General features: G+C 55.7%; 115 protein-coding genes and 1 pseudogene (2 of these 116 cut by a window edge). 66 read left to right on the plus strand and 50 right to left on the minus strand.

Features of this window, described 5'->3' with window-relative positions:
* Both ABLQ08_RS02855 and ABLQ08_RS02860 read right to left on the minus strand, forming a co-directional pair.
* Window positions 1-666 carry the start of a Do family serine endopeptidase gene (locus tag ABLQ08_RS02855; RefSeq protein ID WP_352939321.1) on the minus strand. 864 nt of this gene lie to the left of the window's left edge, so the window shows 666 of its 1,530 coding nt (coding positions 1-666); it begins with the start codon at window positions 664-666; its stop codon lies beyond the left edge, outside the window.
* Window positions 667-936: 270 nt separating this feature from the next.
* Entirely contained in the window at window positions 937-1,587 is a 651-nt protein-coding gene (locus ABLQ08_RS02860; protein WP_352939324.1) for a glutathione S-transferase, read from the minus strand.
* 126 nt (window positions 1,588-1,713) lie between these two features.
* Here ABLQ08_RS02860 and ABLQ08_RS02865 point away from each other — a divergent pair, with 126 nt between their 5' ends.
* Together ABLQ08_RS02865 and ABLQ08_RS02870 are read left to right on the plus strand one after the other, a co-directional pair.
* The gene (locus tag ABLQ08_RS02865; protein WP_352939327.1) at window positions 1,714-2,712 is read left to right on the plus strand and encodes a DUF2336 domain-containing protein; all 999 of its coding nucleotides are present in this window, start codon (window positions 1,714-1,716) and stop codon (window positions 2,710-2,712) included.
* A gap of 252 nt (window positions 2,713-2,964) precedes the next feature.
* Window positions 2,965-4,044: a DUF2336 domain-containing protein gene (locus ABLQ08_RS02870; RefSeq protein WP_352939330.1), complete on the plus strand. Its 1,080-nt coding sequence runs from the start codon at window positions 2,965-2,967 to the stop codon at window positions 4,042-4,044.
* Window positions 4,045-4,068: 24 nt separating this feature from the next.
* Here ABLQ08_RS02870 and ABLQ08_RS02875 read toward each other — a convergent pair whose 3' ends face one another.
* The 10 genes from ABLQ08_RS02875 to ABLQ08_RS02920 all read right to left on the minus strand — a co-directional run bounded on the left by ABLQ08_RS02875 (window position 4,069) and on the right by ABLQ08_RS02920 (window position 14,424).
* Window positions 4,069-5,310, minus strand: a complete 1,242-nt coding sequence (locus tag ABLQ08_RS02875) for a bifunctional alpha/beta hydrolase/OsmC family protein (protein WP_352939333.1) — start codon at window positions 5,308-5,310, stop codon at window positions 4,069-4,071.
* Window positions 5,311-5,518: 208 nt separating this feature from the next.
* Complete coding sequence (locus tag ABLQ08_RS02880; protein WP_352939336.1) at window positions 5,519-6,004, minus strand: cytochrome c-type biogenesis protein; 486 nt, start codon at window positions 6,002-6,004, stop codon at window positions 5,519-5,521.
* 3 nt (window positions 6,005-6,007) lie between these two features.
* Window positions 6,008-7,999: a heme lyase CcmF/NrfE family subunit gene (locus tag ABLQ08_RS02885; protein WP_352939338.1), complete on the minus strand. Its 1,992-nt coding sequence runs from the start codon at window positions 7,997-7,999 to the stop codon at window positions 6,008-6,010.
* A 36-nt stretch (window positions 8,000-8,035) separates the two neighbouring features.
* Window positions 8,036-8,485, minus strand: coding sequence for a cytochrome c maturation protein CcmE (ccmE, locus tag ABLQ08_RS02890; protein WP_352939341.1), 450 nt, complete (start codon window positions 8,483-8,485; stop codon window positions 8,036-8,038).
* 62 nt (window positions 8,486-8,547) lie between these two features.
* Window positions 8,548-9,681, minus strand: a complete 1,134-nt coding sequence (gene ccmI, locus ABLQ08_RS02895; RefSeq protein WP_352939344.1) for a c-type cytochrome biogenesis protein CcmI — start codon at window positions 9,679-9,681, stop codon at window positions 8,548-8,550.
* Window positions 9,682-9,808: 127 nt separating this feature from the next.
* Window positions 9,809-11,284: a hypothetical protein gene (locus tag ABLQ08_RS02900; RefSeq protein WP_352939347.1), complete on the minus strand. Its 1,476-nt coding sequence runs from the start codon at window positions 11,282-11,284 to the stop codon at window positions 9,809-9,811.
* 120 nt (window positions 11,285-11,404) lie between these two features.
* Entirely contained in the window at window positions 11,405-11,842 is a 438-nt protein-coding gene (locus tag ABLQ08_RS02905; protein ID WP_352939350.1) for an RT0821/Lpp0805 family surface protein, read from the minus strand.
* A 167-nt stretch (window positions 11,843-12,009) separates the two neighbouring features.
* On the minus strand, window positions 12,010-13,431 hold the full coding sequence (locus ABLQ08_RS02910; RefSeq protein ID WP_352939353.1) for an ATP-binding protein: 1,422 nt from the start codon (window positions 13,429-13,431) through the stop codon (window positions 12,010-12,012).
* Window positions 13,421-14,089 (minus strand): response regulator transcription factor, encoded by a 669-nt coding sequence (locus ABLQ08_RS02915; protein ID WP_352939356.1) that lies wholly within the window; start codon window positions 14,087-14,089, stop codon window positions 13,421-13,423. The genes ABLQ08_RS02910 and ABLQ08_RS02915 overlap by 11 nt, the downstream gene beginning before the upstream one ends.
* A gap of 80 nt (window positions 14,090-14,169) precedes the next feature.
* Window positions 14,170-14,424 (minus strand): PepSY domain-containing protein, encoded by a 255-nt coding sequence (locus ABLQ08_RS02920; protein WP_352939359.1) that lies wholly within the window; start codon window positions 14,422-14,424, stop codon window positions 14,170-14,172.
* Window positions 14,425-14,599: 175 nt separating this feature from the next.
* On the opposite strand from ABLQ08_RS02920, the gene ABLQ08_RS02925 reads away from it, so the two are divergent.
* A complete protein-coding gene (locus ABLQ08_RS02925) occupies window positions 14,600-15,328 on the plus strand; it encodes a DUF1194 domain-containing protein (protein ID WP_352939361.1) in 729 nt (242 codons plus the stop codon).
* A 13-nt stretch (window positions 15,329-15,341) separates the two neighbouring features.
* Here ABLQ08_RS02925 and ABLQ08_RS02930 read toward each other — a convergent pair whose 3' ends face one another.
* Window positions 15,342-16,520: a phytanoyl-CoA dioxygenase family protein gene (locus ABLQ08_RS02930; RefSeq protein ID WP_352939364.1), complete on the minus strand. Its 1,179-nt coding sequence runs from the start codon at window positions 16,518-16,520 to the stop codon at window positions 15,342-15,344.
* 84 nt (window positions 16,521-16,604) lie between these two features.
* Between ABLQ08_RS02930 and ABLQ08_RS02935 the strand changes: the two genes are divergently transcribed.
* A complete protein-coding gene (locus ABLQ08_RS02935; protein WP_352939367.1) occupies window positions 16,605-17,627 on the plus strand; it encodes a LacI family DNA-binding transcriptional regulator in 1,023 nt (340 codons plus the stop codon).
* Window positions 17,628-17,661: 34 nt separating this feature from the next.
* Here the strand turns inward: ABLQ08_RS02935 and ABLQ08_RS02940 are convergent, their stop codons facing one another.
* Both ABLQ08_RS02940 and ABLQ08_RS02945 read right to left on the minus strand, forming a co-directional pair.
* Window positions 17,662-18,363, minus strand: a complete 702-nt coding sequence (locus ABLQ08_RS02940) for a helix-turn-helix transcriptional regulator (protein WP_352939370.1) — start codon at window positions 18,361-18,363, stop codon at window positions 17,662-17,664.
* A gap of 39 nt (window positions 18,364-18,402) precedes the next feature.
* Window positions 18,403-18,780: a VOC family protein gene (locus tag ABLQ08_RS02945; RefSeq protein ID WP_352939372.1), complete on the minus strand. Its 378-nt coding sequence runs from the start codon at window positions 18,778-18,780 to the stop codon at window positions 18,403-18,405.
* Window positions 18,781-19,515: 735 nt separating this feature from the next.
* Between ABLQ08_RS02945 and ABLQ08_RS02950 the strand changes: the two genes are divergently transcribed.
* Both ABLQ08_RS02950 and ABLQ08_RS02955 read left to right on the plus strand, forming a co-directional pair.
* On the plus strand, window positions 19,516-19,770 hold the full coding sequence (locus tag ABLQ08_RS02950) for a YdcH family protein (protein ID WP_352939374.1): 255 nt from the start codon (window positions 19,516-19,518) through the stop codon (window positions 19,768-19,770).
* Window positions 19,771-20,295: 525 nt separating this feature from the next.
* The gene (locus ABLQ08_RS02955) at window positions 20,296-20,661 is read left to right on the plus strand and encodes a hypothetical protein (RefSeq protein WP_352939377.1); all 366 of its coding nucleotides are present in this window, start codon (window positions 20,296-20,298) and stop codon (window positions 20,659-20,661) included.
* A gap of 60 nt (window positions 20,662-20,721) precedes the next feature.
* Here ABLQ08_RS02955 and ABLQ08_RS02960 read toward each other — a convergent pair whose 3' ends face one another.
* Window positions 20,722-22,203, minus strand: a complete 1,482-nt coding sequence (locus ABLQ08_RS02960; protein WP_352939380.1) for a caspase domain-containing protein — start codon at window positions 22,201-22,203, stop codon at window positions 20,722-20,724.
* 293 nt (window positions 22,204-22,496) lie between these two features.
* Here ABLQ08_RS02960 and ABLQ08_RS02965 point away from each other — a divergent pair, with 293 nt between their 5' ends.
* Window positions 22,497-23,249 carry an SDR family NAD(P)-dependent oxidoreductase gene (locus ABLQ08_RS02965; protein WP_352939382.1) on the plus strand — a complete coding sequence of 251 codons (753 nt, stop codon included), beginning with the start codon at window positions 22,497-22,499 and terminating at the stop codon, window positions 23,247-23,249.
* A gap of 69 nt (window positions 23,250-23,318) precedes the next feature.
* Here the strand turns inward: ABLQ08_RS02965 and ABLQ08_RS02970 are convergent, their stop codons facing one another.
* Window positions 23,319-23,744: a secondary thiamine-phosphate synthase enzyme YjbQ gene (locus tag ABLQ08_RS02970; protein ID WP_352939385.1), complete on the minus strand. Its 426-nt coding sequence runs from the start codon at window positions 23,742-23,744 to the stop codon at window positions 23,319-23,321.
* A 215-nt stretch (window positions 23,745-23,959) separates the two neighbouring features.
* Between ABLQ08_RS02970 and ABLQ08_RS02975 the strand changes: the two genes are divergently transcribed.
* Together ABLQ08_RS02975 and ABLQ08_RS02980 are read left to right on the plus strand one after the other, a co-directional pair.
* Window positions 23,960-25,252, plus strand: coding sequence for a glycosyltransferase (locus ABLQ08_RS02975; protein ID WP_352939387.1), 1,293 nt, complete (start codon window positions 23,960-23,962; stop codon window positions 25,250-25,252).
* 183 nt (window positions 25,253-25,435) lie between these two features.
* Complete coding sequence (locus ABLQ08_RS02980; RefSeq protein ID WP_417714885.1) at window positions 25,436-27,082, plus strand: FMN-binding glutamate synthase family protein; 1,647 nt, start codon at window positions 25,436-25,438, stop codon at window positions 27,080-27,082.
* 43 nt (window positions 27,083-27,125) lie between these two features.
* On the opposite strand, the gene ABLQ08_RS02985 is transcribed toward ABLQ08_RS02980, so the two are convergent.
* The 6 genes from ABLQ08_RS02985 to ABLQ08_RS03010 form a co-directional block, all read right to left on the minus strand.
* Window positions 27,126-28,868, minus strand: coding sequence for a hypothetical protein (locus tag ABLQ08_RS02985; RefSeq protein WP_352939390.1), 1,743 nt, complete (start codon window positions 28,866-28,868; stop codon window positions 27,126-27,128).
* Window positions 28,869-29,088: 220 nt separating this feature from the next.
* Window positions 29,089-30,957, minus strand: coding sequence for a flotillin family protein (locus tag ABLQ08_RS02990; RefSeq protein ID WP_352939392.1), 1,869 nt, complete (start codon window positions 30,955-30,957; stop codon window positions 29,089-29,091).
* Window positions 30,958-31,012: 55 nt separating this feature from the next.
* Window positions 31,013-31,771, minus strand: a complete 759-nt coding sequence (locus ABLQ08_RS02995; protein ID WP_352939394.1) for a YqiJ family protein — start codon at window positions 31,769-31,771, stop codon at window positions 31,013-31,015.
* Window positions 31,772-31,773: 2 nt separating this feature from the next.
* Window positions 31,774-32,457 (minus strand): PspA/IM30 family protein, encoded by a 684-nt coding sequence (locus ABLQ08_RS03000; protein WP_352939397.1) that lies wholly within the window; start codon window positions 32,455-32,457, stop codon window positions 31,774-31,776.
* 88 nt (window positions 32,458-32,545) lie between these two features.
* Entirely contained in the window at window positions 32,546-33,064 is a 519-nt protein-coding gene (locus ABLQ08_RS03005) for a hypothetical protein (RefSeq protein WP_352939399.1), read from the minus strand.
* 365 nt (window positions 33,065-33,429) lie between these two features.
* Window positions 33,430-34,278, minus strand: coding sequence for a helix-turn-helix domain-containing protein (locus ABLQ08_RS03010; protein WP_352939401.1), 849 nt, complete (start codon window positions 34,276-34,278; stop codon window positions 33,430-33,432).
* 502 nt (window positions 34,279-34,780) lie between these two features.
* On the opposite strand from ABLQ08_RS03010, the gene ABLQ08_RS03015 reads away from it, so the two are divergent.
* Together ABLQ08_RS03015 and ABLQ08_RS03020 are read left to right on the plus strand one after the other, a co-directional pair.
* Entirely contained in the window at window positions 34,781-35,872 is a 1,092-nt protein-coding gene (locus tag ABLQ08_RS03015; RefSeq protein ID WP_352939403.1) for a hypothetical protein, read from the plus strand.
* 73 nt (window positions 35,873-35,945) lie between these two features.
* Window positions 35,946-37,043 (plus strand): hypothetical protein, encoded by a 1,098-nt coding sequence (locus ABLQ08_RS03020; protein ID WP_352939406.1) that lies wholly within the window; start codon window positions 35,946-35,948, stop codon window positions 37,041-37,043.
* 47 nt (window positions 37,044-37,090) lie between these two features.
* On the opposite strand, the gene ABLQ08_RS03025 is transcribed toward ABLQ08_RS03020, so the two are convergent.
* Complete coding sequence (locus tag ABLQ08_RS03025) at window positions 37,091-38,974, minus strand: ABC transporter ATP-binding protein (RefSeq protein WP_352939408.1); 1,884 nt, start codon at window positions 38,972-38,974, stop codon at window positions 37,091-37,093.
* A 50-nt stretch (window positions 38,975-39,024) separates the two neighbouring features.
* Window positions 39,025-39,657: a helix-turn-helix transcriptional regulator gene (locus ABLQ08_RS03030; RefSeq protein ID WP_352939411.1), complete on the minus strand. Its 633-nt coding sequence runs from the start codon at window positions 39,655-39,657 to the stop codon at window positions 39,025-39,027.
* Between the two features lie 345 nt (window positions 39,658-40,002).
* Here ABLQ08_RS03030 and ABLQ08_RS03035 point away from each other — a divergent pair, with 345 nt between their 5' ends.
* Together ABLQ08_RS03035 and ABLQ08_RS03040 are read left to right on the plus strand one after the other, a co-directional pair.
* Complete coding sequence (locus ABLQ08_RS03035; protein WP_352939414.1) at window positions 40,003-42,000, plus strand: putative bifunctional diguanylate cyclase/phosphodiesterase; 1,998 nt, start codon at window positions 40,003-40,005, stop codon at window positions 41,998-42,000.
* Window positions 42,001-42,050: 50 nt separating this feature from the next.
* Window positions 42,051-42,368 carry a DUF2293 domain-containing protein gene (locus ABLQ08_RS03040; protein WP_352939417.1) on the plus strand — a complete coding sequence of 106 codons (318 nt, stop codon included), beginning with the start codon at window positions 42,051-42,053 and terminating at the stop codon, window positions 42,366-42,368.
* Between the two features lie 40 nt (window positions 42,369-42,408).
* On the opposite strand, the gene ABLQ08_RS03045 is transcribed toward ABLQ08_RS03040, so the two are convergent.
* The 3 genes from ABLQ08_RS03045 to ABLQ08_RS03055 form a co-directional block, all read right to left on the minus strand.
* Window positions 42,409-43,026 (minus strand): MOSC domain-containing protein, encoded by a 618-nt coding sequence (locus ABLQ08_RS03045; RefSeq protein WP_352939420.1) that lies wholly within the window; start codon window positions 43,024-43,026, stop codon window positions 42,409-42,411.
* A 252-nt stretch (window positions 43,027-43,278) separates the two neighbouring features.
* Complete coding sequence (locus ABLQ08_RS03050; protein WP_352939423.1) at window positions 43,279-44,091, minus strand: hypothetical protein; 813 nt, start codon at window positions 44,089-44,091, stop codon at window positions 43,279-43,281.
* A 192-nt stretch (window positions 44,092-44,283) separates the two neighbouring features.
* Window positions 44,284-46,353 carry an FUSC family protein gene (locus ABLQ08_RS03055; protein WP_352939424.1) on the minus strand — a complete coding sequence of 690 codons (2,070 nt, stop codon included), beginning with the start codon at window positions 46,351-46,353 and terminating at the stop codon, window positions 44,284-44,286.
* A 212-nt stretch (window positions 46,354-46,565) separates the two neighbouring features.
* On the opposite strand from ABLQ08_RS03055, the pseudogene ABLQ08_RS03060 reads away from it, so the two are divergent.
* A pseudogene (locus ABLQ08_RS03060) lies at window positions 46,566-46,913 on the plus strand (DUF2834 domain-containing protein).
* Window positions 46,914-46,985: 72 nt separating this feature from the next.
* Here the strand turns inward: ABLQ08_RS03060 and ettA are convergent.
* From ettA to ABLQ08_RS03075, 3 genes are all read right to left on the minus strand, one after another.
* A complete protein-coding gene (gene ettA, locus ABLQ08_RS03065; protein WP_352939426.1) occupies window positions 46,986-48,635 on the minus strand; it encodes an energy-dependent translational throttle protein EttA in 1,650 nt (549 codons plus the stop codon).
* Between the two features lie 165 nt (window positions 48,636-48,800).
* Window positions 48,801-49,259, minus strand: a complete 459-nt coding sequence (locus ABLQ08_RS03070) for a hypothetical protein (protein ID WP_352939428.1) — start codon at window positions 49,257-49,259, stop codon at window positions 48,801-48,803.
* A gap of 229 nt (window positions 49,260-49,488) precedes the next feature.
* A complete protein-coding gene (locus tag ABLQ08_RS03075; RefSeq protein WP_352939430.1) occupies window positions 49,489-49,989 on the minus strand; it encodes a hypothetical protein in 501 nt (166 codons plus the stop codon).
* A gap of 450 nt (window positions 49,990-50,439) precedes the next feature.
* Here ABLQ08_RS03075 and ABLQ08_RS03080 point away from each other — a divergent pair, with 450 nt between their 5' ends.
* Window positions 50,440-52,422 (plus strand): methyl-accepting chemotaxis protein, encoded by a 1,983-nt coding sequence (locus ABLQ08_RS03080; RefSeq protein WP_352939433.1) that lies wholly within the window; start codon window positions 50,440-50,442, stop codon window positions 52,420-52,422.
* Between the two features lie 92 nt (window positions 52,423-52,514).
* Window positions 52,515-53,489, plus strand: a complete 975-nt coding sequence (locus tag ABLQ08_RS03085) for a 2-hydroxyacid dehydrogenase (RefSeq protein WP_352939435.1) — start codon at window positions 52,515-52,517, stop codon at window positions 53,487-53,489.
* A 104-nt stretch (window positions 53,490-53,593) separates the two neighbouring features.
* Here ABLQ08_RS03085 and ABLQ08_RS03090 read toward each other — a convergent pair whose 3' ends face one another.
* Together ABLQ08_RS03090 and bla are read right to left on the minus strand one after the other, a co-directional pair.
* On the minus strand, window positions 53,594-53,902 hold the full coding sequence (locus tag ABLQ08_RS03090; protein WP_352939438.1) for an EthD family reductase: 309 nt from the start codon (window positions 53,900-53,902) through the stop codon (window positions 53,594-53,596).
* 86 nt (window positions 53,903-53,988) lie between these two features.
* On the minus strand, window positions 53,989-54,873 hold the full coding sequence (bla, locus tag ABLQ08_RS03095; RefSeq protein WP_352939441.1) for a class A beta-lactamase: 885 nt from the start codon (window positions 54,871-54,873) through the stop codon (window positions 53,989-53,991).
* A gap of 183 nt (window positions 54,874-55,056) precedes the next feature.
* On the opposite strand from bla, the gene ABLQ08_RS03100 reads away from it, so the two are divergent.
* Complete coding sequence (locus ABLQ08_RS03100) at window positions 55,057-55,953, plus strand: LysR family transcriptional regulator (RefSeq protein ID WP_352939443.1); 897 nt, start codon at window positions 55,057-55,059, stop codon at window positions 55,951-55,953.
* A gap of 42 nt (window positions 55,954-55,995) precedes the next feature.
* On the opposite strand, the gene mnmD is transcribed toward ABLQ08_RS03100, so the two are convergent.
* Window positions 55,996-56,718, minus strand: coding sequence for a tRNA (5-methylaminomethyl-2-thiouridine)(34)-methyltransferase MnmD (mnmD, locus tag ABLQ08_RS03105; protein WP_352939445.1), 723 nt, complete (start codon window positions 56,716-56,718; stop codon window positions 55,996-55,998).
* 122 nt (window positions 56,719-56,840) lie between these two features.
* Between mnmD and ABLQ08_RS03110 the strand changes: the two genes are divergently transcribed.
* The gene (locus ABLQ08_RS03110) at window positions 56,841-58,013 is read left to right on the plus strand and encodes an NAD(P)/FAD-dependent oxidoreductase (protein ID WP_352939448.1); all 1,173 of its coding nucleotides are present in this window, start codon (window positions 56,841-56,843) and stop codon (window positions 58,011-58,013) included.
* Window positions 58,014-58,090: 77 nt separating this feature from the next.
* On the opposite strand, the gene ABLQ08_RS03115 is transcribed toward ABLQ08_RS03110, so the two are convergent.
* Complete coding sequence (locus ABLQ08_RS03115) at window positions 58,091-58,279, minus strand: hypothetical protein (protein WP_352939451.1); 189 nt, start codon at window positions 58,277-58,279, stop codon at window positions 58,091-58,093.
* 239 nt (window positions 58,280-58,518) lie between these two features.
* On the opposite strand from ABLQ08_RS03115, the gene ABLQ08_RS03120 reads away from it, so the two are divergent.
* Window positions 58,519-58,995, plus strand: coding sequence for a YbaK/EbsC family protein (locus tag ABLQ08_RS03120; RefSeq protein ID WP_352939453.1), 477 nt, complete (start codon window positions 58,519-58,521; stop codon window positions 58,993-58,995).
* A 22-nt stretch (window positions 58,996-59,017) separates the two neighbouring features.
* Here ABLQ08_RS03120 and ABLQ08_RS03125 read toward each other — a convergent pair whose 3' ends face one another.
* The 4 genes from ABLQ08_RS03125 to cysQ all read right to left on the minus strand — a co-directional run bounded on the left by ABLQ08_RS03125 (window position 59,018) and on the right by cysQ (window position 64,058).
* Complete coding sequence (locus ABLQ08_RS03125; protein ID WP_352939456.1) at window positions 59,018-60,031, minus strand: GDP-mannose 4,6-dehydratase; 1,014 nt, start codon at window positions 60,029-60,031, stop codon at window positions 59,018-59,020.
* A gap of 273 nt (window positions 60,032-60,304) precedes the next feature.
* Complete coding sequence (gene cysN / locus ABLQ08_RS03130) at window positions 60,305-62,236, minus strand: sulfate adenylyltransferase subunit CysN (protein ID WP_352939459.1); 1,932 nt, start codon at window positions 62,234-62,236, stop codon at window positions 60,305-60,307.
* A gap of 1 nt (window position 62,237) precedes the next feature.
* Window positions 62,238-63,167, minus strand: coding sequence for a sulfate adenylyltransferase subunit CysD (gene cysD / locus ABLQ08_RS03135; protein ID WP_352939462.1), 930 nt, complete (start codon window positions 63,165-63,167; stop codon window positions 62,238-62,240).
* A 72-nt stretch (window positions 63,168-63,239) separates the two neighbouring features.
* Window positions 63,240-64,058, minus strand: a complete 819-nt coding sequence (cysQ, locus tag ABLQ08_RS03140) for a 3'(2'),5'-bisphosphate nucleotidase CysQ (RefSeq protein WP_352939465.1) — start codon at window positions 64,056-64,058, stop codon at window positions 63,240-63,242.
* A 466-nt stretch (window positions 64,059-64,524) separates the two neighbouring features.
* Between cysQ and ABLQ08_RS03145 the strand changes: the two genes are divergently transcribed.
* Both ABLQ08_RS03145 and ABLQ08_RS03150 read left to right on the plus strand, forming a co-directional pair.
* Window positions 64,525-65,031, plus strand: coding sequence for a PilZ domain-containing protein (locus ABLQ08_RS03145; RefSeq protein WP_352939468.1), 507 nt, complete (start codon window positions 64,525-64,527; stop codon window positions 65,029-65,031).
* Window positions 65,032-65,479: 448 nt separating this feature from the next.
* Entirely contained in the window at window positions 65,480-66,862 is a 1,383-nt protein-coding gene (locus ABLQ08_RS03150; RefSeq protein ID WP_352939471.1) for an amidase family protein, read from the plus strand.
* A gap of 24 nt (window positions 66,863-66,886) precedes the next feature.
* Here ABLQ08_RS03150 and ABLQ08_RS03155 read toward each other — a convergent pair whose 3' ends face one another.
* On the minus strand, window positions 66,887-68,398 hold the full coding sequence (locus ABLQ08_RS03155) for an ABC-F family ATP-binding cassette domain-containing protein (protein ID WP_352939474.1): 1,512 nt from the start codon (window positions 68,396-68,398) through the stop codon (window positions 66,887-66,889).
* Window positions 68,399-68,715: 317 nt separating this feature from the next.
* Here ABLQ08_RS03155 and ABLQ08_RS03160 point away from each other — a divergent pair, with 317 nt between their 5' ends.
* Window positions 68,716-70,005 carry an MFS transporter gene (locus ABLQ08_RS03160; protein ID WP_352939477.1) on the plus strand — a complete coding sequence of 430 codons (1,290 nt, stop codon included), beginning with the start codon at window positions 68,716-68,718 and terminating at the stop codon, window positions 70,003-70,005.
* A gap of 75 nt (window positions 70,006-70,080) precedes the next feature.
* On the opposite strand, the gene ABLQ08_RS03165 is transcribed toward ABLQ08_RS03160, so the two are convergent.
* Window positions 70,081-70,554: an SRPBCC domain-containing protein gene (locus ABLQ08_RS03165; RefSeq protein ID WP_352939480.1), complete on the minus strand. Its 474-nt coding sequence runs from the start codon at window positions 70,552-70,554 to the stop codon at window positions 70,081-70,083.
* A complete protein-coding gene (locus ABLQ08_RS03170; RefSeq protein WP_352939483.1) occupies window positions 70,544-70,879 on the minus strand; it encodes an ArsR/SmtB family transcription factor in 336 nt (111 codons plus the stop codon). The genes ABLQ08_RS03165 and ABLQ08_RS03170 overlap by 11 nt, the downstream gene beginning before the upstream one ends.
* Window positions 70,880-70,983: 104 nt before the next feature.
* Between ABLQ08_RS03170 and ABLQ08_RS03175 the strand changes: the two genes are divergently transcribed.
* Window positions 70,984-71,559, plus strand: coding sequence for a dihydrofolate reductase family protein (locus tag ABLQ08_RS03175; RefSeq protein WP_352939485.1), 576 nt, complete (start codon window positions 70,984-70,986; stop codon window positions 71,557-71,559).
* A 71-nt stretch (window positions 71,560-71,630) separates the two neighbouring features.
* Here the strand turns inward: ABLQ08_RS03175 and ABLQ08_RS03180 are convergent, their stop codons facing one another.
* Window positions 71,631-72,011 carry a hypothetical protein gene (locus tag ABLQ08_RS03180; RefSeq protein ID WP_352939488.1) on the minus strand — a complete coding sequence of 127 codons (381 nt, stop codon included), beginning with the start codon at window positions 72,009-72,011 and terminating at the stop codon, window positions 71,631-71,633.
* A gap of 1,146 nt (window positions 72,012-73,157) precedes the next feature.
* Between ABLQ08_RS03180 and ABLQ08_RS03185 the strand changes: the two genes are divergently transcribed.
* Window positions 73,158-73,865, plus strand: coding sequence for a carbonic anhydrase (locus ABLQ08_RS03185; RefSeq protein WP_352939491.1), 708 nt, complete (start codon window positions 73,158-73,160; stop codon window positions 73,863-73,865).
* Window positions 73,866-73,930: 65 nt separating this feature from the next.
* On the opposite strand, the gene ABLQ08_RS03190 is transcribed toward ABLQ08_RS03185, so the two are convergent.
* Both ABLQ08_RS03190 and ABLQ08_RS03195 read right to left on the minus strand, forming a co-directional pair.
* Entirely contained in the window at window positions 73,931-74,560 is a 630-nt protein-coding gene (locus ABLQ08_RS03190; protein WP_352939494.1) for a class I SAM-dependent methyltransferase, read from the minus strand.
* Window positions 74,561-74,843: 283 nt separating this feature from the next.
* Window positions 74,844-75,332, minus strand: coding sequence for a RidA family protein (locus ABLQ08_RS03195; RefSeq protein WP_417714886.1), 489 nt, complete (start codon window positions 75,330-75,332; stop codon window positions 74,844-74,846).
* Between the two features lie 141 nt (window positions 75,333-75,473).
* Here ABLQ08_RS03195 and ABLQ08_RS03200 point away from each other — a divergent pair, with 141 nt between their 5' ends.
* Both ABLQ08_RS03200 and ABLQ08_RS03205 read left to right on the plus strand, forming a co-directional pair.
* Window positions 75,474-76,160, plus strand: a complete 687-nt coding sequence (locus tag ABLQ08_RS03200; protein WP_352939500.1) for a helix-turn-helix transcriptional regulator — start codon at window positions 75,474-75,476, stop codon at window positions 76,158-76,160.
* 520 nt (window positions 76,161-76,680) lie between these two features.
* A complete protein-coding gene (locus tag ABLQ08_RS03205) occupies window positions 76,681-77,274 on the plus strand; it encodes a hypothetical protein (RefSeq protein WP_352939503.1) in 594 nt (197 codons plus the stop codon).
* Between the two features lie 115 nt (window positions 77,275-77,389).
* Here ABLQ08_RS03205 and ABLQ08_RS03210 read toward each other — a convergent pair whose 3' ends face one another.
* Both ABLQ08_RS03210 and ABLQ08_RS03215 read right to left on the minus strand, forming a co-directional pair.
* Window positions 77,390-77,821, minus strand: a complete 432-nt coding sequence (locus tag ABLQ08_RS03210; protein ID WP_352939506.1) for a DUF4145 domain-containing protein — start codon at window positions 77,819-77,821, stop codon at window positions 77,390-77,392.
* Window positions 77,822-77,908: 87 nt separating this feature from the next.
* Window positions 77,909-78,529, minus strand: coding sequence for a DUF5343 domain-containing protein (locus ABLQ08_RS03215; protein WP_352939509.1), 621 nt, complete (start codon window positions 78,527-78,529; stop codon window positions 77,909-77,911).
* Window positions 78,530-78,896: 367 nt separating this feature from the next.
* Between ABLQ08_RS03215 and ABLQ08_RS03220 the strand changes: the two genes are divergently transcribed.
* Window positions 78,897-79,631 carry a PDC sensor domain-containing protein gene (locus ABLQ08_RS03220; RefSeq protein ID WP_352939512.1) on the plus strand — a complete coding sequence of 245 codons (735 nt, stop codon included), beginning with the start codon at window positions 78,897-78,899 and terminating at the stop codon, window positions 79,629-79,631.
* A gap of 432 nt (window positions 79,632-80,063) precedes the next feature.
* A complete protein-coding gene (locus ABLQ08_RS03225) occupies window positions 80,064-80,648 on the plus strand; it encodes a hypothetical protein (protein ID WP_352939515.1) in 585 nt (194 codons plus the stop codon).
* A gap of 48 nt (window positions 80,649-80,696) precedes the next feature.
* On the opposite strand, the gene ABLQ08_RS03230 is transcribed toward ABLQ08_RS03225, so the two are convergent.
* Both ABLQ08_RS03230 and ABLQ08_RS03235 read right to left on the minus strand, forming a co-directional pair.
* Window positions 80,697-81,176, minus strand: a complete 480-nt coding sequence (locus ABLQ08_RS03230; protein WP_352939518.1) for a hypothetical protein — start codon at window positions 81,174-81,176, stop codon at window positions 80,697-80,699.
* Window positions 81,177-81,389: 213 nt separating this feature from the next.
* A complete protein-coding gene (locus ABLQ08_RS03235) occupies window positions 81,390-82,340 on the minus strand; it encodes a hypothetical protein (RefSeq protein ID WP_352939521.1) in 951 nt (316 codons plus the stop codon).
* A 408-nt stretch (window positions 82,341-82,748) separates the two neighbouring features.
* On the opposite strand from ABLQ08_RS03235, the gene ABLQ08_RS03240 reads away from it, so the two are divergent.
* Together ABLQ08_RS03240 and ABLQ08_RS03245 are read left to right on the plus strand one after the other, a co-directional pair.
* Window positions 82,749-83,513 (plus strand): PDC sensor domain-containing protein, encoded by a 765-nt coding sequence (locus tag ABLQ08_RS03240; protein WP_352939524.1) that lies wholly within the window; start codon window positions 82,749-82,751, stop codon window positions 83,511-83,513.
* Between the two features lie 429 nt (window positions 83,514-83,942).
* Window positions 83,943-84,458: a GNAT family N-acetyltransferase gene (locus ABLQ08_RS03245; RefSeq protein ID WP_352940505.1), complete on the plus strand. Its 516-nt coding sequence runs from the start codon at window positions 83,943-83,945 to the stop codon at window positions 84,456-84,458.
* On the opposite strand, the gene ABLQ08_RS03250 is transcribed toward ABLQ08_RS03245, so the two are convergent.
* The gene (locus ABLQ08_RS03250) at window positions 84,367-84,858 is read right to left on the minus strand and encodes a helix-turn-helix domain-containing protein (RefSeq protein WP_352939527.1); all 492 of its coding nucleotides are present in this window, start codon (window positions 84,856-84,858) and stop codon (window positions 84,367-84,369) included. The two genes, ABLQ08_RS03245 and ABLQ08_RS03250, sit on opposite strands and share 92 nt — an antisense overlap.
* Before the next feature lie 141 nt (window positions 84,859-84,999).
* On the opposite strand from ABLQ08_RS03250, the gene ABLQ08_RS03255 reads away from it, so the two are divergent.
* The 36 genes from ABLQ08_RS03255 to ABLQ08_RS03430 form a co-directional block, all read left to right on the plus strand.
* On the plus strand, window positions 85,000-85,311 hold the full coding sequence (locus ABLQ08_RS03255; protein WP_352939530.1) for a helix-turn-helix domain-containing protein: 312 nt from the start codon (window positions 85,000-85,002) through the stop codon (window positions 85,309-85,311).
* 76 nt (window positions 85,312-85,387) lie between these two features.
* On the plus strand, window positions 85,388-85,525 hold the full coding sequence (locus ABLQ08_RS03260) for a hypothetical protein (protein WP_352939533.1): 138 nt from the start codon (window positions 85,388-85,390) through the stop codon (window positions 85,523-85,525).
* A gap of 87 nt (window positions 85,526-85,612) precedes the next feature.
* Entirely contained in the window at window positions 85,613-86,455 is an 843-nt protein-coding gene (locus ABLQ08_RS03265; RefSeq protein WP_352939536.1) for a ParB/RepB/Spo0J family partition protein, read from the plus strand.
* Window positions 86,448-86,909: a hypothetical protein gene (locus ABLQ08_RS03270; protein ID WP_352939539.1), complete on the plus strand. Its 462-nt coding sequence runs from the start codon at window positions 86,448-86,450 to the stop codon at window positions 86,907-86,909. The genes ABLQ08_RS03265 and ABLQ08_RS03270 overlap by 8 nt, the downstream gene beginning before the upstream one ends.
* Window positions 86,906-89,068, plus strand: coding sequence for a DDE-type integrase/transposase/recombinase (locus ABLQ08_RS03275; protein WP_352939542.1), 2,163 nt, complete (start codon window positions 86,906-86,908; stop codon window positions 89,066-89,068). Before ABLQ08_RS03270 ends, ABLQ08_RS03275 begins: the two co-directional genes overlap by 4 nt.
* A 68-nt stretch (window positions 89,069-89,136) precedes the next feature.
* Window positions 89,137-89,904, plus strand: coding sequence for an AAA family ATPase (locus ABLQ08_RS03280; RefSeq protein WP_352939545.1), 768 nt, complete (start codon window positions 89,137-89,139; stop codon window positions 89,902-89,904).
* Window positions 89,904-90,542: a hypothetical protein gene (locus ABLQ08_RS03285; RefSeq protein WP_352939548.1), complete on the plus strand. Its 639-nt coding sequence runs from the start codon at window positions 89,904-89,906 to the stop codon at window positions 90,540-90,542. The genes ABLQ08_RS03280 and ABLQ08_RS03285 overlap by 1 nt, the downstream gene beginning before the upstream one ends.
* Window positions 90,539-90,919: a transcriptional regulator gene (locus ABLQ08_RS03290; protein ID WP_352939551.1), complete on the plus strand. Its 381-nt coding sequence runs from the start codon at window positions 90,539-90,541 to the stop codon at window positions 90,917-90,919. The genes ABLQ08_RS03285 and ABLQ08_RS03290 overlap by 4 nt, the downstream gene beginning before the upstream one ends.
* Complete coding sequence (locus ABLQ08_RS03295; RefSeq protein WP_352939554.1) at window positions 90,916-91,194, plus strand: hypothetical protein; 279 nt, start codon at window positions 90,916-90,918, stop codon at window positions 91,192-91,194. The genes ABLQ08_RS03290 and ABLQ08_RS03295 overlap by 4 nt, the downstream gene beginning before the upstream one ends.
* A 39-nt stretch (window positions 91,195-91,233) precedes the next feature.
* Complete coding sequence (locus ABLQ08_RS03300; RefSeq protein ID WP_352939557.1) at window positions 91,234-91,767, plus strand: host-nuclease inhibitor Gam family protein; 534 nt, start codon at window positions 91,234-91,236, stop codon at window positions 91,765-91,767.
* 1 nt (window position 91,768) lies between these two features.
* Window positions 91,769-92,038 carry a gas vesicle protein V gene (locus ABLQ08_RS03305; RefSeq protein WP_352939558.1) on the plus strand — a complete coding sequence of 90 codons (270 nt, stop codon included), beginning with the start codon at window positions 91,769-91,771 and terminating at the stop codon, window positions 92,036-92,038.
* Window positions 92,039-92,042: 4 nt separating this feature from the next.
* On the plus strand, window positions 92,043-92,663 hold the full coding sequence (locus tag ABLQ08_RS03310) for a regulatory protein GemA (protein ID WP_352939560.1): 621 nt from the start codon (window positions 92,043-92,045) through the stop codon (window positions 92,661-92,663).
* Entirely contained in the window at window positions 92,660-93,013 is a 354-nt protein-coding gene (locus ABLQ08_RS03315; protein WP_352939563.1) for a helix-turn-helix domain-containing protein, read from the plus strand. Before ABLQ08_RS03310 ends, ABLQ08_RS03315 begins: the two co-directional genes overlap by 4 nt.
* A 174-nt stretch (window positions 93,014-93,187) precedes the next feature.
* Window positions 93,188-93,829: a hypothetical protein gene (locus ABLQ08_RS03320; protein ID WP_352939565.1), complete on the plus strand. Its 642-nt coding sequence runs from the start codon at window positions 93,188-93,190 to the stop codon at window positions 93,827-93,829.
* A 193-nt stretch (window positions 93,830-94,022) separates the two neighbouring features.
* Window positions 94,023-95,225: an N-acetylmuramidase domain-containing protein gene (locus tag ABLQ08_RS03325; RefSeq protein ID WP_352939567.1), complete on the plus strand. Its 1,203-nt coding sequence runs from the start codon at window positions 94,023-94,025 to the stop codon at window positions 95,223-95,225.
* Window positions 95,222-95,614 (plus strand): hypothetical protein, encoded by a 393-nt coding sequence (locus ABLQ08_RS03330; protein ID WP_352939569.1) that lies wholly within the window; start codon window positions 95,222-95,224, stop codon window positions 95,612-95,614. Before ABLQ08_RS03325 ends, ABLQ08_RS03330 begins: the two co-directional genes overlap by 4 nt.
* 7 nt (window positions 95,615-95,621) lie before the next feature.
* Window positions 95,622-95,951 carry a DUF2730 family protein gene (locus ABLQ08_RS03335; protein WP_352939571.1) on the plus strand — a complete coding sequence of 110 codons (330 nt, stop codon included), beginning with the start codon at window positions 95,622-95,624 and terminating at the stop codon, window positions 95,949-95,951.
* Window positions 95,952-96,248, plus strand: coding sequence for a hypothetical protein (locus tag ABLQ08_RS03340; RefSeq protein WP_352939573.1), 297 nt, complete (start codon window positions 95,952-95,954; stop codon window positions 96,246-96,248).
* A 1-nt stretch (window position 96,249) separates the two neighbouring features.
* Window positions 96,250-96,846 carry a DUF3486 family protein gene (locus ABLQ08_RS03345; protein ID WP_352939575.1) on the plus strand — a complete coding sequence of 199 codons (597 nt, stop codon included), beginning with the start codon at window positions 96,250-96,252 and terminating at the stop codon, window positions 96,844-96,846.
* Complete coding sequence (locus ABLQ08_RS03350; protein WP_352939578.1) at window positions 96,843-98,651, plus strand: terminase large subunit domain-containing protein; 1,809 nt, start codon at window positions 96,843-96,845, stop codon at window positions 98,649-98,651. Before ABLQ08_RS03345 ends, ABLQ08_RS03350 begins: the two co-directional genes overlap by 4 nt.
* On the plus strand, window positions 98,540-100,099 hold the full coding sequence (locus tag ABLQ08_RS03355) for a DUF935 domain-containing protein (protein WP_352940506.1): 1,560 nt from the start codon (window positions 98,540-98,542) through the stop codon (window positions 100,097-100,099). The genes ABLQ08_RS03350 and ABLQ08_RS03355 overlap by 112 nt, the downstream gene beginning before the upstream one ends.
* Before the next feature lie 2 nt (window positions 100,100-100,101).
* Window positions 100,102-100,881, plus strand: a complete 780-nt coding sequence (locus ABLQ08_RS03360) for a phage minor head protein (RefSeq protein WP_352939581.1) — start codon at window positions 100,102-100,104, stop codon at window positions 100,879-100,881.
* A 121-nt stretch (window positions 100,882-101,002) separates the two neighbouring features.
* On the plus strand, window positions 101,003-101,677 hold the full coding sequence (locus ABLQ08_RS03365) for a hypothetical protein (protein ID WP_352939584.1): 675 nt from the start codon (window positions 101,003-101,005) through the stop codon (window positions 101,675-101,677).
* 271 nt (window positions 101,678-101,948) lie between these two features.
* Window positions 101,949-103,016, plus strand: coding sequence for a phage protease (locus ABLQ08_RS03370; protein WP_352939586.1), 1,068 nt, complete (start codon window positions 101,949-101,951; stop codon window positions 103,014-103,016).
* The gene (locus tag ABLQ08_RS03375; protein WP_352939589.1) at window positions 103,013-103,393 is read left to right on the plus strand and encodes a hypothetical protein; all 381 of its coding nucleotides are present in this window, start codon (window positions 103,013-103,015) and stop codon (window positions 103,391-103,393) included. Before ABLQ08_RS03370 ends, ABLQ08_RS03375 begins: the two co-directional genes overlap by 4 nt.
* Window positions 103,394-103,430: 37 nt before the next feature.
* Window positions 103,431-104,408, plus strand: a complete 978-nt coding sequence (locus tag ABLQ08_RS03380; protein WP_352939592.1) for a capsid protein — start codon at window positions 103,431-103,433, stop codon at window positions 104,406-104,408.
* Between the two features lie 10 nt (window positions 104,409-104,418).
* A complete protein-coding gene (locus tag ABLQ08_RS03385) occupies window positions 104,419-104,961 on the plus strand; it encodes a hypothetical protein (RefSeq protein ID WP_352939595.1) in 543 nt (180 codons plus the stop codon).
* A 135-nt stretch (window positions 104,962-105,096) separates the two neighbouring features.
* Window positions 105,097-105,528 (plus strand): gp436 family protein, encoded by a 432-nt coding sequence (locus ABLQ08_RS03390; RefSeq protein ID WP_352939598.1) that lies wholly within the window; start codon window positions 105,097-105,099, stop codon window positions 105,526-105,528.
* The gene (locus ABLQ08_RS03395; RefSeq protein WP_352939601.1) at window positions 105,528-106,124 is read left to right on the plus strand and encodes a phage virion morphogenesis protein; all 597 of its coding nucleotides are present in this window, start codon (window positions 105,528-105,530) and stop codon (window positions 106,122-106,124) included. The genes ABLQ08_RS03390 and ABLQ08_RS03395 overlap by 1 nt, the downstream gene beginning before the upstream one ends.
* Window positions 106,121-106,549 carry a phage tail terminator protein gene (locus ABLQ08_RS03400; RefSeq protein ID WP_352939603.1) on the plus strand — a complete coding sequence of 143 codons (429 nt, stop codon included), beginning with the start codon at window positions 106,121-106,123 and terminating at the stop codon, window positions 106,547-106,549. Before ABLQ08_RS03395 ends, ABLQ08_RS03400 begins: the two co-directional genes overlap by 4 nt.
* On the plus strand, window positions 106,546-106,704 hold the full coding sequence (locus ABLQ08_RS03405) for a hypothetical protein (RefSeq protein WP_352939606.1): 159 nt from the start codon (window positions 106,546-106,548) through the stop codon (window positions 106,702-106,704). The genes ABLQ08_RS03400 and ABLQ08_RS03405 overlap by 4 nt, the downstream gene beginning before the upstream one ends.
* A 3-nt stretch (window positions 106,705-106,707) precedes the next feature.
* Window positions 106,708-107,637, plus strand: a complete 930-nt coding sequence (locus tag ABLQ08_RS03410; RefSeq protein ID WP_352939608.1) for a phage tail tube protein — start codon at window positions 106,708-106,710, stop codon at window positions 107,635-107,637.
* A 9-nt stretch (window positions 107,638-107,646) separates the two neighbouring features.
* Window positions 107,647-107,829, plus strand: coding sequence for a hypothetical protein (locus ABLQ08_RS03415; RefSeq protein WP_352939611.1), 183 nt, complete (start codon window positions 107,647-107,649; stop codon window positions 107,827-107,829).
* 9 nt (window positions 107,830-107,838) lie between these two features.
* Window positions 107,839-108,225 carry a hypothetical protein gene (locus ABLQ08_RS03420; RefSeq protein ID WP_352939614.1) on the plus strand — a complete coding sequence of 129 codons (387 nt, stop codon included), beginning with the start codon at window positions 107,839-107,841 and terminating at the stop codon, window positions 108,223-108,225.
* A 104-nt stretch (window positions 108,226-108,329) separates the two neighbouring features.
* On the plus strand, window positions 108,330-108,602 hold the full coding sequence (locus ABLQ08_RS03425) for a DUF1799 domain-containing protein (protein WP_352939616.1): 273 nt from the start codon (window positions 108,330-108,332) through the stop codon (window positions 108,600-108,602).
* Window positions 108,599-111,466, plus strand: partial view of a phage tail tip lysozyme gene (locus tag ABLQ08_RS03430; protein WP_352939618.1) — the 5' portion only. Its footprint extends 330 nt past the window's final position; 2,868 of the gene's 3,198 nt are visible here — the first part of the coding sequence; its start codon is at window positions 108,599-108,601; its stop codon lies off the right edge, out of view. The genes ABLQ08_RS03425 and ABLQ08_RS03430 overlap by 4 nt, the downstream gene beginning before the upstream one ends.

Genomic DNA, 111,466 nt, shown 5'->3' on the forward strand with positions numbered 1-111,466 from the left:
GCCTGCTGTTACCGAGCCGCCGAGGCCGAACGGGTTACCGATCGCAACCGTCCATTCGCCTACCTGCGGTGCTTCCTTGGCAAAATCCACGTATGTGAAGTCCTCACCGGCATCCACTTTCAGCAGAGCAAGATCGGTCCGCTGATCTGCTCCAATCAGGGTCGCGTCATATTCATCGCCGTTCTGATCGATAACAGTGAACTCAGTGCCACGATCAATCACATGATGATTGGTTACGACGTAACCATCCTTGGAAATGAAGAACCCGGATCCTTGCGACAGACCATATTGACGCGGCATACGGCGCTGGTCCTGTCCCTGCTCACCGCCCCGGCCTTCAAAGTCACGGAAGAACCGCTCCAGCGGGTTGCCTTCCGGAAGACCTTTGAAGAATTCCTGGAAATTGTCACCACCCTGGAAGTTCATCATGCGCGGTTCGGCGGCCTGCTTGACCTGAACGCTCACGACAGCCGGGCTGACGGTGCGCACAACGTCAGAGAAATCCGACGGCGCTGCTGCATCGACGCGGACGGGTTCGGCCTGGGCCAACTGGCCCGGAACGACTGTTTGCGCGGTCAAAAGACCTGCTGTGCCGAGCGCGACAACTCCTGCCAGCAATTTGGCACGGCGGGACCGCAAAGGAGAGACTGTCCGACGGTTTTCCATATTTTCTTCCTCTATCAAAATTCGTTGCGGCCGTTTCTTGAACGCGCACGGGGATTCGCGTTCCAGGCTCAAGGAGGAAAATAGGTACGCCCGCCTTACGAGCGCCTGTCGGTGGCATTACGATTTTGTAAGGTTTGGCCTTTTTGCCATTGTCTTTTCAACAAATGTCGTTTCTCGAACGATCGAGTTGCCTAAACAAAGCTGAACCCTGCTCCTCAACTGGGCAGAGTTAAGCGAATTGCCGACATTGGAAATGCGACGGAATCGGGCTCAGTCGGCCGGAAAGAACACGGGATGACTGCCGTCCTGCCACTTTTCCCATTTCGGCATCACGGACTGGAAGCGGACAGAGGTTTCGAAAGCAACCAGCCAGTTTTTCAAGTTGCCCCAAGTCTCGCCGTCAAACCACTCTCGATCGGCATTCGCAAACTGACGAACAAAGGGCAGGATCGCAAAGTCGGCGAGAGACGCACGCTGCCCAAAGAGCCACGGCTGCCCTTCCAGCAGACGATCAAGTTGCCAGAGGAATGTGGCTGCGGCAGAACGCTCCTGTTCCCGATCAGCCCCCTCATAACGGGTGTGATACTTGTAGCGATCAAGGTGCCGCTTGAAAGAACCATCGCAATCTTCGACAAGGTCGAGCATCGTTTCCAGATTGCCGGTTTCCGGAATCAGCCAGTCCTCCGGATCGGCAGCATTCAACGCCCAGAGCATGACATCGAGACTTTCATCGAGAACGTTGTCCACCAGCTTGAGGCAGGGGACCGTCGCCGATGGCGACGTCTTTAGGAATTCAGCCGCCTTGTCTCTCAGAACGACTTCACGCAGCTCCACCTTCTGCCTGCTGGAAGCGATCGCCAAACGTGCCCGGATGGCATACGGGCAGCGGCGAAAGGAATAGAGGATCGGTAAAGCGCTCATGTGCGACCCATGGCGTAAAGATGCCCTTGGGTCAACTAATTATCGGTCGCTTCACAACATTTCCCGCACTCATTTTCATTGGTTGTAAAGAAAATTCGGGGAGACTTCCGGTGATAAGGTATCACCATGACTGACGCACTACTTCAACTCGCCAAGGAATCAACTTCAGAAAAGAAACATGAGCTGGCTGAACATGTCACCGGCCTGCTTGTTGCCAGAGGTGAAGACTCAGGCTCCGAGGAAACTCATCTTCTGAACAACATGCTTGAAGGCGTGTATGGTTCTCTTGAAAAAGATGCACGCCAGCAAATGTCCGAACGACTTGCGGAAGTGCAAGCAACCTCCTCCAAGCTGGCAGCCGCGATGGCAAGCGACGAATTGCCGATTGCCCAGCCGGTTCTGGAACGCTCCCATTCCCTGACGAACGCCAATCTCGTCAAGATAGCGCAGACGGAAAGCCAGGGACACCTGCTGGCGATGGCCAAGCGTGACCACGTCAGCAAGAATGTCACTGAAATCCTGATCAAGCGAGGCGGAAAAGAAGTCAAACACACTCTTGCCGCCAATCTTGGCGCTGATATCGAATTGCAGGAGTTTGAGACGCTCGTCAAAGACATGCCCAAGCAACTCGGTGACCGTATCCGGCATCTGCGCAAGTCCAATGAAGAGTTGCTGGAAGATCTATTCCGTGAAGATGGTGAGATCGCAACCGGAGCGGAGCTTGTCAGACGCCCGTCAAAAATCAGTCCAAAAGCCTGGCTGATGGGCATCCGCCTTGGCAAGACAACCTTGAACAAAGCCATCTACCATCTGGCCCTGGAGCACAATCTTCTGGACGCTGTCGCCCTGCTTGCATTTTTCTCGGGCCTTGAGAGCAAATACGTCCATAACCTGATGGTTCGTTTCGATGCCACCGGTATTGCAACGGTTTGCCGCGCGACCGGGATCGAAGCCATGGAGTTCCAGGCAATTTGCAAGGAACGCTGCAAGCATCTGAAGTTTCCCGAAAGCACAGGCAGCAAATGGCTGACCAACTATCACATGCTGGACGAAACCGACGCGCGACGTCTTCTGGCGCTCATGAAGGCAAAACTTCACTCTGCCAAACAGGAACAAGCCGCCTGACACCTCGTGCCGGAAAAGGCGTCTGAACAGATAAACTCTACGAAAACCTGGGCAGAAGATATCACTTTTTTCGCATTGCAATAATTTCTGTCAATTGATCGAGCTCATTCGACAATTGACCAAAACATCTTTTGACTAAAATTGTCAGTAATACGGATAAAAACCAGATTAGACTGAATTTTTGACTGCGTTTTATCCACTTGTAAACTGTCTATGGGGTAATCATGACGTTGGAAAAACGGATGACCCTAGATGATCGACGACCTTCTTAGTCTTGCCAAAGAGAGCACCCCGGAAAAGCGTCACCAGCTGGTTGAGCATGTCACCGACCTGTTCGTGACCGGGGCGGATAGTTATCAGACAGAAGAAATCACTCTGTTCAACACCGTGCTGGAGAGCATGCTCCCCACAATGGAACCGGAACAGAAAAAAGAGGTCTCGGAGCAACTCGCACCGATTGACAGTACATCGCACAAGGTGGCCTCTACCCTCGCTCGCGAGGAAATCGACATTGCGCGGCCGATGCTGACTTCGTCCAACGCACTAAAGAGCGAAGATATCCTGCAACTGGCCAAGACGATGGGCCAGGGTCATCTGCTGGCGATCTCCAAGCGTGAACACCTTGAGGCGAAAGTCACCGATGTCCTGCTGGAACGCGGCGAAAGTCCGGTCAAACGATCGGTTGCAGCAAACTCGGGCGCGGAATTTTCCGACTGGGGCTCCAGGCTTCTCATCAAGCTGGCCGAGCGCGACGACAAAATTCGCGACGCCTTGATGGAACGTTCAGATATTACCGAAGACGAATACGAAAAACTGATCAGCCAGATGCCTGCCCAGCAGCAGGCAAAAGTTCGTCAGATGCGCGCGGACAACGAAGCGCTTGTTCGCGATCTCTTCCATGAAGCAAGCAAGGTTGTGGCCAGTTCGAAACTGGAGCGAAAGGCAACGCGGATAAACGCCAAGGCAACTTTGAAGGAGATCCGTGCCGGGCAACGTTCGCTCAGCAAGGCCATTACGAAGCTGTCCCTGTCGAACAACCTATTCGACATCTGCTTCCTGCTCGCTGAAATGGCAGGCCTGGAGCAGAAGTATGTGACCAATGTCATGGTCCGTTACGACGCGACCGGAATTGCCGTCCTTTGCCGGGCAATGGGCGTTGAAAACAATGACTACGCTTCGCTTTGCCGGGCTCGCGCAATGCACAACAAGCAGCCGCAATCGACGGTCGAAAACTGGATCGATAACTACAAGTCTCTTTCAGACAAGGATGCCCGGCGCCTGCTGTCCTTCATGAAAATCAGGCTCAGCACATTGCAGTCGCAGGCGGCATAACCGCCTGCAATCCCATCACTGGCACTATTCCTGAACCGGCACTTCGCGCGTTACCACCGCAGCGCCAGCTTCCAGGGTCTTGTGAACCGGACACTTGTCGGCGATTTCAAGCATGCGCGCGCGCATTGCTGCATCAAGGTCGCCATCCAGCGTAATCAATCGCTCGAACCGGTCAATTCTACCGCCTTTGGCCTTTTGATCCTCCGAACAATCCTCGCAGTCTGACGCATGCACCTTGCCATGGAGCACTTGCGCACCGATCCGTTCGACCGGCAGCCCCTTTCGATCTGCATACATGCGCAAAGTCATTACCGTGCAGGCACCCAACGCTGCGGACAGGTACCCGTAGGGAGAAGGTCCGCTGTCGAGGCCGCCAAAGTCCGTCGGTTCGTCTGCCAACATCCGGTGCTGGCCGCTGACGACAATCGATTGAAACTTGCCCTGCCCCGTTTCAACGACTTCCACGCCGTCTTTCGGCTCGGTCGCCTGTCCGGCGTCAGGCTTGCCCAGGTAACCGCTGACCCAACCCGTGATGACCCGCGCGGCGTAAGCGGCATCTTCACCGCGGCTCAGCAGGTGATCTGCCTTGTCGAGTGACACATAACTTTTCGGATGCTTCGCGGTGACAAAAATGTTGGTGGCATTTTCAATGCCAACCGTCTCATCAAGGGGGGCATGCATGACCAGAAGTGCCTTGCCGAGCCTTGAAACCTTGTCACGAACGGATTGCGCTTCAAGATCGTCCAGAAATTCCCTGCGGATCGTGAAGGTCCGGCCTGCCAGGTCAACTTCACCGGCGCCTTGCGCACGAATATCGTCGACAGCGCCCTTAAAGTTGTGAATGACGTGATCGGCATCCGCCGGTGCTCCGATCGTCACGACGGCGCGCGCTTCGGGAATTTCGGATGCAACGGAAAGAACCGCTGCCCCGCCCAAGGAATGTCCGATCAGGATTGTTGGGGCCTCGTAATTCTGACGCAGGAAATCGGCGGCCAGTTTCAGGTCTTCGACGTTCGAGGAAAAGCCGGTTGAGGAAAAGTCGCCACCACTGCCTCCAAGACCAGTGAAGTCAAATCTGAGAACCGCGATACCTTCAGCTGCAAGCGTTCCGGCAATATGGCGGGCAGCAGGGATGTCCTTGGAGCAGGTGAAACAATGCGCAAATAACGCAAACGCTCGAATTTCACCGGCGGGAAGGTCGAGACGTGCAGCCAGTTTGGCACCATGGGCACCGTCAAATTCCAGTTTCAGTGGACGATTCGCCATCTTCAAGCCCTCCAGTCAGGTCGCAGGCAAGTTCCGGCAGTTCAGCATCTCGTACCTGAACTGCCGTGACAGTCTTGCCGCCTTCAAACCACTTGGCCAGAGGTAAGCACGATGACCTTGCGTGCAAATCACGGCTTGGTGTGAAAGCCGTGATGCCGATTTGCGATGATCGACCGGAAAACGTCGAGGCCGACTCTTGCGAGTGGATCTATTCCTTGTCCTCAAGCAAGGCCTGAAGGCGTCGCTCTTCTTCTTCGGAAAGCTTGGACTGCCCCGGAACCGCGGCCTGCCGAAGACGTTTCGTACGGCTGCGCAACGCCAGGATTATCGCCAGAAAGCCAGCGAGAAGCGCGACGGGTCCAGCAGCCCACAAGAAGATCGTATGCCAGGCAAACCGAGGCTTCAGCAACACGAACTCGCCATATCGGTCGACAAGGTAATCTACCACTTCCTTGTCGCTGTCACCGGCGACCAAACGCTCGCGCACCAGGACCCGAAGATCCTTTGCGAGAGGCGCATCGCTGTCGTCAATCGATTGGTTCTGGCACACCATGCACCGCAGTTCAGCCGAAAGAGCCCTCGCCCGGGCTTCAAGAGCCGGATCGTCCAGAACTTCGTCCGGCGTGACGGCGTTGGCCGGTGAGACAAGCACCGCAAAACAAAGGACCAGCGTTGTCAGTAATGAGCGTATCATCTGTTACTCCGCGGGAGCTGCGGCCGGAACCGCCTTGCGTTTGGCAGCAGGCTTCGGCGCGCCGATCCGAAGCCGCCGGTCCGCCATCGAGACTGCCGCTCCGAATGCCATGATAACACTGCCTATCCAGATCAGGGTGATCAGAGGTTTGAAGTAAACCCGCACATCGACCGCGCCGTCACCACGGCTTTCACCCAGCGACAGGTAGAGTTGCGAGAAAACGAATGTATGAATGCCGGCCTCGGTCGTCGGCATCTGGCGAGCTGTGTAGACGCGTTTTGAAGGTTCAAGCTCGGTCACATAAGCGCCGGCCTGGCGGATGGTAAAGTGTCCGACTTCCTCGGTGAAGTTCGGTCCGCGCCGCGGTGCCGCACCGTCGAATGTCACTTCATATCCGGAAAGGTCCACTGTGTCTCCAGGCCGCATGGTCACGATACGCTCTTCCTGGAAGGCGGATGCGGTGACAATGCCCAGAACGGTCACGCCGATGCCGAAATGCGCGATCGCGGTGCCCCAGGCGGAGCCGGGCAGACCATATAGGCGTGAGAAACCGCGCTTCGGGCCGATTTCAAAGAACTTCACCCTCGTGAAGATTTCCGCGACAGCACCCGTCATGACCCAGACTGCAAGTCCGACCCCCAGTGGAGCGAGCACCTTCTCCATGCCCCAGAGCCAGAATGTGAACAGGGTCATGAGCAGCGCAAGACCGAGCGCAGCATAAAGCCTTTGGGTGGCAGCAAGCAGATCGCCGCGCTTCCAGGACAGCACAGGTCCGAACGGAACGGCGATCAGCAGCGGGATCATGAGCGGGCCGAAGGTGAGATTGAAGAACGGGGCGCCTACAGAGATCTTTTCTCCTGTCACGGCATCCAGAACCAACGGATAGAGCGTTCCGACAAAAACCGCAGCTGTCGCCGCTGTCAGGAACAGGTTGTTCAGAACCAGTCCACCTTCACGGCTGATCGGCGCGAAAAGTCCGCCCTGCTTCAACATCGGTGCCCGCCAGGCATAGAGAGAAAGCGAGCCACCGATAAAGATGCACAAGAGAGCGAGGATGAACACACCACGCGCAGGATCCGTTGCAAAGGCGTGAACCGAGGTCAGCACGCCTGAACGAACGAGGAAGGTTCCGAGAAGCGACAGCGAGAAGGTGAAGATCGCCAGCAGAACCGTCCAGACCTTCAGGGCTTCGCGCTTTTCCATGACGATCGCCGAATGCAGCAGCGCCGTCCCGGCCAACCAGGGCATGAAGCTCGCGTTTTCGACCGGATCCCAGAACCACCAGCCACCCCAGCCGAGTTCGTAGTAAGCCCAGTAGGAGCCCATGGCGATGCCAAGGGTCAGGAAGCTCCAGGCCAGAAGGGTCCAGGGGCGAACCCACCGGGCCCAGGCGGCGTCAAGCCTGCCCAGAATGAGTGCAGCGACGGCAAAGGAAAAGGTGATCGAGAACCCGACATAACCGATGTAAAGCAACGGTGGATGGATCGCCAGGCCCACATCCTGAAGGATCGGGTTGAGGTCTGCCCCTTCCAACGGCGGATTTGCCACGCGCACAAATGGATTGGACGTTACCAGCAGGAACAGAAGGAAACCCGCCGAGACCCAGGCTTGAACCGACAGGGTCGCGGCGCGCAGGTCTGCCGGCAGGTTTCGTCCGAACATGCCAACCAATGCGCCGAAGAACACCAGTATCAGGATCCAGAGCATCATGGAGCCTTCGTGGTTGCCCCAGACACCAGTGAACTTGTAAAGCAGCGGCTTCGCGGAGTGCGAGTTTTCCAGAACGTTCAGGACGGAAAAGTCCGAGTTCAGATACGCGGCCGTCAAAACCACGAACGAGACCAGAACAAGCAGGAAGAGCATGACCGATACTGGTGGAGCCACTGCCATCAGACGGCTGTCACCCGAAAGAGCTCCCCAGAGCGGCAGCACTGATTGCACAAGCGTCAGGGCTAATGCCAGAACCAGCGCGTAGTGTCCGAATTCGACTATCATTGGAGGTTCGCGTCCTGTTTCAATTGATCAACGCCGCTACTGGGCGTCACCCTCGCCGCCTTGCCAGTGGCCCTGTTCCTTCAGAGCCTCTGCGACTTCCTTGGGAACGTAGTTTTCGTCGTGCTTGGCCAGCACGCTGTCGGCAACAAAGACGCCGTCGGCGTCAATGATTCCTTCGGTGACCACACCCTGACCTTCTCTGAAGAGGTCCGGCAAGATCCCTTTATAGGTCACCGACACAGCATTCGCCATGTCGGTCACCCGGAAGCTCACCTCGGCATTGTCGGACCTGACAACGGATCCTTCTTCAACCAGTCCGCCAAGTCTGATGCGTTGACCGGAAGGAATCGTGCTTTGCGTGATGTCCGTCGGGCTTTGGAAAAAGACGATTTGATCGTTCAGGGCAAACAGGATCAATCCAAGTGCAACAGCGAGTACTGCGCCTGCTGATCCGATGAGGGTCAACCTTCTTTGTTTGCGAGTCATTTTGTTCCGTCCGAAGTCTTCTTGTGGCTGCGTACGCAGGCAACCCGCGTACGGTTTGCTATCTAAGACCCTGATAACCCGAGCTGGCTGGCTGCGTCCTTGATCAGAGACAATTGCTCAGGCTTATCCGCATAAGCTGCCTGCGCACTTTCCAGCGCGCTTTCAGCCTTCTGCTTCTCGCCCAGGACCATGTAGGCACGAATCAGGCGGTTCCACTCCTCGGGAGTTCCCCCTTCGCTCCCGAGCCGCTCCGCCAGACCGCTTACCATTCCGCTGATCATTGCCTGCCGATCATCGGCATTCATTTCCTCGGCAGCGGCAATGTCTTGACTGGAAGGACCGCCAAGCGCGGCGATCAACGGGTTCGTTCCCTGCAACTTTGCAAGATGTTGCCGGGCCACTCCCACCCAGGCTGCGGATTCATCCGCCCCCTTCAGCAGGTTTTCCCACGCCTTGATCGCTGCATCCTTGTCCCCCTCCTGGCCAAGTGCGATTGCGAGGAAAAATCTCGGTTTGACAGCTGAAGGTTCCATGGTGACGGCCCGCTGAAAAGCTTCTCGAGCTTCGGCCGAAACCAGTCCCTGGTTGGCCATCGTCATGGCCTCGCCCATATCGGTCAGCCAGTCCGCCTGAGCACCGAGAAGGCGAATTGCGTTGGCGTAGGCCCGTGCGGAAGCCTCCGGCTGGCCTATCGTCAGATAGACCGGTGCGATTATCGCCCAACCCTGGCCGTCTTCCGGATTTTCCGACAGATGGCGCTCGACACGAGCAACCAGCACGTCAACGGATTGCTCTTCTGCCGGTGCATTCAAGCGGGCGGTGAGTGGTTGGTCCGGTTGATCGGGCGAGCCGAGGGCCATGTAAATTCCCAAAGCCATGACCGGAAGTGCCAGCAAGGCCAGTACCTGTGCCAGCCTCAACCGGGCTCCCTGAGCACCGGCTTCGGTTTTGCCGGTGTTTTTCTCATGCGCCGCCAGAAGTCGCCGGGCGACTTCGGTTCGAGCGGCTTCTGCAGCTTCGGGTTCGATCAGGCCGCGTTTCAGCTCGCTGTCGATCGCTTCAAGCTGTTCACGATAAACGCCTTCATCAGCATTTGCTGCGGAAGACAAAGGTGAACGTTTCGTCCGTGACAACGGAACGAGCACCGACAGGGCCGCTACCCCTGTCATTACAGCGATTAAGATCCAGAAAACCATGGCGGCACTATAGACAGTTCAATCGGGGCAATTGCAAGACTGTTACAGTGTGACCGGCAGTCGCGGAATTCACATTGAGTTTGGTCAATAGCAATGGTCGCGTCCATGCAACCAAAAAAAACGGAGGTTATCGACGCGAAAGTGCGCTTGCAACGAGCTTGCGTTCTGGGTTGGGAGTCTGGTCTCCCCCACCGTTCTTGGCCTTGGAAACCGCCGATTGACGGCTCCGACGCAATTGTGCGGCGTATTCGGAACCAAAATAAATCTCAGATAACATGATTGCCGCATCTGCAGCAGCCAGCTGAGCTTCCAGCTGTTGACCTCGTGCCTTGCCAAGATCGGTGATCAGCGATCTTGTGACAATTTCAAGCGTTTGTTCCACCGCCTGCCGCGTCCGTTTGCCAACGTCGTTAACCGCCAGGGTCTCCGAGGCGTTGCGTGACATTGTGACCACCCGAAGAATTCGAACAGACTCGTCGATAGCAGCCTGGTCAACACGCAAAACACCGTTCTTGTCGAATTTCGGCACCTGAAGCGCGCGCCGGATCGCACCATGGGCGTTGTTCAGTTCCCGGGTCACTTCACTGGAAATGTTGCGTTTGGTCTCGGACAAACGCTTGTGCCATTTACCGCTCAACGACAGGTCCATGTCCCGCTCGACGCCGCGCACCAGGGCATGATATTCGCCCAGCGCCTGGGAAAACGCGACCGGATCCGGATTGTTGTTCCGATGATCCAGGGCGAGGATCTGAAGTCTTTCGGCCTCGCTCATCACGACGTCAACAAAGGGTGCGAACGGTGAATTGGCAATGACTTTCGGATCTTCATCACCAGCCAGCCGGCCGGCGAAGGCGCAAAGGGCTGATGGAGTTTCAGCCCGTTCAACGAGCGCAGCCGCGATTACCGGAACATGATCGGGAAAGCGCGCTGAACACTTGTCCACCAGCCGCAATACGTCCAGATCCTGCTTCAGCCTGTGTTCATTCACGCGGTCTGGAATGTTCTGAAGGAACGGCATCAACCAACGTTCGGCGGCGAAAACCTTCTGAATGTCGAGGAGTTCTGCAATACCGCGCTCGCCGCCAAGCTCGATACCGATTCGGCGACGCTGCTTCTCGGAGACTTCGCTCTTTCGTAATGTTTCGCCGACGGCATCGACGGACCTTGTGCGCAGAGCCTGAACGAGCGCGTCAATTCTTTCACCGCTTACTGCGGAGTTTCCGGCCTGTTCCAGGACCATTTGAACATCGCCGGGAATCACATCCCGGCTCAACCAGGCCCAGACACGGTCAAGAACCGCCCGGTTGATGCGTCCTTCCTGACGGTTCGGCAGGGTTTCATTGATCAGAAAGTCTTCCAGCGGGGAAAAAAACAAGCGCTGGATCTGACCGCGCCTGTGCTCCCCGCCCGGCAGGTCGAGGGTACCGGTTTGCGGCTTGCGCAACAACGTCACCGCGGCGGTCAGAATGAAATTGAGGTGTGGATCCTTGTCTTTCTGCGCCTTGGCTTTTTCCAAATTGCGGACCAGGGCCGCAACCGCTTTAGGGCTGAGACTGCTCAGATAGGTCTTCAATTTGGTCTCAAGCTGATCGGAGTAGCTCATTCAGGGCGTCAACATCGCAATCCATATCCGTGCGATGATACCGCTACAAGACTTAAGCAAGTGTTGAGAATAAACTTAGGGATTAGAGGGCCCAAAAACCGTAAAAACCGGCCGTTCGACTTATCCGATCACCTGCCAACTGCCGCGATCGGTTTCACAGGCTGTCCCGCGCGCCTGCAAGGTACGACCCTGAAGCACCATTTCATGTGTGAACTCACGGCAGCTCGTGTCGTTGACCGAGTAGACCGGCCCCGGCCGGACCTGACCGCTTCGCCCTGTGCGCTCGTTCTGCCAGGCGACGGAAACCCCGACACCCCGCGCCTTAAGCGCCCTGTTCTGTGCATCCTCGGCGGCCTTCCGGTCGGAAGGGTCCAGCGCGTTGCCAAACTCGTTGTTCACAAGGACGGAAATGGCCGTTGTTGCCTCCGATTCCGTCACATTGGTGCCTGGATCACCAAAAAAAGATCCCCACGCTCCGGCCTCGTTGGGACCAGACGTTAGTGAACACCCGGACAAAACCGCGGCAAGAGCAAGACATGTGGCAGTGCGCAAACGCATGCGTGGAGGCTCCCAAGGGCGTGAAAACCGGCCTGAGCCGGTAACAGAATCAGTGATATTTTCCATTTGTGGCCGAACTTGGCCACAGTCCAGACTTTTCGCCTGTGATATTCGTCACACTCCTTCACAGTCCGTTCAAATTTTGCAGCTCGCCGCCGTCGATCGCCCTATTCACGCGTCAACGCAGGTAAGGTCAATGTTGCTTTCAAGCCCCCTAATTCCGATCCATCAAGCTCGAATGAACCACCGTAAAGAGCCGCAAGATCGGCCACGATAGACAGACCCAGACCCGTTCCGGGAACCGTCTCATCCAGCCGCCGGCCGCGTTTTATCGCCTCCGCTCGCTGCTCGCGCGTCAATCCCGGACCATCATCTTCAACGATGACTGCGAACATGTCCCGATTCGTTGCCGGATCGTTCAAAGGAGCGACGTCCACCTGGACTCTGGATGCCGCCCACTTGCAGGCATTGTCGATCAGATTGCCGCTCATCTCCTCCAGGTCCTGCCCCTCACCCCTAAACCTGATCGGGACACTCTGGTCAAAATCCACAAGAACGCCCTTGTCCTGATAGATCTTGCCCATTGCCCGAATGAGACGCGAGAGCACCGGTTCCGTTTCGCAGGAAACGCCGATGACCCGACGCTGCGCAGCCATTCTTGCTCGTTCCAGATGGTGCTGGATCTGCGTTGACATCACCTCAGCCTGTTCCGAAACCTTGTCGGCGAGCGGACCGCCTGATGCCCTGGCTTCGTTGGAAATGACGGAAAGCGGTGTTTTCAGCCCATGTGCAAGATTACCAACATGGGTGCGGGCCCGCTCGACGATTTCCCTGTTGGAGACGATCAAGGCATTCAGTTCAACGGCAAGCGGTGCGATTTCCCTGGGCAAAGCCTCATCGATCCGTTCTGCCTCTCCCTGCCGAACCGCGGAGAGCGACGCCCGTAGCCGGGTGAGCGGCTTCAAGCCGATGCGAACCTGAAGGAAAATTGCCAGGATCAAACCGGCTCCGACGATGCACAACGTCAAGGTCACAAGACGAGCAAACTCCGAAATGTCGGCCCAAAAACTGGCGGTCGCTGCACCGACAGCAATGACATACGGAACGTCTCCGAGAAAAATTCGCTGTTGCAAAACCCTGATTTCGTCTCCTGTCGGGCCCGTGCTATATCCTGCGGCAACTTCTTCGTCACCGATCGGAGGAGCGTTCAACGGATCGCCAAGCAGCGATTCGGACGAATAGAGAATCTGAGGACTGTCTGCACGGCGAACCGTCCAATACCAACCGGAAAGCGGCAATGAAAAGCGCGGGTCACCGCGATAGGTCGGTGCGGTGACGGTCTGAGTTGCCCTGCCCTCATTGGCGCTTGTCTCCAGCATGCCCGAAATCAATGCCTTGATATGCACCTCGAGCTGAGCATCGAATGCCCGTTCACTTGCTCTTTCATAGAGGCCGACCAGGAAGACACCTGCAAGGGCAAGCGCGATTGCGGACCAGACGGCAGCAACAATGACAAGTCGCGAGGCGAGTGATCGCTGTGGCTTGGCAGCCAGATGCCCTCCTTCGGCTGGCTTGGCCTCACTCGTCACCAGCAGCTCCAAGCCGATAGCCGAGACCTCGGATGGTTTCGATCATGTCAGAGCCGATCTTCTTGCGCAGCCGTCCGACAAAAACCTCAACAGTGTTCGAGTCCCTGTCAAAATCCTGATCATAGAGGTGTTCCGTCAGCTCGGTTCTGGAAATCACCTTGCCCTGATGATGAAGGAGGTAGGACAAAAGCCGGTATTCGTGCGAGGTCAGCTTGATCGGGCTGCCGTCGACCGTCACCCGGCCGGCTCGCAGATCCAGGCGTATCGGACCGCAGGTCAACTCGTTGGACGCATGACCTGCGGCACGGCGCACAAGAGCCCGCACGCGGGCAAGCACTTCTTCCATGTGAAAGGGCTTGGCAACGTAATCGTCCGCGCCGGCATCAATGCCCGCGACCTTGTCCGACCAGCGATCACGGGCCGTCAAGATGAGGACAGGCATCGTGCGCCCGTCCCGGCGCCAGTTCTCCAGAACCGACAAACCGTCAAGCGTGGGAAGACCGAGGTCAAGAACGACGGCGTCATACGGTTCAGTATCGCCAAGAAAATGCCCCTCTTCACCGTCGGTCGCGCTATCGACAACGTATCCTGCTTCTTCCAGGGCGGTTACCAGCTGGCGATTCAGGTCGGTATCGTCTTCAACAACAAGGATGCGCATGAATTCTGACTTCTTGTTTCATTAGCTGGGAGTTCTGGCATCCCGTAGGCTGCCAGACCGATGAGAGACGGTTCTAGCAGCTACCTGTTGGCCGGAACTGTGACCGTGGTCACCTTGCCGCCTTTCAGAACCGACAGGACGTAGACATAGCCGCCGCCTTGCTGGCAAAGCTGAGCCTTGACGATTTCGCCTCCGGCGCGTCCTGCGACCGACCCCAGGGGGGCCGCCCTGCCGCTTGCCACGGCCTCGCGGGCCTGAGCTTGCGACAGGCAAGCGGCCTCGGCCGGCAATACGGCCAGGAACGTCAGGATCAAAAAGGCAAAAATCTGTTTCACGTGTCCGATTCCGGTTCTGCTCACGAATTAGTGCGCAAGGTGTAGTCAATTTCACCTGAACGCAAGCTGAACCAGTCGTTTAGGTTTACTTCCAGCGCATTGTTATGGATCCGCAATTTCCGGCGCCCTGCGAAAAGACTTGGTAAACTGTCGAAGGATTGGTGAGACCTTGTGTATGAAAGATCAGCATCAGAAACGGGGAAACAAGAGAATTGCCGCTGTTCGCTTCGGACTGACGATCCTGGCGTCGACTGCAGCAATCTGCGTCGGCGCGAGTACAGCGCCTGCCTGCTCCCTTGCCCTGGTGCTGGCGATGGATGGCTCCGCGAGCGTTGATGCGCGTGAGCACCACCTGCAACTGAACGGATTGGCTGACGCCCTGAGCGACTCCGATGTGGTTCAAGCCATCGAGGCGGTTGGAGGTATCTGGATCAACAGTTTCGAATGGAGCGGGCGCTACCAGCAGCTTCAACAGTTGAACTGGCAGTATCTGAATGACGGCGCGAGTGCGGAAGCTGCCGCCGAAACCTTGAGAAGAACTCCCAGGGGCTTCACTGAATTTCCAACTGCTATCGGCTACGCTCTTGGATACGCTTCAGTGCAGATGAGACAAGCTCCGAGGCCTTGCGCGCGCAAGGTCATCGACGTGGCCGGAGACGGTATCAACAACGATGGCTTCGGCCCGGAAAGTGCCTACAAGGCCTTTGACTTCCAGGGCATTACCGTAAACGGTCTGGTCATCGCCGGACCGAACACCATTCCCGCGCGCTACTACGAGAGCTTTGTGATCAGAGGCCCGGGTGCCTTTGTCGAAATCGCCGCTGACTACGACGACTACGCCCGGGCCATCAAACGCAAACTGTTACGGGAAATCTACGGCAGCGGCTATGCCGCGCTGAGATAGTGTCAGGTGCTGCTTACGCTTTGCGCCTTGCCGCCTGTTCGATCAAAGCCTGCGAAAACTCCCCGACAGACATGTTTTCGCCGAGTGCTTTGAGGAAAAGCTGCTTCTGCGTTTCAGGTGCCAGACCACCGACCGGCGGGTCCCTGTCCAGATTGGTCGGGAAAGAGTAGCCCTCAGCGCAGGCTGAGACAGCCGCCTCTATTTCAGCAGTCCCAAGTTGGTCCGACGCAGCCTTTTCCCGCAGCACCGGATAAAGCGCAAGGCTCATTGCCTGTCTGTCTATCGCTTCCATTGCCCGGCCAAAGGCAGATGACACCTGCAGAAGGTTTGCCATGCGCTGTATGTTTTCGCTGGTGTTGGCACCTGCCGCATGGAACAGCGCCGGGTTGAAAAAGACCGCATCCCCCTTCTTCAGAGGCAGTTGCACATAAGCGGTTTCGAAAAACTCTTTGAATTCATCCAGGCGGTAAGCCATGTAACCGGGCCGGTACAGCTGTGAAAATGGCAGCAACTTCGTCGGACCGCTGATCACCGGCATATCGGTGTGAGCGACCGCTCCCTGCAAAGTCATGACAGCTGACAGGTCATGAACGTGGGCTGGATACCTTGCGCTGGTCTCCGCAGTTTGAAAACCGAGATGATAGTCCCTGTGAGCCTGTTGAGCCGCACCACCGGGGCGGACCAGGTTGATCTGCGCGGTCAACTGGTAATTCGGTCCGAGCCAGGCTTCGCACACCGTGTCTATGGCGGTGTTTGCAAAACAGTCCGCAAAGACCTCCGGTGCCCTCAGGCAGAGTTTCTGCAGGGAGTTCCAGATCCTGTCATTGGCACCGGCAGCCGCAAAATGGTCTGCACCACCACCCGTAGACGCTTTCTCGTCCTCGATAATCCGATTGTAAATCTGCGTGGCAGCATCGAGTGGAGCCGTGTCCAGGTAAGCGTTTTTCAGGACGAGCACGCCGGACAAATCCTTCAGCACCCGTGCCCATTCCGCCATCAAACGACGGCGGCTTTCCTGTCCTTGAAGGACTGAAGCCAACTGGTCGACCCGGTAGACCGGAATGTTGGCTTCAATCCGTTCCGCATGGGGAACGTCGCCTTCATTTAAATTGCGATCCACCAACCGCTTGAAGTCTTCAATGTCGCAGCGCGCCGTATCAAAATAGCCGTCCAATTCTATCTGACGATCCATATGTTCCTCCCAACGTCAAATTCGGCCCAAGAATACCAGAAACAGGCTTGCGGCCGACTTGGAAATCCATCAAGAATCCATCAAATGACACATCGGTTCCCGGTCAAGGAAATTGCCCTGCAGGCAGGCATGAGCACAGCAACAGTCGATCGTGTGCTGAACAATCGTGCTCATGTCAGCCCCCAGACGAAACGTCGCGTAAAGGACGCCATCGACGAACTGACACGACAGGAGAGTCAGCTTGCCGCAAAAGGAAGGCGCATTTTCATTGACATCGTCGTGGAAGCGCCGACCCGCTTCGTTCGGGAAATCAGGCACGCAGTCGATGAAATCCTCGCCGACTTTCGTCCTGCCTCGATCCGTCCGCGTTTTACCGTGGCTCAAACCATGACAGCAAATGACTGTGTTGCCATCCTTGAAAGGATCAGGAAGCGCGGCTCGCAGGGAATTTGCCTGAAAGCCCGTGACACCCCCGAAACACGGCAGGCCATAGCAGAATTGACTGCGAAGAACATTCCAGTCCTGACTGTCTTCACGGATATCCCTGGTTCGGGCCGCCTCGCCTATGCCGGATTGAACAATGCCCAAGCTGGTCAAACCGCGGCCTATTTGATGGCAAAGTTTCTGACTTCAGGAGGCATGGCCGTTCTCACAACGCTCAGCCAACATGCGTTTCAGGGAGAAGAGGACCGTTTCCAGGCCTTCAAGTCCGAACTTTTGCGGCACAGGCCGAACCTAGAGCTCATCGACGCGAGCGGCGGCGGAGGGTTGAATCCGAATACAGGTCTTGAAGTCGGCGAAAGGGCACGCGCCGGCACGGAGATTGCAGGTGTCTACTCGATGGGCGGCGGAAACATGGCCATCCTGAAAGCGTTGGACGATGCCGGCCACCGACCTTCCGTTTTCATTGCCCATGACCTTGATGAAGACAATCTGGACCTGTTGCGTGGCAACCGGCTGACATTTGTGCTGCATCACGACCTGCGCGCTGATATGCGAGCCGCCTTCCGGCACATTCTTGCTTATCACGGGATAGAGGATCCGCCTCTCACCTCTGAGAGCGACATTCAGATCGTCACACCGATGAACATTCCCACGACCATCTGAGACGACCCAGCCGGCTAGAGAAAAGACCGGGCACTTAAGCGCCCGACTTTCCGTCTTCGTTGTGTTCCATCTGCCGGTAAAAATCCTTGAGCGTTTTACCTGGTTCGGCATGGAACCTGTCGCCGGTTTCGCGAACTTCTGAAATCCTGTCCAGGCGGAACATCCGAAAGTCCTGACGCAGCTCACACCAGGCGACCAGTGTCCATACCTTGCCCCAGAACCACAGCCCAAGCGGGCGGATCACTCGCTGCGATGCATCGCCCTTGCCATCACAATAGGCGATCGACAATCGTTTACGCGCATCCGCTGCCGCTTCGAGAAAATCGATGTGCCCCCTGATCTGCGGTGTCATTTCAGGTGCGAATGCGTGGATCTCGACTTCGTTCTGCCGGATCCGCATTTTCTCCGGCATGACGGCATCGATCTTGATCATCGCCTCTTCAGCCGCGCGGGCCATTGCGGCACCGCCCCAAGCGCGGATCAGCCGCGCTCCGGCGAGTAAGGCCACGATTTCGTCGCGCGTAAACATGAGAGGCGGCAACTCGTACCCATCGCGCATGATGTAACCGACACCCGCAGCCCCCTCGATCGGGACGCCGGAGGCCTGCAGATCGGCTACGTCGCGGTAGATGGTTCGTTCGGATACTTCCAGCCATTCAGACAGCTGACGAGCCCGGACAAGCCGGCCGCCGCGCAAATACTGCACGATTTGAAAAAGGCGGTCGGCACGTCTCATGTAGCAATCTCCTCACGGAGAAAGCATCCTAACTGCTCCCTAGTTGGGAGAAAACATCCCGATCGAGTTGCCGTCCGGATCAACACCATAGGCGAACCGGCCAGCGGGAATAGGCACAGGATCGGATACGACCTCGCCTCCGGCCCTGGCGAACCGTTCCATTGTTTCTTCGAGGCTGTCGGGACAGGCAATATGGACGGTCGGTCCTGTCCCTTTTTCAGCCGGTTTGCCCGGATACAAATGTCCGGCGATGCCGTTCGGATCCTTTGTCGGAAACATTGCGAAGTGATTTGGTCCCATATCGGTGACAAGCTTGAGCTCCGTTTTGAAAACGTCGTTATAAAAACTGATCGCCTTGTCCAGGTCCGAAACGGGAATCTCCATCCAGACTGTGAAGTGATCGGGAGCGAATGTCATTGAAAGTCTCCTGGATTGCTGTGATGAGCATCACCATAACAACCAACTCCTGACAGCCTGCTGTCAGGAGACTTTCTGTATCAGCGAATTATAAACATTCGAATTCGTTCACGAAATTCAGCCCGGCTCTCGCCTGCGTTTCGCAATACTGACATCATCCTGTCCCAACCGGCTCACAGCTCCTATGCCTCCCCTTCCCTTGATTGTCCGTTTGGGAACCTGCCCTGCTGGTCTCTCTTAAGAGCGACAGTCGCTTTCGAACCGCACTCAATTGCCGTTTCGATACCAGATGGCGCCGATACGCAACCTTGATGCCAAGAAGAAACTTTTTCCCGAAAAGCAACAAATCTCAACAAAAACAATAAACAACTGAGCAAACAGAGTTTAAAATGCTTCCGTTGACGTAACCCACATTAAAAATCAGACTATATTGCTCCGAAGGTCTTTACACGAAATATAGAATCTATTTTATCTATGAAAGTAACAGATTAAATACATGTGCACGTGGCTCAGAGGTCGTCTTTCACGAATGAAGGCGACCTCTTCCCGTTTCAGGGGGTGAAAGCACCGTGCACCGCAAACGCCCGACCGGGCCTCGAAATCCGTAATTGGCCGAAAAATCGCCCTCCTTCCGAAGTCGTGGATCTCACCGTCATAAAAGCTGTTCCAATTGATATTTCTCAAGGTGCCCAAATTCGTGAGGTTGCACTTTGTGGATCTCAAAAGGAGGCAAGAATGAGCCACGTTCCGCACGAACTGCACGAAGAATTCCCGGAGGCAATTGAAACACTGCGCGCGTTGAAAGCCGGCGACGCGCATTTTTCCCGCCTTGCGGACGAATACCACACGATCAATCGTGAAGTGCACCGTATCGAAACCAATGTGGAGCCGGCAGCAGATGAAGTGTTGGAAGACCTGAAAAAGAAGCGACTTCATCTCAAAGATCAGATTGCCGCTCTTCTGGCGGCTGCGGCAAACACCGCGTCCTGAGCCCCTCCTTTTCAGGCCGGTGTTAGAGCCCGCGTCGTCCCCGTCCGACGGCGCGGGCCGCCCTCCTTTAGATCGCAGCTGCCGGAAAAAGTCCGGTCACGGCTGACATATCCAGTTTTTCCGCCCTGTGCCGCGTTCAAGCGGCCCGGACGTAGATAACGCATTGGGACCAAGAAACCAATGCTGACTAACAATCGCGTGCAGGAATTCAAATTTCTGCTGCGGTTTTCCCCGTAAACTCAAAAAGAAAGTGCCGAGCTTTCCTTGAAGCCCGGCACAAGTCAGGGGAGGAACGACCCTCATCGTTCACCATAGGATGTGGGGCGACGTCCCCATACTTGCAAGCCAAGAATGCGTGAGCCTTGCGTGAGGCAAAAGGCAATTTAACGCAACAACTTGACCTTTGGTCCCGTTACCGGCCAAATTCCGTTAGGTAATTTAACGGATCCAATCATGCGTTTTCTGCCGTTTTCTGTGATATTTTGCTGTCTTTGGTCCACCGCTGCCGTTGCAGTCGATCATTGCGTGGACGTTCAATCAAAGAAAGGCTGGCAAAGGCTCGTCCTCCCCGACGGAAAAATCCGGAAAGTCAGTTTTTCCGGTGGTTGGAGCGTCATATCAGGACTGTATAAACCCGTCGGGCCACGGGGGTATTCCGGACGGGATGCCCGGAATCTCGGCCCGCTCTACGGTTACAAATTCGATCAGTCCTATGCGTTCGGAGAAATGCTCGTTCGGGACCAGGCGGGACGGATTGTCCCCTTTGCCGAATTTGCCGCCCTCGCAATCAACAGCCGTGATCCTGCTGGTGCTTACGCCTTTCGCATCAACGACAAGGACATTGCGCTTTGGGATAATGCCGGTGCGATCAGGGTCTGCGTCTCGATGTAGGGACTTGTCTCCGGAGACTTCTCCGCAACCCGGTAAAAGAAGCCTTGTCAAAGCTGCGAGCTATTCGCATTCCTTGAGGTAACTGGTGTACCAACGGTGGTCCGAGACACACTTTCCGTACTTGGTCCTGTGAGGCTTGCTCTTGGTCGTACGTGGTCCCGTTTTCTTGTAGCATTTGTTCGCTGTTTCAACATAGCCAGCCGGGCAATCCAACGGACAGACCCGGAAGCTTTTGTCTTTGAGCATCTCCAGAACCTTCAGGTCCGGCTCAAGTGCCTGAAGTCCGGCTTTCGCATAGATCGAAAATCGCCTCAAACCGTTTCTGCTGTTCTTGCCCCAAACGCCATCGGCTGTCCCAACGCTGCAGCCAACCCTGTTCAGTTCGGTTTGAATCGACCGCGCGAGCGCTTGTCCGGACAACTCCTCAATTTTTTCCCGGCTGTCAGACGGATTGAGGGCCGCAAGTTCAACCGGTTCCTGTTTCTCCTGATCAAAGGTTTCGGCGGCCTCTTTCTCAATCATGTAGAATTCGGTCGCAGCTTCAACTCCGGAAAACTCTCCCGTGTCAGGTACTTTTTGTGCAGAAGAAGCCGGTTCGCTCACATCGTTTGTGCGTGACGTGTCACGCTGCCGCTCGGAAATCTTCAACCGGGCAAGGTCGGAAAAGTTTCCATCCGGATATCTGTTGAGATAGGTCTTGAAATATTCCAGGTTGGCGCTGTCGCGAATACTTTCCCAGTAGGCGAGTTCGATGGTGTCGACAACGGGCTTCTTTGGTGTTTCGCGAACTGACAGGACCACCGGGCCGGTCAGCGAGGAATTGCTCCAGGGCACCTGAACGCCCTTGGTTTCGCGCAGGACGTCGCGCCTCACCCTGCGCAAAATGACTGCAATATCTTCACCAGGTGTTTCGATGTATCTGAGCAGTGCACCTGTAAAGGGGCTGTGAACATCAGTTCCGTCATAGGCAACGTTTCCAGGCTGTGTCGAATAGGCAATCAGCGTTCCAATTCCGGTTTCAACCGGTGCCAGCCCTCTTCCGATAGCCGTTGAGCGCGTCCCCATCGAGCCGGCCAGATCTCTGGTCAACGGATTATCCCGGCAAGCGTCGAGAAGGATGATGCTCGTGCGCTGTTCTCTTTCCATTTGCGAAATAATTGCCTGCAAGCGGACCGTGCCAAACTCCAGATCTGCCTCGTCCTTCAGCCTGGTGTCGATCGGCGCCAGATAGTTTTGCCCCCTCACCTGCAACCCGTGTCCGGCGTAGTAAAAAAGGGCAATCTTCGCACCTCTCATCGAGCGCGAGAACTGCTTTATCTTCTCGACAAAACCGGCATGGTTCAGATTGATGCCGACGATCACCCTGAAGCCAAGCCGCTCCAGTGCCAATGCGACCTTTTCCGCATCATGTGTCGGGTTGGTCAGATTCGAGACGTTTTCGTAACTTGCGTTGCCAACGACAAGAGCAACTCTTTCCGTCTCCGAGCCAAGGCATGCGCTCGTGCAAAACAGGGCAAAGACAAAGAGTAAAACGCCGCGCATCACCCCCCCCTCGAAAAAGGATAGGGTACAGCACTCGACGCCTACATTCCAGGAATGTGACGCAACGCGGTCAAATACTTATCAAGATCTTTTCGTCCAAATTCGATCTTGAGACCGGAGATCCTTCCATAAATGACCAAGCGATTAGAAATGTGGAAGACGATGTTGAGGCGCCCTGAGTCGACGTACAGGGAATGGAGTTTTCCTGTCGTTGAGATTGCCTGTCCGGGCTGCTAGCGTGGCTCGGTCCCATAACGCTGAATTGCGTGTGTTCTCAATTTGATTGGTGAAATATGACTCAAAAAGTTGCCCTCATCACCGGCGCGGCCAGAGGCATCGGTCTTGCGACATCCAAGCTGATGCTTGAACGCGGGTGGCAGGTTGCCATGCTGGATCGAGACAGCGCCGGTTTGTCCACGGCAACTGAAGGGCTGGAAGAAGCTGCCCCCTTTGTCTGTGACGTATCAATCGCCGAACAGGTGGAAGAAACCCTCCCCGCCATTCTTTCGAAATTCGGCAGACTGGATGCGGTGGTGAACAACGCCGGCGTTGCAGAATTCGGACCGATCGAAGAAACGGATTTTGCTTTGTGGCGACGCGTGATGGCTACAAATCTGGATGGTATCTTTCTGGTCTCCCAGGCTGCACTTCCAGCGCTGAGAGAGACGCGCGGTTCCATCGTCAATATCGGTTCCATCTCCGGGCTACGGGCTTCAACCCTGAGGGTCGCCTATGGGACGTCCAAGGCCGCCGTCATTCAATTGACGAAACAACAGGCTGCCGAACTCGGCGAACACGGCATACGTGCCAATTGCGTCTGCCCTGGCCCCGTCTGGACGAACATGGCAAAATCGGTGCACAGCCAGGAAATCATCGACGCCTACCACGACGCCATCCCGCTCAACAGATACGGTACCGAGACGGAAATTGCCGAGGTGATCGCCTTCCTGTGTTCAGACCAAGCAAGTTATGTGACCGGCCAGGTCGTCGCATCAGACGGCGGTTTCGACAGCACCGGTGTCGGCTTGCCGGCGTTACGGAAGTAGGCTCCCGCCTCCTCGATTGAAGACAACAATTCAAAGTTTCGAATTGTGTTTCAGGGTGAGAGCTTCGGGCTATCGGTCGCTTAGAAAATGTGCAGCCACCTGTCGGTGATGGGGTCTTGAGCGATGTTCGACCAGATAGATCCCCTGCCAGGTGCCAAGCACCATCTGGCCGTTTGAGACCGGAATCGAAAGAGAAACCGGCAGCAGAGCCGATTTGATATGGGCGGGCATATCATCCGGCCCTTCGTAAGTATGAATTAGATAGCTCATCGAGGGATGATCCGCTGACGGGACCAACCTTTCAAAAAATGCACGCAAGTCCAGCTGAACATCCGGATCAGCATTTTCCTGGATCAGCAATGAACATGAGGTATGCCTGACAAACAACGTCAGCAACCCATTGTCGGCACCTTCATCAGCAAGCCATGCAGCAACGTTCGGCGTAAACTCGTAAAGGCCGGTTCCATTTGATCGAAGCGAGAATGTCGTCTGCATAGGGGTCCTTTGGGATCAGAGCACTCGCGAAAAGCCTTAGGCGATCCGTGCGGTTGTTTCAAATCTCGCAGTTTTTCGCCTGCCTCAGGTCCATTGCAACTTGCACAGACACGCTTTCGGCTTTCTGATGGCGGTTGCAATTCCAATTTGAACTCGCCATCTGAGATGGTGTTTTTCCTGTCTCCACAATTCCAAACCGACTTCAGGCAACCGTGATGACTGACATGAGCCCCAAAGTCCTGATCGCTTCCCTCGGCACTCGCGGAGATGTTCAGCCTTACGTGGCTCTTGCGCGAGAACTGACTGCGCGAAATGCCGAGGTGGTTCTGACGACCGGGGAAGGATTTGAAGACATGATCGAAGCGGCTGGAGCCCGCGCAAGGCCTGTTCCGATCAATTACCAGGAACTTTTGCAAACCGCGGAAATCCGTGAGGCCCTGTTTTCCCTGAAAGGGATGATCAAGACTGCCCGGCAGAACATAGACCTGCAAAAGGAAATTGCCAGAAAACTCTGGCAGATCGGAATGGATGAAAAACCGGACCTCATCCTGTTCAACCTGAAAGCAACGGTCATGACCCTTGTTGCGCGAAGGCTGAACATTCCGGCTCTTCCAACCTCTCTTCAACCGGTTACGGCTCCAACCAGAGATTTTCCGATCGCCCTGTTCGGTGTGCCAGATCTTGGGTCCTACCTGAACCGGAAAAGCTACGGCTTGGGCCGACTACTGATGCGAGCGGGTCTCCGCCCCCTGGTCAAATCGCTCCGGGATGAAGCCGTCGCGGAAATCAATCAGCCAGAAGAACAGATTGACGGGCATATGCCGGACGGAAGCAAGGCGCTCTCGCTGCAGGCATTCTCAAGTGCGCTGGTTCCGACACCGGAAGACTGGCCGCCTGAGTATCTTCCATGCGGTTACTGGTTCACAGATCCAGACCCCGACTATCGGCCGCCGGATGCCCTCGAGGCGTTTCTGCAATCCGGGCCTGCTCCCACCTATCTCGGCTTCGGCTCAATGCCGAGCAAAAATCCGCAAAAGCTCACCGATACGGTGCTCGCGGCCCTGTCCCAAACCGGACAGAGAGCGATTCTTGCGACCGGCTGGGGCGGCCTGCTCCGGGAGAAACTCCCCACGGAGCTTGCCGACCGTGTCCTTCTGCTCGACAAAGCTCCACATAGCTGGCTATTCCCACGTTGCGCTGCAATCGTGCATCACGGCGGCGCCGGAACCACGCATGAGGCGATCCGCTGGGGCAAGCCCTCACTGGTCTGTCCCGTGTTCGCTGACCAGCCGTTCTGGGGGGATCGCATTCACCGGATCGGAGCCGGTCCTGCTGCGATAAAACAGAAGAAACTTACCGCAGATAACCTTGCCAAGGCATTGAACGATTTGGAAAATTCTGACTACAAGTCAGGAGCAGAAAGAGCTGCCGGCATTATTGCCAAGGAACTTGGTGCGAAGGGGACGGCCGGCCGGCTGCTGGATCAGTTCACTACGGTTCCCGCGTAATCCCTCGTCTCAGGATCAGGCGCATGAACACTCCGGTTTCGAACTGACTTTCCTGCTAACCATTGCAAAAAATTCATCTTTTCATCGCCGACTTGCAGGCCTTGACCCTTCCCTTTTTGCTTGCGGCCTGACACAACTAGAAAAGCAAGCATTCAGGTTTTTACCTTGAGGAGTCACCTGCCCGTGTTTCCCGCCCGCTATTTTGTTTTTGTCTTATGCCAGGTGCTGACTTTCGTCAGCTTTGTTCTGATGTTCGCCTGGAATGGTCATTTTTTCTGGTTATTTCTGGTTTTTGCCGTTCTTTCCATCATCGGTTTTCTGGATCTTCACCAGGACAAGCACGCCGTTCTGCGGAATTATCCGGTCACTGGGCATTTTCGCTACCTGTTCGAGGCCATAAGACCTGAGATCCGGCAATATTTCTTTGAAAGCAATCAGGACGGCCGCCCGTTTTCCAGAGAGCGCCGCTCCATGGTCTACGACAGAGCGAAAAACATCGAGGACGTGCTGCCATTCGGTACGGAACTGAACGTCTATGCCAGTTCTTATGGCTGGGTAAATCACTCGATCCGTCCCAAGCCCGAAAACCACGACGAGTTGCGTGTGACCATTGGCGGTCCGGACTGCAAACACCCCTACTCCGCATCGCTGTACAATATCTCGGCCATGAGTTTCGGCTCCCTGTCAGCAAATGCAATCCTGGCACTCAACAAGGGCGCAAAAGCCGGGAACTTCTATCACGACACCGGTGAAGGCAGCGTTTCAAGGTATCACCGCGAAGGCGGCGGCGACCTTGTCTGGGAGCTGGGCAGCGGCTATTTCGGCTGCCGCGCGGCTGACGGATCATTCGATCCGGACAAATTCCAGAAGCAGGCCGCGAACCCACAGATCAAGATGATCGAAATCAAGATGAGCCAGGGGGCAAAACCCGGCCATGGCGGCGTGTTGCCCGGCTCGAAGGTGACGGAAGAGATTGCAGAGGCGCGCGGCGTTCCTGTCGGACAGGACTGTATTTCACCTGCCTCGCACTCTGCCTTTTCCACGCCTCTGGAGCTTCTGGACTTCATCAAGACCTTGCGAGAGTTGTCAGGAGGCAAGCCGGTCGGCTTCAAGCTCTGCATCGGTCACCGCTGGGAGTTCATGGCCATCATCAAGGCCATGCTGCAAACGGGCATCAAGCCGGACTTCATCGTCGTTGACGGTGCTGAAGGCGGTACAGGGGCTGCGCCGATCGAATTCGCCAACCGGCTGGGCACGCCACTTCGCCAGGGATTGTCTTTCGTCCATAACTGCCTCGTCGGCTCCGGTCTGCGGGACGACATCAGGATCGGCGCCAGCGGCAAGCTGATCAGCGCCTTTGACATTGCCGGAATCATAGCGATGGGGGCTGACTGGGTGAACTCGGCCCGCGGCTTCATGTTCGCGGTCGGCTGCATTCAGAGTCAGAGCTGCCACACAAACCGATGCCCGACCGGGGTTGCGACGCAGGACCCCAAACGCCAGAAGGCACTGGTTGTTCCAGACAAGGCTGAACGTGTCGCCAACTTCCACCGCAACACCTTGAAGTCCTTGATGGCGTTCACGGCAGCCTCGGGCCTCAGCCATCCGCGTGAATTCAAGCCCGAGCACTTCTTTGTCCGGGAAGGTCAGCGCGCCATCATGCCGGCAAGCTCCGCGCTCACCTGGCTCAAGAAAGGTGCCCTGCTCGATCAGGCCCACGATATTCCCGGATACTCGACCTACTGGGACATGGCGGTTGCCGACAGTTTCGAAGCGGCCAAATCCATCGAGGTCGCCAAGGCCCTGCATCATCACCGGAGCCATCATTGAGACATGCGGTCACTTCAATTGTGGTGCGGCGCAGATTCCAGGGCTAGTTGACCATCACGTTTGCAAAGGAAACGTCGTGGCCATCGATATTGAACTGCATAGTTTCATAAGAGCCAATCCCCGATGGCGGATCATAGAAACGGTAGCGGATTATCAAAGGGTTGGCTTTTCGCAGAAATGCTACTGTGTGATAGAGATTTTCCCCTGAGGCTCCAATCGAAAATGAGGTGACCCTGTAAGAAGTGTTGTCATGTCTTCGGATGAACGAATTGTCCTTGGAAACGACTATGCTTCTGCTAGTCGAACCGAGGTTAGTAAGTTTCAAGTCACAGTAGAGATACATCATGCGTTCACTGCAGCGCTGAAGATCGAATGCAATGTTGCCGATCGTGGCGTGATACTCGCCTTCACTGCTCATCACGGCTCTACTGCTTTTCTCTGATTTCGACTTTGCTTCGCTGGTGTTGTCGTAGGACCTCCCAGCATTTTCGTTCCTGATGAGCTCTACATTTGAGAATGAGAACTTGTTGCCATCAATGTTGAATTGAGCAGTGGTCAGAGAAGAAACATCTTCAGGCGGATTGTAGAAACGGTAGCGGAGCATCAATGGCGATGTTTTGCTCAAGTACACTTTCAGCCGATGATGTTGTTTGTGGCTGTTTTTGCCCACTGAAAAAGACGTGCTCAGGAAAACTGCGTTTTCCGGGTCTCTGGCGAAAGAGTCTCCGTACGAGACCACAACATCTCTTCCAGTTTCTCCGAGATTACGCACTTTCACGTCACAGCTCAGATAACTCGTTGCATCCACGCATCCCAGGAGTTCGACCTCTATGTCGCCTACCGTAATCGGCTTACCATGGTCTTCTGTCGATGCCTCAACGTGGTTCGAAAGGTCTTGAGATGGACCGTTAACGCCTGCGATTTTATCAATCGCGACATCTTCAAAGGCAAATGCTTTGCCGCCGATGTTGAACTGTACTGTCTTCAATATCGAACCGCTGAATGACGGGCTGTAGAATCGAAATAGCACATCGAGCGGCAGACTTCTGTCCAGGAAAGCCTTGGACCTGTAGTTCTGTATCTCCCCGAGCGTTCCGATTTGAAATGACGAGACCCGGAAGATGGCGTCCTTGTGGTCACCAACAACAGACCATCTGTTGCTGATAACGACGTCCTTAACCAGATCACTCGAAGTGCTGACCCTCAGATCGCAGACGATGTACAGGCCCTCCCTGGCGCACCGTCTAATTTCGACACCCAAGTTGCCAATTTCCTGTCTGGGACCGACGTGTTCAGATGTTGGCACTTTACGCGGCGGACTTTCATTCAGGTCGTCCGTCTTCACCTGCAACGAGGGGACACTTGATGTTTCCACGGCCTTCGCCGAACCGGGCTTTTTTGAGGTGTCAATAACGGTACCGTCCGGCCTCACCCTTAAGGTGTTGATCTCTTTCGGCGGAACAGAAGAATAATGTGCGAAGTTATCGCCGCCTGACGGCTTCTCGTTTTCGGTTTTGATGTCCTGAGACCGATTTGCGCCGGATGGAGACCATTTGCGCGTGTACACCGGTAAACCGCCGGCCCGTGCATTGCCGGCCTGCTGCTCCAGTTTCGTTAGACGCATAGTCAATTCACGTGTCTGTTCAGTGAGGTCGGCCACTTGCTGATAGAAAAAGTAGAAGACAAAGCCGAACACCACAAAAATCAGAAGCGTCAAAAGGATGGCAATTTCTGTCATCCCTCTGTCAGAGGATCGTCCACCGGTCCAGTTTTCCTGTTGGTTCATGCTTTATCCGAATGTTCTGGAAAGCGTGGCTATCTCGGCCACCTGGTCGATAGTTCAAGTTGGCTTGTGATTTGAGCACGCAAATGGACGCAAAAGCGATAAACTGCCCTCTCCGCCTTACTCCCATTCACCCCTAAATCGTGGAAATCATTTATTGGTTTAAGGTTTTCCGGCCCGGCTGTTTGCCGGGCCTTTTGGCGATTGCGAAACTCCACTCCACTCAAGCAGGAAGTGAGCTCTCTCCCGTATCAGCCTTTGACGGCTTGGCTGCAACCACACCGTTTTCGACATGTGCTGCTCCGGAAGAACCATTCGGCTCATCTTCGTTGCCGACTTCAGGCGTTTCATCGGTTACCGCAACAGGTACCGTTCCGAGATTGGCCGTAAGACCGTTGAGACCGGAACCGTCGAGGCCGACTTCCTTCATCATGGCGTCCAGAAGAGGAGCCTGGGAGCGGTACTTCAGGGCAGAAGACACCATCTGGTCGGCGAGGTTGCCGCCGGAGCCGTTTCCGTTTGCACCGTTAACCGTGCTACCGGCACCACCGGTCATGCCATCAACCTGGATGATCTTGATACCGTCGATCTGCTCCATCGGCTTGACGCTTTCAGCGATGATTTCAGGCAACTGCTCCAGAAGCTTGATGCGGACCTGCATGGCGATCTGGTCTGGCGACAGAAGATTTGCAGCCTCGTTGATGGCCCGCTGACCCGCCGCTTCAACTTCGTAAAGTGCCTTCTCAGCCTCAGCGCGCAGCTTGTCGGCAGCAGCCGAACCTTCCGCTTCGATGCGCTGCTTGGCAGCTTCAGCTTCCGCGGCAATGCGAACGGCTTCCGCATGATCGACTGCAGCCTGCTTCTGAGCTTCCGCCCCGACCGTGATGGCAACGGCGTCCATTTCAGCGGCTTTTCGGGCTTCAATCAGCTCGATCTGCTTGTCACGCTCCGCGACTTCGGTTTCGCGTGCTGTCGCCACCTGTTCTGCGGCACGTGCGGCAATTGCTCGAGCCTCATCCGCCTGAGCCTCAGCTTCCGACTTCTCGCGAGACTTGGCTGCAACCGCGATGTCACGATCCTGCTCAGCCAGTTCGACCAGCTTCTGTTTTTCAACATTGGCCGCCTCAACTGTCCGCTCCTTGGCGATTTCCCGCTCGCGCACCTGCTGGTCCATGGCGATCTGACGCTCGGTGACCACCTGGTTCGATTCAATGTCCTTTTCCTTGACCTTCTGGCCGGCCAGGATCTTGGCTTCCTCGGCCTCGCGCTCACGGTCCGCTTGTTGCTTTGCGATCAATGCCGCCTGTTCCGCCCTGCGGATCTCGACCTCGCGCTGCTGCTCGAGCTTCGCGAACTCTTCGTCCCTGTTGATCTGAAGGCGTTCCTGCTCAGCTTCCAGGTTCTTGCGCTGAATCTGGACTTCCGTCTCCTGCTCAATGTCGTTCCGCTTCTTGCGGCGCTCCTCAATGGCCTGCGTGAGCTTGGTCAGGCCCTCGGCATCGAAGGCATTCTCAGGATTGAAGTACTCCCTGTTGGTCTGGTCGAGGCCGGTCAGTGAAACGGATTCGAGCTCCAGACCGTTCTTCAGGATATCTTCGGAAACAGCCGCCTGCACTTTCTGAACGAAGTTCACCCGTTGCTCATGCAGTTCCTCCATTGCCATTTCGGCAGCAACAGCACGAAGCGCATCGACAAACTTGCCTTCCACCAGCTCGCGCAGAGCTTCAGGTTTCATCGTGCGCTGACCCAGGGTCTGTGCCGCATTGGCGATGGATTCAATTGTCGGCTGAACGCGAACATAAAACTCGGCCAGAACGTCGACGCGCATCCGGTCTTTTGTAATCAGGGCTTGATCGTTTGCCCTGCGAACTTCCAGGCGAAGCGTGTTCATGTTTACCGGTATGATGTCGTGCAACACGGGCAGCACCAGCGTTCCGCCGTTCATGACGACCCGCTGTCCGCCGAACCCGGTCCGCACGAACGAAACTTCCTTTGAAGACCGGCGATATAGTCTGGAAACGATCAATCCAACGGCAAGAAGGGCGATAAACCCGACACCCACGAGAATGATTATGCCTACGAACTGGTCCATAACCACTTTCTCCTTCCATCAATATTGCAAAATTTTGAGACGCCCGGCGCCGCGCTCATTCGCTGGCGCCGGACAGTGCTGCGCTGGTGCTTTCGATCGCTGTGTAGCGAGACCCGAGTTGGCGGACGATGATCACGCCTGTTCCCTGCGCCAGCACTTCGCCCTCGACATCCGGCTCGACCAGCAGGTAGTGGTTCTGGCCGTGGACATCCTTCAGCCTTGCCTGTGCAGGTAGTCCCTTCTCCGCGTTTCCCTGCACGATCAGCGCGGGTTTACCGACAAAGGTTGTGCGGGAAACAGCGTCGCTTTCATCCTTGGGCATGACTTTCGACAAACCGAGAGCCGTTACCCTGGTGAAAGGCAATGCGCCGGCAAAAGCACCTGCTGAGGCGACGACGCCCGGCAGCAACCAACCGCTGAGGGAATGAACCACACTCTGCAGAATGTAACCGGCCAGACCGAACCCGGTCAGAAAGATCACGAGAATGATCAATGCCGGCACTTTTCCAAAGCACAGCCATCCGAGAATCTGAGTGAAGATCCCCTGACCGGCGCCCGTTGCATCCGCACCAGCGCCAGCCACTTCCAGATCGGCCGGCAAGGCACCACCGGAAATGTCCGCATCGAAATCCGGGGCATCGATGTCCGGGACATCGACGTCCGGCAAATCGACTTCCGGCAAGAGGCTGTCGATCATGCTCGACAGACCCAGCCCCATGAGCGTGCCCACGCCTTCCGCCAGGGCTATGGCAATCATCAGCCCCAGGGCAACGGCGAAAGGTGTGTTCTGGTTGGCTAAGATGAAGTCAATCATACTTAACCGTCGCTCGCTGCCGCCTTCAGTGCTGCCAGGCGTTCAGATACCCTGTTCTTGCGGGCAAGGTCTTCCAATTCCGCCAGTTTGGTGGCATCCGCCTTGTCGGCCGACACACCGCCAGGCAAACCGGTTGCCCCTTGCATGACGCGATCAAAGGCTTCTTCCGCCTTGCGGGTTTTGCCTTCGGCGCTGTTTTTCGGGGCTGCGGATCCTGCTGCCGCCCCGTCGGCAGCGCTTTGTTGTTGCGACCTGCGAAAATTCGCGAGCTCGGCTTCCATCTCGCGTTTTCTTGCCTGAAGAGCGCTGATGTACCCTTCGAGTTCCTTTTCTTCGCGGCTTGCATCAGCAACAGCAGATTCCAGAACCGGAATTTGCACTTCCAGATCCAGCTGGCGGGCAATCGCGGCCTCGGCCAGGTCATCCCGGCCCTGCTTCACTGCCAGGGCAATCTGACCCTGCAGTTCCTCGTGGCGTGACGTGGTTTCGCCCAGGCGTGTGTTCGCCAGATGTTTGTTCGCCAGCACCCCGGCAAGTTCATCACGCACCTGGTCAACAGCCCGGTCAACTTCCCGGATTGCTTCAGCCATTACCGTTTCAGGGGAGGTGTTTTCGATAGAGTCCACCAACTGGTTGACGCCACCTGAGACAAGACGCTTTACACGTGTGACAAGACCCTCTGCCATTTTGTCCTACCTTTCCGCTTCACTTATCAAATTCGTTTCATTCAGCCGCTGCTGCGAACGCAAATTGTTCGCCGCCTCGGTTCCTCAATCAGGTGTCATCCCGGTCACCACCACGGCGCCTTTGCTCCAGAAGCCGCGTGATTTCCAAAATCGGAGCCAACCTTCGATCCATCAGATCCGGATCGTAGGTGCGGCTCGGTGTCGTCAGTCCGAGGTCGAAGATCTCTTCGATCAGCGAAAACAGTTCCGCTGACAATGCGGCCTCGAACTTCTTCAGGTCCTGCGCGTCCTTTCCCGGCCCAGGAGCTGAAGCAATCAACTCAGCGAACATTTCGGGCAGGCGTTCATACAGCTTGATGACAAAGTCTGACCTTTGCCCGGTTTCCCGCTGTAATTGCCGAACCCCTTTCTCCGCCGGACGGATCATTGTTCTCAGCAAGTCCTCGCAAGCAGCCACATCCTGAATGCCCTCTTCCCGTTCCCGGGCAGCTCTCAGAATTTCTCTCAGCTTGTCGCTCGGCGTCCGTGCGCCCTGAACTTCATAGCTCGCCAGGAACGCAACATCGTCGTCGTTCAGTCTGACGCTTATTGGAATGCTTTTTGGCATGAGCTTCCCGAATGTCACCATTTGTATCGATACGTATACATATGTGGACATTTGTTAATGTTTGTCAAGGCAATTCGCTACCAAAAGAGCAAAATCCGTCAATACACAACTAAAGAGTGCGCGCGATTCTGGGCATAAATGTATGTTTTTATGAGGGTTTTAAATCATTGCTCGACAAGAGTGTGCAATAAGCGAGAAATCTACCGATCACCACACCGGTCAACATTCGCATCGACAATCTTGGGTTTCCAAGATGATAGAGGTCAGGGAAAGTGTCGCGAGCTTGCCAGTTTCGGAAAGAATTTAGCCGCTCTTCCGAATTCGCTTCGAAAGGTTACTCGTCTGCAGCAATGGAAGGAACGGACCTACTCGATGCCTTTGGCCAAGCCTGCGGCAAACTCACCAGCCTCGTGCGAACGAACAACCGCATGACGGACAAGATCATCAAAATGACCTGAGAACAGCTGAACATGGCGCGTGTTTGAAAAGGCGAGATAGCGCTGCCCCATGTAGAGCGCAGCCCACTTCCGGCCGAAAACGGTAAACGGCGCCGAGAACCGGTCACTTGCGCCAAAAAGGTGCAAACGCAGAGAGGGGTAAAGGTCTTCCAGAATGTGCCCCATCACCTCCAGTTGCTCCTGACGCTCCTCCTTCGACAAGCCCGACCACATGCCCTCGCCTCTCGCGAAGCCCTCAAGGGCTTCCCTCGAAAGAGCGATTTCCATGTCAGAATCCGCCCGTCCCAGAAGAGCGCGCTGATCACGTGTACCCGTGATCGCCTGGTCTGCCGTGCGTAGTGTTTCCCCGGCATATTCGTAGGCAAGCACCGCTTCGGTCTTGAGTACGTCGGGAAGATTTGCCGGAACATGCCGGATCTTGGCGCCGACGGCATCGCGGTACCAGGCCAGGAGGTGTTCATCGACGGGATGGCGATCGGTTTCGGCAACCTGAACCGCCTGATCCAGGATTTCCGCGGCCGCCCCCCTGTGAGTAGAGAGCCCCAGAAGCCAGTCGGAAGACACACTCAACGCCGTGGCAATTGCGGCCAGAGCCTGACCATTCGGCAAACGGGGAGCGTCTTCGGACAGGAGTTGAGACACTGTCGAGCGATCCAACCTAGCTCCGCGGGCCAGGTCGCTACGGTTCATGTCCCGGCTGCGCAATGCGTCAGACAGGCGTTCCCTGAACAGTACGGCACGGTCTCTCTTGTCCATGCGGGAGTATTGTCAGCTGGGTTTCGTAAAATCAACAGGCGAGAGGGAAGCTTTTGCTTATCCGTCAACGAATACGCCTCCTTGTCCAAATGCATTCGATTCCAAACGTCAATGTCACAGGACAGATGCCGTGGCTTCCCCGGGATTCGAATTTCCTAAATTTAGGGTGGCCAACGTCACCCCGGACACCTGTTCGTCTTCTGTAACAGCTTGATCTCGCAGAGCATTTCAGCACATCAGTGATGCTCCTTGATCACCCAGCTCAATACCTGCCGCCCAGATCAGAACCAACTCGGCTACCTGAAATTGCGACTTGCAAGGGCGGAATTTGGAGATCTTCAGCAAGGAGTTATTGACGCCTCACCTGAAATCAAATCGCAAAGAAAATTTCTGAACAAGTCAAAACCTGAAAGCACGCTCTTCCTTACAGCGTTGAATTCCGTCACCATTGCTCCGGGAAGAGCGCAAATTCTATGTCTATTCGGAAATCCAGTGAGGACACATGACACGGGAAGCTGCACCAGAACGTTCCACTGAGGGCATGGTCGACTACGATGCGAATTCTCGTGCGCAAAAGCAAAATGCTCTGCACAACTCGGACGTCATCTTTGACCTGGCCAACCGGGCGGCGAGCCGGAGCCTTCCAATGAACATCACGGATTATGGATGCGGGCCCGGGCACAGCGCTATCGAAACCGTCCGCCCAGCCCTGAAGGCCTGGAACGCCCTGCCCAATGCGAACCTCTCGGTCTGTCATGCGGACCAACCCGGCAATGACTGGAATGCTCTGATGGGTCTCGTGTTCGGCGACGACGGCTACGCGAACACGGCCAACGCGCCTCAGGTGCGTACGTCTGTCGGTTCGTTTTATGAGCGCATGATGCCTGACAATTCGGTCACCATCGCGACCTGTTTTTTCGCCAGTCATTGGTTGAGCCAGTCCGTCCAGCTTCATTCTCCCGAAACCATCTGGTTTGCCGACCTGACCGGTGAGGCCCGACAGAAGATGTGGCAGCTGGCAAAAAGGGACTGGGTGAAGTTTTTGCATCTTAGGGCGCAGGAACTGCAGCCCGGAGGCTATCTTTTCGTTTCCGCACTCGGAGCGGTGCCGGAAGAAGGCGAAATCAACGGCATTGCTGCTGCTGGCCGTGGAAACTATCGTGCACAGCAGGCAGTCGTCGCCTCCATGGTAGAGGATGGTCAACTGGACCGGGAGGTTGCAGACAACTTTGTGTTCGGCCTTTGGTTCCTGACCGAAAACGAAGCCCGACAGGCAATCGAGCAAAATGCTGAATTGTCGAAACTCTACGAGATCGACACGATTGAAGCCGAATACGTGGATGATGGCGGAGATCTGTTTCTGGATTGTCTGTCAGATCCACTGGAATACGGCCGTCGTTATGCCGGTTATACACGTGCATACGCCGGCACGACTCTCAGACGAAACTTGTTTGAGCCATCCGCCGGTCACGAGAGAACCGCCGAGCAGCTCGAAACGGAATTCTTCAAGCGGCTGGAAGCGCTCTATGCGGAGAAAACCAGCCGATATGCCTGCGAACAGTGGCACTTGAAGGCGATCCTCAAGCGGATCTGAACCTGTCCGCGCGTTGTTTCAAGTTTCGCCCCTGATCGAACAACAAACATCTTTGAAGTAAGCAGGAGTTGTCATGACCCAGAAAACGGTTTCAGGCAGAGCAACCGAAGGAATGGTCGACTATGATGACAATTCCCTGGCGCAACGGCAGGACACGCTTCGAAATTCAGATGTCATTTTCGAACTTGCCAGCCGCTTGTCGAACCAGCCGGACAACCTGAACATCACCGATTACGGGTGTGGTCCCGGACAAAGCGCAATCGACACGGTCCGCCCGGCGCTCGACGCCTGGCGCAAGTCAGCCCAAGACAAGCCGGTCGCGGTCTGTCATGCCGATCAGCCAGGAAACGACTGGAATGCGCTCATGGGGATCGTGTTCGGCCAATCCGGTTATGCGGATGGAGAAGACGCACCGCAGGTGACCACTTCTGTCGGAACCTTCTTCAACCAGATGGCACCGTCCGCATCAGTTTCTCTCGCCACCTGTTTCGCCGCCAGTCATTGGCTCAGTTCCCCGTTCAAGATTGATGCCCCGAACTCTGTCTGGTTCGCCGACCTACCGGAACAGGCGCATCTGCAAATGCAGGCAAAAGCGTTGCAGGACTGGTCCACCTTCCTGCGGCAGCGCGCAAAGGAATTGCAGAGTGGAGGATATCTCTTCGTCTCGACCCTGGGTGCAGTCCCGTCACCAGGCGATCCGAACGGCAAAGCTGTGTCGGGACGCGGGGTCTATCGCGCCTTTCAAAAAGTCACCGCAAGCATGAAGGAAGACGGACTCCTTGATCCAAGCACTGCTGACGAATTCGTCTTCAGCTTCTGGTTCCTGAGCGAAGAAGAAGCCAGGCTGCCGTTTGAAACCGATGAAGAGCTAGCCGCAGCCTATGAAATAGAACTGATCAAGATAGGGAACAAGGTTGAAGGGGGAGATGTTTTTGGCGCCTACCTTCAGGATCCTGCAGACTACGCCCGGCGCTACTCCGGCTTCACGCATGCCTTTGCCAGCTCAACCCTGCGAAATCAGCTCTTTGCGCCCTCCTGTTCTGGAAAGAAAGAAGACATTGACCGGCTGGAAACCGAATTTTTCCGTCGAGTGGAAGAGCTTTACAAAGAAAAAACGAACACTTACGCCTTCGAACAATGGCACCTCAGGGTCATATTGAAGCGAAAATAAGTGCGTGTAAGTTCGGGATGAATTCTCAACCCCCTACCGGGACTCGTTCATTCGGCTGCCCCAAGCGCCAGAAATCCGCCCGATTGCCGCTCCCAAAGCATGGCGTAGAGACCATTTCGCCTCAACAGTTCCTGGTGACTGCCTTCTTCGATAATCCTCCCCTTGTCCATCACAACCAGGCGGTCCATGGCAGCAATTGTCGACAGCCTGTGTGCGACCGCCAGTGTCGTTCGCCCCTCCATCATACGGGCAAGATTTTGCTGGATGGCGAGTTCGGCTTCGCTGTCCAGGGCCGATGTCGCCTCGTCAAGAATGAGGATGGGCGCGTTCTTCAATAGGACGCGCGCGATTGTAATCCGCTGGCGCTGCCCGCCGGACAGCTTCACGCCGCGGTCCCCCACATGCGCGTCGAGCCCTGAGCGATCCTTGCTGTCTTTCTGTTCCTCGATGAAACCGAGGGCTTCGGCTGCTCTTGCGATCGCCCTGATCTCGTCATCCGTCGCTTCGGGTTTGCCATAACGGATGTTGTCACGGATGGACCGGTTCAACAGCGAGATATCCTGTGTCACCACACCGATCTGACTGCGCAGGGAAGCCTGCGTCACTTCACGGATATCCTGACCGTCAATCGCAATTCGGCCACTGGAAACGTCACGCAAACGCATGAGCAGGGAAATCACGGTCGATTTGCCGGCGCCGGACAGCCCGACAAGACCGACCCGTTCACCTGGCCGAATCTGGAGATTGAATTCTTCCAGAACCGGCCTGCGGTCCTTCTGGTAGGAAAAGGAGACATTGTCGAAGCGGATTTCTCCCTTGGAAACCTCCAGCACCGCGGCGTTCTCGCGGTCGGTGATTTCCGGGCGACTGGTCATGATCGGCATGGCATCCCTGATCGTTCCAAGGGTGCTGGTGATCGATTGACCGACACCGATGAAACTGGAAGACGCGGTGGAAAGTGAGCGCGTCACCGTCAAGCCGGCGACAAACTCACCGATTGTGACCCAGCCGTCCATGAGCCCTTTGAAGCCGATAACCACGACCGCCAGGATCAGCAACACATTCAGGAAATAGACGGCGCTGTCCGTCAAGATGTAGGAACGGTTTTCGCTGTGGCGTGTATCGATGGTTTCACCGATCACCTTGCGAATTGCGCCCGCTTCGGAATCTTCTGCTGCGAACAGCTTGACCATGGCGATGTTGGAATAAACATCCGTCATGGCACCTGTTGCCCGGGAGTTTGCGGCTGCGACTTTCGCCGAGCGCTGCAGATAGGCAGGAATGGCCATCCAGGCAACGACAATGTTGGCCAATATCCAGATCAAGACCGGAACGGCCAATGGCCAGGCCATGGCAAGCAAGAGAACGAACGACCCTCCGAACTGGATGACCAGGCGGGGTATGGTTTCGATCGCCAGCATCATCTGGCGGTGAACCGACATTGTCACCTGTGCAATCCGCGACGCAACCTGTCCGGCGAACGTGTCTTCAAAGAATGCGAGATCCTGTGTCTCGACCGCCTTGTGCGCTTGCCAGCGCATGGCGGCCGGCAAGAGAATTCGGACCGTCTGGAATGCATAGGTTTGGCGCAACAGGAATGAGAGCGGATCGACGATCACGAAAAGCACGAAAAAACCGACCAGCAGCCAGCCATTTTCCTGAAGAAAAATCCGGGCACCTTGCCCGGTCACGCCATCGACCACGAAAGCGATGGCCCAAATACCGGCAAGCCCCAGCCCTGCGGAAACCATCGCAAGGAGCGAAACGATCACCAGCTGCCATCTGAACATCTTCGCAAAATGCAGGACGAGACGCAGCGGCCCTTCGTCGGGCAAAGGCGTCACCGGGAGATCCAGCGGCTTTAGATGCGCTTCGAAGGGTCGGAAATAACGGTCAACAAGTTGCGCCAAAAGCGGTCTTGCGATTGACACCCGCAACACTCCTGAAAAACTCTGTTAAACCTGCAGGCTCAAGGCGATAGCTAGAGTTGAGGTCGCGGCTCTATCCGGTAGACACAGCGCCGGTCACCGGACAACTGATGCTCCGTGCGCTCTACATTCACTTCCGGCCCCAGCACATCTTTGAACAGTCTGAGTTCGGACCGGCAAAATCCCTGGCACGCCGTGGCAGCAGCACATATGGAGCAATGGTTCTCGACGAGATAGAAGCCATCGTTTTCCTCGATAACTTCCGCCATATAGCCTTCCTGGCTGCGAAGTTCCGCCAGCTTGTCGACGCGCCCCGCAAGATCCGGCACACCGTCAATCGCTTCCTGATACGACTTCCGGCTCTGCGCTTCTCTGTGGGAAATCAACTTCTCCAGCCCTTCGTCCCCAAAGAAATCATTAAGACCGGTCAAAAGACCCAATACCAGATTGGAATGATTGTCGGGAAATTGCTGATGCCCGGCGGCCGTCAGATCCCAGACGCGCTTTGGCCGGCCAACGGATCCCTTGATATCTTCAAACCCGACCAGTTCTTCCTGGTGCAGTCCGTCCAAGTGCTGTCTCACCGCCACCGACGTGACATTGAGGCCTTTGGCTAGATCCGCAGCCGTTTGCGGGCCGGAAGACTTGAGAGCATTTAATAGCCGTGTGCGCGTTCGATCTGCCATGACCCCAATATAATGCTATTCGCACATAAAAAAATAGTTAGCTTTCCTTATTGACCGCCGATAATTCGGCCGGTCAGCGCAGCAATTGTTTCGAACGAGGGAAAATCGCCTCCCTGCCCGCCTCTTTCGCGCCGCCTCTTGCCGGTGAGAAACTTGACCATTCCCAAGCTGGACCCATAGATGTCCGTCAGCAAGTATCGCACGATGCTTCGCCCGGTTAACGCGATTTTCAGACCCCATCAAATATCTTCTCCATCAAGATTTACAAATTCTACGGATCGTTGAATCCATGCGCCAATTATTCTTTGGGTCTATTTTCGACATCAGCCAAGAGCAGGCTGGATTATGAGCAAAGTCAGAAGCTTCGTAAGATGGATGCTGATTGACCCCAGGCATCCCGAACTGGCTCAGGCCCAGTACAATGCGCTGAAAACCCAGATACCCGCTCTCTATTTCCTCTTGATGGTCAATGCCGTTGCGGTGTCGTACACGCATTTCGATGTCGCACCCGTCTATCTGACGGTGGGCGTACTCGTGCCGATGCTTGCAGTTACATCACTCAGGCTTGTTGCCTGGCTGCGTGCAGGCAAGATATCCCTTGGGCCAGATGAAGCCATCAGCAAGATGCGGCAAACCATTGTGCTCGGCAGCGTCATCGCAGTCGTCTATATCGCATGGTCCCTCAGTCTGGACGGATATGGCGGCCCGCATGAGCGAGGCCATGTCGCCCTTTTCATTGCAATCACGGTGATCGGCTGCGTGTTCTGCCTGATGAACCTGCCTCAGGCTGCAATCCTGGTCATGGTCATCGTGACCGTCCCTTACCTTGTCTATTACGTGGGACTCGACCAGGACGTCTATTTTGCCATCGCGCTCAACATCCTTCTCGTCTTTCTGGTTGTCCTGAAAGTCTTGCTGAACGGATATTCCGGCTTCTGCAAACTGATCCGATCCCAGGAGGCTCTCGCGGCAAAGCAGCGAGAGACCCAGAGCCTGAGTGAGGAAAACCGGCGTCTCGCCCATACCGATGCACTTACCGGTCTGCCCAACCGCAGGTACTTCTTCAATCGACTGGCGCACCTGATTGAAGACGACGAAAATACCGAACGGCGGTTTGCGGTCGGCGTTCTGGATCTGGACCGCTTCAAGCCGGTCAATGACACCTATGGACACAAGCTCGGCGACCAGCTGCTCGCTGAAGTCGGCGACCGGTTGAAATCATTGAACCTTCCCGACATGGAAGTCTGCAGACTGGGCGGCGACGAGTTCGGTTTCCTCTTCACCGGCGATCCGGCCAGCGCGGCAAAAGTCGGCCAGACAGTTTGCGACCACATAAGCAAACCCTACCGCTTCGGCGAACTGCAGCTCACGATTGGCGCATCCTGCGGTATTGCCGTCTATCCGGAGGCCGGCAGATCCGCACATGAACTCTTCGATCGTTCCGACTATGCCCTGTACAATTCCAAGTCCAGTTCGCGCGGCCGCGCCACGATCTACTCAAAAAGCCACGAAGCGAAGATCCGGTCCGAACGCGCCATTGAAAGCGCACTGCAGAGTGCAGACCTGACCAACGAGTTCAAAGTCTATTTCCAGCCGGTCGTCTCCATACCCGAACGAACAGTTGTCGGATTCGAGGCGCTGGTTCGCTGGCACAGTCCGGTTCTTGAAGAAGTTGAACCCGACCAGTTCATCGCGATCGCCGAGCGAACAGGGCTGATCAACCGGCTGACGATCTCGCTCTTTGAAAAGGCAACCCGTCAGATCAAATCCCTGCCTGGCGACCTCTATCTCTCGTTCAATCTTTCAGCGCATGACATAACGTCTCCTGAGACCGTTGCCGCCCTGCTGGAGATCATTCACCGATACGACTTCGATCCAAGATTGATCACCTTCGAAATCACGGAAACGTCGGTCATCGGTAGCTACGAGGCAGCCGAAAGCTGTTTGCGCAAACTCAGGAATGCCGGCGTCAGACTGGCGCTCGACGATTTCGGAACCGGCTATTCAAGTCTCGGTTACCTTCATCGTCTTCCAATCGATTGCGTCAAGATCGACCGGAGTTTTGTCTCCGGTATCAGCGAGCAGGTCGCAGGTGATGTCATCACGTCAATCGTGAACCTGTGCCGCTCCATGCAGATGGCCTGCATCGTCGAAGGTGTAGAAAAGAGCAGCCAGCTCGAAGTGTTGGAAACCCTTGAATGCAGGCTTGCTCAGGGTTTCTTCTTTGCGCCCGCCCTTCCATTTGATGAAGTGTATGAGAGCGCCCACGCAACAAAGACCGTTGCGGGGCTCCCGCTGTCTGGCTTCGGCGCCAACACTGAACTGCGCAGATCCAGCGCATAAAAGTGAGGCATTGCCTCCCCATTTCATCTCGGCCGTGATAACGGGGAAGCATGACGGGTGGAACCAAACGGCAAAAGGACATGCGCAAGGCTCTGAGAGCCTTGCTGCCGCGCGTTCCCATGCGCGATGCCGAAGCCATTCTTGACCTTGCGCTTGCGGGCCATCTGCGCCATCTGCCCCCCTCGATTTCGCTTTGGCAGGCGACCACCAGCCACATCCGCCATGAGTTGACGGAATACGACGCTTTGCTGGACGAAGGCTATGACCGCGATGCCGCACGCTATTTCGTTGCGGAGGAGATGAACGAAACCCTCCGCAATTGGGGGTGCAACAAGGAAGTTTCGCTGGACCACGAACAGGAGTCTTGATCTCCAGAAGTCCGCGTAGCACAAAGTTCCTTTCCGGGTCTCAACTGCGCTCGTAAATCCACTGTTCGGGAATGTGAGCGGTGATGGTTTCACCTGCGCGGATCGCCCCCGGAATCTCGACATACCCGACCAGGCCACGCAAACGCGTTGCCTCTTTCGGGAACAAGAGATCCAATCCTTCCCGGCCCGGGTAGTTTGCTGCGATTGCCGCACCTGAAAAGCGGCAGGGAGGATTATCGCCGTCGACACGAATGACTGCTCCACCCTCGAACACCAGTCTCGTGCGCGGAGGTACCTGAGTAAGGTTTGAAATACCCGACACGGCAATATTGCCGCCAATCCAACCGGATTTGATTTCGGCGATCCTCATGCGTTCGGCGACTACCGCAAGTTCCTCAAGCGAGAGAATGGAAATCTGCCGCTCGTTGCACATTTCCGTACCACGCGGATACCAGGGCTCTCGACCGCCGGAGCGACGGGTGAAGCCGGCATGCCTGTCCCCCGGAATACCTTCAAAAGTCAGTTCAAGCGCGTCTGTCGCGACCGTTTGAAAGTCATCCGGTGAAGATGTCCGGAAAACCCCTTCCACCTTGCCCGCGACCTTGAACCTGGATGTGATACGCATTTCCTCAGGCAATAGTGCGAGTTGGTCCGTCATGGAGTTCTCCTGTCGTTTTTCTGCTCTGAGGTTTAGGCTGCCTTGCGCCAATCGACCAACAAATCATTTTGAGAAATACATCAAATTTGATGATCCGTAGGCCTGCTCGAATTCTTGATCACACTTGGCGCGGCGGGGCGACGGGATGCATCACCTCCCCTGTCGGCCCTCCTTCTTCGAAGCGGGAAGCCAAAAAAGGCCCCGCGATCCAGTCGCGGAGCCAAAATCGTGTCTGCATTATTGGCAACAGCCTTACTGCAGCCTCACAGTGCAAACCATCTGGGTGTGCTGAGAGTTGATCCAGCAGTTTGGCGGCAGCGGACCGGTCGGGATCGGATAATAGTAGTAGGTCGGCTGACGGGCTGCGCTGGCAATAGCAGCACCTGTTGCCACGCCGGCTGCATAAGCGCCTGGATGATAGTACGGGCCATACGGCGGATAGGGCGGGTAGTAAGGCGGATAATACGGATGGTAGGGGGGATGCCATGCGCGGCAGCGCGGATCCTGTGGCGCGTGATAGCAATAGGGACCATAGGGCTCAAATCCGACGCCTCCCCGCGGCGCGGTGGAGGTTGCGCCATGATGGTGCGGCCTGGAACTGCGATCGATGAAGAGGGCGACACCCTTGGCGCTCTCCGGCAGCTCACCTCGCAGGACCTTGACGCCATAGACCATCGAAGATCCTTCTGTCTTGGCGGATGTCAATTCCACCAGCGCAGGAACCTTGCCTGTCTCGCTCAGGATACTGACGACTGCATTTGGCGGGTCTCCCTTGAACCCGTCTTCAACTTCCCAGAAGCCTGCGAAATCCTTGTTTGAAATCTGACCGCCGACACGGTAGGGCCGATCACTGAAGAACAAGACACCCGCATCCGTGCCGGTCAGCGTCATGGTCTTGCCATCGAATTTCATTTCACCGGCCTGCTGTACGAAGTCGTAAGTCGGCGGCGGTGTCGGATCGGCATTGACCGGCTGCGCCTGCTGCGCGTGGGCTGTCCCTATTCCAATTCCGGCCAACAGACCGGCACCTACAATCATTCCGCGAGTTATTTTCAAACTGTTCATCGTCAAATACCTCCTCCCGGGCAATGGCGGGCGCCCGGTTGCTGACAATCAAACTTCGCACGGGCATCCCGTTCAGATTGTGACATAGAACACAGTCTGCCTTCTAGATTGTAGCGGGGCAATCGATTTCAGATTAAATAAGTGAAAGGTTTATGCCGGTACGAACCGGCCTGTTACCGTCCTTTCCACGGCTCAGCCGACATCCTGCCGGAAGCCGTCAAGACAACGGATAACCTTTCTGGCGTAATAGAGCATCGCGACCCAGTCAGTCATGAAATGTGTATCTGTCTGTGTCGTTTCCGGCATCGCCGCCCGCCATTCCTCGGCCAAACCCGGCACGGTCTGTTTGCCCTTACCGTTCAGAACGGCACCGATTTCATCCTGTATGCGCTTGTCCATTCTGGCAACGAGCGTTTCAACCGGTTCGACGGTTGCATACTTGTCCGCATCAGCCTGCACATTAGCTCTCGCCTGGCGGTACAGCGCTACGTAGTCCGCCAGCAGGACAACAAGCGTATCCAGTTTGCCGGAAGACTTGGTGAAAGACGACCAGGGTGCGCGCTCGGTTCGATAGGTTCTGGCTGTCGCAAGCAGTTTGTGGGCGGTTGCCTTCAGTTGGGTGTAATCAAGAGTGTCCGCCCCTTCCTGTCCGCTCTCCGTCTTCAGGTATTGCGAACAGGTGTTCAGGTAAGACGTCTCCAGCTGGTCAACGCTGTCGCCGCTCCGGTTGGGAAAGAGTAACCAGGCTGCCGCAAGTCCGACTGCGGCGCCGATCAACGTGTCGTAAAGACGTGCCCAGAATTCAGCAGCCGGCAAGCCGGTCAGTGTCTGAAGCCCGATCAGCACAAGGAAACTGATAATCCCGGCGGCGATACCATAGTTGCGTTCAAACAGAACAATGATCGGAGGCAACAGAAGGATTATCAGAGCAACCCGGATGTCCGGATAACCCGAGAGCACGGGTTCCAGCAGTATTGCGAACATGAACCCGACTGCCGTGCCCAGGGTTCGCTGTGTGGTCTTTTTCATTGTTGCGCCAAGGCTGCCGCACAGGACAACGATCACCGTGATCGTCACCCAGTAGGCATGACTCAGGTTGAAGTAGATCCCGATGCCGTAGCCAACGCTGGCAGCGACGCTTGCCTGAACAGCAAGCCGCCAGGAGATCTGCTGCCACCAGGGCGCGGATTTCGCCTCGACCGCGGCTTCCTCGTCCGGCCTGAGCCGAGACGTCCCTTCGGCGAGTTTCCAGATCCGTTCGAATGCCTGCGCAATCCGCAGGAGCTGAAAATTGTCACCTTTCTGAAACCCGGCCTCAAGCTCCGGCCAGTCCACGTCAAACGGAGTTTCGCCGATCGGTGCCTCTCCTGCCGTGATCCTTTGGCAAAGCTGTTCCACGATGGTCTGAAAGGTCGCGTTTCGGATCAGTTCCGTGCGGCTTTCGGGCGAGAGCATTGCCATGGCATCGCGCACGACCTCCAGTGCGAGCTGCATCATTGCCGCCGATTCCACCGACAGGCCCTGGAGAGCCGCACCGGGATCGATCAGATCAATGCTCAGGTCCAGTTCCGAACGCAGGCCGGCAACATCGGAGACATTTAACCGGCGGCGGCGGTCGATCGACAATTGCCCATTTGCGGCCAGTTTCAAATAGTCGGCCATTGCCTGACGATTTGCCTTTTCAACCCTCAAATAGGTTTTTTCAGGTGACGGCCGCCAGAAACCGATGCGGATCACGAAAGCCAGAACGACACCAAGTATCGTCATTGCCGGCAACCATACTCCGGGCAAACCGGAGACACTCGACATGATCACAAACAGCCAGAAAATCGAAACCATCCGCCCCGTACGCAGCCAAAACGGCCCGAAACCCTCAATACCGAATCCGATTGCGATGACCGCGATCCAGATGGACTGCAGCACGACACCTGCACTCTTGCCTGCAGCCAGTCCGGACGCCATCCCGAAGACCGCCAGACCTGTCATTATCAGTCCCAGCCAGACAAGGTCGCCGGCTTCCTGCTTGCGTGTCGAAATCGGTGTGAACAAAAGACAGTGCGCGCCAGCGGCGGCAGCCAGCACAGAAAGGGTAAAGCCCGACAACCCCTCGGCGAACGGTCCAAGCTGATTGGCCAGCAATCCCGCGATCACCACAGTCATCATAAGGTGGGCCCCGCGCACCAAGCGCAAGGCACCCGGATCGTAGCGTTGCAGGACCTTTATCGAACGGAATATCGGCTGAAACATCTGAAAAGAGATCAATCGCTTCCTCTAGGTCGTTGAAACCATTGGACTTGAAATCGAATATTGAAATAGCCCCGATCCATTTGACGCGATTTCGGATGTCTCTGGCAAGCTCCGATCTTCGACGCTGCATTCAACAACTTCGAAAGGATCGCTATTCCTTCCATGGGAATTGAAGCAATGGTCCGCGCTCTCGATAACTCCCGGAGCTCAAAGAGAGGTTATGCACCATGAAGACTTTCTATCTTGCAGCCGCCGTGTTCGGGACGATCCTACCCTGGCTCTTTTTCGCCGGCTTCACATCGGAACACGGTCCAAATCTGTTGCTTTTCGTACAGCTTCTCTTTGCCAACGGCCCGAGCAGCGGATTTACAACGGACCTTTTGATCGCCTGCACCGTCTTCTGGGTCTGGTCCTGGCAGGATGCGCGGCAGAATTCCGTTTCCAGCTAGTGGCTGACCATTCCCGCGATCTGGCTCGTCGGACTGTCCCTGGGGCTGCCGCTTTACCTCTGGCTGCGGGAGCGCACCAGAGAGGCAGAGGGTCCTGATCACCTGATAGCCGACAATGCCAGCTGACAAGGCAAGCTTCTAACCAAAAAACCCCGGAACGATGTTCCGGGGTTTTGAATGTTGGAGCCGGCTGGACGCTTAGCGCGTCAGCGGCTTGTACTTGATCCGGCGCGGATCGGCGGCGTGAGCACCGAGGCGGCGGACCTTGTCCTTTTCGTAGTCTTCGAAGTTGCCTTCGAACCATTCCACGTGGCTGTCGCCTTCAAAGGCCAGCATGTGCGTTGCCAGACGGTCGAGGAACATACGATCGTGCGAGATAACCACGGCGCAGCCGGCGTAGTTTTCCAGAGCGTCTTCAAGAGCTGCCAGGGTCTCGGTGTCGAGGTCGTTGGTCGGCTCATCGAGCAGCAGAACATTGGCGCCCTTCTTCAGGACCTTTGCCAGGTGAACGCGGTTACGCTGACCACCGGAGAGATCGCCCACCTTCGCCTGCTGAGCCGGGCCCTTGAAGTTGAAGGACGAGCAGTAGGCGCGTGAGTTGATTTCCTTGTCGTCAAGGTAGATCACTTCGGCGCCGCCGGAAATCTCTTCCCAGACCGTGTTGTTCGGGTTCAACGCGTCACGTGACTGGTCGACATAACCCAGATGCACGCTGTCGCCGATGTTGACGGAGCCGTTGTCCGGCTTTTCCTGGCCGGTCAGCATCTTGAAGAGGGTCGACTTGCCTGCACCGTTCGGACCGATGACTCCAACAATGCCACCGCGTGGCAGCTTGAAGGACAGGTTGTCGATCAGAAGACGATCTTCGAAGCCCTTGGAAACACCATCGACCTCAATGACGTTGGCGCCAAGGCGCTCGCCTACCGGGATGAGGATCTGTTCGATGGACGGCTGACGTTCTTCCTGGGCGCTCAACAGGTCTTCAAAGGCCCGGATACGTGCTTTTGACTTGGTCTGGCGGCCTTTCGGGCTCATACCCATCCATTCGCGCTCGCGGGCAATTGCCTTGGAGCGGGCCATGTTCTCGCGGCCTTCCTGCTCCATGCGCTTGGTCTTTTTTTCCAGATAGACCGAGTAGTTGCCTTCGTAAGGAATGCCCTGCCCGCGGTCGAGCTCGAGGATCCAGCCGGTGACATTGTCGAGGAAGTAGCGATCGTGGGTGATGATCAGGACGGAGCCCTTGAACTCACGCAGGTGACGCTCCAGCCAGTGAACGGTTTCCGCGTCCAGGTGGTTGGTCGGTTCGTCGAGCAGCAGCAGGTCCGGCTCCGACAGAAGCAGCTGGCAGAGCGCGACACGGCGGCGTTCACCACCGGAGAGGTTTTCAACGGAAGCATCGGATGGCGGGCAGCGCAGGGCTTCCATCGCCATTTCCACCTGACTTTCCAGGTTCCACAGATCCTTCGCATCGATCTCGTCCTGAAGATGGGCAGCTTCGTCGGCGGTCTCGTCCGAGTAGTTCATCATCAGTTCGTTGTAGCGGTCGATCTTCGCCTGCTTGTGAGCGACACCTTCCATGACGTTTTCCATCACGGTCTTGGTTTCGTCCAGCTTCGGCTCCTGCGGCAGGTAGCCAACCTTGGCGCCTTCGGCGGCCCAGGCCTCACCGGTATACTCCTTGTCGAGGCCGGCCATGATCTTCAAAAGCGTCGACTTACCGGCACCGTTCGGGCCCAGGATACCGATCTTGGCATCCGGGTAGAAAGACAGGTGGATGTTGTCGAGGACTTTCTTGTCGTTATAGGCCTTGGAGAGGCCGTGCATGTGATAGATGAACTGGCGCGCCATGGGGCTCCGCTTCTCCACTTGAAAACGCTGTTGGGAATCTTTGGAATTCTGCGGGGTCTTTTAGGGGAAAGTGACGTCCGGGGCAATGGGCGATTTCAGTAGGTAGTTCACGCCGAGTTCTCATCGATGCGGTGACTGATCGAAGGATCACGAAGCTTCGTGAGGTTACTTGATCTCGACTATGCGAAAATCGAACCGTTCTACCGGCTGATTGTCAATCGTGACGTCAAGCGAACAGTGACCGGTGGGATCCCCCTCGGAAACGCACCAGGAATGTTCAACCCATCCATCGACGACCGGTATGAAGCGGGTTGTCGTTGCAGCTGTCCTGTCTCTTGAAATCTCGATTGTACCGTAGACGTTGTCTTCATCCGACCAGTATTCGGGAGCATCGGGAAGCGTCAGGACTTCTCTTACATGAACCAGAGTTTCGTCACTTGAAAGTTTTATCCGCCACCCGAAACAAGTCTGATCCGGCTTGAGAGGCACAACATTCGTGTCCAGATAGACAGAGTCAGATGCCTCATCAGACAGTTCTACAAAAAACTCCGCCTTTTCTATTTCTGCAGCATGTCCGATGTCCCCCGTCGCTGTATACAAGATCACAACTGAAGCAACAGTCACGTAGAGCCCTTTGCCGCACATCGGTTTGACCAACCTTTCAGAAGCTCGCGATAAACTCGGGCTTGATTGTTTCCGGGAAATCCAATCTGTCAACACGCATAAGCGTTGCTCTCAAGTCCTGCCACCTATGATCTGCCCTGCACCGAGGCGAGAACTTCCACGCCCTATCGCTAGAGATCGCGCGCTTGGCACAAGAGCGCATTTCCTGTTGAGCAACTGAGAGAACCCGTCACAGCGCCAGCCCCGGCTGCACAATACACATGCGGCATTCGACAGGCGGCAGCTCGCGGCTGGCGGCTTCATGCAGGAAGATGAAAGGGTTCGCGGTTCTGTAATACCGAATGGCGATGTCCTTGCCCGAGGCCGCCTCTTCCCATTTGGAGTGGATGGTGTCGTCGGAGTTGATCCACCAGGTCCCGACTTCCGGCTCTCTGCCACGAACCTTCATGTGCCCCTCACCGCCAGGATGAAATGCCAGTACATACGGATCGTTGCTATAGGGGGCACCGTAGATGGTATTGCCGCTGAGTGCTGATTCCAGTTCAGAAGAGGTCAATGCCGCGTTCTCATTCCGCAGCTTGAAGTTGGAATATCTGTCTTCGATGATGCGGACAGCCTCAGGCCTGCTCATCGAGGTCAAAGCAGACGCACTGGCAGGCACCGGAACTTCCACGACTTTCGCGATCGCTGTGAGCAATTCAAGCGTTTTACGGTCTTCCCTGTTTGCCATCTTCTCACCGCTCCCTTTTACCGAGACCTACAATCGCCGTCCGGTGCCTGGCGAGCAAGCATCTTTGTCTGTTCGGTTTCTAGAAGAGAAACCTTGCACGCTGAAAGCGCTGTCAAATGAGTGCAAGTAAGAGCTGAAAACGGCGGCTCGGAATTCTTGTCTCAGCACATATATTTTCAGTGACGCGGACCATCAACCGGCAGACGGATTCAACTTTTCGGCGAATCAACGCCGGTTCACATTGCGCCAACTTCATCTAAAAACTCATCGCTTAAACACTCATTGTAAAAATATACAATACTTACAACTCGGCAACTTTCCTCATTCACAACACAGATACCCATCAATATAAATTTCCCTAGACTTTGTGTTTATTAATTTGCTCACGTAATTATTTCTTTACGTATACATAGAATTCTACCAATGGTTTCATTTTGGTAGGGGCCCGACATGACCGTCTCCAGCAACATTCGTTTTTCTGTTGCGGCAAAAGTAATTGCTATCGTTCTGGTTTTAAGCACAGTGATGGTTGCACAATCGGTTTTCAGCGTTTCGCAACTGAACAAGATCGGCAGGGAGATCGAAACGATCGCCGAGTCCGATATTCCGCTTACCGAAGTTCTCAGCCGGATCACAACTCACCAGCTGGAACAGTCCGTCCTGTTTGAGCGGATCCTGCGCCTGAACGGTCTCGCAGATGGCGACCTGGAACAGCAGAGAGCGCTGTCGGAGAAAAAGTTCAAGGAATATGCGTCAATCGTTGACCGGGAAATTCTCGAAGGCGAACGTATCGCAGAAGAAGCGTTGAAACATGCCTATGACGAGGCAACACGCGCGGAAATCCTGCATGTGCTGGACGCGCTCAAGAGAATTGAAGCGGAGCACAAGACCTACGACGACCACGCGATCGAGATAATTGAATATGCCAACAACAACGAAACCGAGAAGGCAGCAGCACTGCTTGCAACAATCGAGGAAGAAGAGAAACAGCTCAACAGCGAGCTGATTGAACTCCTTCACAAGATCGAGACCTTCACGCTGAACGCGACTAAAACAGCGGAACTTCACGAACAGGAAACCGTTCAGGTTCTGATTATCGCAGCCATCGTCTCGACTCTGTTCGGAATTCTGGTTTCGACCCTGATTGCGCGCATTACGGTAACGCGTCCTCTTCGGACAGTCGTTTCAGCACTTGATCAGCTTGCCCATAACGACTTGACGGCAACCGTCGACGTCAAGGGCAATGATGAAATTGGCGATCTCGCCAGCGCGTTCAACAATTTCAAGGAAAAGCTGATCCAGATGCGCAATCTGGAAAACGAGCGCAAGGAAGTAGAGCGGGAAAACATCAACCAGAGGCGCGAAACTCTCTCCCTGATGGCAACCGAGGTCAAGGAAAAGACCGAGGAAGGCATCTCCACCATCGCCGAAAGCGCCGACGAGGTTAAAGACCAGTCCACGCGCATGCGCGCGGCCCTGGAGCGAGCCAATGACGGCATCAACGAAATGCTGACCCAGGCGCAGGAGACCCATCAACGTTCCGAAGAAGCCGGAGATCTTTCAGAAGGTCTTCTTGCCGCCATCAGCGAAGTGGCAGAGAAGACCGAAAAAACCAACGTTCTTACGACGGAGGCCGTGACGCTTTCTTCTTCTTCACACGAAACGATCGGGGAACTTGCCGCCGCGGCCGAGAGCATCGGGCAGTTCGTGTCCGTCATCAGTGACATTGCCGAGAAAACCAATCTGCTTGCATTGAACGCGACAATTGAGGCTGCACGCGCAGGCGAGGCCGGTCGCGGTTTTGCCGTGGTCGCCGCGGAAGTGAAGGAGCTTGCCGAACAGACAAACCGGTCGACCGAGCAGATCTCCGAACAGGTTGTCACCATTCAGAGCAAGACAGGTGCAGCTGTTTCCTCAATCGACAGAATTATTGAAAGCATCAGCCGCCTCAGCGAAATGGCAGCCTCCGTTGCCTCGGCGACCGAAGAGCAAAGGGTGACGACGGAGAATTTCGGCAAGATCGTCAATGAGTCCGGTCAGGCCGTCGGCAGAATGTCGGAAGGCATGTCGGAGGTTGCGCAGATTGCGCAGGAGTCCCTCGCCTTCTCCAACGCAATGAGCGAGAAGACAAGTTCGATGGCCTTTGCCGCGCAGCACATGCGCGAGGATATTCCGGCCATCATTCAGGCGTCTCTGGATGAAACCGAACGCCGTTCCAACCCCAGGACAGAGGTGAACCAGCTGGTCAATGGCCGCGACCGGAACGGTGATTTCGTCGTTGAACTCCTGAACCTGTCCGACACGGGTTGCTGCGTCACCAACAGCGGTAGGGACCTCGATGGGGATATCGAACTCAATGTCCCGGGAGAAGGCTGGGTTTCCTACAGGCTGATGTGGGCCGAAGACAGCAAGGTCGGTCTTGAGCGGACCTAACCGGATAAATTGAGGGCTGACGAGAATGCCCGCCGTCCTGTAGGGTATCCTCCCAACCAGTCGTCAGCTCTCAAGATTTTCCGGATATTTCCATGAAGTCCATCGACATTCTCATGCCGCGCCCGATGCTGCCAAACGTTCAGGAGCAACTGGATGTTCTCTTTACCGTGCACAAGCTGTACGAGACTGACGATCCGGACGCATTACTGGAAAAAGTCGGCGACAGGATCAAGGGCGTCGCCCTGACGGGGATTGCCGTTGACGCTGCTTTTCTGCAGAAGATCCCGAACGCGCAAATTATCTCGAGCTTCGGTGTCGGTTATGACCACGTCAATACCGGTGACTGCCTCGCATCCGGCGTAACCGTTACTCATACACCGGACGTTCTGACCGATGAGGTCGCTGATACCGCTATTGGACTGATGATCATGACGGTCCGCGAGTTCGGCCAAGCCGAGACCTGGCTGCGAGCGGGCAAGTGGGAAAGCAAGGGCCCCTACCCGCTGACCCCAGCAACCCTCAGGGGGCGCAAGCTCGGTATTTTCGGCCTGGGCCGTATCGGCAAGGCAATTGCCAAGCGTGCGGAAGCTTTTGGTCTGGAGATCTGTTACCACGGCCGCCACAAACAGGATGGGATCGACTACCCGTATCATGCCACCTTGAAGGATCTGGCAGCTGCCTGTGACACGTTGATGGTGGTCGCACCGGGTGGTGCGGAGACGGAGCATGCCGTCGACGCAGAAGTGCTCGACGCGCTGGGCCCTGGCGGCATCGTGATCAATATCGGCCGGGGATCAGTCATCGACGAAACGGCGCTTATCGACGCGCTTGAAGACGGTACGATATTCGGCGCCGGTCTCGACGTTTTTGAAAACGAGCCACACGTGCCGGAAAAACTGATGCAACTGCCTCACGTCACGCTGCTTCCCCATGTCGGATCAGCTTCCCAGGCCACCCGCAATGCAATGGGGCAACTTGTTGTCGACAACCTGAAAAGCTGGTTCGAAACTGGAAAGGCCGTGACGCCCGTCCCGGAAATGAAACAGGCGACGGCTGACGGCAAATGAAACAAGGCAATGCGTGAAGAGACTGGATCACCTGTCGCTGCCCGAAATCAAGGATTTCAACACGATAGGCAATGCTCTTCGTTTCAAGGTTTTCAAGAAACGCCTCAGTCCAGAACTTCGCCAATGAGCATCTGCGGCTTCGTGTTTGTATAGTTCGGAATGTCCGCAAGCACGGGTCCGGCGGCTGCCATGGCCTGATCGAATTTCTCCTGATTTTCGAAAGTCATGGTCGCAATCGCATAAAACGCTGGTGGCGCATCCGGTCCACCTGCAAGTCCTTTGGAAGCCTGAGCAGAAACCATGAAGGCCCCCAAATGATCCCGCACAAGCTTCATATGGGTCCCTTTGTAGTAGTCCTGATCGAACGTGGTATCCGGTTTTATGGGATAAAGGACCTGAAGTGAGATCGACATGACATTCTCCTGATGATCCGGGCTTTCCTGCTCCGGCGGGAAGCATCCCATCGAAGCAGGAGAAAAGAGTCAACTCAAACGGTCGTTCAGGGTTTGACACTTTCCGCAAGTGCTGCGCCGATTTCCGCTATCGCCCGATTGCGTGCCTTAAAGGGCGCTTCGGTTTGCGTGATATAGACGGCGATCACCACCGGCTCCCGATTTTCCGGCCAGATGACCGCAATGTTGTTGCGAGATCCGTTTCCGCCTGCCCCGGTCTTGTCTGCAATTTTCCAGCCCTCAGGCAACCCGGCGCGAAGCGTTGAATTGCCGACTTTGTTTCCGATCAACCATTCTGTCAGCAGGTCTCTGGACCGCGATGTCAGCGCGGTGCCAAGCACCAGTTTGTTCAAAGTCTCAGCAGCTGCATCGGGGGTGGTTGTGTCCCTGTCATCGCCCGGATATCCGGTATTGGACTCCGGTTCCCAACGATCGGCACGTGTCTTTTCGTCACCAATCCGGCGCAGAAACGCGGTCAAAGCCTCGGGGCCACCGATATCCTGCATGACGAGGTTGGCCGCTGCGTTGTCGCTCGTGGTTACGGTGACCTCACACAGTTCTCTGACGGTGAAACTCTTGCCGCCCACCCTTTTTTCCGTAACCGGCGAATAGGTAACCAGGTCTTGCTGGCGGATCGTCACGGCTCTGTCCGGATCCGTCCGGCCGGCATCGCCTGCATCCAGGAACGCCGCACACAAAAAGGCCTTGAACGTGCTGTTTGTCGGAAAGCGCTCATCGCCGTTGTAACTCCAGACTTCTCCCGATCCGGTATCGATTACGCTAACACCGACTCGAGCCGACAACCGGTTTTCGACCTCCTGCACCTTGGAGTTCAGAGGGACCGGATCGAAATCGGCTGCAAGAGGTGAACTCAGCGTGGCAATGGGCAGAACAAAGCTGATGAGGGCAGAGCGCCAGGAAAGAGCGAGCATACAAATTCTCCATGTTTGAAACCTGTTGCTTCCCCGGCTGAGCAGCAAGCCCCCGCGCTGGGGCCGATGAAGCACGGCGACTTTGCCCTTGCCATCTTCATTACACAAACGATCAATAATGAGGTTAGCCATGAGAAAAACTTGGCCTTATCTCACTAGCAGAAAGCACCTTGCGAGGATTGAATGGAAGTTTCCCAATTGCCCCTCAATGCCCTCAGAGCATTTGAAGCCTCCGCAAGGCTGCTGAGTTTCACCCGGGCGGGGCTCGAGTTGCATGTCTCGCAGACGGCCGTCAGCCATCAGGTCAAAGCCCTTGAAGAGGTTTTGGGAGTTTCCCTGTTTGAACGGCTTCCCAGGGGCGTCGCTTTGACCGATGAAGGGCATGCTCTGCTGCCGGTCCTGACCGATGCCTTCCGGCGGATGAGCGCAACACTCCGCCGATTTGAGGACGGGAACTTCAGGGAAGTTCTGACTGTCGGCGCTGTCGGTACTTTCGCGACCGGTTGGTTGCTGCCAAATCTCGAACGTTTTTCCGATGCCCACCCGCATGTGGATCTGCGTCTCAAGACCAACAACAATCGCGCGGACATTCTGGCTGACGGATTGGACTATTTCATCCGGTTCGGAGATGGCGCCTGGCATGGCACGAATGCCGTGAAACTGATGGAAGCACCTCTATCTCCCGTGTGTTCTCCTGCTATTGCAAAACGACTGAACACACCTGGAGATCTGCTTGAATGGCCCCTGCTCCGCTCCTATCGCATGGATGAATGGGCCATGTGGTTTCAGGCAGCTTCTCTGCCTGCGCCGCGGGCGCGAGGCTGGATGTTCGATTCCTCGCTGACTATGGTCGAAGCAGTCACCCGGGATGCCGGAGTAGCGCTTGTGCCAACGAGCATGTTTGAACACGACTTGTCGACCGGGAGGATCGTGCGGCCATTTCCCCTCGAGGTCACGACGGGCAGCTATTGGCTCACCTGGCTAAAGTCCCGACAGGAGACTTCTGCCATGCAGAAGTTTCGTGTGTGGCTGGAGGGCAGGTTCGGTTCCGTGAAGCTGACTTCGGCCCAAACCCGCTAACGGGCAAGGAAATAACTCGGCCCGCCACGCTTCACACGTGCCCTAGCCTTTCCTGCCGATCACCATCTCACGCTTGCCAGCAAATCCACCGACTTTTTCCACCGTGAAACCGGCAGACTGGAGATTACGCCGCACCCACCCGGCAGCAGTGTATGTTGCCAGTGTTCCATCGTCTGATGTCAGGTTCGCCGCTTGTCGTAGCAGGTCTTCATCCCACAATTCCGGATTCTTCGCAGGACTGAAACCATCTAGAAACCAGGCATCGACAGGGGGAATTTGAGTTGTCCCGCCGGATCTGCCGGGATCCATCAGTGTCAATTCGCCGATCATCTGCCTGGCATCGCCAATTCCGAGCAACAGCTCCGCATTACCAATGCTCAGCCGGTTCCACCCCGCTTCGGGGGCCCAGACGCTCGTAAGCTCCGAAGCGAAAACATTGAGTTCCGGAAATGCACCAAGAGCCCGTGCCAGCTGATCCTTCGTCATGGGATAAAGCTCGAAAGAGACAAACAGGAGCTCAGGCGCTGCCGGAACATCTTTGAGCGCAGCTAGAGTCGTCAGGAAGTTCAATCCTGTCCCGAACCCGAACTCTGCGATTGTGAAGGACGACCGGCTCTGGAACCGCGTTGGCAAATTGTTACCAGCAAGAAACACGTGACGGGTTTCGTTCAACCCACCCGCCTTTGAAAAATAGGTGTCGTCGAAGCCCTCTGCCCTGGGCACATCGCCCGGAAGCCATTCCAGATCTGGCGCGTGTGTGGCCATATTACTCGTTTTGCTGTTGGTGGGACTGAGATATAGGGTCCAGACCCAGGATCCGTTGCCAGGTTACTGCGTCCTCTTACGCCAGCCCATCTGCGCAATCAATCACAAGGACTGTTTATCAAATGGCGTCCATCTCCGCCGAACCCTATGACCTTGCAATCGCGGGAGCAGGCGTCTTTGGTCTGTCCATTGCCCGCAGAGCCATCAAACAAGGCTTGCGGGTGCTCGTGCTTGAGGCACAGTATATCGGAGCAGGTTCAAGTGGCGGGTTGCTGGGCGCGCTGATGCCTCATATGCCGGCACGTTGGAACCAGAAAAAGGAGTTTCAGTTTCAAGCGTTGCTCAGTCTTGAAAACAGCATTCGGCAGCTGGAGAAAGATACCGGTCTGAGCTGCGGATACCGACGCTGCGGCCGTATCCTGCCACTCACGACGACCGACAAGCTTGAGCACCATCTGGAGCGGGCTGAAGAAAGCAAACTCCGCTGGCACCCTGAAAAAACCGGCTTCTCCTATGTCGTGGAGCCCGAAGGCAGCCGGTCCGATTGGCTTGATCCAGCCGCGGCTCCATTTGGCCTGGTCTATGAAACGCTCGCCGCCCGGGCCTCTCCGCGTTCCTATCTGGCAGCACTCGCGGCATTCGTCAGAAGCGAGGGGACGTTGATTGAAGATGCAACCGTCACGGATTTTGACGAAACCAGCGGCTCCGTTCAACTTTCGGGCGACCACGATCCGATTTTGGCGAGGCGACTTGTTCTGTCGGGAGGGTTCTCAGCATTTGACCTCATCGAGCATTTTACCGGAGAGATGATCGGTCGTGGTGAAAAGGGGCAGGCCTTGATCCTTGACGGCAAGGGACTGGAAGACAGGCCGGCGATTTACTGCGATGGTCTTTACGTGGTTCCTCACGCAAATGGTACGGTTGCTGTTGGCAGCACTGCCGACCGCGAGTATTCGGACACCACCCCTTCGCCAGCGCGTACGGATGAACTGTTGCAACGGGCAACTGCCTTCTGTCCTCAACTGAATGGCCGTGCGCTAATTGCCGACTGGGCCGGGATCAGACCGCGTTGTAACAAGCGCGATCCCTTGATCGGCAAACTGCCCGGGTATGACGCCGTTTTTGCGGCAACGGGCGGGTTCAAGATCTCCTTCGGCATCGCACACCAGATTGCTGACTGTCTTGTCGCGGAAATTGTTGATGAAAAACCGGACTTTGAACTGCCGGACACTTTCCGTCCGGACCACCACTTCGGCATCAACCGGTTGGATGCGGACAATCTGGGTAGAAGATAAATTCTGACGGAAGTTGAGTTGCCCGATCCGTTCGCAGCAATGCGGATAGAGGATAATCGGCGCGCAGAGCAATGTTGCTAGAGCGCAGAAACCACCAAATAAAGTCCATAGAAGGTAAGCGAAATCGACCCCCAAAACAGGAGGTTCTTCGCCAGCAGGAAAGGCACGTTCATTCTCTCGCCCCGATGAACAATCACGACGGCCTGTTCATCGTCCTCTTCTTTGGAAGAGCGAACATCTTTCACGGCTGTCATGGCCTTGGCCATATCGTCAATCCTTAAACAACCAGAGTGACAAAAAAGAGGAACAGAATTCCACCAGTGCCAAGTCTAACGTTTAAAGGTCCCCTGGTTAAAACCCACTTAAAATTACTATGAATGCTTTATTAAATTTCACTAGAATGGATTTGATCATATGCACAGTTTGTTTTGCCGGTTGTTGATTGTTTCGTCCTGCGAAAAATGCCAATACTTCCTTGTTTAACCAGTGAGAGAGAAACTTCCGCATGAGCCTCGAAAGCGTACGTGATCACCTGACCAGCGCCGCCCCCGAACTGGAAGTCATTGTGACCCAGAACAGCAGCGCCACAGTCGACCTGGCAGCCGAGGCTCACGGTGTCGAACCTGGTCAGATCGCCAAGACACTTTCGTTTCAGGTGAAGGAAAAGATCTTTCTGGTCGTTGCCCGAGGTGATGCGCGGCTGGACAACAAGAAGGCCAAAGCGGCCTTCGGAGGCAAGGTCAAAATGCTCGGGCGAGAAGATGTCGAACACCTCACGGGGCACCCGGTGGGCGGGGTCTGCCCGTTCGGCCTGGCACAACCCCTGCCCGTCTATTGCGACATTTCACTCAAAGATTTCGACGTTGTCATTCCAGCAGCCGGAGCAACCAATGCTGCGGTAAAAGTGTCCCCTGAGCAAATGGCAGACATTACAGCCGCGGAATGGGTCGATGTCTGCCAGCCGCCTCAGGTCCAGGACTAGACAAGTAACTGCAGGAAATACCCTAGACCTGATAGTACTCCCGGTACCAGTTCACGAACCTGGTGACCCCTTCCTTGACCGAAGTCTTCGGCCGGTAACCGGTCAGGTTCTGCAACAGATCGGCGTTCGCCCAGGTCGCCGACACATCACCAGGCTGCATCGGCATCAGATTGCGTTCAGCTTTCTTGCCGATGGCCTCTTCGATCGAATCGATAAACTCGGTTAGCTGTACGCTGGTCGAGTTTCCGATGTTGACAATACGCCACGGCGCAACCGGCGACAGGCTATCGCCTTCGGAAACCTCTTCACCATCCGCCGGCCGAACGGGAACCGCATCCATCAGTAGACGTATCCCCTCCACCAGATCTTCCACATAAGTGAAGTCACGCTTCATGTCGCCGTAGTTATAGACATCGATCGGCCGGCCTTCGAGAATGGCCTTCGCGAATTTGAAGTGAGCCATGTCCGGCCGCGCCCAAGGGCCATAAACTGTAAAAAACCGGAACATCGTGATCGGCAAGTCGTAGAGATGCGCATAGGAATGCGCCATGGACTCTGTTGCCTTCTTCGTCGCTGCGTAGAAAGAAACCTGATGGTCAGCCTTGTCTGTTTCGGTGTACGGCATGACCGTATTGGCACCGTACGCAGAAGACGTCGATGCCAGCAGCATATGTTCCGGCGGAAATGCCCTGGCTGCTTCCAAAAGCTCGAACGTGCCGCAAATGTTGCTTTCCAGATACGTTCTCGGCGCTTCGATGGAATAGCGCACACCGGCCTGCGCAGCCAGGTGAATGACGAAGTCCGGCTTTTCGGACCTGAACATGGACATCAGCAGATCGGCCGTCTCGATGCGGTCATTCACGGCCTTGAAATGTTCATGTTGCAGCAGCATCTGCTGCCGCCGTTCCTTCAGTCTGACGTCGTAATAATCGGTCATGGCGTCAAGACCGATGACCCTGAAGCCATCCTGAAGCAGGCGGGTGCAAAGAAAGTAGCCGATGAACCCTGCCGAACCAGTCACCAGAACGGTTTTCATTATTTTACGAGGCCTTTTCGCTGATGAGCACGTTTGTGAAAGCGGTCTTAAGGCGCTTCTTGTGACCGGGCAATGACAAAGTCTGATTTTGAGACAGAAGCCCAGGAAACATATTCACAATTGCAGCATGTCGCTGACGAAAACAGCAAGATAGAAGCAGCAAGGCTCGGAATTCGAATGAACTCCGAGCCTTGCCAAGACCAGATCCTGATTTTCCAGACGCAGAACAGCAGCTATCACCAGAAGACCACTGAGCGTCTTGTTGCGGAAATCCTAGATGCCCTCTCCGTGAGCAAAACTGCTCAGGAAGCCATGTTCGCGAAGATAGGAGATAATATTCTCTGCGACCTCTTCAGGGCTCCGATCCACGTTTCGAATGTGAATTTCGGGATTTTCCGGAGCTTCATACGGGCTATCGATCCCGGTGAAATTCTTGATCTCGCCGCGGTCCGCCTTCTCGTAGAGCCCTTTCGGGTCACGCTTTCGGCACTCCTCGATCGGAGTATCGACAAAGACCTCGATGAACTCGCCGTCTTCCATCAGATCCCGCGCCAGCCGGCGCTCGGACTTGAAGGGTGAGATGAACGAGACCAAAGTGATCAAGCCCGCATCGACAAAAAGTTTCGAGACTTCACCTACGCGACGGATGTTTTCCACCCGGTCAGCGTCGGTAAAACCAAGATCCTTGTTGAGGCCATGACGAACATTGTCACCGTCAAGCGTGTAGGTGTGCCTACCTTCGATATGCAGCTTTTTCTCCACAATCGAGGCGATGGTCGACTTGCCGGACCCCGACAGTCCGGTGAACCACAGAACCGCCGGTTTCTGGTCGAGCTTCTCAGAACGTGCGTGCTTGTCGACTTCAAGAGCCTGCCAGTGAATGTTGCTCGCCCGCCGAAGCGCAAACCAGATCATTCCGGCACCCACTGTCGCATTTGACATACGGTCGATCAGGATGAACGACCCTGTCGTATGATTGGCCTCATAGGGGTCAAACGGCACGGAAGACGACAGGGCAAAATTGCAGAAAGCGATTTCGTTGAGTTCCAACGTCTTGCCGGCAATGTGCTCAAACGTGTTCACATTGATCTTGTGCTTGATCTCCGAGACCGTCGCAGTGACCGTGCGGGTGCCAATTTTCAGAAGATACGGACGACCTGGTAACAAAGGCTCGTCGGACATCCAGATCACATGGGCGGCAAACTGGTCTGCAACATCAGGTCGGTGCGCCGTTGATGACAAAAGGTCGCCGCGCGAGATGTCGATCTCGTCTTCCAGCGTGATCGTGACCGCTTCGCCCGCGCGTGCGTCCTGAACCTCACCACCTGCGCCGATGATGTTCTTCACCTTGGAAACCTTCGCCGGACCGGCGACAACCAGCTCATCACCAACTGCGACGCGACCACTGGCGATAGTTCCGGAGTATCCGCGGAAGTCCAGGTTTGGACGGTTGACCCACTGTACCGGGAAGCGGAAAGGTGCTTCCAGAACATGTTCGCCAACCTCGACCGTTTCCAAATGTTCCAGAAGCGTCGGACCGGAGTACCAGTCCATTTTCTGGCTCTTGCCGGTGACGTTGTCGCCATAGCGGGCTGACATGGGAATAGCCTGCAGGGACTCGAAGTCAAAGCCGTTGGCGAAGACCTCGAATTCCTTACGGATTTCCTCAAAGCGTTCCTCGGAGTAGCCGACAAGGTCGATCTTGTTGATCGCCAGAACCACGTGCCGAATACCCAGCAAAGACGCAATAAACGCATGACGGCGCGTTTGCACCATCAGGCCATTGCGGGCATCCACCAGGAGAACAGCCAGATCAGCAGTCGAAGCACCGGTGGCCATGTTGCGGGTGTATTGCTCGTGGCCTGGTGTGTCGGCAACAATGAACTTGCGCTTTTCCGTCGCGAAGAAGCGATAGGCAACGTCGATCGTGATGCCCTGTTCGCGCTCGGCTTCCAGACCGTCCACCAGCAAGGCGAGATCAATCTCTTCACCAACGGTTCCGTGTTTCTTTGAATCGCGCTCCAGAGCTGCCAGCTGATCTTCGAAAATCAGCTTGGTGTCGTAAAGCAGACGACCGATCAAGGTCGACTTACCATCATCGACGGAACCGCAGGTCAGGAATCGCAACTGGTCCTTGGATTCTTGCGCGAGGATATAATCGGTAACGGCTGTTTCGGCAGCACCCTGTACTTCTACGTTGGTCATCTTAGAAATATCCTTCCCGCTTCTTCTTCTCCATCGACGCGCTTTCGTCCTTGTCGATCAGACGACCCTGACGTTCGGAGGTGCGGGCAATCAGCATTTCGCGGACAATGGCGGGAAGTGTGTCGGCATCAGATTCAATTGCACCGGTCAACGGATAACAGCCGAGCGTGCGGAAACGCACCAACTTTTCCTCTATGGTCTCTCCGGGCTGCAGTTTCATTCGCTCGTCATCCACCATGATCAGCATACCGTCGCGCTGAACCACAGGACGCTTGGCGGCAAAATAGAGCGGAACCATCGGGATGTTTTCGGTCAGAATGTACTGCCAGATATCGAGCTCGGTCCAGTTGGACAGTGGAAAAGCACGTATGCTTTCACCTTTGGCAACCCGAGCATTGTAGAGGCTCCACAGTTCCGGGCGCTGGTTCTTGGGATCCCAGCCATGATTGGCATTGCGGAAGGAAAAGACCCGCTCCTTGGCACGTGACTTTTCCTCGTCCCGGCGCGCACCGCCAAACGCCGCATCAAAACCGTACTTGTTCAGCGCCTGCTTCAAGGCTTCGGTTTTCATGATGTGGGTGTGTACCGAGGAGCCGTGCGAGAAGGGGCCGACGTTCTTCTCAAGTCCTTCCGGGTTGGTATAGACCAGAAGATCCAGACCGAGACGCTTAGCGGTCTCGTCCCGGAATTGGATCATGTCCCGAAATTTCCAGGTCGTGTCCACGTGAAGCAGCGGGAACGGCGGCTTCGACGGATAGAAAGCCTTCATCGCCAGATGAAGCATGACACCGGAATCCTTGCCGATGGAATAGAGCATCACCGGATTGGAGAATTCGGCCGCAACTTCGCGGATGATATGGATGCTTTCCGCTTCCAACCGCTTCAGGTTGCTGAGGCGCTCGGGCGTGATCCCGTAAGATTGCATGTTCATAGTCGCTTTTCCGTTGGACCGGTCATCCGGCCATACTGAATTGAATTGCAGAACCTGTCAGCCGCAATGGGGTCAGGCAGCCGGGGCAACATCGGCGAGCAGTGACTTGCAGCCCGCCGCAATGAAATACGGGTTGCGCAAGTCATCCTTGGTGGCGTTTTGCGGAACCCGGTAGACGAAGTCAGCACCGTTGCCGGCCAAAACCACGCGGCCGCCAGCTGCGCGCACAACCGCATCGCCTGCCGCGATATCCCACTGCATGGTCGGCGCCAGACGTGGGTAAAGATCTGCCTTGCCTGCAGCCACCCAGCAAAGTTTCAAGGAAGAACCCACCGACACCCGTTCAGCCACGTTCAGCCGATCGATGAGTGCCGAGGTCTCCGCCGACAAGTGAGACCGGCTGGCAAGAACGCTCAGTCCCTTTTCCGGTGGCGTGCGAACCGAGATCGACTGGACATCCACAACGTCTGTGTTCTCGATCCTGGCCTTGAACGCGCCGCTTTTTCCGCCCCAGAATATTTCTTCGAGCGCAGGTGCAGACACCACGCCAAAAACCGGAACGCCGTGCTCAATAAGTGCTATGTTGACCGTGAATTCACCGTTCTTTTTCAGGAACTCCTTAGTCCCATCTAGTGGATCGACCAGGAAATAACGTTCACCAACGGCCGGCAGGTCGCCGGCTTCGACAGATTCTTCGGCTACCACCGGAATGTCTGGAAACATTTCGGCAAGTCCCGCCAGAATAATCTTCTCCGCCGCAGCATCAGCCTTGGTAACAGGAGAACCGTCCGTCTTGTTCTCAACTTCAAACGGCTTCGCATAAATCTTCAAGATTTCCTCGCCGGCACGGATCGCGAGCCGGTTCAAAAAGGATATCTGGTCTTCTGTCATCAACGCCTCAACTTGCGCAACTTTTTGAGAATTGCGTCTATTTCGCTTGTCTGGCTTGCCCGTAAATAAAAGGAACAATGTGTATCAATTCAAGGAATGTCGTTCCACGAATGCTTCGGAAAAGAAAAAGCTTCGAGCCCTCTTCGGTCGGCATAGGGGCATTTGTTCCGCGACTCAAGTAGACAAATTACCTCGTGCCGGAACGAGAAAAATACTCCGCGAAATTGGTTGAATTTTACCTTGATACAATTTATACGCTAATTTGTTGTTTCAATTGGCAAATTCCATTATTTATGCTTCGCAGCGGACAACCTAACCTTTACGTCATCTCAGTTCAATTGCGACGGAATTGTATTTCAGGTCATGAGTCCTTGTTCTGATTCACGGATTGGCAAGGCATTCCTTGGTAAGGTCTGCGTCACAGAGCAAGTTTGCCTTTCGAGGCACGATTGGATGTGAGACCAGAATGTCGGACGTCAAACCAGCACCACACTCCGGTGCGAAGCAAGAAAAAGAACGCGAATTTGTTGAACGCGATCGGCGGGCCCGTGTCTTCAAAAAAGGGAAGATGGTGTTCCAAAACGGCTTGAGATCCATTCCGTGCCTGGTCAGGAACATTTCTCAAGGTGGGGCAATGCTCGAATTCGAACAGGCCTACATGCTGCCGAAGGAATTTGAACTTTATATAGACCTTGAAGACTATGAAGTCAGCTGCGAGCGCCGCTGGGAAGAAGGCCTGCGCTGCGGTGTCGAATTCGTCGGTGAAAGACGGCAAGTTGCTCAACAACGTTCACAGTCATTGAGAACATCAGAGGAAGCTCTGAAGAAGAATGATGACGATTTCGTCGACAGCACCAGCAATTTCTTCAATCGCAGACGCGATGACACACGCACGCCGGTAGAACCAGGACAGCCTCTTAGCCGACCACGCCGGACCGGCAGCGGGAAACCGACATTCGGCAAACGGCGCTAAGAGCAGGTCACACCTATCTCTCCAGGATTGGCGTTTGGTCCTGCAAGCGCCCTCAGGGCGCTTCGCACGGGTGCGAATTTCTTGCGTTTCGGGAATTCTCTCCGTCCGTGCAGAATTCGCAGATGATCTAACAGTTCGTCACAAGCACCGCCCCCGAACCTCAACCTCACATTCTTCAGAAGTTTCCAGGATGTTCCCAAACGGCTGGAAACATTGCGGCCGCTTGATCGACAGAAGCACACGCTCAGCAGGTTCCAAAACCTCAACTGCTTTCAGGCATTCATCATAGAGCTTCTTGTCTTGGCCGGTTTGCCTGGAACGGCGCGGGAGTTCTAATCTAACGCGAACCGTGTGCCGGGGCGTTCGTATCTGTTGTTTTGAGATTGTATCGCTCAAAGTGTCACAACTCCCGCTCCAATCCACCGGAGCGTTGATGTGAGGAATTCAAATGTCCGAAACTCTTCTAAGCATCGCGGAAAGTATTCACAGCGGGGCGGTATCCGCTCAGTCTCTTGCAACGGAGGCTCTCGCGAAGGCGGAAGAGTTTCAGGAATTCAACGCTTTCATTTCTCTTGATCCGGAAGGTGCATTGGCTGACGCGCTTCGGGTTGATCAGGCCATCGCTGCCGGAGATACCCCCGGACGGCTCGCCGGCGTGCCTTTGGCGATCAAGGATAACATCAATGTTCAAGATCTGCGCACGACTGCGGGAACAGCGGGGATCGATTTTGTGCCCTCGACATCGGCACCCATTATTTCCAGATTGAAGTCCGAAGGTGCCGTCATTATCGGCAAGACAAACATGCATGAGCTTGCCTTCGGCGTGACATCGAACAACGCGGCGTTCGGCACGGTTCACAATCCGATTGACCCGATGTGCATTCCGGGCGGTTCTTCCGGAGGAACGGCGGCCGCAATTGCCGCAGGCATCGTCCCCGGCGGACTTGGAACGGATACTGCGGGATCGGTCCGGGTACCAGCCGCCTTGACCGGGCTCGCCGGCTTTCGTCCAACCCGCTCTCTGGTGGACCAGACCGGCATTGTGCCATCCGTTCCAACGTTCGATGTCGCAGGCCCCTTGGCGCAAACGGTTTCCGACGCTGCGCTGCTCTACGCGGTCATGACCGGCAAGGCTGCCGCGAAGCAGCGCCCGGTGACGGACATTCGCATAGGGCTGCCAACATCCTATTTCGAAAATCTATCGCCCGGCGTTTGCAGCGCTGTTGAACAAGCGCTCCACCAGGTTGAACGTGCCGGCGCCATTTTGAAGGACATCGATATCACGCCCATCAGCACGGCAAGCTTCGAGGTCGGTTTTCCAATCGGGTTCCATGAAATGAAAACCGCAATGACCGGCTTTCTGGCACAATATCAGCCGGGAACCAGTCTGGAAGAGATAGTGGAAAGGATCGCGGGAAAAGATGTGAAAGACGTCTACACCGATGCGGTTTTGGGCGACGGTGCGCCGTCGCCTGCTGATTACAAAGACGCTGTCATCCGGATGACCGAAATCCGGCGTGATTATCTTGAAATGCTTGCGACCAATCAGCTGGATATTCTTGCCTTTCCAACGACACCGCTGGAAGCGCCTCCCATTGAGGGGGCCGAGGAAACGGTGTTGCTGAACGGCGAAGCCGTTCCAACGCTGCCGACATTCATGCGCAACGTTGCTTCGACCGGCGTTTGCGATGCCCCGGGATTGACACTTCCCTTGAAACGGACCGGCGGCAGCGCCCTGCCCACCGGTCTGGAGATTGATGGCCGCCCAGGCGAAGACGTTGAGCTTCTCGGGATCGGCATCGGCATCGAAACCCTGCTTGCGGAGGCCTGAACGCCCCTGCCAGGCCGGAAAGCGCTATTGCATCTGACTGTCAAAAAAGGTTTCCGGTTCGTCGACTTCAACGAGGCGCTTGCCGTCGATCAGCCAGAATCGGGTGCCGACAATTCGGACAAACGCCCTGTCGTGACTTACCAGCAAGGCTGAAATGTCGTGTTCGAGCAGCTCCCGCTCCAAAGCCTCCTGCCCTTCAATGTCGAGATGGTTTGTCGGTTCGTCCAGAATATAGAAATTCGGTTGCGTCAGCCGGAGCAGCAGCATGGCAAGTCGGCTGCGCTGTCCGCCTGACAAAGCGGATATCGCCTTCTCCTGCATGCCGATGATGATACCACTGGAAGCGAGCAGCGCACGGGCGTTGCGGTCACCAACGTCGCTGCTTCGCGTTACCGCATCCATGGGGGTGGAGAACCGGTCCAGTTGCGACAAGGCCTGATCAGACACACCGGGGACAACCGACGGCGCAATACGAATGCTCGTGTCGTTTCCCTCTAGCGCCCTGATCATCCGGTTCAACAACTGTGTCTTGCCGGTACCGTTTGCGCCGAGCACGACGATCCGGTCCCCGCGGTTGATCCACAATCGCCCGGACCGAAACAAGGTTCTGCCCGTAGGTACACTGATGTCCGTTTCTTCCAGCGAGACAAGAGCTTTCGCATGGGTTCCCGAATTGACCAATCGGATCTTGCCCGATGACTTTCCATTAAAGGCGGGACGCACGGTTTCTTCTATTCTTTCGGCTCGTTCCTTCAATTGCTTCGTTTTGCTCAGGAGCAGATCGGATCCTGAATTGATGCCGATGTTCTTCAGTTTTGCGGCCTGCCGCCGAAGTTGATTGGCTTTGCCGATTTCCTTTTCGAACTGGCGCGCGGTCGCGGCATCCCTTTCCTCGAGCGATTGGCGCGCCTTGCTGTAGGCAAGCGAAAAATGCTGCGAGCCTTTCGGTCTCAAAAAGAAGGTTCTGTCCGTGACTGCATCCAGAAAGGCACGGTCATGGCTAGCAACCAGCAATGGCGTGCCATGCGCTGTCGTTTCAAGCCAGCTTTGAAGAACACCTGTACGGCCAAGGTCCAGATGATTGGTGGGCTCGTCCATCAGCAAGGCATCCGGCTCTCGAACCCAGGTTCGGACAAGGAGTGCAACACGTTGCCAACCGCCGGACAAGGCCTGAAGCGGTCGGTGCCAGAGGTCCATAGGGACTTGCAGGTCTTCAAGGGCAATGTCGACACGCCAGCTTTCGTTTTCAGCCTGGTCATCGTCCAGGGCGCACAAGACAGCGTCATACATGGAGAGCGTCAGCAGTTCCTGCGGAACATTCTGACAAACCAGTCCGACCCGCAAACCGCGGGATGTCGTTATTTCGCCGTGAGTGGGTTCACCTTCCCCGGCGATTACCCGGAGCAAAGTGGACTTGCCGCTGCCATTTGCAGCCACAAGACCGATCCGGTCGCCCTTGGCGATGGTCAGGTTGATGTCGGAAAAAAGCGGTTCGCTAAGGGTTACGCCAACATTGCGCAGGCTGATCAAAGTCATGAGTCACGTAGTCCAATCCAAAAAATGCTCAGCCTAAACGGCTGCATTCAGGGCAGATCGTCGTGACGGGACAGTCCTTCGATCAGCCCCACAAACGCGTTTGCGGGGCGAAGACGGGACCGCGGACGCGGTAGCGCGTAAAATTCATCGGGCCCTCCTTTCTTCTTGCGTTGGACGGCCAAAACCTAGTGGGGTGCAGGTGAACGGTCAACCCGAAAATTCGGGTCCGCCGGAAACCGGATTCCACCCCACTTGTTCGGCAGTTCTCCCGCCGATACCATATCGACAGCTGCAGCTGGCAGGGGGGGCAATCAGCAATGGAGGAAACGTCCCGCTTTCAAGCCCGGGAAAACCGCCGGATCATCGTCTCGGTCATACTGGGCAACACGATCGCGTGGGCCGATTTTGCGCTTTACGCATATTTTTCCCCGATCCTGTCCAAGGTGTTTTTTCCCTTCGCCGGCTACTACACGGCTTTGTTCCTCTATTTTGCGATTTTCGCGATAAGTTTCGTCTTTCGTCCTCTTGGTGCAGTCATATCCGGTGCATTTGCGGATCGCCACGGCCGCAAGAACACCCTTCTTGCCACCGTTATTCTGTCGTCTCTCTGTACGGCCGCAATCGGTGTCATGCCGGGTTACGATACAATTGGCGCTGTCTCTATCGTCATGTTGTTTGCAATCCGTATCGGTCAAACCATGGCGATTTCGGCAGAACCAACCAATTCCACCGCGCTCCTGATCGAGTTTAATCCGGATGACTCCCGCCGCGGGCTGATTTCAAGCAGTGTCATGTCCGGTGTCTTTCTGGGCTTCTTAATGGGTATTCTATCGTTCTTCCTGATCACCACGCGCTTGAGCGATGCACAGATCGAGAGCTGGGGCTGGCGTATCCCCTTTCTGTCTTTCCTGGTGATTGGCGCCGTTGTTGCGCTCTTGCTGTCGACCATCGATGAGTCGCCGGTTTTTCTGGCGCACAAAAAGGAAAAGAAGCTCGTCAAAGCACCCCTGAAACAGTCGCTGACCGGACAGACCCGTCTGCTCTTCACTTCTTTCGGCTACGGCATAATGATGGCGATGGGAAACTACTTCGTTCTCGGCTTCCTTCCATCGTTCCTGACCCATGAGATCAAACTGACCCTCGAGGAAGCCAATCTGGCAATTGTTTTCTGCCTTTTGGTCGCAACCATTCTCATTCCCGTTTGCGGCCACATCTCAGACCGGGTTGGACGCAGACCGGTGATGGCCGCCGGAGCAATCCTGTTCATACTGCTGAGTTACCCGATCTTCTACCTCATCGAGACAGGCAGCCTCATCAACGTCATCATCGCCTGTATCATTTACGGAATCGCTCTGGCGCCGACAGCGTCAATCCTAACCACCGCGATCGCAGAAATGTTTCCGTTCGCGACCCGCTGTACCGGCGGCGCCATTGGCTACAATGCAGCCCTCACGATTGCAGGCGGCCTGACACCGATCATCTGCCAGGGGATCTACCGGCTGACCGGCAGTATCTATTCGCTGGATTACTACATCACCTCGCTTGCGCTGGTGCACCTTCTGTTCGTGCTGTTTTCGAAAGAGACCAAGAACAATTCGGTGCGATAACATGGCCCGACTGAGGTCAGGGTCCCACATAAGATCAGCCGAGATCACCCCGAAGGTCATCGCCCCCTGCCTGCTTCATGCCAGCCATTCGACCAGCCGCTCGAAACTCTGCCTTCCGCCTTGTTCTGCGCCGCGCATCCGCGCGCGTTCCAAAGCTGCTTCGGTCTCAAACTGCATGCGCAACGTCACCAGGGTCTGCGTTGCCTTGTCCTCGAATGTAACAATCATCCGGCAGGTCAGGTGACGGTCGCTGACATGTCCCCCGGAATTGAAGAACTCCAGCCGCCTCGGTGGCTCAACCACCTCGAAGACCGCCCTGTTGGGATAGTCGGTTCCGTCGGGGCCGTGCAGGACGTACTCCCATACTCCACCTACCTTCACGTCCATCGACTGGATGGTCAGGACAAAATCCCTCGGCCCCCACCAGCGCACGAGCTGGTCAGGATCCGTCCACGCGCGAAAAACGGTTGCCGGAGGCGCGGCGAAGACGCGTGAGAATACGAGCTCGTGAACATCCGGCGCTGAGCGGGAACTGACATCAACCGGCATTTTCCGCTCCCTGTTCCGCGAGAAGCTCATCCAACCTGTCGAAGCTCTCGTCCCAGAACTTCCGGTAGGGATCGACAAGATCGAAAACGTCCTTGAGTGGGCCCGGCCGAAGCCTGCAGGGCCGCCGCTGCGCATCGCGCAGGCGCTCGATCAGTCCTGCCCGTTCCAGGACGTTCAAATGCTTCGTAACCGCCGGGCCGGTCATGTCGAAAGGTTCGCTCAATTCCGCAACCGTCATTTCTCCGCTCGACAGCCGCGCCAGAATGGATCGCCGCGCCGGATGGGCAAGTGCAGACAGGGTCAGGCTCAAATTATCAGTAGACACTTTATTTCACCATATGGTTAGATAACTAGATGGTAACATAAAACTCTCGACGCGTTAAGCTGCTGTCTGCGGGTCTGCGCTCGAAAACCAGGAGGTTTTAAACCATGAGAAATCTGGCCATTCTGACATTTCAAACACTCGACGGAGTCATGCAGGCCCCCAGCATGCCGGACGAAGACCGGTCCGGCGGTTTCGACCAAGGGGGCTGGGCAATGCCGTTCTGGGACGAGGTCATGGCGCAGGTCGGCCGCGTGGCAATGGCGTCTCCCTATGACATGCTTTTCGGCAGGAAGACCTACGACCTTTTCGCAGCCCATTGGACCAGGGCGGAGGGAGAACCCGCCGGCATGATGAACGCGGCCCGCAAATACGTCGTCTCGCGTGGTCAGCCGGATCTCAACTGGAGCAATTCCTACCTTGTCAGCGGCAACGTTCCGGTCGAAATCACTGATCTGAAGCGACAGGACGGACCGCTCATCCAGGTGCATGGCAGCGCGGATCTGATCCGGACGCTTCTGGCCCATGATCTCATCGATGAGTTCCGGCTCTGGACCTTCCCCGTCATTGCCGGACACGGAAAACGGCTGTTTGAAACAGGAACGGCCGCAAGGAACCTCAAGCTGATTGAGAATGCGCACACGGAAAACGGCGTGGTGATGACGATTTACAGGAGGCGCTGATTCCGTGCGCCTCCCCCAAGCTGTTGTCATTGTCCTTTGATTGCACATCGAGGTGAGCAACACTTCGGACATCAAGCATTACGGGTTGCCTTGAAACTTCTCAGCACAGAAACCAGAAACAGAACAGCGGAAAGCATCGCGAAATTGGCACCGACCCAAATGAGCCAGGTCATGTTTTCCTCACCGTAGAAAACAAAGCCAACGCTCAACCCAATTGTTCCGACGACAGCGGAACCAAACTGAGCCCAGGCAACTTTCGTTCGCGACAGTGCAGGATTGCACTGGAAATACAGCCCGTAAGCTACATTCGAAAGCCATCCAAACAGGAGCAAGTGCACATGCACCACCTGCAACTCGTAAGCTCCTTCCAGAACAGATCCACCGAGCACCATCCCCGCGAGGGCGCATATACCTGCCACCAGGAAGAAGAATTTCTCTGGCCCAACCGTCATCAAGTTTCCCTTACCTTTAGGCTGCCGGATTCCAATCCGATCGAACATCCATTGCCCGGACCTGATCAGGCAGCTTCGATTTGAACAATTAAATACGTTCGTATTTAATTCCAGATAATCAATTCCTGAGGAAGGTTCAATGGCGGGGTGTCGAAAAAATCACGAAAGGAGCTGAGCGCTTCTGCCTCCCCAAACCAGAACGACAGAAGGAAGCACACGTTGCGCCTGCCAATGATCGGCGTCCCGCCTGAGGAAACCGGGCTTGCCTTTGACGGGCAATGAAAATCCGGTTCGACAGTCTGTTGAAGGAAATGTTCTTCTGGTGGCCACGGCAACGCACCTGTTTTCGTTAGCTCCAACCAACAGAAAACAGCCCGGCACAAAAGAAAGGACGCCGGCCGTAGCCAGCGCCCCCCTGCGTTAAAGGAAGATTTTGAAATTACGCCGAAACCCGAAAGATCCGCTGCAATGCCATTCTTCGCTTTTAACTGTGACCGTGGTCTCCATTTAAGGAGGCCCGGTCCACGGCCACGCAACCCGTAGGTTCCGTAAGACGCGCCGACATACAGATGACCCGCTGTTATCGGTTCACCGGGGCACCGCTCGCGTCACTTGTCCGCTCCCGGCACAACCCATGAAATCCCCAAGGCATTCGGCACACAACCATTCGTAAGAATAGCGTCCGCCACCGCGGGCATGAGCTACTGCTTTGACCGCCCCAAGACCCCTGTCAGCTAAGACAAAATCAAGTAACGACCGGCAGTGGATTTAGTATTCATATTTCTTTACGCTGCGTCTACATAGAAATGATTCTTTCAACAAATACGATCACGCCTGTTGAAAAGATGTGAAAAGATAGATTATCTTTCTTAATTCTCCAACTCTTATTCAGAAAGCCTGACTTTTGACTCCCGAATTTATTGCAGCGCAACAACCTCCCTTGCATCCAGGCCATTTTGATTTCCCGGGATCACTTCGCGGCATTGGTGCAGCTTGGTTTCGTTGCGCATGCAACATGGGTGAATTTCATGAGACCGGACATGTTCCGCCGCTTGAGATTGAGCCCACTCAGTGAAAGTTCGGATGAAGACGAACAGCACCGGCGACATTTTTCATCAGGTCCGGTGAAACATTGAAGAGGTAACCATGTGCAAGGATTGTTCAAGGAATACCATCAGCCGCAGGGGCCTGGTTGCAGGCGGGTTCGCGCTCACCGCCGCGGCGGCCTTTTCGACGGCCGCGTCCGCACAGGACGATGAACCCCGCCCCGCCACGCCGGAAGAGGCGTTGCAGCGTTTGAAGGATGGCAATGCCCGCTATGTCGCCAATGAACCGATCTATACCGACCACTCCCACGGGCGAACGCTGAGATCCCTCGGCCAGCAGCCCTTCGCCGCCGTGGTTGCCTGCTCGGACTCACGCGTTGTACCCGAACTCATCTTCGATCAGGGACCGGGCGACATTTTCGTCGTGCGGGTTGCCGGCAATTTCATCAATGAAGATGGACTGGCGAGCCTGGAATTCGGTGCTGCGGTCCTCGGCGTCAAAACCATCATCGTACTGGGTCATTCTTCCTGCGGTGCCGTGGATGCCACGATCAAGTCCATTCAGGACCGGGAGCTTCCCGGCGGGCACCTCCCGAGCCTCGTCAATGCCATCCGGCCCGCGGTCTATGATGTCATACCGAAAAATCCGCCCGACCTGCTGAGCGCAGCTATTCAGCAGAATGCAAAGATGAACGCGGAAAAAGCGACTGTCGCGACACCGATCCTGTCGAAAATGCACAGTTCCGGAGAAGTCGGGTCCGTTGCCGGGGTCTACGAGATTTCAACCGGAAAGGTCGAATTTGTTTAGGCTGCATAGGGCGGCCGCTTCGGCGCGCAAGACAGGCACCGCCCCCCGCATCCGGGAGCGGGGTGTCAGAGCGGCCGCCTTGCCGTGATCGCGATCCAGGGACCCTCGGCAACCGACTGGTAGCCGCCGCCAGGATATTCGACAATCGACACGGTTTCCCAGTCGCCTGACTGCCGATAGCACTCGACAAGATCTTCGCGCGACAGGTAGTTGAAATACCGGCCGAAGGTGTCGCGGCCTTCACGGCCGCCACCCTTGAAGCTGGCAAAGTGACCCCCCCCGGGTTTCAAGGCCGTGCGGACACGCGCCAGAATGCCGGGCAAGGCGCCACGCGGTACGTGCAGAAGCGCGGCGTTTGCCCAAACGGCATCGTAGGATTGTTCGGCAGACAGCTGGTCAAAACGCATGACCTGCACCGGGCGCCCCAGCCGTTCCTCTGCTCTTGCGGCAATTTCCGGGGTTCCGTCCGTTGGCTCCACGTCAAACCCGGCCGCGATCATCGCTTCGGCATCGCGGCCGCCGCCACATCCAAGCTCCAGAACCTTCGCCCCACTTGGCAGGCGTTGAAGAAACCCGGTCAGATGCCGACTGACGCCGCCCTTTCCGCTCGCGGTATAGACAGGTGCCTCTTTTGAATAGAACTGCAGGGTCCGGTCGTCTTTCGTCTCAGAACCCGGCATATCTTCAGAACTCATCTGCTCCTGCCTCCTTCGCGCCAACGCATAGAACCGAATGATGTGACCTCAGACCAGGCAAGGACCGCTTGTCCGATAATCCGTTGCAATGACCGAACAGTCTCCCCGCCACAAAGTCAACTACAGCAAGACCGGACGAGAAACCGTCTCGCAAACCGGATCTTTGTCTTTCTGAGACACGTGATTTCGAAAAAGAAAATCTCCACCAGACCCGACACTTGTCAGGGCTGGTGGAAATACGGTCCGTGCAATGTGTTTGGAGCGTGTAAAGCGTCAGTTCTGATTACGGCAGAACGACCACCGCCTCCACCTCGAACAGCATCGGGTCAATTGCCAGTTTCGGAACGGGAACCAGGGTTTGCGCCGGCAACGCTTCGCCGAAAATGGCCGTCACGTTCCGCGTCAGCACACCAAGCTTCGACGGGTCGTGATCGACCACGAAGACCGTCAGCTTTGCCACCTGATCCGGCTTGGCGCCAAGTGCATCCAGAACCGTTTTCAGGTTCGCATAGGCCTGTTGCACCTGATCGGCAAAGTCGGGCGAATAAGCTCCGCTCGCATCCGCGCCGCCCTGCCCGGAAATATATGCGACCCGGGCACCCGCCGGTGCGACCACCGAGGTGCTGTAGCCGTGAACCGATGGGTCATGAAGCTTTTCCGGGTTCACAATGGTGAGTTTTCCTGCGGTTTCGCCTGCTTCGGCAGAAGCTGTGAACGTTGGAGACATGATGAGACTTCCTAGTATTGAGAAAATGATTGTCAGGCGCGACATACCGGGCTCCTTGGCCTTCTTTTCCTGGGGCTGGGTCAGCTCCTCGCCATGTCTGGATATCAATTGCCTCCTGACAAAACCTGTCAGCATGACTATGCTGAAACTGTTCTGGTCGTGGCACGATGTAACCGGAGGTCTTCTGTGAGCCGCTCTGATCGCCTTCTTCGCCTGATGCAGGTCATGCGGCGGCTGCCCTCGCCCGTGACCGCATCACGGCTGGCTGCGGAAATGGAGATTTCGGAACGCAGCATCTACCGCGATATTCAAAGCCTGCGCTCTTCCGGCGCGGTCATCGATGGCGAGGCGGGATATGGCTACACGCTGACCGAAGACCCGTCGCTGCCGCCCATGCATTTCGAAGCCGACGAGGTGGAGGCACTGGCCCTCGGCCTGCACACCGTTTCCAGGCTCGGCAATTCGGAATTTGCCTATGCCGCCCAGAACGCCATGGTGAAGCTGGAAGCAACGCTGCCGGAAAACATGCGCCAGCGGCTGCGGCACGCGACCGTCGGCAGCCACATCCTGCGCAATGCCCCCTCTTCTGACGTGGACATTCCCGGACTGCGGGAAGCGATCTGGAACGAACAGGCGGTCCAGCTCGGCTATCTGGATCTGAGCGAACGCTTCTCGAGCCGAAAGGTCTGGCCCCTCAGCATCTATTTCTTCAACGCCGTTCAGGCCCTCATCACCTGGTGCTGCATGCGCGATGACTTCCGCATGTTCCGCCTCGATCGGATCAAGTCGATCGACTTCCTGGACGAATCCTTCCGCCCCAAACGCGTCGGTCTGTTGCGGGAATATTTTGACCGGGAAAAGCAGTGTGAGTGAGTGTGTGGGGGTGGGGGTGTTGAATGGGATGATGGGCTTGTAACCAGATGAAACAGGTTCAAGCAGGAAACGATTTTGATCGTCGACTTAAGAGCATTTCTTTGCGGGTAGAATCGCCACCTCACATCAATAGATTAAAGATCTGGCAGTTCACTATCGCTGATCATGTAACGCGCAAGAACACTTGGCACTAAGGACATATCCGGGACTACGTGAGATTGAGGGATTTTGGCGACTTTCTGCCGTTTGCACTGATCATCTCTGAAAACAAGTGCGCAACTTCATTTGGCACAAAGTGACCAAAACACCGTACATCAGATTTACGCCATCTGAAATTACCTAATGAAAACAACAGTCGCGTAACTTCAAGGTGGCAACTATTTCGTACTATCTTAGCTGAGTTGCCACCTTGCCAGAAATCGCGGAGTTCTGCCAAAACTGGTACTGTCGTTTTTGTTAGGCAATATTGAGGTGGCAACTTTTTGATCCTCAACTCGCAGACTTATTTTAAGGATTTCCAATGACTGACGTAAGACGTTTTAAGGTTCATGCACACGAAAGAATCTTTATTCACAACGACCTTTCAAATGCGGCATTTCATTTCAAAAGACTGATTGAAAGCAAGTCGGCCAAGGGCGACCATAGTGGATTAGGCCTCGAGGTCATGGCAGGAGCAACAATGTTAGCCTTTGCAAATGAAGCGCGCTTCAACTTTCTAGGCTATCATCTAGAAGGCAACAGCTGGGACGAATGGAAACCGGCGATGAAAAAGGTTCGAAGGGTCTTCGAGATCCTGGGAATATCTCCGGACTTCAGCGACCCACCGTACTTGTATCTGCAGGCCCTGAAAGATTTCCGCGACACGCTCGCCCACGGGAAGCCAGAGTACAAGGAATTCAAGGAGGAATTGGAGGCGACGGAGGAGGAGCTATTGGGAATGCTCGACCTCAAGGCTGACTGGGAGCGTAGTCTTGAACCCAGTTTCTTTTGCGAGGCTTATGATGCCAGTGAAAAAATCTGGAAAGAGCTCCTGCAAAAGTCTGGGTTGACTCTCATGGATACGCTTTCAGAAGGTGGCTCCCATATCGAACTCATTCACGAGAAAAAACAATAGCTAGCCAAGTCATTTGGGAAGGGTTCACATCGCAGATTGTGCGAATCCGGCACTGGAATTTCGTTGAATCAAGTCAGTGCCTGCTCAATCTTCACTCATGCCGAATCGATTCGAATTAGCGCATCCCTGCGAGAGATAACAACTCTTCTACAACGCATCTCAGGTCAGCTTTGATAGAGTCGAGATCATTTCGAACTGCGTTGAACCTGCGGCTGTGGGCCGACTTATCGCCGACGTCCTTGAGATGGGGCAGAGCCTGCTTCGTGTTCCGACTCAGGTTCCAAGCCGTGCACGCGATCGTCTTCGAAATCAGGTCTTTGAGAAAGAGGAAATCTCCATCTCGATTCTGTATCTCAGCCGCCCGCCCGTGGTTCTCGAACGCCTCGATAATGAGAGTCTCTAGAAGCCTCCTTATCATGACTGCCGAGGCATCAAACCATCCCTGCGAATATGCTCCGTTAGCTTGGTTCGAAATCTTCTCTAGGTAACCACGAGTGCCTTTAAAGAGGATTGACGGCACTACGGCGTTCGCGTTGCTCGCACGCATGCCCTCTTCAGGAGGCCCCAAAGTCGCACTTATCTCTTGCTGGACTGTCTGTGCTGCGTGCGCAATGTTTTTTGCAACTGATCCAAGTTAGCTCCTGTTGTACAGGTGCTTGGCCATGCTTGCGAAAATCTGGTCGATCTGCTCAGCCGAGGCTTCAGAGGAGACGTGGACTTGAATGTCGATATGTAGCGAAGGGGCCTTGGACTTGGCACCCGCCTTAGCCGCGGACTTCAGGTCGGGCGCCGGCGCGTGTCGCGTTTCAGCTTCGATGTGCGTATCGTTCTCGACGATAGTATTCTCAAAATCGGCCTCGGCAGCTAGCTTTTTGAAGGTAGATACGGCTTTCTGGATCGCCTGCTTGCCAGCCTTCGAGCTGGAGCTGAAGACGTGCTCAAGTTCAGTGTTCGAACGCGAATGCGCGTCTGGATACACTGCGTACAGGTCACCGTATCCCTGCCGGATGCCCTCGCCAAGCACAATCTTTCCGCGCGCCCCTCGGTATTTACTCCATCGCTCTGTTGGCACTCCACTGCTGTCAACAAGCCCTGCTACTTTTAGTATGCCTATCAGAGTACTGTCATTGCTGGATTTGAAACCAATGGTCTTGAGCCAAGCATTCGTGACCTTAGGCGGAACACCGACTTCCTTAATTTTTGAGAGTAGTGTCGAAATCTTTCCCGGTACTGTGGTGTAAACTACATCACTCATTGCATTTTCCCCATCTACACCTAACAGATGCCATGTATCATCCTAGGAGGCAAGTGAGGAGCTGGAAGCTATCGATAGCCTTATTGTAAGGCTGCCGAAACAAACAGCTTTTGAGCAGAAATCTACCGGCTGTAGTACGAGTAGCATCGTTTTACGCATCAGGGCGTCTGGTAGTTTCCAGGTTCTTGCTATCATATGTGGCATGTCCGCTTGGTTTTTTTTGCAGGATGCCTATGCGGTAAAAAATTCAATTATCGGAATTGTGTGACTGGGAAAGCGGTCTCAATTTTAGACCGAGTCACGCCCACCGTGATAGCCGCCTGTACGAAGGGGGAAGTCTGTCCCGTTGCTCTGGTGAGGAAAAATAGTGAAACGAATTCTGGCGGTTATTGCACTCACAACATTCTTAGTCGGATCCGCATCGGCGCAGGAAATCCCAAACGTAGAAGAAATCAACTCCCCGATAGACGAAACAACCCAATCGGCCAGAACAAATTTGCTCGCGGCGGAACGGATGTTGTTTGCCGCCGACCAGGCACTCGACCACGCGGCGGTTATCACATCTTCGGTGACGGTCGATCCGCTCGTTCATACGGAACTGAGAAGGCTTGAAACCGGTGCGCCTGGTGCGCGTGCAATCCTTGTCATTGGACCAGATCGACAGCTGCTCCATGACAGCTACAAGTACCCTGTTCTGCCACTGGATCTTTCCGACCGTACATATTTCAAGGAAGCTATTGCTGCTTCGGATTTGGTTATTGGAGAACAGGTCATAGGGCGCACGTCCGGATCATCGTTCGTCCCAATCGTAAAGCGCCATGGCGACCTGACGTTTGTTGCCGTCACCACTCCTTTCGCGCTGGTTGATTTACAAAGCGAGTGCGGCGACTGTTGGTCACTGGCGTTCCAGAACACCGGGCGGATCATTACAATGTTTACGCCTGAAATGCAGGCCTCGAAAAATCTGTTGGAGATCGCAACAAACTCGAAAGCGTCAACGGGAACGCGTGTTACCCGCTACCTAGGTTCAGTTGTAGCGATCGCCTGGAGAAAGAGCCAAGATTTCCCGGTCATCAGCGTAAGCGTTCGCGGCCTCCTGTAACGCGCAAGAACACTTGGCATTTAGGAGATATCCGGGATTAAGTGGGGTTAAGTGATTTTTGGCGGTTTTCTGCCGTTTGTGCTGATCACCGCCAAAACCAGGCGCGCAACTTCATTTGGCACAAAATGGCCGGAGTGCTAGGCGCGCAGTTAATGCCAACTGAAATTACGTAATGAAATCAAACACCGCGCAAATTCAAGGTGGCAACTAGTTCATTATTCTTTCCGAGAGTTGTCACCTTACCCAAAGCGGGAGAATTCCGCCGAATACCGGAAGACTGATCGCAATTCGCACAAGTCAAGGTGGCAACTTAGGTAAAAATACAGGCGCTCCACTTCAGCAAAGCAAATGTCCGCAGTGCGGACGAAGTTGCCATTGGATTGGCTGTAACAGAATGCTACGAAGAAGGCGTTCACGGGGATCCGATCTAGTATGAATAGCTTTCTATATTCTGTTTGGCACAGTCATCGAGCCAAACTAGCGCTCAGCCTCTTTTGTTTATTGATCGCTGCTTTCGACACCTTCTGGCAAGAGATTTCACCAATTGCTGCCGGAGCATTGGCCTTGGCCGTAGTGCCTTGGGTTGTTGGTCTAGTCGAACGAATTAGTGCACCAGGAGGCTTCGAGGTCGTTTTCGCAAAAGTGGAACGTCAGCTAGATCAGTCTGACGCTGTTGCTGACGAAGAGGATTTAGCTGCGTTCAAGTACTTCGAAAGCAGCGACCCAAACTTAGCAATCGCAATGCTTCGCGTACAAGTTGAACGGCGTCTCCGACAGATTGCAGAAGACGTAATGTTGGAGCCAGATTCGCGTGGGCGGCCTCGTACACTGAGAACCTTGGCAGATGCGCTTGGCCAACAAGGGGCTATACCGAAGGAAGCAGTCATGCTGTTGCATGATCTGATGCCTGTCATGAGCGAGGCTGTTCATGGTGTGGACTTGGGCTCTAGAGGATCGGATTTCGCACTGACCTATGGGCCGAGAGTTCTTTCCCTACTCAAGCGCACCGAAGGCTAGGTCAACGTCTGTAACGGGCTCAAAGCGGTCATTGGCTTGGTTCAAAAGTCATGACTTTTGGGTGATCATCCTAGATGAGGAGTCTACATCCCAATTTCCAGTACAAATATCCGATAGCTCGCGGAGCTTCAAGGTGGTTGCGTTAGCCCAATCCTCATCGTTCGTTTGTAGTAATACCGGACCGTCCACACTACCAAGCCCATGAATCGTAAAACGTGGGTACAATTCGTTTAGTCTCTTTGATTGAAAATGACGCCAGGCAATACAAGAAACCAGACCGATTGTAAGTAATGGCACTGATTTTATTTTAAATCTTTCACGTGCTTCTGGCTCTGAGTAAAAGTATATTCCAATCATCACTGCAAAGAAAATTATAAGCATATTTACTATTGCCTTCGAACGAAATCTTTTCATGTCGTTTTTAGGGTCTTTTGTATAGACAGCATCCGCGATGACCAGCCTGTCATAAAGAGCGCCGTCATCTCTTATTATTTGATTTTCCGATATCAATATCTTTCGAAAATTCATTTCAACAACCTTTCAAAGAAAATTTCAGCCGAATGCTTGATAGCGCGGGTAGAGTGTGAGGTAAATACAGTGCATAAGTCATGACTTTTGCAACACAATCGGCTCATACCCGACATTCCGCTCGTTTAACATTAAGCGCAGCGACCAACTCATTCAGAAGATTTCATATTGCAAATTATGCGAATCCGGCCCTCGAAGACTGATTGATCGCATTCAAGCAGCTTGATCAGCAGTCTGCTGCAGTACCTCTCTGGGATACGAAACAAAGGCCTGTTCCTCGGGCCAGATCGCCGTCATTTCTGCGAACTTAATCAACTCAAGCAGATCTTCTCTCGGTTTGCTCGGTAGCAAAATTGCGCACTGTAAGTTTGGGTCAGCACTAGCCAAGAACCGACGATAGTCCGTCAACTGTCCAATGGCCATTCGAATAGCCTCACGAGTAGGCGTGCCTTTGGCTTCTATCAGCAAGCTTAGATCTGGCAGGTAGACGTCGGTGAAAAGGACGTTTTTTTCGCCCGTGATTTTTATCTTATTCCTTTTTGCGGAAATAGAGTTTCTCCTAGAGAACTCAAAGAAGGCTTTCACCAGCTTAGCTTCTTTTCTTTCCGCGAACTGATTGCGTTCTCCTTCACTTACTGAATAGGCGTCTACATTGTGTCTTTCGAGATCTACGACCTCTGACGAGGTGCCCTGAGTTGGATCATTGGGCTGGTCGGCGACCTCATTGAGCGGCTGAAGTTTCTTGTCAACTGGCCATAGTTTGAAAACGATAACCTGTCTCAGCGGCCCATTGTTCGTTTCTGGCGCATCCGCATATTTAAAGGGTGCTTCTCGGTCGAGCTCAAATTCACCGATATAAGTTATCTCTCCTTTTGCTCCGTCGAATAATCTCACACGAGCATTGGATATCCAGTGATTGAGAAGCGTTTTGTTGCCACTCTTGAACTCTTGATCTCCTCGCTGGCCAGTCCCGGTGTAGTCAAAGGAGCCATCGGGTTGCCAACCGTCAAAGTACCCATGTTGCTCGCCGATTTTCTTGTCTGTGAAAAGGAACACTTCCGTTTGGTTGGCTGCTGAAGTCATGCCACCTTGGCGGCTTCCTTCAAATTCATTGTGAAGATCTTTTCGGGCAATCTTGTCACCGGGTTTAAGGCTCCACGCCAATTTGTCACCTCCGCAGGATTTCATAATGAGGAAGTTTCCTCACCAAGTTCAGTTTATTGATCAGATTAAAAGGAATAATGTTCACTTGTGACAGTGAAGCGGTTTGCTACCCGCGTGACAGCACTGGCCTTTTGGACTGTCTTTCCGACATCCACCGCTATGCGCATAAGAGGTTGAGATTGAGCCTAGGATAGCCACGATGGCGATGATCACTGCAAAGGTCTTTTTCATTTGAGTTGCCCCACTTGATAGATGTAGTTGTCACTCTCGCAATCAAAAAGAGAAAAATGCAATCAGGAATTCTTCTTACTTAGCTCAGCACGCAAAATCACACATGTTTCACTCACCCATGATAGCCGCCTGGAATGTGTGCGGAAGTCTGTCTTTTCGAACGGGTGAGGAAAAATAGTGAAACGAATTCTGGCGGTTATTGCACTCACAACATTCTTAGTCGGATCCGCTTCGGCGCAGGAAGTCCCAAACGTCGAAGAAATCAACTCCCTTATTGATGAAACAACCCAATCCGCGCGAATAAATTTGCTCGCGGCGGAACGGATGTTGTTTGCCGCCGACCAGGCGCTCGACCACGCGGCGGTTATCACATCTTCGGTGACGGTCGATCGGCTTGTTCATACAGAGCTGAGACGGCTTGAAACCGGTGTGCCTGGCGCGCGTGCAATCCTTGTCATTGGACCTGACGGGCAGCTGCTTCATGACAGCTACAAATACCCGGTTCTGCCGCTGGACCTTTCCGACCGGACCTATTTCAAGGAGGCTATTGCTGCTTCGGATCTGGTTATTGGAGAGCAGGTCATCGGGCGCACATCCGGTTCGTCGTTTGTGCCGATCGTGAAGCGCCACAAGGACCTGACGTTTGTGGCGGTCACTGCGCCGTTTGCGCTTGTTGATTTGCAGAGCGAATGTGGAGACTGCTGGTCGTTGGCTCTCAAGGAAGATGGAACGATTGTCACGATGTTCCCACCAGAGTCCAAGATATTGCCAGACCTGATCAAGCGAACTGCCAACAGAATGAAGTCAGACGGATCAATCGTGATCCGGTACGAACATTCAGTTTTTTCTGTCGTCTGGAGAAAGAGCCCAGATTTTCCCCTGATCAGTGTGAGTGTTCGCGGCCTCCCGGATACTGCAGCTGTGGATGTCGATATCAACTAGAAACTGCTTTGCAACTTCGGCGCGGTAATCGCGGTACCAGGTCTGATCGGCCATGGCCCTAAACCAGATTGCAGAGGCTGGCTCACCTGTGGAACAGGCGGCCAGCTCTACAAGTTTCGCAAGATCATCATCGGAAATACCATTCGATGAATAGGCGTCTAGTACAGCCTTAGATCCAAAACCAAGTGCATAAACTGTCAAAAGCACAGCACTTATTTTCAACCATCCGAGGTTGCTTGGAAATTGCTCTGTAATAGTCTGACGCAAACTGTCGTCGCGCATTTATCACCCCTTGCACCCTAAGCAGATGCAACTTAATGGGGAAAAATTGCGATGTCTATATTTGCGGGAATTCGGGAAGCTAATTCGTTTGACGTAGCAACAATTGCCAAGATCCACGTCCAGTGTTGGCGCGAAGTCTATTCTTTTATGCCGGACAGTGTGCATGCGGTTCGTGACTTCAAGTATCGCCTAAACCAGTGGACTGGTTGGGTCGAAAATCCTCCCTCGAAGTCCGTCCTATTCGCGCTCGTTGACGGTTCTCGCGTTGTCGGTTTTGCTGTGGCTAAACCAAACACGGACAAGGCAATTGACGTCCCTGGCGAAATGCACGCCTGTTACATTCTGCCCGAATATCGCGGGGGCGAAATCGGGCCACTTGCCCTGACAGCCATCGCGAACTTTCTCAAAGAAAATGATCTTTGGCCTGTCTGTCTATGGGCGTTCCGTTCTAATCCCTATCGCCGCATATACCCAGCGCTCGGGTGCAAGGCAGAAGTGTTCCGGGATCGTCACATTGGTGGAGCTGCACTGCCCGAAATCGGCTATCGTGTCACAGACTATGAATTGCTCATCAATCGTCTTGACCGGATGCGCGATTCATCTTCTCTGCGCCAAACTGGATCACTTCGGAAGCGGCGTCCTCTTTTACGCCTTCACGGCTGACCAAGTAATCGAACATCTCAAGAAACTGGTCGGCAAAGGCCGCGGGCTTAGTACGGCGCGGAGCCTTCTCCCAGAAGGTTTCCGCGATGTTCCAGACGTATTTTCGAACATCTGCCAGAGTGACGTTAGCTATTCTAACATCTCCACCCAAAAACATTGATCCTTTGCCTGTCAGCAGCCACTGCATATTCACGCCAAAAACGCGAAAGTATTGCACGAGAACTGATGCAGTAGGCTCTCGCTCACCGCGCTCATAGGTCGCCAGAGCCGTGACACTTATACCTATTTGATCTGCGACCTCGCTACGATCTGGGTCACCGAACCGTCGCCGTATTTCTCTCAGTCGAGAAGCCAGCTCAGTTTTAGGCTCGCTTTCTGGCCTCGCCAATTTTTCACGCAATAAAACCCATATGCGCTTTACAAAAGCGCGTTTGCGTTTTATCCCTATCTTATCGGTCCGAGATATCGGCCCGAGTTGTTACAAACAAAACCCAAAGAAAACGGCTTGCTGCAACAAGCCGTTTTCCAGCGAGGCACCAGAATGGCTAAACCCAAACAGGTACCTCCTGGCGGCTGGGATCAGCATTCGATCAAAGCTGAATTACACCGCCAGGGAATGACATTGGCCGAACTGGCCAAGTCAAAAGGCAAGAAGCCCGGTTCATTCTCTCATGTATGGAAACGTCAGGTTTCGGTCGCCGAACAAGCAATTGCCGAATTCCTAAACACTCCACTAGTGAAGCTATTTCCAGACAGGTATCCGAAACGGACTGCTCGAATCCTTTCTAGCAAAAACGAAGACTACGGCGCTAGCCAGAAAGGCAGCCAGTTGCCGGACAGGGAGGCTGCGTGATGCCAAATCCCAGTCAGCAATCCCTGTCCGGCCTGACGAGTCCTTCCAGACAAGAATTCAGCCCCGAGGCCGACCAATGAGCGCTTTGTCAACAATTGCTCTGATCAGTCTTGCGCTCGCCTGTCTGCTCTTCGGTCTTCAGGCGCTTTATTGCCGACGCCATCCCATGAGCATCCGACCTGCCGAACGGGACGCCTTCTTTACCCCCAAATAGACCGCTCCTCCCCAAAACTTGCCGGGCGGCAAAAGGCCGCCAGCCAACTCCGCCCGGTCCTTTTCGCTGGAAATGATTAGAGGTTTCATGAGCGCGTATCAGTCCATCAAGATTTCGCTAATCGACATTCCCGAAGGCCGCCTGCGGGATGTGGATCAGGATTGGGCGGAGTGCCTCGCCGGTATGTTTCAAGAGACCGGCCAGAAAACGCCGATCGATGTCCGCATCGAAGGCAAACGATTTTCCCTGGTTGCCGGTGCGCACCGGTTGACTGCCGCCAAGATCTCAAAATGGAAAGAAATCGAGGCCCGTGTCCTGACAAAGGACGGGAGCATTTATGAGGCGCAGGACCTGCGCCTGCATGAGATCCTTGAGAATTTAGGCCGCAAGGACTTCAACGCCCTGGAACGGTGCGAAGCACTCTATGAGATGAAGCGCATTTACGAGACTTTGCACCCGGAAACCAAGCACGGCGGTAAGCGCGGAAATCAGCATACCGGTGGCGAAAAGAGGCAAGTCGCAATTTTTGCGTTTTGCCAAAACGCAAAAGAAACCACTGGCTTGTCGCGCCGCTCTGTTGAACTCGCGGTGCAGATTTTCGAGGGCCTGTCACCACCGACCCGCGAGCGTCTGAAAGGCACTGCCTTTGCGCAAAAACAATCTAACCTGAAGGCCTTGTCAGCACTCGCCGCTGACGAACAGGCCAAGGTGTTGGACCTGACATTGGGCGAAGACCCGAAAACCGCATCCATCGCCGACGCCCTTTTTCAAATGAACGGCGGCAAGCCGGAAACAGATACGGAGAAGCTTCTCAAACGGGCTGGTGACATCATTCCCAATCTGCCCCGCGCGGCGAAGTTCGCCCTCTTCAGAAATCACAAGAAGGACATCATTGCCCTCGTCAAAAAGGAGGGCTGGCTCGATGAGTAAGCGGATCCGCGACGACTTCACGATCGACATGTTCACCGGCTGGACGCCGCCGCGCGTTTCCGTCGGCTTCGAGCCCGGCACGATCTCCGGCAACCGTCTCGCTTCCCGGATCAGCCGAGCGATTGCGACGGCCATGAAGGATTGTGGCAAGGACCGAACCACCATTGCCGGGCTGATGAGTGAGCAGCTCGGAAGCAAGGTTACTGTGGCAACGCTGGATGCCTATGCCAGCGAGGCCAAGGACGCCAACAACATTACGGTCGAACGTTTTCTGGCCCTGATCCGCGCCACCGGCAAAACCGAGTTGCTCGGGTTCATCGCCGAAGACTTCGACATGTCGGTCGTCCCGAGCCGGTACGAAAATGTCATCAAGCTGGTGTTGATCGACGAGCACCAAAAGGCAGTCGATCAGCACAAGAAGGCGCTCCAAGCCAAGCTCAGGGGGGCGTTATGAAACTCTGGCTGACCACGCAGGAGATTGCAGACCTAGCGCTTGAAGGCTTCCCTGCCAGCAAGTTCGGTGTGCAGAAGCTGGCCACTCGCGAGGAATGGGCCGGCAGCGGTCTTGCCCGTAAGCGTGAGGGCCGCGAAGGCGGCGGCGGGCTGGAATATCATATCGACCTGCTTCCACTCCCTCAGCGCCTCCAGTACGCCGGGACCTTTGTTCGGGTGGAACGCGAAGACTACCGGACAGAAACAAGCAACGAATTGTCCCGGCGCGAATGCAGCGTCCGCGATGCCAAGTTGATCGTCCTGAAGGTCGCCGAACGGTTCCGAAAGACCTGCGGAATGGGTGCAACCGGTTCCGATCATCTGTTTTCCCAACTCTACGAAGACGGCAAGGTGCCGGTGCCGGAATGGGTTCTAGAGCACGTCAAGAAGGTGTCCATGCGGACGCTCGCCCGCTGGCGGAAGGGCATGCGCCAGGACATCAACCGGCTCGCCTACGATCCATCCAAAGCCCGCAAGGGAACCGGTGTTCTCGATATCGCTGAAGGTGGACGCCTGCGCGCCTATTGCCTTGCGCTTTACGCAAAGAATCAATTCTTGAGCGCAAAGCACATTCGCAACACAGCAATTCATGAGTTCGGCGAAACCGTCCTGGTCAACAAATCTTCCGGTCAGGAGCGAGTTTCAATGCCCCCTTTAAGGACGTTTCAAAACGCCCTTAAAGGCTGGAAAGAGGAAGATGCCAACGCCCTGTTGCGGATCACCGACCCGGATGCTTTCAAGTCCAAGGTCAGGTTTGCAGCATCGGGTGCGAACCGTGTCGATCGCCTAAATCAGAAATGGGAAATCGACGCTTCCCCGTCCGATGTCATGACCACCGATGGTCGCATGAATATCTATGCCGCCATCGACCTTTATTCCCGCCGCGCCATCCTGCTTGTCACTGCGACCCCGCGTGCAGCCTCTGTCGGTCTGCTGATCCGCAAATGCCTGCTTACATGGGGTGTGCCGGAAATCATCAAGACTGACAACGGTTCAGATTTCACGGCGCACGCAACGACTCGATTGTTTGATGCCCTCGAAATCGAACAGGAGCTTTCGACACCCTATTCCCCTGAGCAAAAAGGGTCTGTTGAACGAGTGATCGGCACTTTCCAACGTGACTGCGCTGCCACCCTTCCCGGCTTTGTCGGCCACTCGGTTTCCGATCGGAAGATCATCGAGAACCGCAAGGCGTTTTCCAAGCGCCTCGGCTCTGACGATGCCGAGCTGTTCAACGTCGAAATGTCCGCTGCCGAGCTGCAGGAGGAAGCCGATCGGTGGGCTGAACAGCAATATGCCCACACGAAACATTCCGGCCTGAAAGGCAAAACACCCGAAGAGGTCGCCCGTGCCTGGATGGGTGGCATTCGGTCGATCGAAGACACTTCCATCCTTGATGTGCTGCTCGCACCGATCGCCAGCAACAACGGTCTCCGCCGTGTCACCAAAACCGGCATTCAGATCGACGGTGAAAAATATTACACCGGCGATGTCATGCCCGGTCGGGATGTTCTGGTCCGCCACGATCCAGAAGATCTTGGCCGGGTTTGGCTCTTTGATCCGGACGGGGAAACTTTCCTCGGTGAAGCGCTCAACCCGCATCTTGCCGGTGCTGATCCAGTTGCCACGATCAAGGCGGCACAGGCCAAACAGAAAGAACACTTTGACACGGCCACCGCAGAGGTCCGCAAGGAAATGCGGAAGATCACGCCTCGCACCGTCGTGGAAGCGCAACGGGCGAAATATCAGCGTGAAGCCAGCATTCTCGATTTCCCCAAGCTGACCGACAAGCACGAAACCAAGAAGACACAGGCCGCTGCCGCCGTGAAGGCGAAACGTGCGCCCAGGCCGCTCTCTGAGGCCGAACAAAAGACCATGGATCAGCTGAGCGAGCGCGCGGGCAATACCGCGAATGTGAGCCCGCTTAAAGCAAGGGAAACACCTGAAGACCGTTTCGACCGGGCCAAGCGTTTCGAGGCCCGGATCGCCAACGGCGAACAACTCTCAAACGACGATGCCATTTGGCTGACCGGCTACCAAGCCAAAGCAGAATACCGAGCGCGGAACCGTCTCTGGACAGAGCGGCAGAAGCGTAAGGCGAGCGTACCGCCCGCGTCCTAGGGGCAAAAAAACAGGCCTCGAAAGCTGCAACTTTCGAGGCCCATCCAAACAACATATCGGAACTGAAAATGTCGAACACAGAACAACTTGTCAATACCGGTATCGTGGGCGGACTGGCGGAAGTGAAGAATGTCGCTCGCTTCCTGACGCTGGTCGAAACCCTGATCGAACGGCCCGAGGGCCTACCCGGCCTTGGTGTTTTCCATGGCTATAGCGGCCTCGGCAAAACCCAAGCGTCGATCTTTGCCCAGAACATGACCGACGCCATGCGCATCGAGGTCGGCGAAAGCTGGAGCAAGAAAACCCTTCTGCAGAAGATCCTTGTTGAGGCGCGAGTCGAACCGCGTCGGGCAACGATCGCGGATCTCACCGAACTCGCCATCAATGCACTTGCCGACAATTGGCCCCGTCCCCTTTTCATCGACGAAGCCGACAAGCTCGCAGACAAGAAGATGCTGGAGCTTGTCCGCGAACTCCACGAACATAGCCAAGTCCCTGTTCTTCTGATCGGTGAAGAGCAGCTGCCGGAGAAACTGGAAACTGTCGAGCGCGTTCACAATCGCGTTTTGGATTGGGTGGCTGCTGACTACTGCGATCACGATGACGCCCGCCTGCTCGCCGAGGTCGTTTGCCCGGAACTCACGATTTCCGATGATCTGATCGATTACCTGATTGAGACAACCAAGGGCCGGGCTCGCGGTCTTGTCATCAACTTCAACCGCATCAAAGAACACGCCTGCAATTATCGGGAAAAAGACCTGTCTCGCGGGTCGTTCGATGAGGACTTCTTTTTCACCGGCAAGCGCCGGGGTCGCCAGCCACGGAGGGCCGCCTGATGTCCATCCAGCTGGAACTCCGCATCACCAACGGCAAGCCTATCGTTCGCGGTCATGATCACTATTGGAGTGTCATCCGCGATCTCGGCAAGAACGCTGACTTCACTTTGGCTGAGATTGCTGCCCGCTCCAACGACAAGACCAACAAGTGCATTAGCGACTATATGAACCGGCTCGTGAAAGCCGGGTTCCTGACCGTTGTTAAGACTGAGAAAGCGCCGACTGCTCGCGGTGGTCTTGTTGATCATCACACGTACCGGCTCGCCAAAAATCAGGTTCGGGCACCGATCATCAACCGCGACGGCTCCATCGGCAAACAAGGCCGGAACAACATGCAGATGTGGAACGCGATGCGGTCCTTGAAGCAATTCGACAAGTTCGAATTGTCAATCGCCGCCACCACCCCTGATGTGCAGGTCGCCGTCGCAGCGGCGTTTGACTACGCCCATCGCCTTGCCAAGGCCGGTTACTTGATCGTTGTTCGCCAGGGCAAATCCACCACGCCCACAAAATGGCGGCTCAAGCCTTCCATGAACACCGGGCCGGAAGCTCCGAAAATTCTTCGTTCCAAGATGGTCTATGACGTCAATCGCGGCGAGATCATGGGCACTCCGATCGCTGAGGAGTGCGCCGCATGAAGAGCGAACTCACCATGGTTGAAAAGGCCAACGCCGCGTGGGCGGGCACGCCGCCCGATTGGGTAGCCGAGTTGGCTCACATGGCCACCGTGAAAGGCCTCAATAACGTTGCAGAGCGCCTCGGTTATTCCTCCGCCGTCGTCAGCCAGACCATCAGCAACAAGTATCGAGGCAATCTCTCAAAGGTGGAAGACAGGGTCCGAGGTGCACTGATGGGCGAAAAGGTAGCCTGCCCTGTCGCCGGGTTGATCGGGCGCGACAAGTGTCTCGACAATCAGGCCCTCCCCCGTGCCATCACCAACTCGGTCCGCACGCGTCTCTATCGCGCCTGCAGGAACAGCTGCCCGTACTCCCGCTTGAAGGGAGACAAGTCATGAAACTCAGCAACGACCTCGCGATGCTGAAAAAGCAGCTGATCGAACGGCGACTTCCGAACGGCGAATTGAGGGTGAGCGCGGCAGACGTCGAGCTTCTCAACTTCGTCCTGGACGACTGCATCTACATGGCTTGGCAATTGGAAGTGTCCCGCGTTCAGCGGCACGTCAACCTGACTGATCTGGACGATCCGAAAATCGCCATTCTGCCCGTCATCAAGCGCCCGGAGCCGGTTGTCATTCCGATCCGGACCCCGGATGGCGACGGTGTGGCCTGACCTTTTGTACCTGCGTTTCCCAACCCAAAGGAGCAACAGATGTCACGAAATGCGAAGGCCAAACGACTGGCCGCAAACTACCCGGTACCGCAGTCCAAGGAAGATTGCGACGAGATGATCCGCGTCCTGGGCGATGTACGCCGAGAGCTCGCCCGTACCGAGGCGGATATGAACGACAAGCTCGCCGAAACCAAAGAGACCTTCGAGAAGAAGGCGGAACCTCTTCGCGACAAGGCGGAAGAACTTTTGAGCGGCATTGAAACATGGTGCGCCGCCAATCGCGACAAGCTGACCCAGAACGGCAAGGTCAAGTTTGCCAAGCTGAAGAACGGTGAAATCCGTTGGCGCGTTCGACCTCGGAAGGTGAACCTGCGGGCCGTCGACGCCGTGATCGAGCGTTTGAAGGAACTTGGCCTGAAGCGGTTCATCCGCACGAAAGAAGAGGTCAACAAGGAAGCGATCCTTGAGGACCAGGAAGCGGTCAAGGGCGTGAAGGGCATCAGCATCGGGTCCGAAGGCGAAGACTTCGTCGTGGAGCCATTTGAAGCCGCTCTAAACGAGAAGGCGGCATGAGATGCCTCCCCTCACCAACTACGATCAGCGTGCGTTGAGTGAGACCCAAGCCTTGCGCGATCGGCGAGATTTTCTTTTGCGCGAGGCCCACCGGCTCCGGTTCCGTCTAAGCCGTATCCGAGACCTGCAAGAAGAGCTGCAGCAAATAACCACCATACTTTTGCAACGGGAACTAGAGGCCAAGCGCAAGCCCAATACCAGACCGGAGCCGTTGGGCGATGCCGGTGCGGTGGGCGGGCATCACCAGAACCTGTTCCCCTACAAGGATTGAGCACATGACTGCGATCCGAAAGATCCACACTCTCAAGAGTGCTGCCAAACTCAGCGAAGAGAACTTCCGCGCCCTGTTGGAGCGAGAGACCGGTAAAAGCTCTACCAAGGCCATGACGGCAGATGAGCGCACGAAGGTCATTCGCGTCTTGGAACCGCTCGCCCCGAAACGGGAGACCCAGAACGCAACCGGTAAGTTTGCCAGGAAGCTGCAGGCACTCTGGATCGCCGCGTACAATCTCGGGGTTGTCGGTAACAGATCCGATCAGGCAATGATTGCTTTTCTGAAACGCCAGACCAAGCTGGACCATCATCGTTTCTTGCATGACCCCAAGGACGCAAACAAGGCGATCGACGCCCTGAAACTCTGGATCCGTCGTGCGACCCTGAATGAGGGTCTGTTCACCAAGGACCACAAACTGCCGCCGCTCTACAACGATTACCGGTTTCAGGTGTGCCTTCACATCTGGTCGGAGCTGCTGAAAAAGGACAGGCACCCGTCCGGATCGATCACCGAATATCTGTTCACACTCACCGGTAAGGAAGACCCCCTCGAGATTAATCCGGAAGAATGGATCCGCGCCCAGAACCGGCTTGGTGAGTTGCACAGATTGGGACAGAAATGACCACTCCCGTCCCTGCCCACATCGAAACCTATGTCGAGGTTCTTGGAACGGATCTCGCCATAGATTTCTTTTTGCAGTTTGGCGGCAGTGAGCTTTATCTGTCCAAGACGCCGAAGCATTCCATGGTTCTGGAGCTCACTGGACAAGACAAGTTGTCGATGCTGTCTGAACGGATTGGCCCCGGTCATGTGCGCGTCCCGATCCCTAAAGAATGGATTGCGGAACAGTTTTCAAACCGAGGCATGTCGCAAGCACAGATTGCTCGTAGGCTGCACGTTGATCAACGGACCGTTTCTCGCTGGTTTGCGAAACGTAACGATCGCCATCAGTTGAATCTATTTGCGACTTAGCGCGGCCAGTCAAATCAGTACCAAATGCCTAGGCGTCGTATAGCACCGTCGGCCAATCGAATTCGGGCAGTGCAACGTGTACGTAGTTAAAGCAGAAGTTGTTTTGATTTCAGTCCTATGCGATTGCTTCCAACAACAATTCGCGAGTTCCGTGAGCTGAGGCAGACCCAGTATATGAAATACGCCGTTGCAAAGGTTTCGATTTGGCCGGAGATCATTGGAAGGCCAACTGTCTATAGCTCGAAATTCTGTGAGCTGGAGAAATCTGATTTCGAAATCCTAAAAGCCTCAATATGCCAAAGCGTTCCCGACTATTCAAAGCTTCCCCAACACCTTGATGCTATTGGAGATTTCGTTGAACCCATAACTGCGGTCGTTACTATATTTGAAACTCTTTTTGACTACAAAATTACAATCAACTCAGATATCGCTCCCAAAGGAAGCAACATTGAGCACTACCTCTTCATTACACAACCAGAGGACAATGGAGGCCAAGTTCTCCTTAGTTTTGGTGACCATCTAGATGAAGTGAAATCAGCGCTATGTTCCCTGTCTGAATATCTGCGCGGAATCAATGACCCTGACATTCTTACAGCAGAGCTTAAGACTGCCCGTTCTTACATCGATGCTTCACTATGCTTTTTTGACGACAAGAAGTATCCATCAGGAGGCCCGACTGAAGTTCCTGCCGAAATTGCCGAGGGGTTAAACGAAAACCTCAAAAAAACAGATTGGTCGAAAATTTCTTCCGAGGCTCGTGCTTGGGTGCAGGTCGTTGTTAAAACACTTGAAGCTTGGTTCAAGTCCGGCAGTTAGTTTCGCGGTTTGACAACCAAGAAATCCCAGCTCAATCTAATGAGCCACTTGTAGTTCAAACTGGCTAACCCGACGCCCCGGCACCCGCCGGGGTGAGAAGTAATCCTGAAATTCGCCATCCTTGCTCGTATTCGCAGCGCCTAGCCCGCTGCCGTTTCTCCATCAGAAACCAACCCTTACGAGCGCGGGATCCATGGCCGACATTATTTCCAAACTCAGACAAGGTGGCGGCAAGCCGAGCGATGATAGTGTCATCAGGCTGGCAGCTGCCCGCATGCAGTGCGAAGAGGCCGTGCTGCAGGCAATCATCGAAGTCGAGAGCAAGGGCCGTCCCTTTGACGACAAAGGCCGCCTGATCATCCTTCCTGAAAAGCATGTCTTCTGGCGCGAATTGCCGAAGAACCTGCGAGCAACCGCCAAGCGCCTTGGCCTCGCAGTCCAGAAATGGACACGCAAGAATTACAAGGGGCTCGGTGGCTCTGGATCGGATGCCCGCTGGGATCGGCTTGAAGCCATGGTCGATTTGGATGAAACCGCCGGGCTGCGAGCGGCGTCCTACGGCGGTCCCCAGATCATGGGTTTCAATGCCAAGCTGTGCGGATTTGCCAGCGTTCAGAGCTTTGTCCTTGATCTTGCCGAGAGCGAAGCCAACCAGGCCGAAGCCTTTCTGACCTATCTTGAGAAGGTCGGTCTGCTGCAGGCGATCCGCTCGAAGGACTGGAGGGCGATCGCGCGCCGATACAATGGGCCAGGACAGGTCACCCGTTACGCCGAGCTCATGGCTCAAGCCTATGTTCGCATCACCGGTCGCGGTGGTCGCGCTGATGTTGGTAAGGGCTACCTCAGGCTCGGCTCCGAAGGCTACCAGGTCAAGGCCTTGCAAGAACGCCTGGTTGCCCTTGGCTACCACGTCAAGCCGGACGGCGATTTCGGCCCGGCCACCCGCAGGCAGGTGGTTTCATTTCAGGCGGATAACGGTCTGGAGCCGGATGGTGTCGTCGGTCTCAAGACGGGTGAAATGCTGGAGCGCGCCGTTCCTATCAACGCACAGCCCGGCGGCACTCGCGACAACCTTACCGTCAAGGATCTACGCAAATCCGGTTCCCAAACCATCAAACAGGCTGATCGGCTGACCAAGCTCGGGGTTGGTGCCCTCAGTATCGGCGCTGGTGCGGAGGCTCTGGAAGTCATTGGCAGCGTGCCCGGCCTGGAAACCCTTAAAGGCTTGTCCGACACCATCCAGCAGGTCACCGCCCTTTCCGAACCGATCCTGCAATTGATTGCGGAAAACAAGTGGCTGGCAGTGGTGGCGATCGGCGTTGCGGTTGCGATGCTTGCCCGCAAGATCAAGTTGCGCCGGCTGCACGATGCCAAGGAATGGAGGCACGTTGGATGACGTTCCTCCTTTCCATTTTCTTGAAGTTTGCCAGCTCCGGCCTGGTCGACAAGGCGCTCCGTTACATGGAGCGTAAGGCCGTGCTCGGAAACGAGCAGGAGCGCATCAAGTCGCAGACCACGATTGAGGTGATCCGAGCTGCTGTGCAGGAAACGCGGATCATGGCCGATCTGCAGAAGTCCAAGTTTCAGTATCTGCCCTACTGGATCTTCGCCGCCGTCTTCATTCTACCGCTGGCCGTTTGGTGGAACGCGGTCATCATCGACAGCATTTTCACGCTCGGATGGGGTGTCGCCGAAGTCCCGGTTCTACGGGAATGGGGCGGCCAGATGGTCAGATGGCTCTTTTTCACCGGCACCGCGGCCACCGTTTACAAGATGATGAGGTAGCCCACTCATGCTTCCAGAAGACCTCAATGAGTGGGCGAGCCTTGTTGCCCTCGTGTTCTCAATCGGTGCGGTGCTCAAGGCTTGGCTAGGCGCGAAATCCGAAGGCCATACGGAAGAACTGCGGGCTCACGAGCAAAAGCTGATTGAACTCGATCGACGCGTGCAAGCTGCCGAAAGCGAACTAAACCACATGCCTGCAAAAGACGATGTGGTTGAGCTCAAAATCTCCATGGCGGAATTGCGCGGGACCGTAAGCCAAGTTGGCGAAAGCCTGAGCAGTGTCTCGCGAACTGTCCGCCGTGTCGAAGACTACCTAATGAAAAAGGAGGGCAGCTAAGTGAGCTACTCAGACCATGCAACAGCGGATTACCGTCTGATTATCTTGAAGGCGCTCGCCCTTGAGAAAGACAAGACGCTCAATGAAACCCTCATTGAAAAAGAGCTGGAAAGCTTCGGCCACAACAAGTCCCGCGACTTCTTGCGTGCCCAGTTGAAGAAGCTTGAGGACATGGGTGCGATCAAGCTGACGGAGCCGGGTTCCGTTTATGTTGCCGAACTTCTGCGGCCGGGTCTTGATCACGTCCAGCTCAAGTTGACTCTCGACGGCGTCCTCGAACCAACGTTCAGAGGCTGACATGGGGAGCCGCCGCAAAGGCCGTGGCCGCCTGTCAGCCATCGAGCAACTGCCGCCCGAGTGCGATGACGCCATCGTTCGGGCGGCAACAGAGCTTCGAAAGAGAGAGCGGACGCAGAAGGAAATCTATGAGGATTTCTTTCGTGAACTGGAGCAGCTGCAAAAGGACAGTCACGGCGAGCTTGAATTCACGATCCCGTCTATCTCCGCGTTTAACCGCTATTCAATCAAACAAGCCCATCTAACCCGTCGCCTTGAAGATACCAGGGCGATCGCCAGCTCGATCGCCGAGAACTTCGACGCGGAAGCGTCTGACGATCTGACATTGATTGCCGCCGAGGCGATCAAGACACTGACATTCGAGCTGCTCACCGATGCCGGTGAAAGCGGTATCGCGCCGAAGGATGCCATGTCCCTTGCCAACGCGCTCCGCGCGGCTTGTCAGGCGCAGGGCGTCTCTACTCAGCGCCGTCTGAAGGTCGAGAAGGAGTTCGCTGAAAAGGCCAGTGAGGCCGTTGAAAAGGTCGCCAAGGTCAAAGGCATCACGGCAGAGACGGCCGAAGCGATCAAGGCGCAAATTCTAGGTGTCAGAACATGAATGCTCCGATCTCCAAAGAGCAATGGGCGGAGTTGCGCAGGCAGACGGAAACCTCGATCGATGACATTGCCTCGGAAGTCGGCCTTCCGAACGTACTTCTGGGGTATCAGTCCAAAGCAGTCAGGCTTCTTGATAACACCGGTGTTGAAGTTCTCTTCATCGAGAAGTCGCGCCGGATCGGAATGACGTGGGGACTGGCTTCCGTCGCAGTGTTGAAAGCTTCCAAGGCGAAAAGCGCCGGCGGCATGGACTCACTCTACATTTCCTATTCTCAGGAAATGACCCGCGAGTTCATCGACGCCTGCGCCATGTGGGCGCGTGCCTATGCTGTCGCCGCCGTCTCGCAAGACGAGTATGTGTTTGAAGACACGGATCCCGACAACCCTGATGAGACCCGCGAAATCCAAGCCTTCAGGATCCGCTTCGCTTCCGGCTTTGAGGTTGTGGGTCTAAGCTCCTCCCCGCGATCTCTGCGCGGCAAGGAAGGTCTGCTCATCATTGATGAGGCCGCCTTTGTCGATAACCTCAAGGAGCTGATCAAGGCCGGTATGGCCTTCCTGACATGGGGCGGTCAGGTCGTTGTCGTTTCGACCCATGACGGTACGGAAAACGAGTTCAACGTTCAGATCCAGGACATCCTCCACAAGCGATCGCCCTATGAACATATGAAGGTGGATCTGGATGACGCCCTTCAAGACGGGCTCTACCAGCGCATCTGTCTTGTCAAAGGCAAGGAATGGACACCGGAAGGCGAAGCCGAGTGGCGGCAGAAGCTGATCGACAATTATGGCGAAGGCGCTGACGAGGAACTGTTCTGCATTCCAACCATGGGCACCGGGTCCTGGCTGGCGGCTCCGCTCATTGAAGCCCGTATGAAAGAAGGTGCTCCGGTTCTGCGGCTGGAGCTACCGAAAGACTATCTGCACAAGTCGAAACTTGAGCAGCAAATCCTGATTGCGCCCTTCATGGCAGAGCTGACCATGGCGCTCGATCAGCTGCCGACGGACGTCAAGTATGCCTTCGGCTTTGACTTCGCCCGTGTCGCGGATCTGACGGTCGGTTGTCTGCTGGCGATCGAGAGCAATCTAAAACGGCGCGAGGTGTTGTCCTTCGAGCTGCGCAATGTGCCTGGTCAAGAGCAGAAGGACATAGTGCGGGAAGTTCTCCAACACGTCCGGGCGCAACTCGTTGGAGCCGCTTTTGATGCCACCGGCATGGGCTGGACCGTCGCGGAAGACATGGGCCGCCTCTTCGGCCTTCGCGAGGATCCCGAGTCTGGTGCCGGCATCGTCATGCCTATCAAGTTTTCCGAGACCTGGTACCGGCTGGAAATGCCGCCGCTTAAAGCGGCCTTTGAAGATGACATGATCCTGCTCGGGGCTGACAGCGAACACGTAACCGACCTGAGATCGGTAAAACTGGTCCGAGGCATTCCCCGCGTGCCGGAAGCCCGAACCAAGGAAATGGGCGAAGAAGGCAAGAAGGCCGGAAAGAAACGCCACGGCGATTATGCCATCGCGCTGGCGCTTGCCCACTACGCCAGCCGCATGCAGTGGCGGGAATTCGACTATCAACCCGCGCCTCCCAAACATGGCCGCTATGACGAAAAGACCAGCATGCACGGTGAAACCGCCTACCGCATGTCCAGCCTGCGCCGATCGAGAGGAATATTCGGATGGCAAAACCGCAAATTATCGATCAGTACGGCCGCCCGGTCTCGACGGCGGATCTCAAACGCGAACAGGTCACGGCAGAGGTCAAGGCAATCAACCGCCTTGGCTCCATGCATCCGGCGAGCGGCCTGACGCCGCCCGGCCTTGCGCAGATCCTGCGACAAAGCATTGATGGGGATCCAGAGCGGTATCTGTCGCTTGCCGAGGACATGGAAGAACGCAACGAGCACTATGCCGGCGTAATCGGCACCAGAAAACGACAAGTCTCCAATCTGGAAGTCACGGTTATTCCTGCAGGCGATACCCCTGAAGAGATGCGGGACGCAGAACTTGTCGAGGAAGTCATCGAGCGCGAGACGTTCCAGGACGAACTCTTTGACATTCTGGATGCGATCGGAAAAGGCTTCTCCGCAACCGAGATCCTTTGGGACACTTCGGAAGGCCAATGGCTACCCAAGGCGTTTAAGTGGCGCGAACCAAGAACCTTCCGTTTCGACCAGGACGATCGAGAAACTTTGCTCCTGCGGTCTACAAGCGGGGATGAACCGCTAAAGCCATTCGGTTGGATCACGCACTTTGCCAAAGCCAAGTCCGGTATTCCCATCCGGGGCGGTCTCGCACGCGGGGCCGCTTGGGCATTCCTGTTCAAATCATTCACCCTCAAGGATTGGGCGGTCTTCTGTGAGGCTTATGGTCAACCTCTCCGGGTCGGCAAGTTTGGGCCAGGCGCAACCAACGAGGACAAGGCCAAGCTTCTGGAGGCGGTTGCCAGCATTGGAATGGACTATGCCGCAATCATCCCGGAAAGCATGCTGATCGAGTTCGTGCAGGCGCAGCTTTCCGGGTCTCTTGATCTATACGAGAAGCGGGCTGACTGGCTCGATCGGCAAACGTCAAAGCTTGTCCTGGGCCAGACACAAACCACAGACGCCAATGCCGGCGGCTATGCCACGGCCAAGGTTCATGACGGTGTCAGGGAAGATATTGAACAGGCGGACAGCCGGCAGTTGTCAGCAAGCCTCAACCGGGATCTTTCCCGCCCGCTGGTGATGCTCAATCACGGGCCGCGCAAGAAATATCCCCGGATCAAGGTCGGACGGCCGGACGAAGTGGACGTCAAGGAACTCGTTCAGAACGTCAAAACGTTGGTTCCGCTTGGCCTTAAGGTTCCGATGGCCGCCATGCGTTCCAAGATCGGCGCGCCGGAGCCTGAGGGCGATGAAGAGCTGCTGACACCTCCTTCAGCTGCGAAGAAGCCAGAACAGGATCAGGAAACAGAGGAAGAAAATCCGACGCCGGCGAGAGCAAAGCCAATCAAGGCGTCCACAGTTACCCGTCAGCCAGACGCCATCGATCGCGCGATCGACGACATACTGGAAGATGAAGGCTGGGAAGTTCTTGTCGGTCCTGTGATCGAGGGATTGGAAGGCGAGCTTGCCGAGGCAACGTCGATCGAAGATGCCCGCGCCATTTTCCAGCGCCGCCTCGAGACTTTGGGCGTGACTGCATTGGCGGACAAGCTGGCACAGGCAAGTTTCGCCGCGCGAATCTCCGGTGAGGTTGGTGAGGACCGCGACTGACTATGGCAGCTGACTATACCCCCTTACCCCCTCGAGCCGCGATCGCTGCTTTGCGAGCGCGCGGCGGCAATCTCCATCCCACCTTTGCCTGGCAAGATGTCTATGCCGAAGATCATGCGGCCATGTTCACGGTCGCCAAATCCACCGGACATGACATTCTCCTAGATATCTGGAAGGCCCTTTTAACGGCTCTTGAAGACGGTGAAACCTTCCGGTCCTTTGCCGGCCGGGTCAAACCGGAGCTGGTGAGGAAAGGTTGGTGGGGCGAAGCGATCGAGGAAGACCCTCAGACCGGCGAACCAACAAAGGTGCGGCTTGGTTCCATGCGCCGGCTACGCACCATGTTTGATGCCAATATGAACGTTTCCTATGCGGCCGGGCACTGGTCGCATTTCGACCGATTGAAATCCAGCCGCCCATATTTGCGCTATGTCGCTGTTGATGACGGTTTGACCAGGCCAGAGCACTGGCGGCTTCACAATCTTGTCTTACCGGTCGATCATCCGTTCTGGAAACTCTACGCCCCGCCCAATGGCTGGAACTGCCGTTGCACGCTCCAGAGCCTGTCGCAGGCCGATATCGAGCGACTGATTGCTGAAGGTGAGGAACTGAAATTCGACCCGCCGCCGATCTCGTATCGGTCCTGGACGAACAAGCGCACCGGTGAGGTTCGGCAGATCCCGGACGGGATTGATCCGGGTTGGGATTACAATCCCGGCGAGTCAGGTCACGCTGCAACGGTGCAACAGCTCACAAAACGGATTCCTCCGTTGTTTGAGTGAACTCCTAAAAAAGATTGTTCAACGCTCGAATGCAATCGCGATTAGCAGAATCACATTTGACCAATTACAGGTAAACTGCTTTCCAAAACTAGGCCAGGCAGAATAAAGAGATCAGGAACAAATGGGATTCTGGGATTCACTTAATCAGTTCATCCAAAGTGGGCTAACGGACGCTGACAAATTAGTATCGTATTTGCCGTTAATTGCGGGATTTTTTACTACGCTAGCTGCAGGAATTAGTCTTTTTACAATGGTCGTGAGGCAGGAGAAAATCTCTCGCCTGATTGACTTCACAGCAACTACCGATTTGGTAGCAGACACACGACTATCCGATCTGAGAAAAGAGTTTGGTCGAAGTCAAAAGCTGTACAGGATGAGCAACGTTGTGGCCACCCTACTGACATTTAGCCAGTTCATTGTAGGAGGCCTTTTGGCTGCCACTGTGTTTCACGAGATGATTCCGACACAAACAATAAGCTGGCTTGGAATCTTAGTTCTCGTGTCGCAACTGATTCACCAAAAGTTTCGACCCGATCTGCTCGCTGGAATGGCGCGCCAAAGGATGTCAACTGCGCGACGCTTCATTAGAGAGATCGAAGACAAAATTTACCTAATTGAGAATGAGTACATTGACGCGCCCGAAGTTTTTGCAGTCAGAGTGGTTGCAACAAAAGCTTTGGCGAATTTGGATGAAATGGAACTGGAAGGACACGCCTACGTTTCGTCACAAATAGATACTTCTGTGTTGCCCTCCAAGCATCCTAGCAAAATGACGACTCCTTCCAAAGTTGAATGAGGTCAAGCGCCTAAAACACGACGACCAAAAAACGACCATAGAAGCCGCTGGAGAGGTTTTTGCGCATGCTGACACCGGCAAAAGGGGTGATGCGCGTCTGTGCTGTTTAAACCCTGTTTAAAAACGATCCTCAATTGCGTCCCATGCTGCAATCTGCCATGATCGCTCCAACGAGCTGACCCAGGCTCCATTTTCCCCCGAACGTCTGAACTGTTCGCCCCGGTACCCGCCGGGGTGTTTTGTCTTTGAGCGCGTGGGCACTCTAAGCCCCATGACAAAACGTGCCGCTAACCTCGTCATTGCCGCCGCTGATCCCGTCTCCGCTGAGAAGAGCGGTGCCTGGATCAAGTTGATGCCCGCCGGAACATTCACACTGCGAGATGATCGTGGTCCATTTACTTCCGGTGACAACGCCTCCATGGAGGCCATAGTCGAACGTACCAAAGAGCATCTCAGCGCAACGGAAATGATGGTCGATTACGATCATCAGGTTCTAGCGACCGCTGAGGATGGTGGTGCTACCGCCAAGGCAGCGGGGTGGATCAAGGAATTCGAAGTCCGCGACGACGGCATTTACGGCCTGGTCGAATGGACCGAGGCAGCTGCCAAAGCCATCGAAGCGAAGGAGTACAGATATCTGTCTCCCCTCTTCATAACCGACAAAAAAGGCCGCGTCATTCAACTGTTGAACGTTGCCTTGGTGAACATGCCGGCAATGGACCTTGAAGCAATTGCCGCACGAGCTGAGCTCACCCTCAACGAAGGACCTAACATGGACCCCATTCTGAAAGCCCTCGGCTTGTCCGAGGAGGCTTCGGACGCCGACGCCCTGTCGGCTATCGAAGCCCTCAAAGCCGGTCAGGCATCGATCGCCGCTGCCGCCGGTTTGAAAGAAGACGCCGGAGCGGAGGCAATCGCCGCCGCTGTATCTTCCGCCGTGAAGAACTCCAAACCCGATCCGGCCAAGTATGTCCCGGTCGAACAGGTCAATGCGCTTCAGGAGCAGTTCAACGAACTGAAGGAAGGCATTGACGGTGACAAGGCGGAAGCTGTTGTCGCGGCCGCCATCAAGGACGGCAAGCTTGTTCCGGCTCTGAAGGATTGGGGACTGGATCTTGCAAAGAAGAGCCTTGACGAGTTCGAAGCCTTCGCAGCATCCGCGCCCGTCCTGACCAAGTCGCAGCTCGGTGACAAGGACACCACCAAGGACACCGCGACGGCGGAAACCCCGGAAGCGATCGCGGCCGCCGCTACCGCTTACCAGAAGAAGCTGCAGGACCAAGGACAGGAGATTGATTTCGCCTCCGCCGTTGCAGCCGTCCAGGAGAAGAAGAAATGATCCCGACTTTCATTCGCTCTTATCTGGCGTCTGCAGCTGTCGCCCAGTTCCGCATTGTCACCTTCTCCGACGCGGCCAACGTCAACGAGGTCGCTCAGGCGACCGCCAACACAGAACCTCTGCTCGGTACGTCCGACAAGATGGGTGCGGAGCTTGGCGGTATGGCCGATGTCATTCGCGGCGGCCTCGGCTCTGTCGAGTTGGGCGGGCCGGTGAATGCCGGAGATCCGCTCACCTCCGACGCGGAGGGCAAGGCAGTCGCTTGCGCCGCCGCCGCAGGTGAAACCCGGCACTATGTCGGATTTGCCGATGAGCCGGGCGTTGCCGGTGACGTCATCGACTACTTCCACGCTCCCGGAATTATCCCCCAAGGCTGATCCCGGCTCGTTCTCTATTTGACCTGAAGAGGTAACAATGGCTCCCATTCGTCCCTTTGTCGTCGATCCGGTCCTGACCGCGATTTCGATCGGCTACCGCAATCCGGCGCAAGCGCTGATCGCGGATCTCTGTCTCCCCTATCAGCCAGTTGGTGCCGAGAAATTCGGCTGGACCGAATACCCGCTGGCTGAGGCGTTCAACATTCCAGACGCCAAGGTCGGCCGGCGTGGCCGCGTCCAGCAGCTGGAATTCGGCGGCACGCAAAAGACGGCCGAGGTTGAAGACTTCGGTCTGGAAAGCCCGATCCCGTACACTGATATCGATGCTGCCAGGGAAGCCCGCGAGCGCGGAGTTTCAACCTATGACCCGGAAGGCCACTCAACGATGATGTTGACCGACACGGTCGCCAACATCCGTGAAGTGCGTGTCGCCGGCCTGATGCAAGACCCGGCGAACTATGCAACCGGTCGTCAGGTTACGCTCGCCGGTAATGATCAGTTCTCCGATTACGCGAACTCCGATCCGATCGGTGTGATCAAGAACGCTTGCGAGTCAACGCTGGTGTTCATGCCGAACACGATGTCCATGGGCCGCTCGGTATGGTCTTACCTCTCGTCGCACCCGAAGGTAGTCAACGCTGTGAAGGGGAACCTGACGAACGAAGGCATCGTCACCAAACAGCAGTTTGCCGATATCTTCGCAGATTACGGCATTCGGGAAATCCTCGTCGGGGATGCTTGGCACAACACCGCCAAACCCGGCCAGGACGTCAGTCTGGCGCGGGCCTGGGGCAATCACATCTCCCTCTTTCACAAGAACCCGATCGCCAGCCCTCAGGGCGGCGGCATCACCTTCGGTTTCACCGCGCGTTACGGAACCAAGTTCTCCGGGCGCATTGAGGACCCGAATGTGGGGCTCAAGGGCGGTGTCAACATCCGGACCGGTGAGCAGGTGAAAGAGCTGATCGTCGCAAAGGACGTCGGCTACCTCATCCGCAACGCCGTCAGCGGCTAAGGGGGCTCTCATGGCTCGGAGATCAACACGTAAAACTTCACCGGCGAATGCAAAATCCACTGCTAAGAAAACTTCTGAGGCCGACACCAAGCCGAAGGACGAAACCGCCGGTGAAACCAAGCCCAAGGATGATCCGGAGAAGAAGCCGGAAACTCCTCAGGCCACAGATGCCAATCAGACGGAACCGGAGGACAAGGCGAAAGCCAAGCCGGAAACTACGTCTGACGAAGGCGAGACTAAGTCCGAAGACGGTTCGCCGCCTGAGGTTTCCAATACCGAACAGAAGGACAAGGCTGAAGCTTCGTCTGGCGAAAGCGAGACCAAGTCCGGGGGCGGTCAACAGCTCGAGGCCTCCGATCGGACAGGCGCGACTGAGATCAAGACCGACCACGAGAACTTCTTAAACGACCTCGAACCGGAAACTGTTCCCTGCATCGTTACCTCGCCCCTGCGGTTCGGTGGCAAGCACTACAAGATTGGTGACCTGGTCGATCTTCCGGAGGATCAGTTCAGCAAACTGGAAGATATGGGCGTCGTCGAAGAAGACTCCTAGCCAGCAATCCAGCGGGGAGCGCCGCGAGCGGGAAAGGCCATATGCGGCCTGGTCTGACCCGCGAAGCCCAAGCCGGCCCCTAACTCAGTCACCGGCAAACAGCGGCAACGAATTTCACCTAATTGAGGAACCGCCGTGGCCTACGTCACTCAGCAAGACATGATCGACCGGTTCGGTGAGCAGGAATTGATCCAGCTGACCGACCGGACCAATCGACCGGCATCGACGATCGATGCAACGACTGTTGCCGCCGCGATCGGCGATGCTGAGAAGCTTGCCGACAGCTATCTGGCAAAGCGCTACGCTCTGCCCTTGACCCCGGTTCCGGACGTTCTCGTTCCGATCGTCGCCAACATCGCCCGCTACAACCTTTATGGCGAGCGCGCAGAGAAGGACAGCGCGGTCACCCGCAACCACAAAGACGCGTTGACCTGGTTAAAGGATGTTGCTGCTGGCACCGTCCAGTTGGAAGCCGCCGGCGTTGCCTCCGGTCAATCTGCAGGCGGACAGGTTCAAGTGTCCGCACCGGAGCGGATCTTCTCCCGTGACAGCCTCGGGGGATACTGATGGCCGGGATCCGCGAGACGCTCACGATCGAAGACAAGGAAATCAACGCCGCGCTCTCGCGTGTTGTAGAGGCCGGCGGCGACACTTCCGCCCTCATGGCTGACATTGCCGGCGCAATGCTGTTTTCCGTTCAGCGCCGCTTTGAAACCGAAAGCAGCCCGGACGGCACCAAGTGGCCTGCACACGCCCCGCGCACCGCTAAGGCCCGAGCCAACCGTAAGACCCGTGGCAATGCCCCGGTCACCCCAAAGCTGCTCAGGGACAAGAATGTTCTTTATAAGTCGATCACGCCCGACAGCAGCGAAAGCGAGGCTGCCGTCGGCACCAATGTCGCCTATGGCCGCATTCATCAGCAAGGCGGAGCGATTACACAACATCCGCAGTCACGGAAAGTCCGGTTCCGCAAAGAGGGCAATCAAGTCCGCTTTGCCAAGAGGGCTCATAAACGGGCCTACGAAAAGACCGTCACCTTTGGCCCGCGCACCATCGTCATCCCCGCGCGGCCCTACCTCGGCTTTTCTGCCGATGACCGGGAAACGATCCTGCGTCTTGCCGGCGACCACTACAACGCAGCGATTGCAGGAGGTCGGCCGTGAGCCTCGTTTCCGAAATCGTTGAGCGTTTAAAAGCTGGTCAAACGGTCTTTCAAACAGTCGCCGGCGCGATCGAGTTTTCCATGCTGGAGAAGAACATGCTCGCCGCGCCGGGTGCCTATGTCATGTCGGCCGAAGAAGCCAGCGGCGAAAACGAGCGCGCCACGGGCAAGGTTCTGCAGCGGCTGGAAAGCGACATCGCCGTCGTCATCGTCGTGGAGAACCTATCCGGCACGCTTGGCGCTCCGGCCGGTGACGAGTTGGAAGACCTGAAAAAGTTCGTCCGATCCCGACTGATCGGATTTGAACCGGCGAGCGCTGAAGAGCCCGTCACCCATGTTTCGGGTGCACTGATCAAAGCCAGCGGCGGGACCGTCTGGTTCGAGGACGTCTATTCCGCACCTTCTCTCCTGGAGCAATCGTCATGACAGACAAACCATACACACCGCGCACGGGCGGTCGCTACGAGCGCGACCAGGACACCGGCAAGCGCACCCGCGTCGAGGGCACTGAGCGGCCGGCGCAAAACCCCACTCCGGCGAAGCCGGCCAAGACCTCCGCCAAACAGAAAAAGGAGGGCTGATCCATGGCCACGCGCAAATATCGCAAACTTGCCCTGCTCGCCAAGATCGAAGTCTCGGAAGCAACGGACAGCGTTCCAACCGGCGCGGACAACGCCATTCAGGCGAATGACGTATCCATCACACCGATGGCCGGTGACGAAGAAACCCGCGATTTGATGTTGCCTTACCTCGGGCACCAGGGCGTGATCCTGACCGGTGACTATGTCCAGTTGGAGTTCTCGGTTGAAGTCGCCGGAGCCGGTGCAGCGGGCACGGTTCCGCCCTATGGCGCATTGCTCCGGGCATGTGCGCTGTCCGAGACCATCACACCCGCTACCTCGGTTGCCTATGAACCGGTTTCCGATGGCGAGGAAAGCATCTCGGTCTACTTCAACCAGGACGGCGTCCGACACGTCGCGCTTGGTGCGCGCGGTAACGTCACGGTTGAATTCGTACCGAAGCGGATCCCGCGTTTCCGTTTCACCCTCATGGGTCTGCTCGGCACCATCACGGATGTCGCCCTGCCGACCATCGACCTTTCCGGTTTCCAGACACCGCGCACAGTTTCCAAAGCAGCCACCACGCTATCGCTTCATGGCGCTTCGCGCGTTGCAGAAAGCCTGTCGATCAACTTGGGTCAGCAGATCGAACCGCGTTTTCTGATTGGCGATGAACGGATCCAGCTCTCAGATCGCAGCGGGACCGGTACCGCCATTGTCGAGGCCGAGCCGCTCGCTTCGGTGAATTGGTTCGATATCGCCAGCCAGCGAACCGCAGGCGTCCTTCAGCTGGTCCACGGCACCGTTGCCGGCAACATCGTTCAATTGGATGCGCCGGCAGTTGAGATCGGACGCCCGACCCAAGGACAGACCCAGGGCGTCGTCAACTATTCGCTGCCGCTTATGCTCAAGCCGAGTGCCGGCAACGATGAGCTGGTGATCACGGTCAAGTAGGTCACTGCGATGCTCACCAAGTCAGAAGCGTTGTTCGTTGCCTTCATCACAGCTCTGCTCATCCATGCTGGTTCTATTGCCTATAGCGCATATCAAGATGGCCAGTTGGTTGACGCAATGGACAGCGCAACAGCGGAAATGACCGCCAGCCGCAAGTTTTCCGCCATGTGCCAAAAACCACCCATCCGTTGAGGCTCTCCCATGAATTTCAAAATCACAGACACCTATCGCTTTTGGTGGCCGGTCACGGTTCGGATGCCGGATCCCAATAACGCCGGCGCAATCATCGAACAGAAGTTTGAAGCCCTGTTTGAAGCCTTGCCGGAAGATCGCGCCAACGAGATGGATGAAGCCTTCGCGGCGCTGGAAACCGCAAAGGACCGCAAAGCCCATCAACATGATGCCATCCGCGAGATCCTCAAGGACTGGCGCGGTGTCATTGCCGAGGACGAAAGCGAACAGCCTTTCACCGAGGACGCGCGCGAGCAGTGCATCCAGTCCACCTGGTTCCGTATCGGTGTCTATGACGCCTATGCGCAAGCCATGCGCGCCGAAGAGGCCGGAGACGGTCCAACGGTAAAAAACTGAAAGAGGCCGCGCGGGCATGGGCCTATGCCCGCAGCGGCCAGAGCGATCCGTCCCAGCCATCCAGCATCGACCCTGATCTGGCTGCAGACTTTGCAAATCTGGGGGTGCGGATCGCCCCTGAAGCAATCGAGCAAAAACTGGACGCATTTGAGGTATGGCGGGTGAACTGGAAAGCGGTCACATCCTTTTTGACAGTGGAAACACAGTGGCGGGTTGCGGCCGGCTTCTCGGACTTCCGCTGGCTTGGGCTTGATTACACTGCTGTGGCCGCTGCCCTCCGTGGCCGTTCCGATCGCGCCTGGCACCGCCTTCTTTGTGAACTCCGGATCATGGAAGGTGCCGCCCTCGAGATCCTGAATGCGGAGCAATCGTCATGACTGCGCAACCGCTCAGAATGGCGATGCTGGCGACGCTCGACAGCTCGGGCGTCAAAACAGGCGCCAATGACGCCAAGAGTGCTCTTGCCTCGATCAGCACAGAAGCAAAGAAAGCCGAGACCTCTTTGCGGGCGGCGATCGATGCTCAACTCGGCATCGGGGGGACCAACACCTCGGCTAGAGCCGCCGATATCCAGAACTATGGCAACGCTCTCGATAACCTCAGGGCCAAATACAATCCCCTGTTTGCGGCTCAACAGAACTATGAGAAAGAGCTCGCCGATATCCGAAGGGCGGAGCGGCTTGGGGCATTGTCCACCAAAGAGGCCGCCGCCGCGATCGAGCGCACCAAAAACAGTTACGAAAGTTATGTCGCCAGGTTGAATTCCGGTCAGGCCGCTTTGGCCGCGCATAACCAGAGCACACTTGCCGCCACCAACTTCACCCGGCAATTCGGCCTGCAGGCGGCAAACTCCAATCAGCTTGCGGCTCACGAAGCCACTAACCTGTCCTACCAGATGCAGGACATTTTCGTCAGCCTGACGTCTGGTCAGTCGCCCTTCATCGTCATGGCGCAGCAAGGCAGTCAGGTTTCCCAGATCATGGGCAAGCGCGGCCTTGGTGAGATCCTGCCGGCGCTTGCAGGCGGCATCGCCTCCTTGATCAACCCGACCACGTTGCTCTTTGCCGGTCTTGTTGCCGGTGGCTATGCCGGTAAAGCGGCCTTTGATGCGATGCGAGGTGAAGTCAAGGAACTTGAAACCGTCCTGGACGATCACACCGACTTGGTTCGCCGTATCAAGGACGCGTATCAGGAGGCGGAGGACGGGGCAGTTTCATACGCTCGGGCCGGAAGCCGGGCTCTCGAACTCGATCGGGTCAATCAGGAGAAGGCGGAACGAAAAGCTCTCGATCGGGAATTGGAAACATTTCTGGACGCTCTCGGGCCGAATGAAGTCAAGCTTCAGGGCCTCGGTACCGCAAACGAGATCTATCGCCAGACACGTGAAGCGATTGACGATCTGATCGCTTCTGCGCGAACCGGTGACCCGGAGTTTGCCCGCCTGCAGGAGCGCTTGGCGGAAATCGCCTTGTCGCCGGAATTCACTGAAGGCCAGCGCAGTTCGTTGTCGTTCGTTGCCGAGCTGACCAAGGCCGGCGTTTCTGCCGAGAAGGCGCTGAAGGAAACCGCCTCCGGATTGGATCAGATCGGCAAAGGCTTCGAGGAAGTCACCAAGAAAGCCAAGGAATACCGGAAAGCTTTTGATCGGCTCAGAGACGGAGATCGCAATCTTGGCCGGCGGGATCTCGCGCGTGAAGACTATAATGAAGCCGTCAAGGTCGCACAGGATACGCGCGAACGTGTCCTGGCCGAACGTGCCTTTCGGGAGCGCCTGCAACGGATTTCGGATCAGGAAAGTGCCCGCCGTATTCCGGTGCCAGGTAAAAAGCCGGTCAACATCGATCTTGGCGGCGAAGCCCGGGAACTCCTGAAGACCCAAGAAGAGCAACTCGCCAAGCTCCGCCTGGAAACCACGCTCATCGGCTCTACTGATGCTGTGCGCCGGCGCGCGCTGGCAACGCTGGAGGCGGAAGTTGAAATCCGCAATGCCGGCATCGATGCGCAATCAAGAGAAGCCGACCGGATCCGCGAGAACGCTGCCGCGATCGCAGACATGACGTCCGAGCTGGACAGGAGCGCCGAAGCTTGGGAAACGGTCAAATCAACCGGCGAGCGTTCGATCGACACACTGGTCGACAAGCTGTCTTCCGGTGATATCGAAGGCGCAATCACATCGATCGCTGGCGATATCTCCAAACAGCTACTCACCCTTGGCGCTGCCAACCCGCTTAAGAATGCCCTTTACAACTCCGGCCTGCCGACCTTTGCAGATACCGGCGGTGTTGGTGGTTTCTTCCAAAGCCTGCTGGGCGGTGGACCACTGGCGACCGGCAGCATGCAGGTTCAAGCGGCAACAGTCCTGGTCAACGGTGAACCGTTGTCCGCTTTCTCCGCCTTCAACAACATTGCGTCCAACGACAATCCGGCTTTCAACCTCGCGGCCGGCAACAGCAACTCCAATGTCAACAGCCGCTCTGTCGCCGGTCAGGTATGGAATTTCTTCAAGGGCAAGGGCCTGAAGAACTTCCAGGCGGCTGCCATCCTTGGCCACGTGAAAGCCGAGAGCGCGTTTAATCCGTTCGCCGTTGGCGATGGTGGCAATGCCTTTGGCCTGTTCCAGCACAACGATCGTCGCTTCAATCTGTTCGATGCGATCGGTGGCCGGAAGAACCTCGGCAACGTCCAAGGTCAATTGGACTTTGCCTGGCAGGAACTGATGACCACGGAAAGCCGGGCCATGAAGGCCCTGCTCGGCAGCACTGATTTGCGTGGTGCGACTGCCGCCTTTGGTGGTTTCGAGCGCCCGGCCGGCTTCTCGTGGGGCAATCCGGAAGCCATGCACAACTGGACCGGCCGTCTTGCAGCCGCTGAGGAAGCCTTGTCTACGTTCGGTGGCGGCCTCGCGAACACGACATCCGGGTTGACCAGGCTGGACGGTGGCCTTGGCTCTGCTGTCTCCGCTCTGGCAAACGGTTCCGGTTCTCTTGCCAACACGGCAACCAGTTTTGCCGGTCAGTCAGAGACCCTTGCCGGCAGTCTTTCAAACGGGCTTAAAACCGTCTTTAACGGACTTGGCGGTGAAGGCGGTGGCGGTCTTGGCGCTTTCTTCCAATCCCTCATATCCGGCATCGGTGGCATGCTTGGTTTTCAGGGCGGTGGACCAACCGGCCAAGGTTCTGACACGGACGTAAAAGGCCTGGTCCACGCCAATGAGTTTGTCTTCAGCGCGCCGGCGACCCGG

This window comes from Roseibium sp. SCP14, assembly GCF_040329475.1.
Lineage (GTDB): Bacteria > Pseudomonadota > Alphaproteobacteria > Rhizobiales > Stappiaceae > Roseibium.

Bases quoted from the DNA above. Each gene is read 5' to 3' on its own strand.
- ABLQ08_RS02860 (WP_352939324.1), bottom strand. From the start codon at position 1,587: ATGAGCGCTTTACCGATCCTCTATTCCTTTCGCCGCTGCCCGTATGCC.
- ABLQ08_RS02865 (WP_352939327.1), top strand. From the start codon at position 1,714: ATGACTGACGCACTACTTCAACTCGCCAAGGAATCAACTTCAGAAAAG.
- ABLQ08_RS02870 (WP_352939330.1), top strand. From the start codon at position 2,965: ATGATCGACGACCTTCTTAGTCTTGCCAAAGAGAGCACCCCGGAAAAG.
- ABLQ08_RS02875 (WP_352939333.1), bottom strand. From the start codon at position 5,310: ATGGCGAATCGTCCACTGAAACTGGAATTTGACGGTGCCCATGGTGCC.
- ABLQ08_RS02880 (WP_352939336.1), bottom strand. From the start codon at position 6,004: ATGATACGCTCATTACTGACAACGCTGGTCCTTTGTTTTGCGGTGCTT.
- ABLQ08_RS02885 (WP_352939338.1), bottom strand. From the start codon at position 7,999: ATGATAGTCGAATTCGGACACTACGCGCTGGTTCTGGCATTAGCCCTG.
- ccmE (WP_352939341.1), bottom strand. From the start codon at position 8,485: ATGACTCGCAAACAAAGAAGGTTGACCCTCATCGGATCAGCAGGCGCA.
- ccmI (WP_352939344.1), bottom strand. From the start codon at position 9,681: ATGGTTTTCTGGATCTTAATCGCTGTAATGACAGGGGTAGCGGCCCTG.
- ABLQ08_RS02900 (WP_352939347.1), bottom strand. From the start codon at position 11,284: ATGAGCTACTCCGATCAGCTTGAGACCAAATTGAAGACCTATCTGAGC.
- ABLQ08_RS02905 (WP_352939350.1), bottom strand. From the start codon at position 11,842: ATGCGTTTGCGCACTGCCACATGTCTTGCTCTTGCCGCGGTTTTGTCC.
- ABLQ08_RS02915 (WP_352939356.1), bottom strand. From the start codon at position 14,089: ATGCGCATCCTTGTTGTTGAAGACGATACCGACCTGAATCGCCAGCTG.
- ABLQ08_RS02925 (WP_352939361.1), top strand. From the start codon at position 14,600: ATGAAAGATCAGCATCAGAAACGGGGAAACAAGAGAATTGCCGCTGTT.
- ABLQ08_RS02930 (WP_352939364.1), bottom strand. From the start codon at position 16,520: ATGGATCGTCAGATAGAATTGGACGGCTATTTTGATACGGCGCGCTGC.
- ABLQ08_RS02935 (WP_352939367.1), top strand. From the start codon at position 16,605: ATGACACATCGGTTCCCGGTCAAGGAAATTGCCCTGCAGGCAGGCATG.
- ABLQ08_RS02940 (WP_352939370.1), bottom strand. From the start codon at position 18,363: ATGAGACGTGCCGACCGCCTTTTTCAAATCGTGCAGTATTTGCGCGGC.
- ABLQ08_RS02945 (WP_352939372.1), bottom strand. From the start codon at position 18,780: ATGACATTCGCTCCCGATCACTTCACAGTCTGGATGGAGATTCCCGTT.
- ABLQ08_RS02950 (WP_352939374.1), top strand. From the start codon at position 19,516: ATGAGCCACGTTCCGCACGAACTGCACGAAGAATTCCCGGAGGCAATT.
- ABLQ08_RS02960 (WP_352939380.1), bottom strand. From the start codon at position 22,203: ATGCGCGGCGTTTTACTCTTTGTCTTTGCCCTGTTTTGCACGAGCGCA.
- ABLQ08_RS02965 (WP_352939382.1), top strand. From the start codon at position 22,497: ATGACTCAAAAAGTTGCCCTCATCACCGGCGCGGCCAGAGGCATCGGT.
- ABLQ08_RS02970 (WP_352939385.1), bottom strand. From the start codon at position 23,744: ATGCAGACGACATTCTCGCTTCGATCAAATGGAACCGGCCTTTACGAG.
- ABLQ08_RS02975 (WP_352939387.1), top strand. From the start codon at position 23,960: ATGACTGACATGAGCCCCAAAGTCCTGATCGCTTCCCTCGGCACTCGC.
- ABLQ08_RS02985 (WP_352939390.1), bottom strand. From the start codon at position 28,868: ATGAACCAACAGGAAAACTGGACCGGTGGACGATCCTCTGACAGAGGG.
- ABLQ08_RS02990 (WP_352939392.1), bottom strand. From the start codon at position 30,957: ATGGACCAGTTCGTAGGCATAATCATTCTCGTGGGTGTCGGGTTTATC.
- ABLQ08_RS02995 (WP_352939394.1), bottom strand. From the start codon at position 31,771: ATGATTGACTTCATCTTAGCCAACCAGAACACACCTTTCGCCGTTGCC.
- ABLQ08_RS03000 (WP_352939397.1), bottom strand. From the start codon at position 32,457: ATGGCAGAGGGTCTTGTCACACGTGTAAAGCGTCTTGTCTCAGGTGGC.
- ABLQ08_RS03005 (WP_352939399.1), bottom strand. From the start codon at position 33,064: ATGCCAAAAAGCATTCCAATAAGCGTCAGACTGAACGACGACGATGTT.
- ABLQ08_RS03010 (WP_352939401.1), bottom strand. From the start codon at position 34,278: ATGGACAAGAGAGACCGTGCCGTACTGTTCAGGGAACGCCTGTCTGAC.
- ABLQ08_RS03015 (WP_352939403.1), top strand. From the start codon at position 34,781: ATGACACGGGAAGCTGCACCAGAACGTTCCACTGAGGGCATGGTCGAC.
- ABLQ08_RS03020 (WP_352939406.1), top strand. From the start codon at position 35,946: ATGACCCAGAAAACGGTTTCAGGCAGAGCAACCGAAGGAATGGTCGAC.
- ABLQ08_RS03030 (WP_352939411.1), bottom strand. From the start codon at position 39,657: ATGGCAGATCGAACGCGCACACGGCTATTAAATGCTCTCAAGTCTTCC.
- ABLQ08_RS03035 (WP_352939414.1), top strand. From the start codon at position 40,003: ATGAGCAAAGTCAGAAGCTTCGTAAGATGGATGCTGATTGACCCCAGG.
- ABLQ08_RS03040 (WP_352939417.1), top strand. From the start codon at position 42,051: ATGACGGGTGGAACCAAACGGCAAAAGGACATGCGCAAGGCTCTGAGA.
- ABLQ08_RS03045 (WP_352939420.1), bottom strand. From the start codon at position 43,026: ATGACGGACCAACTCGCACTATTGCCTGAGGAAATGCGTATCACATCC.
- ABLQ08_RS03050 (WP_352939423.1), bottom strand. From the start codon at position 44,091: ATGAACAGTTTGAAAATAACTCGCGGAATGATTGTAGGTGCCGGTCTG.
- ettA (WP_352939426.1), bottom strand. From the start codon at position 48,635: ATGGCGCGCCAGTTCATCTATCACATGCACGGCCTCTCCAAGGCCTAT.
- ABLQ08_RS03075 (WP_352939430.1), bottom strand. From the start codon at position 49,989: ATGGCAAACAGGGAAGACCGTAAAACGCTTGAATTGCTCACAGCGATC.
- ABLQ08_RS03080 (WP_352939433.1), top strand. From the start codon at position 50,440: ATGACCGTCTCCAGCAACATTCGTTTTTCTGTTGCGGCAAAAGTAATT.
- ABLQ08_RS03085 (WP_352939435.1), top strand. From the start codon at position 52,515: ATGAAGTCCATCGACATTCTCATGCCGCGCCCGATGCTGCCAAACGTT.
- ABLQ08_RS03090 (WP_352939438.1), bottom strand. From the start codon at position 53,902: ATGTCGATCTCACTTCAGGTCCTTTATCCCATAAAACCGGATACCACG.
- bla (WP_352939441.1), bottom strand. From the start codon at position 54,873: ATGCTCGCTCTTTCCTGGCGCTCTGCCCTCATCAGCTTTGTTCTGCCC.
- ABLQ08_RS03100 (WP_352939443.1), top strand. From the start codon at position 55,057: ATGGAAGTTTCCCAATTGCCCCTCAATGCCCTCAGAGCATTTGAAGCC.
- mnmD (WP_352939445.1), bottom strand. From the start codon at position 56,718: ATGGCCACACACGCGCCAGATCTGGAATGGCTTCCGGGCGATGTGCCC.
- ABLQ08_RS03110 (WP_352939448.1), top strand. From the start codon at position 56,841: ATGGCGTCCATCTCCGCCGAACCCTATGACCTTGCAATCGCGGGAGCA.
- ABLQ08_RS03115 (WP_352939451.1), bottom strand. From the start codon at position 58,279: ATGGCCAAGGCCATGACAGCCGTGAAAGATGTTCGCTCTTCCAAAGAA.
- ABLQ08_RS03120 (WP_352939453.1), top strand. From the start codon at position 58,519: ATGAGCCTCGAAAGCGTACGTGATCACCTGACCAGCGCCGCCCCCGAA.
- ABLQ08_RS03125 (WP_352939456.1), bottom strand. From the start codon at position 60,031: ATGAAAACCGTTCTGGTGACTGGTTCGGCAGGGTTCATCGGCTACTTT.
- cysN (WP_352939459.1), bottom strand. From the start codon at position 62,236: ATGACCAACGTAGAAGTACAGGGTGCTGCCGAAACAGCCGTTACCGAT.
- cysD (WP_352939462.1), bottom strand. From the start codon at position 63,167: ATGAACATGCAATCTTACGGGATCACGCCCGAGCGCCTCAGCAACCTG.
- cysQ (WP_352939465.1), bottom strand. From the start codon at position 64,058: ATGACAGAAGACCAGATATCCTTTTTGAACCGGCTCGCGATCCGTGCC.
- ABLQ08_RS03145 (WP_352939468.1), top strand. From the start codon at position 64,525: ATGTCGGACGTCAAACCAGCACCACACTCCGGTGCGAAGCAAGAAAAA.
- ABLQ08_RS03150 (WP_352939471.1), top strand. From the start codon at position 65,480: ATGTCCGAAACTCTTCTAAGCATCGCGGAAAGTATTCACAGCGGGGCG.
- ABLQ08_RS03155 (WP_352939474.1), bottom strand. From the start codon at position 68,398: ATGACTTTGATCAGCCTGCGCAATGTTGGCGTAACCCTTAGCGAACCG.
- ABLQ08_RS03160 (WP_352939477.1), top strand. From the start codon at position 68,716: ATGGAGGAAACGTCCCGCTTTCAAGCCCGGGAAAACCGCCGGATCATC.
- ABLQ08_RS03165 (WP_352939480.1), bottom strand. From the start codon at position 70,554: ATGCCGGTTGATGTCAGTTCCCGCTCAGCGCCGGATGTTCACGAGCTC.
- ABLQ08_RS03175 (WP_352939485.1), top strand. From the start codon at position 70,984: ATGAGAAATCTGGCCATTCTGACATTTCAAACACTCGACGGAGTCATG.
- ABLQ08_RS03180 (WP_352939488.1), bottom strand. From the start codon at position 72,011: ATGACGGTTGGGCCAGAGAAATTCTTCTTCCTGGTGGCAGGTATATGC.
- ABLQ08_RS03185 (WP_352939491.1), top strand. From the start codon at position 73,158: ATGTGCAAGGATTGTTCAAGGAATACCATCAGCCGCAGGGGCCTGGTT.
- ABLQ08_RS03190 (WP_352939494.1), bottom strand. From the start codon at position 74,560: ATGAGTTCTGAAGATATGCCGGGTTCTGAGACGAAAGACGACCGGACC.
- ABLQ08_RS03195 (WP_417714886.1), bottom strand. From the start codon at position 75,332: ATGTCGCGCCTGACAATCATTTTCTCAATACTAGGAAGTCTCATCATG.
- ABLQ08_RS03205 (WP_352939503.1), top strand. From the start codon at position 76,681: ATGACTGACGTAAGACGTTTTAAGGTTCATGCACACGAAAGAATCTTT.
- ABLQ08_RS03210 (WP_352939506.1), bottom strand. From the start codon at position 77,821: ATGCGTGCGAGCAACGCGAACGCCGTAGTGCCGTCAATCCTCTTTAAA.
- ABLQ08_RS03215 (WP_352939509.1), bottom strand. From the start codon at position 78,529: ATGAGTGATGTAGTTTACACCACAGTACCGGGAAAGATTTCGACACTA.
- ABLQ08_RS03225 (WP_352939515.1), top strand. From the start codon at position 80,064: ATGAATAGCTTTCTATATTCTGTTTGGCACAGTCATCGAGCCAAACTA.
- ABLQ08_RS03230 (WP_352939518.1), bottom strand. From the start codon at position 81,176: ATGAATTTTCGAAAGATATTGATATCGGAAAATCAAATAATAAGAGAT.
- ABLQ08_RS03245 (WP_352940505.1), top strand. From the start codon at position 83,943: ATGCCGGACAGTGTGCATGCGGTTCGTGACTTCAAGTATCGCCTAAAC.
- ABLQ08_RS03255 (WP_352939530.1), top strand. From the start codon at position 85,000: ATGGCTAAACCCAAACAGGTACCTCCTGGCGGCTGGGATCAGCATTCG.
- ABLQ08_RS03260 (WP_352939533.1), top strand. From the start codon at position 85,388: ATGAGCGCTTTGTCAACAATTGCTCTGATCAGTCTTGCGCTCGCCTGT.
- ABLQ08_RS03265 (WP_352939536.1), top strand. From the start codon at position 85,613: ATGAGCGCGTATCAGTCCATCAAGATTTCGCTAATCGACATTCCCGAA.
- ABLQ08_RS03270 (WP_352939539.1), top strand. From the start codon at position 86,448: ATGAGTAAGCGGATCCGCGACGACTTCACGATCGACATGTTCACCGGC.
- ABLQ08_RS03275 (WP_352939542.1), top strand. From the start codon at position 86,906: ATGAAACTCTGGCTGACCACGCAGGAGATTGCAGACCTAGCGCTTGAA.
- ABLQ08_RS03280 (WP_352939545.1), top strand. From the start codon at position 89,137: ATGTCGAACACAGAACAACTTGTCAATACCGGTATCGTGGGCGGACTG.
- ABLQ08_RS03285 (WP_352939548.1), top strand. From the start codon at position 89,904: ATGTCCATCCAGCTGGAACTCCGCATCACCAACGGCAAGCCTATCGTT.
- ABLQ08_RS03290 (WP_352939551.1), top strand. From the start codon at position 90,539: ATGAAGAGCGAACTCACCATGGTTGAAAAGGCCAACGCCGCGTGGGCG.
- ABLQ08_RS03295 (WP_352939554.1), top strand. From the start codon at position 90,916: ATGAAACTCAGCAACGACCTCGCGATGCTGAAAAAGCAGCTGATCGAA.
- ABLQ08_RS03300 (WP_352939557.1), top strand. From the start codon at position 91,234: ATGTCACGAAATGCGAAGGCCAAACGACTGGCCGCAAACTACCCGGTA.
- ABLQ08_RS03305 (WP_352939558.1), top strand. From the start codon at position 91,769: ATGCCTCCCCTCACCAACTACGATCAGCGTGCGTTGAGTGAGACCCAA.
- ABLQ08_RS03310 (WP_352939560.1), top strand. From the start codon at position 92,043: ATGACTGCGATCCGAAAGATCCACACTCTCAAGAGTGCTGCCAAACTC.
- ABLQ08_RS03315 (WP_352939563.1), top strand. From the start codon at position 92,660: ATGACCACTCCCGTCCCTGCCCACATCGAAACCTATGTCGAGGTTCTT.
- ABLQ08_RS03320 (WP_352939565.1), top strand. From the start codon at position 93,188: ATGAAATACGCCGTTGCAAAGGTTTCGATTTGGCCGGAGATCATTGGA.
- ABLQ08_RS03325 (WP_352939567.1), top strand. From the start codon at position 94,023: ATGGCCGACATTATTTCCAAACTCAGACAAGGTGGCGGCAAGCCGAGC.
- ABLQ08_RS03330 (WP_352939569.1), top strand. From the start codon at position 95,222: ATGACGTTCCTCCTTTCCATTTTCTTGAAGTTTGCCAGCTCCGGCCTG.
- ABLQ08_RS03335 (WP_352939571.1), top strand. From the start codon at position 95,622: ATGCTTCCAGAAGACCTCAATGAGTGGGCGAGCCTTGTTGCCCTCGTG.
- ABLQ08_RS03345 (WP_352939575.1), top strand. From the start codon at position 96,250: ATGGGGAGCCGCCGCAAAGGCCGTGGCCGCCTGTCAGCCATCGAGCAA.
- ABLQ08_RS03350 (WP_352939578.1), top strand. From the start codon at position 96,843: ATGAATGCTCCGATCTCCAAAGAGCAATGGGCGGAGTTGCGCAGGCAG.
- ABLQ08_RS03360 (WP_352939581.1), top strand. From the start codon at position 100,102: ATGGCAGCTGACTATACCCCCTTACCCCCTCGAGCCGCGATCGCTGCT.
- ABLQ08_RS03365 (WP_352939584.1), top strand. From the start codon at position 101,003: ATGGGATTCTGGGATTCACTTAATCAGTTCATCCAAAGTGGGCTAACG.
- ABLQ08_RS03370 (WP_352939586.1), top strand. From the start codon at position 101,949: ATGACAAAACGTGCCGCTAACCTCGTCATTGCCGCCGCTGATCCCGTC.
- ABLQ08_RS03375 (WP_352939589.1), top strand. From the start codon at position 103,013: ATGATCCCGACTTTCATTCGCTCTTATCTGGCGTCTGCAGCTGTCGCC.
- ABLQ08_RS03380 (WP_352939592.1), top strand. From the start codon at position 103,431: ATGGCTCCCATTCGTCCCTTTGTCGTCGATCCGGTCCTGACCGCGATT.
- ABLQ08_RS03385 (WP_352939595.1), top strand. From the start codon at position 104,419: ATGGCTCGGAGATCAACACGTAAAACTTCACCGGCGAATGCAAAATCC.
- ABLQ08_RS03395 (WP_352939601.1), top strand. From the start codon at position 105,528: ATGGCCGGGATCCGCGAGACGCTCACGATCGAAGACAAGGAAATCAAC.
- ABLQ08_RS03405 (WP_352939606.1), top strand. From the start codon at position 106,546: ATGACAGACAAACCATACACACCGCGCACGGGCGGTCGCTACGAGCGC.
- ABLQ08_RS03410 (WP_352939608.1), top strand. From the start codon at position 106,708: ATGGCCACGCGCAAATATCGCAAACTTGCCCTGCTCGCCAAGATCGAA.
- ABLQ08_RS03415 (WP_352939611.1), top strand. From the start codon at position 107,647: ATGCTCACCAAGTCAGAAGCGTTGTTCGTTGCCTTCATCACAGCTCTG.
- ABLQ08_RS03420 (WP_352939614.1), top strand. From the start codon at position 107,839: ATGAATTTCAAAATCACAGACACCTATCGCTTTTGGTGGCCGGTCACG.